79 protein-coding genes and 1 tRNA gene are annotated in these 82424 nt (G+C 72.5%); 43 read left to right on the top strand and 37 right to left on the bottom strand.

The features are described 5' to 3' along the window. The 4 genes from V1633_RS12080 to V1633_RS12065 form a co-directional block, all read left to right on the top strand. The coding region (locus V1633_RS12080; protein ID WP_331214354.1) for a UTRA domain-containing protein at positions 1 to 242 on the top strand (242 nt) is incomplete at its 5' end. Beyond that, positions 239 to 1267 carry an ADP-ribosylglycohydrolase family protein gene (locus V1633_RS12075; protein ID WP_331214353.1) on the top strand — a complete coding sequence of 343 codons (1029 nt, stop codon included), beginning with the start codon at positions 239 to 241 and terminating at the stop codon, positions 1265 to 1267. The genes V1633_RS12080 and V1633_RS12075, both read left to right, overlap by 4 nt. Positions 1268 to 1373: 106 nt before the next feature. Further along, positions 1374 to 2870: a purine-cytosine permease family protein gene (locus V1633_RS12070; RefSeq protein WP_331214352.1), complete on the top strand. Its 1497-nt coding sequence runs from the start codon at positions 1374 to 1376 to the stop codon at positions 2868 to 2870. Continuing rightward, positions 2867 to 3814 carry a PfkB family carbohydrate kinase gene (locus V1633_RS12065; protein WP_331214351.1) on the top strand — a complete coding sequence of 316 codons (948 nt, stop codon included), beginning with the start codon at positions 2867 to 2869 and terminating at the stop codon, positions 3812 to 3814. The genes V1633_RS12070 and V1633_RS12065 overlap by 4 nt, the downstream gene beginning before the upstream one ends. Before the next feature lie 52 nt (positions 3815 to 3866). On the opposite strand, the gene V1633_RS12060 is transcribed toward V1633_RS12065, so the two are convergent. From V1633_RS12060 to V1633_RS12050, 3 genes are all read right to left on the bottom strand, one after another. After that, positions 3867 to 4697 (bottom strand): hypothetical protein, encoded by an 831-nt coding sequence (locus V1633_RS12060; protein WP_331214350.1) that lies wholly within the window; start codon positions 4695 to 4697, stop codon positions 3867 to 3869. A 208-nt stretch (positions 4698 to 4905) separates the two neighbouring features. Next, positions 4906 to 5817: an alpha/beta fold hydrolase gene (locus V1633_RS12055; protein ID WP_331214349.1), complete on the bottom strand. Its 912-nt coding sequence runs from the start codon at positions 5815 to 5817 to the stop codon at positions 4906 to 4908. Positions 5818 to 5949: 132 nt separating this feature from the next. After that, entirely contained in the window at positions 5950 to 6681 is a 732-nt protein-coding gene (locus V1633_RS12050; RefSeq protein WP_331214348.1) for a rod shape-determining protein, read from the bottom strand. Between V1633_RS12050 and V1633_RS12045 the strand changes: the two genes are divergently transcribed. Then, complete coding sequence (locus tag V1633_RS12045) at positions 6671 to 6946, top strand: hypothetical protein (protein WP_331214347.1); 276 nt, start codon at positions 6671 to 6673, stop codon at positions 6944 to 6946. The genes V1633_RS12050 and V1633_RS12045 overlap by 11 nt on opposite strands. Here V1633_RS12045 and V1633_RS12040 read toward each other — a convergent pair whose 3' ends face one another. Further along, positions 6947 to 7873 carry an oxidoreductase gene (locus tag V1633_RS12040; RefSeq protein WP_331214346.1) on the bottom strand — a complete coding sequence of 309 codons (927 nt, stop codon included), beginning with the start codon at positions 7871 to 7873 and terminating at the stop codon, positions 6947 to 6949. Positions 7874 to 7939: 66 nt separating this feature from the next. On the opposite strand from V1633_RS12040, the gene V1633_RS12035 reads away from it, so the two are divergent. Next, a complete protein-coding gene (locus V1633_RS12035; protein ID WP_331214345.1) occupies positions 7940 to 8335 on the top strand; it encodes a MerR family transcriptional regulator in 396 nt (131 codons plus the stop codon). Positions 8336 to 8432: 97 nt separating this feature from the next. Continuing rightward, on the top strand, positions 8433 to 12248 hold the full coding sequence (locus tag V1633_RS12030) for a S8 family serine peptidase (RefSeq protein WP_331214344.1): 3816 nt from the start codon (positions 8433 to 8435) through the stop codon (positions 12246 to 12248). A 301-nt stretch (positions 12249 to 12549) separates the two neighbouring features. Here V1633_RS12030 and V1633_RS12025 read toward each other — a convergent pair whose 3' ends face one another. Together V1633_RS12025 and V1633_RS12020 are read right to left on the bottom strand one after the other, a co-directional pair. Then, the gene (locus V1633_RS12025) at positions 12550 to 12780 is read right to left on the bottom strand and encodes a winged helix-turn-helix domain-containing protein (protein ID WP_331214343.1); all 231 of its coding nucleotides are present in this window, start codon (positions 12778 to 12780) and stop codon (positions 12550 to 12552) included. Positions 12781 to 12783: 3 nt separating this feature from the next. Next, positions 12784 to 13017, bottom strand: coding sequence for a winged helix-turn-helix domain-containing protein (locus V1633_RS12020; RefSeq protein WP_331214342.1), 234 nt, complete (start codon positions 13015 to 13017; stop codon positions 12784 to 12786). A 134-nt stretch (positions 13018 to 13151) separates the two neighbouring features. Here V1633_RS12020 and V1633_RS12015 point away from each other — a divergent pair, with 134 nt between their 5' ends. The 4 genes from V1633_RS12015 to V1633_RS12000 are packed head-to-tail and all read left to right on the top strand — an operon-like array spanning position 13152 to position 14928. Beyond that, the gene (locus tag V1633_RS12015) at positions 13152 to 13406 is read left to right on the top strand and encodes a DivIVA domain-containing protein (RefSeq protein WP_331214356.1); all 255 of its coding nucleotides are present in this window, start codon (positions 13152 to 13154) and stop codon (positions 13404 to 13406) included. A gap of 51 nt (positions 13407 to 13457) precedes the next feature. After that, the gene (locus V1633_RS12010) at positions 13458 to 13805 is read left to right on the top strand and encodes an ArsR/SmtB family transcription factor (RefSeq protein ID WP_331214341.1); all 348 of its coding nucleotides are present in this window, start codon (positions 13458 to 13460) and stop codon (positions 13803 to 13805) included. Continuing rightward, positions 13802 to 14308: an SRPBCC family protein gene (locus tag V1633_RS12005; protein WP_331214340.1), complete on the top strand. Its 507-nt coding sequence runs from the start codon at positions 13802 to 13804 to the stop codon at positions 14306 to 14308. The genes V1633_RS12010 and V1633_RS12005 overlap by 4 nt, the downstream gene beginning before the upstream one ends. Next, a complete protein-coding gene (locus tag V1633_RS12000; protein ID WP_331214339.1) occupies positions 14308 to 14928 on the top strand; it encodes a dihydrofolate reductase family protein in 621 nt (206 codons plus the stop codon). Before V1633_RS12005 ends, V1633_RS12000 begins: the two co-directional genes overlap by 1 nt. Before the next feature lie 61 nt (positions 14929 to 14989). On the opposite strand, the gene V1633_RS11995 is transcribed toward V1633_RS12000, so the two are convergent. Further along, entirely contained in the window at positions 14990 to 15811 is an 822-nt protein-coding gene (locus V1633_RS11995) for an alpha/beta fold hydrolase (RefSeq protein WP_331214338.1), read from the bottom strand. A gap of 257 nt (positions 15812 to 16068) precedes the next feature. Here V1633_RS11995 and V1633_RS11990 point away from each other — a divergent pair, with 257 nt between their 5' ends. Next, positions 16069 to 16851: a GNAT family N-acetyltransferase gene (locus tag V1633_RS11990; protein ID WP_331214337.1), complete on the top strand. Its 783-nt coding sequence runs from the start codon at positions 16069 to 16071 to the stop codon at positions 16849 to 16851. 58 nt (positions 16852 to 16909) lie between these two features. On the opposite strand, the gene V1633_RS11985 is transcribed toward V1633_RS11990, so the two are convergent. The 6 genes from V1633_RS11985 to V1633_RS11960 form a co-directional block, all read right to left on the bottom strand. Continuing rightward, complete coding sequence (locus V1633_RS11985) at positions 16910 to 17833, bottom strand: LLM class F420-dependent oxidoreductase (protein ID WP_331214336.1); 924 nt, start codon at positions 17831 to 17833, stop codon at positions 16910 to 16912. A 170-nt stretch (positions 17834 to 18003) separates the two neighbouring features. Continuing rightward, positions 18004 to 18366, bottom strand: coding sequence for a DUF1330 domain-containing protein (locus tag V1633_RS11980; RefSeq protein WP_331214335.1), 363 nt, complete (start codon positions 18364 to 18366; stop codon positions 18004 to 18006). A 205-nt stretch (positions 18367 to 18571) separates the two neighbouring features. Further along, positions 18572 to 19579 carry a hypothetical protein gene (locus V1633_RS11975; RefSeq protein ID WP_331214334.1) on the bottom strand — a complete coding sequence of 336 codons (1008 nt, stop codon included), beginning with the start codon at positions 19577 to 19579 and terminating at the stop codon, positions 18572 to 18574. 10 nt (positions 19580 to 19589) lie between these two features. Further along, a complete protein-coding gene (locus tag V1633_RS11970) occupies positions 19590 to 20516 on the bottom strand; it encodes an aminoglycoside phosphotransferase family protein (protein ID WP_331214333.1) in 927 nt (308 codons plus the stop codon). Between the two features lie 142 nt (positions 20517 to 20658). Continuing rightward, positions 20659 to 21552, bottom strand: a complete 894-nt coding sequence (locus tag V1633_RS11965) for an ABC transporter permease subunit (RefSeq protein ID WP_331214332.1) — start codon at positions 21550 to 21552, stop codon at positions 20659 to 20661. Further along, positions 21552 to 24494, bottom strand: a complete 2943-nt coding sequence (locus V1633_RS11960; RefSeq protein ID WP_331214331.1) for an alpha/beta fold hydrolase — start codon at positions 24492 to 24494, stop codon at positions 21552 to 21554. Before V1633_RS11960 ends, V1633_RS11965 begins: the two co-directional genes overlap by 1 nt. A gap of 373 nt (positions 24495 to 24867) precedes the next feature. Here V1633_RS11960 and V1633_RS11955 point away from each other — a divergent pair, with 373 nt between their 5' ends. The 7 genes from V1633_RS11955 to V1633_RS11925 all read left to right on the top strand — a co-directional run bounded on the left by V1633_RS11955 (position 24868) and on the right by V1633_RS11925 (position 34139). Next, complete coding sequence (locus V1633_RS11955; protein WP_331214330.1) at positions 24868 to 26295, top strand: hypothetical protein; 1428 nt, start codon at positions 24868 to 24870, stop codon at positions 26293 to 26295. Next, positions 26282 to 29470 (top strand): sensor histidine kinase, encoded by a 3189-nt coding sequence (locus V1633_RS11950; RefSeq protein WP_331214329.1) that lies wholly within the window; start codon positions 26282 to 26284, stop codon positions 29468 to 29470. Before V1633_RS11955 ends, V1633_RS11950 begins: the two co-directional genes overlap by 14 nt. Next, positions 29467 to 29937, top strand: coding sequence for a roadblock/LC7 domain-containing protein (locus tag V1633_RS11945; RefSeq protein ID WP_331214328.1), 471 nt, complete (start codon positions 29467 to 29469; stop codon positions 29935 to 29937). The genes V1633_RS11950 and V1633_RS11945 overlap by 4 nt, the downstream gene beginning before the upstream one ends. Beyond that, the gene (locus tag V1633_RS11940) at positions 29934 to 30440 is read left to right on the top strand and encodes a DUF742 domain-containing protein (RefSeq protein ID WP_331214327.1); all 507 of its coding nucleotides are present in this window, start codon (positions 29934 to 29936) and stop codon (positions 30438 to 30440) included. The genes V1633_RS11945 and V1633_RS11940 overlap by 4 nt, the downstream gene beginning before the upstream one ends. Then, on the top strand, positions 30418 to 31203 hold the full coding sequence (locus V1633_RS11935; protein ID WP_331214326.1) for a GTP-binding protein: 786 nt from the start codon (positions 30418 to 30420) through the stop codon (positions 31201 to 31203). The genes V1633_RS11940 and V1633_RS11935 overlap by 23 nt, the downstream gene beginning before the upstream one ends. Positions 31204 to 31256: 53 nt before the next feature. Continuing rightward, entirely contained in the window at positions 31257 to 31673 is a 417-nt protein-coding gene (locus V1633_RS11930; RefSeq protein ID WP_331214325.1) for a hypothetical protein, read from the top strand. A 141-nt stretch (positions 31674 to 31814) separates the two neighbouring features. Continuing rightward, on the top strand, positions 31815 to 34139 hold the full coding sequence (locus V1633_RS11925; protein WP_331214324.1) for an AAA family ATPase: 2325 nt from the start codon (positions 31815 to 31817) through the stop codon (positions 34137 to 34139). Positions 34140 to 34144: 5 nt separating this feature from the next. Here V1633_RS11925 and V1633_RS11920 read toward each other — a convergent pair whose 3' ends face one another. Then, entirely contained in the window at positions 34145 to 34552 is a 408-nt protein-coding gene (locus tag V1633_RS11920; RefSeq protein WP_331214323.1) for a nuclear transport factor 2 family protein, read from the bottom strand. Between the two features lie 92 nt (positions 34553 to 34644). Between V1633_RS11920 and V1633_RS11915 the strand changes: the two genes are divergently transcribed. Beyond that, positions 34645 to 35247: a TetR/AcrR family transcriptional regulator gene (locus tag V1633_RS11915; protein ID WP_331214322.1), complete on the top strand. Its 603-nt coding sequence runs from the start codon at positions 34645 to 34647 to the stop codon at positions 35245 to 35247. A gap of 117 nt (positions 35248 to 35364) precedes the next feature. On the opposite strand, the gene V1633_RS11910 is transcribed toward V1633_RS11915, so the two are convergent. Together V1633_RS11910 and V1633_RS11905 are read right to left on the bottom strand one after the other, a co-directional pair. Then, the gene (locus tag V1633_RS11910) at positions 35365 to 35889 is read right to left on the bottom strand and encodes a GNAT family N-acetyltransferase (RefSeq protein WP_331214321.1); all 525 of its coding nucleotides are present in this window, start codon (positions 35887 to 35889) and stop codon (positions 35365 to 35367) included. Between the two features lie 115 nt (positions 35890 to 36004). Next, complete coding sequence (locus V1633_RS11905; RefSeq protein WP_331214320.1) at positions 36005 to 36640, bottom strand: DUF4291 domain-containing protein; 636 nt, start codon at positions 36638 to 36640, stop codon at positions 36005 to 36007. A gap of 201 nt (positions 36641 to 36841) precedes the next feature. Between V1633_RS11905 and V1633_RS11900 the strand changes: the two genes are divergently transcribed. The 3 genes from V1633_RS11900 (at position 36842) to V1633_RS11890 (ending at position 42985) form a co-directional block, all read left to right on the top strand. Beyond that, on the top strand, positions 36842 to 39499 hold the full coding sequence (locus tag V1633_RS11900; protein WP_331214319.1) for a hypothetical protein: 2658 nt from the start codon (positions 36842 to 36844) through the stop codon (positions 39497 to 39499). Then, positions 39496 to 41037 carry a DUF2201 family putative metallopeptidase gene (locus tag V1633_RS11895; RefSeq protein WP_331214318.1) on the top strand — a complete coding sequence of 514 codons (1542 nt, stop codon included), beginning with the start codon at positions 39496 to 39498 and terminating at the stop codon, positions 41035 to 41037. The genes V1633_RS11900 and V1633_RS11895 overlap by 4 nt, the downstream gene beginning before the upstream one ends. A gap of 64 nt (positions 41038 to 41101) precedes the next feature. Then, complete coding sequence (locus tag V1633_RS11890) at positions 41102 to 42985, top strand: ATP-binding protein (RefSeq protein ID WP_331214317.1); 1884 nt, start codon at positions 41102 to 41104, stop codon at positions 42983 to 42985. Positions 42986 to 43069: 84 nt separating this feature from the next. Here the strand turns inward: V1633_RS11890 and V1633_RS11885 are convergent, their stop codons facing one another. Further along, positions 43070 to 43906, bottom strand: a complete 837-nt coding sequence (locus V1633_RS11885; RefSeq protein WP_331214316.1) for a hypothetical protein — start codon at positions 43904 to 43906, stop codon at positions 43070 to 43072. 475 nt (positions 43907 to 44381) lie between these two features. On the opposite strand from V1633_RS11885, the gene V1633_RS11880 reads away from it, so the two are divergent. Then, positions 44382 to 44594, top strand: a complete 213-nt coding sequence (locus V1633_RS11880; RefSeq protein ID WP_331214315.1) for a hypothetical protein — start codon at positions 44382 to 44384, stop codon at positions 44592 to 44594. Between the two features lie 104 nt (positions 44595 to 44698). Here the strand turns inward: V1633_RS11880 and V1633_RS11875 are convergent, their stop codons facing one another. Together V1633_RS11875 and V1633_RS11870 are read right to left on the bottom strand one after the other, a co-directional pair. Next, a complete protein-coding gene (locus V1633_RS11875; RefSeq protein WP_331214314.1) occupies positions 44699 to 45832 on the bottom strand; it encodes a cupin domain-containing protein in 1134 nt (377 codons plus the stop codon). Between the two features lie 13 nt (positions 45833 to 45845). Next, a complete protein-coding gene (locus V1633_RS11870; protein ID WP_331214313.1) occupies positions 45846 to 46253 on the bottom strand; it encodes a hypothetical protein in 408 nt (135 codons plus the stop codon). A 383-nt stretch (positions 46254 to 46636) separates the two neighbouring features. On the opposite strand from V1633_RS11870, the gene V1633_RS11865 reads away from it, so the two are divergent. Further along, positions 46637 to 48691, top strand: coding sequence for a helix-turn-helix transcriptional regulator (locus V1633_RS11865; protein WP_331214312.1), 2055 nt, complete (start codon positions 46637 to 46639; stop codon positions 48689 to 48691). A 55-nt stretch (positions 48692 to 48746) separates the two neighbouring features. Here the strand turns inward: V1633_RS11865 and V1633_RS11860 are convergent, their stop codons facing one another. The 4 genes from V1633_RS11860 to V1633_RS11845 form a co-directional block, all read right to left on the bottom strand. After that, a complete protein-coding gene (locus tag V1633_RS11860; RefSeq protein ID WP_331214311.1) occupies positions 48747 to 49172 on the bottom strand; it encodes a DUF3263 domain-containing protein in 426 nt (141 codons plus the stop codon). 184 nt (positions 49173 to 49356) lie between these two features. Further along, positions 49357 to 50373 (bottom strand): ABC transporter permease subunit, encoded by a 1017-nt coding sequence (locus V1633_RS11855; protein ID WP_331214310.1) that lies wholly within the window; start codon positions 50371 to 50373, stop codon positions 49357 to 49359. After that, positions 50370 to 51389, bottom strand: a complete 1020-nt coding sequence (locus tag V1633_RS11850; RefSeq protein ID WP_331214309.1) for an ABC transporter ATP-binding protein — start codon at positions 51387 to 51389, stop codon at positions 50370 to 50372. Before V1633_RS11850 ends, V1633_RS11855 begins: the two co-directional genes overlap by 4 nt. A gap of 89 nt (positions 51390 to 51478) precedes the next feature. Beyond that, positions 51479 to 51658: a hypothetical protein gene (locus V1633_RS11845; protein WP_331214308.1), complete on the bottom strand. Its 180-nt coding sequence runs from the start codon at positions 51656 to 51658 to the stop codon at positions 51479 to 51481. A 213-nt stretch (positions 51659 to 51871) separates the two neighbouring features. On the opposite strand from V1633_RS11845, the gene V1633_RS11840 reads away from it, so the two are divergent. The 3 genes from V1633_RS11840 to V1633_RS11830 all read left to right on the top strand — a co-directional run bounded on the left by V1633_RS11840 (position 51872) and on the right by V1633_RS11830 (position 54065). Then, positions 51872 to 53032, top strand: a complete 1161-nt coding sequence (locus V1633_RS11840) for a sensor histidine kinase (RefSeq protein WP_331214307.1) — start codon at positions 51872 to 51874, stop codon at positions 53030 to 53032. After that, the gene (locus V1633_RS11835) at positions 53020 to 53664 is read left to right on the top strand and encodes a response regulator transcription factor (RefSeq protein ID WP_331214306.1); all 645 of its coding nucleotides are present in this window, start codon (positions 53020 to 53022) and stop codon (positions 53662 to 53664) included. Before V1633_RS11840 ends, V1633_RS11835 begins: the two co-directional genes overlap by 13 nt. A gap of 107 nt (positions 53665 to 53771) precedes the next feature. Then, positions 53772 to 54065, top strand: coding sequence for a hypothetical protein (locus tag V1633_RS11830; RefSeq protein ID WP_331214305.1), 294 nt, complete (start codon positions 53772 to 53774; stop codon positions 54063 to 54065). Positions 54066 to 54087: 22 nt separating this feature from the next. Here V1633_RS11830 and V1633_RS11825 read toward each other — a convergent pair whose 3' ends face one another. Both V1633_RS11825 and V1633_RS11820 read right to left on the bottom strand, forming a co-directional pair. Further along, positions 54088 to 54765: a hypothetical protein gene (locus tag V1633_RS11825; protein WP_331214304.1), complete on the bottom strand. Its 678-nt coding sequence runs from the start codon at positions 54763 to 54765 to the stop codon at positions 54088 to 54090. A gap of 135 nt (positions 54766 to 54900) precedes the next feature. Beyond that, positions 54901 to 55686, bottom strand: a complete 786-nt coding sequence (locus V1633_RS11820; protein WP_331214303.1) for a DeoR/GlpR family DNA-binding transcription regulator — start codon at positions 55684 to 55686, stop codon at positions 54901 to 54903. A gap of 174 nt (positions 55687 to 55860) precedes the next feature. Here V1633_RS11820 and V1633_RS11815 point away from each other — a divergent pair, with 174 nt between their 5' ends. From V1633_RS11815 to V1633_RS11795, 5 genes are all read left to right on the top strand, one after another. Next, a complete protein-coding gene (locus V1633_RS11815) occupies positions 55861 to 56790 on the top strand; it encodes an SIS domain-containing protein (RefSeq protein ID WP_331214302.1) in 930 nt (309 codons plus the stop codon). A 71-nt stretch (positions 56791 to 56861) separates the two neighbouring features. Continuing rightward, positions 56862 to 57770 carry an ROK family protein gene (locus tag V1633_RS11810; protein WP_331214355.1) on the top strand — a complete coding sequence of 303 codons (909 nt, stop codon included), beginning with the start codon at positions 56862 to 56864 and terminating at the stop codon, positions 57768 to 57770. Between the two features lie 71 nt (positions 57771 to 57841). Then, positions 57842 to 58966 (top strand): N-acetylglucosamine-6-phosphate deacetylase, encoded by a 1125-nt coding sequence (gene nagA / locus V1633_RS11805; protein WP_331214301.1) that lies wholly within the window; start codon positions 57842 to 57844, stop codon positions 58964 to 58966. An 87-nt stretch (positions 58967 to 59053) separates the two neighbouring features. Next, entirely contained in the window at positions 59054 to 59962 is a 909-nt protein-coding gene (locus V1633_RS11800; protein WP_331214300.1) for a hypothetical protein, read from the top strand. Between the two features lie 196 nt (positions 59963 to 60158). Continuing rightward, positions 60159 to 61142 (top strand): DUF3105 domain-containing protein, encoded by a 984-nt coding sequence (locus tag V1633_RS11795; RefSeq protein ID WP_331214299.1) that lies wholly within the window; start codon positions 60159 to 60161, stop codon positions 61140 to 61142. Between the two features lie 29 nt (positions 61143 to 61171). On the opposite strand, the gene V1633_RS11790 is transcribed toward V1633_RS11795, so the two are convergent. The 6 genes from V1633_RS11790 to V1633_RS11765 all read right to left on the bottom strand — a co-directional run bounded on the left by V1633_RS11790 (position 61172) and on the right by V1633_RS11765 (position 67938). Further along, positions 61172 to 61423, bottom strand: coding sequence for a hypothetical protein (locus V1633_RS11790; protein WP_331214298.1), 252 nt, complete (start codon positions 61421 to 61423; stop codon positions 61172 to 61174). Further along, on the bottom strand, positions 61420 to 61638 hold the full coding sequence (locus V1633_RS11785) for a hypothetical protein (RefSeq protein WP_331214297.1): 219 nt from the start codon (positions 61636 to 61638) through the stop codon (positions 61420 to 61422). Before V1633_RS11785 ends, V1633_RS11790 begins: the two co-directional genes overlap by 4 nt. A gap of 33 nt (positions 61639 to 61671) precedes the next feature. Next, positions 61672 to 63864, bottom strand: a complete 2193-nt coding sequence (locus V1633_RS11780) for a hypothetical protein (RefSeq protein WP_331214296.1) — start codon at positions 63862 to 63864, stop codon at positions 61672 to 61674. Further along, on the bottom strand, positions 63861 to 65717 hold the full coding sequence (locus tag V1633_RS11775; protein WP_331214294.1) for an HSP90 family protein: 1857 nt from the start codon (positions 65715 to 65717) through the stop codon (positions 63861 to 63863). Before V1633_RS11775 ends, V1633_RS11780 begins: the two co-directional genes overlap by 4 nt. Before the next feature lie 158 nt (positions 65718 to 65875). Beyond that, on the bottom strand, positions 65876 to 67135 hold the full coding sequence (locus tag V1633_RS11770) for an APC family permease (RefSeq protein WP_331214293.1): 1260 nt from the start codon (positions 67133 to 67135) through the stop codon (positions 65876 to 65878). Positions 67136 to 67173: 38 nt separating this feature from the next. Continuing rightward, the gene (locus tag V1633_RS11765; RefSeq protein WP_331214292.1) at positions 67174 to 67938 is read right to left on the bottom strand and encodes a phosphatase PAP2 family protein; all 765 of its coding nucleotides are present in this window, start codon (positions 67936 to 67938) and stop codon (positions 67174 to 67176) included. Between the two features lie 107 nt (positions 67939 to 68045). Between V1633_RS11765 and V1633_RS11760 the strand changes: the two genes are divergently transcribed. Then, a complete protein-coding gene (locus V1633_RS11760; RefSeq protein ID WP_331214291.1) occupies positions 68046 to 69248 on the top strand; it encodes a DUF4032 domain-containing protein in 1203 nt (400 codons plus the stop codon). A gap of 48 nt (positions 69249 to 69296) precedes the next feature. On the opposite strand, the gene V1633_RS11755 is transcribed toward V1633_RS11760, so the two are convergent. Further along, positions 69297 to 69542, bottom strand: coding sequence for a hypothetical protein (locus V1633_RS11755; protein WP_331214290.1), 246 nt, complete (start codon positions 69540 to 69542; stop codon positions 69297 to 69299). Positions 69543 to 69698: 156 nt separating this feature from the next. On the opposite strand from V1633_RS11755, the gene V1633_RS11750 reads away from it, so the two are divergent. Then, the gene (locus V1633_RS11750; protein WP_331214289.1) at positions 69699 to 70367 is read left to right on the top strand and encodes a hypothetical protein; all 669 of its coding nucleotides are present in this window, start codon (positions 69699 to 69701) and stop codon (positions 70365 to 70367) included. Here V1633_RS11750 and V1633_RS11745 read toward each other — a convergent pair. Next, positions 70325 to 72214: a potassium channel family protein gene (locus tag V1633_RS11745; RefSeq protein WP_331214288.1), complete on the bottom strand. Its 1890-nt coding sequence runs from the start codon at positions 72212 to 72214 to the stop codon at positions 70325 to 70327. The genes V1633_RS11750 and V1633_RS11745 overlap by 43 nt on opposite strands. 124 nt (positions 72215 to 72338) lie before the next feature. Here V1633_RS11745 and V1633_RS11740 point away from each other — a divergent pair, with 124 nt between their 5' ends. Together V1633_RS11740 and V1633_RS11735 are read left to right on the top strand one after the other, a co-directional pair. Further along, entirely contained in the window at positions 72339 to 72863 is a 525-nt protein-coding gene (locus tag V1633_RS11740; RefSeq protein WP_331214287.1) for an MSMEG_6728 family protein, read from the top strand. A 6-nt stretch (positions 72864 to 72869) separates the two neighbouring features. Beyond that, positions 72870 to 74318 (top strand): FAD-dependent oxidoreductase, encoded by a 1449-nt coding sequence (locus V1633_RS11735; protein WP_331214286.1) that lies wholly within the window; start codon positions 72870 to 72872, stop codon positions 74316 to 74318. Positions 74319 to 74388: 70 nt separating this feature from the next. On the opposite strand, the gene V1633_RS11730 is transcribed toward V1633_RS11735, so the two are convergent. Together V1633_RS11730 and lhgO are read right to left on the bottom strand one after the other, a co-directional pair. After that, positions 74389 to 74625, bottom strand: coding sequence for a hypothetical protein (locus V1633_RS11730; RefSeq protein ID WP_331214285.1), 237 nt, complete (start codon positions 74623 to 74625; stop codon positions 74389 to 74391). A gap of 85 nt (positions 74626 to 74710) precedes the next feature. Beyond that, positions 74711 to 75898, bottom strand: coding sequence for an L-2-hydroxyglutarate oxidase (gene lhgO / locus V1633_RS11725; protein ID WP_331214284.1), 1188 nt, complete (start codon positions 75896 to 75898; stop codon positions 74711 to 74713). Positions 75899 to 76171: 273 nt separating this feature from the next. Between lhgO and V1633_RS11720 the strand changes: the two genes are divergently transcribed. The 3 genes from V1633_RS11720 (at position 76172) to V1633_RS11710 (ending at position 78061) form a co-directional block, all read left to right on the top strand. Beyond that, positions 76172 to 76996 carry a hypothetical protein gene (locus tag V1633_RS11720; protein ID WP_331214283.1) on the top strand — a complete coding sequence of 275 codons (825 nt, stop codon included), beginning with the start codon at positions 76172 to 76174 and terminating at the stop codon, positions 76994 to 76996. Positions 76997 to 76999: 3 nt separating this feature from the next. Beyond that, entirely contained in the window at positions 77000 to 77308 is a 309-nt protein-coding gene (locus V1633_RS11715) for a hypothetical protein (RefSeq protein WP_331214282.1), read from the top strand. 126 nt (positions 77309 to 77434) lie between these two features. Next, entirely contained in the window at positions 77435 to 78061 is a 627-nt protein-coding gene (locus V1633_RS11710; RefSeq protein ID WP_331214281.1) for a hypothetical protein, read from the top strand. 24 nt (positions 78062 to 78085) lie between these two features. Here V1633_RS11710 and V1633_RS11705 read toward each other — a convergent pair whose 3' ends face one another. Continuing rightward, complete coding sequence (locus V1633_RS11705; protein WP_331214280.1) at positions 78086 to 78517, bottom strand: helix-turn-helix transcriptional regulator; 432 nt, start codon at positions 78515 to 78517, stop codon at positions 78086 to 78088. Between the two features lie 229 nt (positions 78518 to 78746). Between V1633_RS11705 and V1633_RS11700 the strand changes: the two genes are divergently transcribed. Then, complete coding sequence (locus V1633_RS11700) at positions 78747 to 79013, top strand: helix-turn-helix domain-containing protein (RefSeq protein ID WP_331214279.1); 267 nt, start codon at positions 78747 to 78749, stop codon at positions 79011 to 79013. Between the two features lie 210 nt (positions 79014 to 79223). Here V1633_RS11700 and V1633_RS11695 read toward each other — a convergent pair. After that, a tRNA-Thr gene (locus V1633_RS11695) sits at positions 79224 to 79300 on the bottom strand. A gap of 324 nt (positions 79301 to 79624) precedes the next feature. Here V1633_RS11695 and V1633_RS11690 point away from each other — a divergent pair. After that, complete coding sequence (locus V1633_RS11690) at positions 79625 to 80716, top strand: ABC transporter ATP-binding protein (protein WP_331214278.1); 1092 nt, start codon at positions 79625 to 79627, stop codon at positions 80714 to 80716. A 254-nt stretch (positions 80717 to 80970) separates the two neighbouring features. Next, on the top strand, positions 80971 to 82323 hold the full coding sequence (locus V1633_RS11685) for a family 16 glycosylhydrolase (RefSeq protein ID WP_331214277.1): 1353 nt from the start codon (positions 80971 to 80973) through the stop codon (positions 82321 to 82323). Positions 82324 to 82424: the final 101 nt, after the last annotated feature.

The raw sequence follows: 82424 nt of genomic DNA, 5'->3' as shown, positions 1-82424 counted from the left end.
CCCCCCGGCGCGGGGGGGGGCGCGCGCGGGGGGGGGGGGGGGGGGGGGGGGGGGGGGGGGGGGGGGGGCCCCGCCCCCCCCCCCCCGACGCCGAGCTGCTCGGCTGCGAACCGGGCAAACTGCACCTGCACACCCGGCGACTCAGCCGCGACGACAACGGGGACTTCGTCGAACACGTGGAGAGCCTGCTCGACCCCGAGCGGTTCCGGCTGCACCTGCGCTTCGGGGGGTGGCCGGCATGAGCCCGACCATGTCGGACGGCGTGACGCCGATCGAGACACGGGCGGTCGGGGCGCTGACCGGGCTCGCCATCGGCGACGCGCTCGGCATGCCGACCCAGTCCCTGCCCCGGCAGCGGATCCGGGAGCGGTACGGCCGGCTCACCGGCTTCGAACCGGGTCCGGACGACCAGCCGATCGCGCCCGGCATGCCGGCCGGCGCGGTCACCGACGACACCGAGCAGGCGGTCCTGCTGGCCCGGCTGCTGCTCGCCGGCAACGGCCGGATCGACGGACACCGACTCGCCCGGGAACTGCTCGCCTGGGAGGACGACATGCGTCGCCGGGGGTCGTTGGACCTGCTCGGCCCGTCGACCCGGGCCGCGGTCGCCGCCGTCGCCGCCGGACGGCCGATCGAGGAGGCCGGCCGTTTCGGCACCACGAACGGCGCCGCCATGCGGATCACCCCGGTCGGCATCGCCGTACCCGTGGACGACCTGGACCGGCTCGTGGCCCGGGTGGTGGAGGCGAGCTGGGTCACCCACAACACCGGGGTGGCGCTGGCCGGGGCCGCCGCAGTCGCGGCGGCGGTCAGCGCCGGCCTGGCCGGAGCCGACCCGGCGACGGCCACCGCGACCGGGGTACGGGCCGCCCGGCTCGCCGCCGCACACGGACACTGGGTGGCCGCCGCCGACGTCGCCGACCGGATCGACTGGGCCACCCGACTGGTCGCCGGACGACCGCCGGACGACGCCGCCGACCTGATCTACCGCCTCGTCGGGACGAGTGTGGCCACCCAGGAGTCGGTACCGGCCGCCTTCGCGGTACTCGCCGTCCATCCCGACGACCCGTGGCGGGCCAGTCTGCTCGCCGCCTCCCTCGGCGGCGACTGCGACACCATCGCCGCCATCGTCGGAGCCGTCGCCGGCGCCACCCACGGCGTCGACGCCTTCCCCGACACCGCACTGAAGACCGTCGACACGGTGAACCACCTTCCGCTGACCGGTCTGGCGACCGACCTGCTGGCCCTTCGCCGGCAGCGGAGCTGACACCGGTACCCGCAGGAGAGACAGCGCCGCCGCCCGCAGGGAAACGGGGCCGAGCGGCCCGCACGGAGAGCCGGGCAGAGCGCCCGCACGGAAAGGCAGGACAAAGATGTCCGCTACGGAACTGGCCGGAACCGCTCCGGCCGACAGCAACCGGGTCGGCGCCATCGAGACCCGGGGCATCGAGCCGGTACCACCGGGCGAACGTACCGGCGGGCCGGGTCAGCTCTTCTGGGTGTGGTTCGCGGCGAACATCTCGATCCTGGGACTGCCGCTCGGCGCCACCCTGGTCGCGCTGCGCGGCATGAACATCTGGCAGGCGCTGATCGTCGCCGCGATCGGCTCCTTCGGGTCGTTCGCCCTGGTCGGGCTGATCAGCGTGGCCGGCAAGTGGGGCGGGGCGCCGAGCATGACGCTGTCCCGGGCGGTCTTCGGCCCACGCGGCAACCACGGGCCGACCCTGATCTCCTGGCTGTCCCGGGTCGGCTGGGAGACGGTCAACACCACCACCGCCGCGTACGCGCTGCTGGCGTTGCTGGCGATCGTCTTCGGGGTCAGGTCGAACCCGGTACTGACCGTCATCAGCCTGCTGGTGTTCGTGGTACTGACCCTGGTGGTCTCCGGACTCGGGCACGCCACCCTGGTGCTGGTCCAGAAGTGGGCCACGTACGTCTTCGGGGCGCTCAACGTCCTGGTCGGGGCGTTCCTGGTCAGCCGGGTGGACTGGGACGCGGTCGCACACGCCCCGGCCGCCCCGCTCAGCGTGGTGATCGCCGGCATCGGGGTGATCGCCGCCGGTACCGGCATCGGCTGGGCGAACGCAGGCGCGGACATGGCCCGCTACCAGCACCGGCACGTACCGGGCGGGCGGATCGTGGCAGCCGCCTCGGTCGGTGCCGGGGTGCCGCTGTTCCTGCTGATCGGGCTCGGCGGCCTCCTCTCGGCCGGCGACAACAGCCTCGCCTCGGCCAGTGACCCGGTGTCGGCGATCCAGGTGATGCTGCCGTCCTGGATGGCGGTGCCGTACCTGCTCGCCGCCTTCGGCGGGCTGCTGCTCTCCAACAACCTCTCGGTCTACTCGGCCGGACTCACGATGATCACCCTCGGGGTACGGGCCCGCCGGGTGGTCGCGGTCGGGCTGGACATCGTGCTCACTCTGGCCGGCGGCGTGTACTTCATGCTGATCGCCGACGACTTCTACGGGCCGTTCATCACCTTCATCTCGCTGCTCGCCGTACCGATCACCGCCTGGGTCGCGGTCTTCCTGGTCGACATGCTGTTCCGCCGGACGTACGACCCGGACGGCCTGATGGACACCGGTCGGACCGGCGTCTACTGGGCGCACGGCGGGTTCCGCTGGTCGGCGGTGCTGCCCTGGCTGGCCGGCATCGTCGTCGGACTGCTCTTCACCACCGCCTCCACCTCGGCGACCGACGTCTGGTTCGCCGGCCCGCTGGCGGACTCCTGGATGGGCAGCAACGGGCTCGGCTGGGTGGCCGCGTTCGTGGTGGCCGGCGGGCTGTACCTGCTGGCCGCCGTGTTCGGCACCCGCCGCGCGACGCCGGAGCCCCGACCGGCCGACGAGCTGACCGGGGTACGGCCGTGACCGGGCACGCCGGGCCGGGGCGGACGCCCCGGCTGGTCCACACCGGCAACGCCATCGTCGACGTGGTGATGTACCTGCCCCGGCTGCCGGAGTCCGGCGGGGACGTACTGGCCAGCGAGAGCACGGTCACCGTCGGGGGCGGGCTCAACGTGATGGTCGCCGCCACCCGCCAGGGCCTGACCGTCGCGTACGCCGGGATGCACGGCACCGGCCCGTTCGGCGAACTGGTCCGGGGCCGGCTGGCCGAGGAGGGGATCGAGGTCGTCCAGCCCCGGCTGCCGGACCGGGACACCGGGTTCAGTGTGGTGATGGTGGAACCGGGCGGGGAGCGTACCTTCGCCACCGGTGCCGGAGCCGAGGCCGGACTCGGGCCGGCGGACCTGGCCCGGATCATCCCGGCCCCCGGCGACCTGGTGTACGTCACCGGCTACAGCCTGGCCTACGCCGTGAACGGGCCGGCGCTGGCCGACTGGCTGGGCACCCTCGACGCTGACGTCACGGTGCTCGTCGACCCGGGTCCGCTGGTCGCGGAGATCCCCCGACCGGTGCTGGAGCCGGTACTGGCCCGGACCGACTGGTGGAGCTGCAACGAGCGGGAGGCGCGGCTGCTCACCGGGCACGCCGAACCGCTCGCCGCCGCGACCGCGTTGGCCGAGCGGACCGGCCGGGCCGGGGTGCTGGTCCGGACCGGGCCGGACGGTGCCGTCCTGGCGGTGCGCGACCGGGTACCGGTCGTCGTACCCACGTTCCCGGTGACCGTGCTGGACACCAACGGTGCCGGCGACGCGCACGTCGGCGCGTTCGCCGCCGCGCTGGCCGGCGGCCTCGACCCGGTGGACGCGGTACGCCGGGCGAACGCCGCCGCCGCGCTCACGGTGACCCGGCGCGGGCCGGCCACCGCCCCGACCGCCGAAGAAATCGACGACCTGCTCGGCACCGACTGAGGTGTAAGGAAGGGGCCCTTGTTATCGCTTTCTGTTGTACGGGGGGCCCTTCCTAACACCCGGCGCTGTCGGACCGGCGGCGACGACGCCCGAGCAGCCAGGCGATCAGATTCAGCCCCACGGCGTACGCCGAGGTGCCCACCAGTAGGGCCAGGCTGGCGCCGTACCCCCAGTCGCCCACCAGCACCGCCGTCTCCCGCCAGACGTCGAGCGACAGACCGGCGAGTGCGACCGCCGTACCCGCCGCGAGCGGCGGAATCACCCACAGCACCCAGTCCGGACCGTTGAACCTGTCGTCCTGCGACAGACCGATCATGGTGATGACGGACCAGGTCACCAGCAGTGAGAGCAGGAGCAGAAGCCGGAGCAACATCCGCCCGGGGCCTCGTGGCAGGCGGCCGAAGAGCAGCGTGCCCAGGCCGACGCCGACGGCGGCGTAGAGCGGATAGGCGGCCAGCTCACACAGCAGGACCCGGACCAGGACGGGGTCGTCGAGTGGCGCGGTGGTCAGGAAGACGCCCTCCTGGGCGCGGGCGAGCGGGTACGCGATCGCGAACGTCTCGACCGCCAGGAGCACCGCGAGGGAGGCACCGATCGCCAGCGCGACCGGCTGCCGGTGCCGCCGGGCGAGGGCGGCGCCCGCCAGCAGCGCGAGGAGCTGTCCAGACAGGACACCGGACGTGTGCCGGAAGATCCGGCTGGTGTAGATCCGCTCGTACTGCTGGGCGTCACCCTGCGCGTCGTAGTTGACCCAGAATTCGTAGAACTGGTCGTTGAACGGCATGGCCACCAGCACCAGCAGTGCCATCACCGGCAACGACCAGACCACCGGATACGTCACCGTACGCCGCAGCCTGCCGGAACCGTCCGCTCGCGTTGACATCCGTCAACTCTCGCCCGTCCCGGTCACGGTTGGACAACGTGCCGGCAACCAGTCGACGAGCGGTGATCTCACCGATTTCGCAGACCGGACGCCGGCACCGGCGGGTTCTGGCCCGCCGGGTACCGGCGGCGGTGGGTAGGTCCGGCTCCGGGATGTCAGGGCACGGCCTGGCCGATTCCAGAGCGGTGACCGCGCGGCGGGAGCGGGCTCAGAGGGCGTCGAGATGCGGGTTGACGAGGTCGGCGAGCTGTGCGGCCAGGCCCACCGAGTGCAGGCCGTGTCCCATGCCGGGCACCAACCGCAGGTGTGCGCCGGGAATCAGCCCGGCCAGCGCCTCGGCGTGTGCGGGCGGGAAAAGCGGGTCGTCCGTACCGTGGACGACCAGCGTCGGCGCGGTGATCGAGGAGAGCGGGGCGAGCCGGTCGGGGGTGAGCTGCCGACCGGCCGGGTCGTGGTTGGCGGCGGCGGCCGGGTCAGCGGCCCGGTCGTACGACAACTCGGCGAAGCGCCGGGCCGCCGGCTCGTCGAACGGCAGCCCGGTGCCGTGCAACATCCGCCAGGTGGCCAGACTGGCCGCGATGTGTTCCTCCCGGCTGGTCCGGGGCAGCGCCGCCGAGGCCATCAGGTGCTGGAAGAAGTGGGGCGCGGGCGGGGGCAGCTCGTCAGGGGCGGGCGGCTGGCCGGTCATCGCCCGCGCCCAGGCCGGCCCGGGGTTGTTGCCCATCGGCGAGGTCATCATCGCGGTCAGGGTGCGGACCCGGGTCGGCCGGTGTACCGCGAGCCACTGCCCGATGGCACCGCCCATGGAGGCGCCGACGACGTGGGCGGCACCGACTCCGTGCCCGTCCAGTACGGCGAGCGCGTCCCCGGCCAGGTCGGCCAGCGTGTACGGCCGGCTCGCGAAGTCGACGAGGTCGGACCGGCCGGTGTCCCGGTGGTCGTACCGGATCACCTGTCGACCGCCGTCGACCAGTCGACGCACCAGATCGTCCGGCCAACCGATGCCCTGCGCCGAGGTGCCCATGACGAGGAGCACCGTCGGATGCGCGGGGTCACCGAAGCGTTGCGTCCACAGTCGCAGGTCTCCGGAGGATACGAATGTCTCGTCAGCGTTCAGCATGGCCAGGAAAGGTAGCCGCCGACCCGTTCCCCATAGATCGGTACCACCTGAATATCCATCGATATAATGTGATATAATTATCTTGCTTCCCGGGTCAGCTGTTCACCTCGACGCACGCTGGCCGCTGTCCCGTCAACTGGGTACGGGATGACGGGCGGCGGCCATTGCGGCCAGCCCGGCACCGGTGAGCGCGGCGGTGTACGGCGTGGCGGCCGGATGCACCCCGATCCGGAGCGCCCGGGCGAGCGCGACGGTCAGTTCGGGCCGGGCAGCGCCGTCACCGACCAGCACCATTCCCCGGGCCAGCGCGGCGAGCGCCGCCGGTCGGTGGTCCGGCTGCTGGTACACCTCCCGGACCAGCCGTGCGGCGACCGCCGCCAGCACGTGCACCGTGACGTCGGGGGTCAGGTCGCCGGTGCCGAGGTTGGCCCGCCGTGCCGTGACCAGGTGACCGTCGCTGAGCAGCCCGACCTCGGTCACCTGGGCGCCGATGTCGGCGATGAGCAGGTCACCGGCGGCGGCGCCGGAACCGATCGCCGCCGCCCGTACGGTGTCGATGAAGAGCACCCGGCGCGGATCCAGCGCGGCGGTGAGCACCTCGCGCATGGTCTGCTCGTCGCCGGGGGTGGCCAGCACCGGCCGGCAGGCGACGACCAGCGGCCGGGACTCGGCGGCGGGGCCGAGCCGGTTCCGTAGCCGGCGCAGCGCGGCGGTGCAGCCCGAGGGGTCGACCAGACGGCCCCGCCGCACGAGCGGTGCCGCCGAGGGGCCGTCGGCGGTCGGGAAGCTGGCCGTACCCCGGGCCAGTCCCCAGGCCCGCAGCCACGTGCTGCCGAAGTCGACAGCGAGCAGGGTGGACGCCATCACCGCCTCCTTCTCCGCCCCGGAAGTCGTCGAACCTCCAGCCTGGGTCGATAGCGGGTGCCCCGCACCGGCTGACGCCGGCCAACAACCGCTGGACACCTTTCCGGCCGCCGGCAAGAAGCGGCTGCCCGCCACCGGCCGAGGGCGGCTCCGGCGTCCAGCAGAGCGCAAGAAGCGGCGGCTCCGGCTTCCGGCCGAGGGCAAGAAGCGGCTCCGGCGTCCGGCCGCCGACCGAGGGCGGCTCTCGGCGGAACTGCCGACCTGATCAACCGCGGGTGACCAGGTCGATCCCCGTCAGGTCCGCCGAGAGCCGCCAGAGGCGGGCGGCGTCGCCGCGATCCGCCGCGCCGTCGCCGTCGCCGTCGACCACCCGGCAGTCCGCGCAGTACCCGCCGCCCTGGCTGTCGAGCTGTGGTGCGGTGGCCGCCCAGAGGGTGGTCGCCGCTCCCTGCTCGGCTGTCCTGAACAGCCCGGGCAACGGGTCGCCGGCGGCGTCGATCCAACCGGCGGCGACCATCTCGTCGGCGCCGAGGTGCCGTTGCAGCGGAGTCAGGATCCAGCCCGGGTTGACCGAGAAGGCCCGGACGCCGTACGGCTCACCGAGTCGGTCCAGGTGCCGGGCGAAGAGGATGTTGGCCAGCTTGGACTGGCCGTACGCCGCCCACTTGTCGTACCCCTGGGTGAACTGCGGGTCGTGCCAGCGGATCCGGGTTGCCGGGTCACGTCCGGTGGCGACCGAGACGACCCGGGCCGTACCGGCGGCGGCGAGTGCCGGCCACAGCAGGTTGACCAGGGCGTAGTGGCCGAGGTGGTTGGTGGCGAACTGCGCCTCCCAGCCCGGGCCGACCCGGGTCTCCGGACAGGCCATGACGCCGGCGTTCGCGATCAGGATGTCGAGGGTGGCGTGCCGTTGCCGGAACTCGGCGGCGAAGGTCCGTACCGAGTCGAGGTCGGCGAGGTCGAGCCGGTCGATCTCGACATCGGCGATGTCGGCGAGCGCCTGTTCGGCCGACTCCGGCCGGCGGGCCGGTACGACAACCCGGACTCCGGCGGCGCTCAACGCCCTGCTGGTGGCGAGCCCGATCCCGGAGTAGCCGCCGGTCACCAGCGCGGTCCGTCCGGTCAGGTCGATTCCGGCGAGTACGTCGGCGCTCGTGGGGTGCTCGCCGGTACGGGTGTGGTTCCAGGTCATGCGGCGGACGCTAGGTGCTGGACCGAGGTCTAGGTCAACCGTTCGGCCGGTGACTAGGGTCGATGCATGGCGGACGGGGAGTACGGCATCGGGGAGGTGGCCCGGCGTACCGGGTTGAGTGTGCACACCCTGCGGCTCTACGAACGGGCCGGCCTGCTGGCCGGCGAGGTACGCCGGGACGGCCACGGCCGGCGGCTCTACACCGCGTGGGATGTCGAGTGGTTGACCAACTGCGTCAAGTTCCGGGCCACCGGGATGCCGCTCACCACGATCGCCCAGCTGGCCCGGCTGGTCGGCGAGGGCAGCGGGAACGAGGCGGAGCGACTGGAACTGCTCCGGGAGCACCGCCGGCGGGTCCTCGACCAGCTCGACCGGATGCAAGACTGTCTGGAGCTGATCGACAACAAGGTGGCGAGCTACGAACGACACCTGGCCGCCGGCGCGACGGGCAATCCCTGGTAAACACCCCTACGCCGGTTCGGAACTTGTAACACAACCTGCCTTTACACAACCTCCCAGAAGTGATCAACTTCCGACATTAGTCGATCTTGGAGGTAATGTGCGGCTGTCTTTCACCCGAAGATCTGCGGCGTCCGTCGGCGTCGCCCTGGTCGCCGCCCTGGCAACCCCAGCGGCGGCCCACGGCGCCGAACCCGCCCCACCCCCCGCGACGCCCCCGGCGGTCGGTGGCGGCAACAAAGCGGCAGGTCCCCCCGCCACGGTCACCCTGATCACCGGCGACAAGGTGACGGTGACCCCGGGACCCGAGGGAGCAACTCCCGCGGTCGACGTCGCGCGTGCGCCGGGCGCCACCGGCCCTGTACGGGTCAGCACCGAGGGCCGGGACACCTACGTCTACCCCGACGAGGCATTGGCCCTCATCGCCACCGGTCGGCTCGACAGGCAGCTCTTCAACGTCACCCAACTGATCGCCCAGGGCTACGACGACGCGCACACCAGCGAACTTCCGCTGATCCTCACCCGTACGACAGGATCGGCCGCCCGGCGCGCCGCAACCACGCTGCCGGGTGCGGAAACCACCCTGAACCTCTCCTCGGTCAACGGCGAGGCGGTCCGGGCGCGTCGGTCGGAGGCCACCGCCTTCTGGTCGGCCCTCACCGGCGACGGCCGGGACGGTGCCACGTCGGCGAACAGCCGCGGTGCCGCCACCCCGGAGGCCGGCCGCGCATCCGGTGTCACCGCCGGTGAACCGACCTTCGCCGCCGGCGTCCACACGGTGTGGCTCGACGGGAAGGCGAAGGCGACGCTCGCCGACACCACCGCGCAGATCGGCGCCCCCGCCGTCTGGGCGGCGGGCAGCACCGGCAAGGGCATCCGCGTCGCGGTCCTGGACACCGGGTACGACCCCAGCCACCCGGACCTGGCGAACCGGGTTGTCGCGTCCCGGAGCTTCATCCCCGGCGACGACATCGTCGACCAGGACGGGCACGGCACCCACACCGCCTCCACCGTCGCCGGAACCGGCGCCGCCTCCGGCGGTACCGAGCGAGGCGTCGCCCCCGATGCCGACCTGGTGATCGGCAAGGTCCTCGACGACAACGGCGGCGGGTCGATCTCCGGGATCATCGCCGGCATGGAGTGGGCAGCCCGGACCGAACACGCCCGCGTGATCAACATGAGTCTGGGCGTCAGCGACTGGCAAACCCAGGACGATCCGCTGAGCCTGGCGCTGAACCAGCTGAGCGCCGAGACGGGGGCGCTGTTTGTCGTCTCCGCCGGCAACAGCGGGCAGGGTTCGTACACGCTCGGCGCGCCGGGCACGGCGGACGCCGCGCTCACCGTCGGCGCGGTCGACAACGCAGACCAGCTCGCGACCTTCTCCAGCGCCGGACCACGGATGACCGACGACGGGCTCAAGCCCGACATCTCGGCACCTGGGGTGGAAGTGCTGGCCGCCCGCTCGCAGCACATGTCCTGGGGTGAGGGCTACTACCGGCTGGAGAGCGGCACCTCCATGGCGGCGCCGCACGTCGCCGGGGCCGCCGTGCTGCTGGCGGAGAAACACCCGGAGTGGAGCCGGCAGCAGATCAAGGACGCGCTGATGGGCACCAGCACGCGTACCCCTGACTACAACGCCTACCAGGCCGGGACCGGTCGGCTGAACCTGGCCGCCGCCTACCACCAGGACCAGGTCATCGCGACCGGGTCGGTGGACGCGGGACTGGTCAAGTGGGCGCCCGGTACGAAGCGGCAGCCGATCACCCGGACCATCACCTACACCAACACCACGAACTCTCCGCTGACGTTGGAGCTCTCGGTCGACGGTGGTGCCTCCCCCGCCGGGACGTTCACGGCCGCCGCCGAGCGGGTCACCGTGCCGGCGGGCGGAAGCTCCACGGTCGACGTCGTGGTCGACCCGGAGGGGCTCGCACCCGGCCAGTACACCGCGCAGGTCACCGCCCGGTACGCCGCCGGCCAGGTGCACACCGCGGTCGGGGTCTCGGTCGAATCGGAGAAGCACGAGCTCACCGTCCACCTGAAGGACCGCGCCGGCCGGCCGCTCGACGCCGAGGTCGAGATCGTCGACACCGACGGCGTCTCCTCCTGGATGTGGTCCCGGAACGGCACGCTGACCAGTCGGTTGGTTCCCGGCTCGTACACCGTCGTGGCGGCGGCGGAGGTCGAGGGACTGCACGGACCGCACTCCCTCGGGCTGGCGATACTGACCGCTCCCGAGGTCGACCTGACCACCGACCGGGTGGTCGAACTCGACGCCTCGAAGGCACGTCAGGTGAAGGTGGCGACCGCCAAACCGACCACCGTCACCGACAGCCGGGTCGACATCTACCGCTCGTGGAACCAGAGCGAGCCGGCGCCCGGCGACTGGAGCGCCCTGCGGGAGACGATCTGGCCCGGCTCCGTCCACGACAGCCTCTGGGCCCTGCCCACCAAGAGCGCGCCGAAGAAGGGCACCTTCGTTCTCACCACCCGGTTCCGCGCCGAGCAGACCCCGCTGACGGTCAGCTACTCCGGCCACCGGCTCGACAACCTCCTGGTACAGCCGGGGTCCCGGCCGCTCCCGGACGGCACCTCACGGCTGGACGCGGTCTTCGCCGGCACCGGCACGAAGGCCGAGTACGCCGGCCTGTCCGCCCGGGGCCGGGCCGTGGTCGTCCGCGCCAGCGACGCCGTGGCCCCCAGCGAGCTGGCGGCGGCGGCACAGGCCGCCGGTGCGGCGCTGCTCCTGGTGGTCAACGACCAGAACGGCCTGCGCGGCGACTGGTACGGCAACGCCGACGGCGTGACCAGCGGGCCGGTCCCGGTCGCCTCGGCCAACCTGGACGAGGGCGAGGCGCTGATCAAGAAGATCACCGCCGCCGGCAAGAAGCGGGTACAACTGACCGTCGAGGCACACCCGGCACCGAGGTACCTGTACGACCTGGTCGACTTCCACGTCGGCCGGATCCCCCAGGACCCCTCCGCCAAGACCGATCCGCGTGATCTCGCCCGGATCGATCTCACCTTCGCCCGGCCGCCCGCCGGCAAGGCGCTCAGCGAGTACCGGCGGGACTTCCCGCCGTACGAGTGGTCCTTCGGCCGCGAGCTGTCGGCCAAGCCGGTCACCCCGGGGCCGCGTACCGACTGGGTCTCCGCCGGGGCGGGGATCAAGTGGCAGCAGCGCGCCGACATCGCCGACTGGACGCTGTCACAGACGGAGGAGATCACCTACCGGCCGGGCAGCGTGCAGCAGGACCGGTGGTTCGGGCCGATCACCCGGCCGCGCCTGCTCACCAACAACATCCCGGGCCGGGGCGTCGACTGGATGGCCGCCACGATCCAGGGGTTCGGTGATGCCGGGGCCGCGCACGACGGCGGCGCCTCGATGCCGCAGAAGATCACGTTCTTCCAGGGGGACCGGCTACTGTCCGAGTTGAACGGGCGGCCGACCTTCTACGCGGATCAGCTGGCTCCGGAAACGCTGCCGTACCGGCTGGTCGTCGAGACGAAGGGCGATCCGGCGTTCGGCCCGTACTCGACCACCACACACACCGAGTGGCGGTTCAGTTCCGGGGCGGCGACCTCGGACGTCAACGCGGTTCCGCTGGTCCAACTGGACTACGGGACGGAGGTGGACCTCGACGGCCGGGCGAAGCGCAGGAGCGACTTCACCGTCACCCCGGTGGTGGTCGGCAGCACCGCCGCCAAGGACGCAATCTCGTCGGTCGAGCTGGAGATCTCGTACGACGACGGGGTCACCTGGCAGCGGCAGGCCCTGAAGGAGAAGAAGGGCGACTGGCGGACCACCCTGACCGCCCCGCGCCAGGCTGACTTCGTCTCCATCCGGGTCACCGCCACGCAACGCAACGGCGGTGGCGTCACCCAGACCGTCATCCGGGCCTTCGGCCTGAACTGACCCGCGCCCGAAAGGGGCCGGTGTCCGCGCGCGTCCGCGCTGGGCACCGGCCCCTCCCTGTTTCAGGGCGTACGACTCCACGGGTGCTCCGGCCCCAACCTCATCATCGAGTCGGAGATGCTGCTTCTCTGGAAGCTGCGCCGGCCGCTGTCGGAGGACGAGATGTCACGTTTCCTGGGCGAGGTTGACTCCCTCGCGGAACGGTGGGCGGCGGCGTAGCAAGGTAGGGATGTCGCGGCGATCTCCGGGTCAGTCACCGACCAGGCGGTTCCGCCTACGGCAGTAACAGTCCTGGCAGGACCTATTCCGTCGATTGCGGATCGCGGACGTACACGCCCCGTCCCTGGTGACCCTCGACCAGGCCCTCCGCTCGCAAGGTCAGCATGACGGACCGGATGACCTGGGTGGAGACGCCGTGCTGCGCACACAGCTCGGACGTTGATGGCAGCTTGTCGCCCGGCTGCAACTCCCCGGACCTGATCCGCTCACGGATCTCGTTGGCGATCCGCTGATAGAAGGGCGTGGCTGACATGACTCAGGCCAGTGGTGGGTTCTCCGCCACGAAGGTCCCCTTGCCCTGATGGCCTTCGACAAGGCCACGCTCACGAAGGATGCGCAGGGCGTTCTGGGCCGTGGTCACACTGATCTTGAACTGGTCGGCGAGCTGCGCGTAGGTGGGCAGCTTGTCTCCCGGCGCCAGCTCACCGGAACGGATCTGCTCGGTGATCGCATTGATGACACGTTGGTAGTCAGCAGGTCGGTTGGGCATGGGTGGGCACTCCTCGCTCGGCCCATCCATCTCACCACCGCACGTTACTTAGCATGCCTGATGATCTACCCAGCCGACTTGATCACTAACAAAGCGTCACTTCCACGCCCAGATTTCATTGACTTAGACGTCTAATCCGGTCATACGAGGTCCGCGCCAAGACCTTCGGCCGTCGGTGGCGCGGCCTCGACCCCGACGAGGTGTACGCCTACCTGCGGCAACTCGCCGACGAACTCGACCGGGTACGACACGAGGAGTCCCTCGCCCGCACCGAGGCGGAACGGATCCGGCAGGGGCTGCGGCAGTGGCACTCCCGGCACGCCCGCTGTTTCTTCGTCGAGCCCGACCGCAGTTCGCCAGCCCGTACGCCGAACCATGGAGCGTGGTGAGCGGCATCCCCGGCTTGACGTTTTCCCATATGGGAAAATAAAGTACCTGCCGTGGCACGAGCAGCGACGACGTCGGACGCCTTCAACGCGATCGCCGAGCCGCAGCGCCGGGAGATCCTGGCGCTGCTGCGGGCGGGTGAGTTGCCGGTGACCGACCTGGCCCAACGGCTGGGGATGAGCCTGCCGGGAGCGTCCAAGCACCTGCGGGTGCTCCGGGAGGTCGGGCTGGTACGGGTCCGGGGGGCGGGAAAGCAGCGCCTCTACGGCCTGGACGCCCGCGGGCTGCGGCCGATCCACGAGTGGGTCGGCGGGTTCGAGCGGTTCTGGAACGAGAGTTTCGACCGGCTGGACAGCTACGTGCAGGACCTGAAGCAAACACGGCAGGGGGATGACCGATGACAGGGGCAGAGCAGGAAACGGGAACGCAGTCGGCGACGGCCGACCGGGAGATCGTGATCTCCCGGGTCATCGACGCTCCTCGGGAGTTGGTGTTCGAGGCGTTCACCGAGGTGCGGCACCTGTCGCGCTGGTGGGGTCCGGAGGGGTTCACCACCACCACGCGGTCCTTCGAGTTCCGGGTCGGCGGAGTCTGGGACTTCGTGATGCATGGACCGGACGGGACCGACTATTCCGAGTGGATCACCTGGACCGAGATCGTCCCATCCGAACGGATCGCGCTGTTGCACGGTGAGGCGCGCGACGACCCGAACGCCTTCGAGTCGGTCCTGGCCTTCGCGCCGGACGGCGCGCGGACCCGGATCGAGATGCGCACGGTGTTCCCCACGAAACAACTGCGCGACGAGGCGGTCGAGAAGTACCACGCGATCGAGGGCGGACAGCAGACCCTGGCCAACCTGGCCACCTACGTCACCGACATCGTTCGGAAGGGAGCGCAGGGCTGATGGCCGGAAAGGTCTTCTTCAGCGTGTCGATGTCGTTGGACGGGTTCATCGCGCCCGGGTCCTCCGACGAACTGATGGGCCGGCAGTGGATGGAACTGCAGCGGTGGGTCTTCCCGCAGCGGTTCTTCCGGGAGAACCTCAAGCTCGGCGGGGGTGGCGAGGAGGGACGCGACAACGACATCCTGCGGGAGACGTTCGAACGTACCGGCGCGAGCGTGATGGGCAAGCGCATGTTCGACGCCGGCGAGAAGATGTGGCCGGAGGAGGCGCCGTTCCACACGCCGGTGTTCGTCGTGACGCACGAGAAGCGTGACCCCTGGGAGCGCCCGGGTGGGACGACCTTCCACTTCGTCAACGACGGCATCGAGGCCGCGCTCGACCAGGCCCGCCAGGCCGCCGGCGCCCGCGACGTCCGCATCGCGGGCGGCGGCGCGACGATCCTGGAGTACGTGAACGCCGGCCTGGTCGACGAGTTCTCGATCGCGCTCTCGCCCGTGCTGTTCGGCTCCGGAGTCCGTCTCTTCGACGGGGTGGACGCGTCAAGGGTCGCGCTGGAGCAGGTCCGTTCGGAGCCGTCGTCCCGGGTCACGCACCTGACCTACGCCGTACGCCCGAGGTAGCCGCACCGCCGCTGAACCCTGGTGGCCCGCGGCGCCCACGGCGCTGCGGGCCACCCCTGAATCAGCCGGCCACCCCTGCGGTCCAGTCGCGGACGAGCGTGGCGAAATCCGTCGGCCGTTCCATCGACGGCAGGTGCGCGACGTCGTCCCAGTCCACCCGCCGGACTCGGGGTGCACCGGCACACACCCGGCGGGCGGCATCGTGGGTGGTGTCCAGGTCGTGTCGGCCGACCAGGACCAGCACCGGCAGCTCCAGGTCGCCGAGCTGGTCCAGGGCGGGCGGCGTCAGCTCCGCCTCGTCGACCTCGCCCCACCCATCCGCGATCTCGAAGGTGTTGCGCTGCATCAGCCGGATGGCGGAGACCACCGACGGCTCGACGTCCGACACGCTACGGCCGGGGCCGACGACCCAGGTGGTCACGTTGGCTTCGACCGCGGCGTCGAGATCGCCGCCGGCCAGGGCCGCCTTCTCGGCGTCGAAGAAGTTGCGCAGGTCGGGCGTCAGCTCGGCCAGGAGGCTGCCACCGGGCGGGCACAGCACCAGGGACCGCACCAGATCGGGCCGGGTCAGGGCGACCTCCGTGGCCACGCCGGACCCGAACGAGGCGCCGACGAGGTGGCACCGGGTGATGCCCAGATGCTCCAGCGTCGCGAGGACGTCGGCGACGTGGTCCAGCACGCGGTCCGGCCGGGTCGTCGACTCACCGAAGCCACGCAGGTCGAGCCGGACGACCGTACGGTCGGCGGCCAGGTCGTCCCAGACCGGGTCCCACATCCGCCGGTCGGCGATGCCGGCGTGGACGAGGACGACGGGCAGACCGTCGTCCTGCGGGCCGCTCCGGTCATACGCGATCCCGGACGGGGTGTATGACGTGCCAGTCATCGGTCTCCTGACCTGCTCGGTTGTCGAACCAGCGGATTCAACCGTGGCCGCCCGCCAACGGGCAACCGCATTCGGCTGCGGAGATCATGATCTTGCAGGTCCCGGGCCGGCCCGGGACCAACCGGGCGGGTGACCGGGGCCACAACCGGGTTGTCGAACTTTCCGGTGTTCCCACACATCGTGCCCGCGTGAACGTGCGAACGGTGGACCCTGAGCAGCGGGGCCGGCGTTCCGCAACCATCAAGCAGGGGGTTCTGATGACGGAGAACGATGCGACCGCGAAGGCGGCACTCGCCTTCCGGTCGGGCATGGCGGATCTGGCGGCGGCGATTCCCGGGTCGTACCGCGAGCGGGGCGCGAACGGCACCCTGCTCGCCCTGACCCGTGCCATGGTTCCCGCGCTGAATCCCATCCTCAGTGCCGCCGCCACGCCCGACGCCGCCGAGATCGCCGCCCTGGCGGAGGTCGCCGCCCGGGAGTCCGGGCCGGCGCCGTGGAGCATCCGGCTGCGCGGTGAGCCGACCCCGGAGATCGTGGCGGTCGCGACCCGGTACGGCCTGACCACCACGTCCACCCAGCCGTTCATGCTCGGGTCGCTCGACGGGTCCGGTCCGACGCGGCCCGAAACCGCCAGCGAGGTGCGGGTACGCCGGCTGCCCGGGAACGAGTCCGCGACCTTCGCCGCCGTACTCGGCGCGGGATTCGGGGCGCCGCCGGAGATGATTTCCGCCATCTACACGCCGGCGGTGTTGGACAGCCCCGGCACCTCGGCATACGTGGCCGAGAACGACCGGGGTGTGCCCGTGTCGGCCGGCGTCGCATTCCTCAACGACGGGTTCCTCGGGCTGGCCAACATCTCGACGGTTCCCGAATTCCAGCGTCGAGGCTACGGACGCGCCCTCACCGAGGTGATCCTCCGCGACGGTCGTACGGCGGGCGCCCACACCGCGTACCTGCACGCGAACGAGCCGTCCCTGCCCTTCTTCGAGCACGTCGGGTTCCGCACGACGGAGTACTGGACGATGCTCAGCGCCTTCTGAGCGGCCCAGGCCGGGAGGGCGGTACCCGCGCCCTCCCGGCTCCCACAGCGGACCAGGGCTAGCCCGAGACGAGCACCGGGGCCAGGGCCCGCAGCTGCGGCAGCAACTCCTCCGGCCCGTCGACCAGCGGCTGGACGCAGACGTGGTCCGCGCCCGCGTCGTGGTGCGCCCGGAGCCGCTCCGCGATCGTCTGCGGGTCACCCCAGGCCACGACCGCGTCGACCAGGGCGTCGCTGCCACCGCCGGTCAGGTCCTCCTCGGCCCAACCGAGGTCCCGCAGGTTGTTCAGGTAGTTGGGCAGGGTGAGGTAGAACGACGTGTACTGCCGGGCTTTCGTTCGGGCCACGTCTGGGTCGGTCTCCAGCACCACGGCCACCTCCGGTGCCAGCACCGGCTCCGGCCCGAGGATCTGCCGGGCCTGCGCGGTGTGCTCCGCCGTGACGAAGTACGGGTGCGCGCCCGCACTCCGCCGCGCCGCCAGCTCCAGCATCCCGGTACGCAGTGCGGCCAGCACCCGGGGCGCGCGCTGCGGCAGCGGCCCGGCGTACCCGGTCTCGTCCATCGCGTCGAGGTAGGTACGCATCGCGGCGAGCGGCCGCTGGTAGTCGTGGCCGCGCGCGGTGACCAGCGGCGCGTGACTCACCCCGAGCCCGAGCAGGAACCGTCCGTCGTACGCCTCGGCCAGGGTGTTCGCGCCGTTCGCGGCGGCGGTGGCGTCCCGGACCCAGATGTTGGCGATGCCGGTGGCGACCACCAGACGCCGGGTGGCGCCGAGCAGGATCGCCGAGTGGACGAGCGGGTCCTTGCTGATCGGGGTCTCCCCCACCCAGAGCGCACCGTAGCCCAGGTCCTCCACCTCGGCCGCGACCGTCCGACCGAACTCGGCCGACTCCCCGCCGAGCACGCTCGTCCAGACGCCGATGGGGCCGATCCGGCGCTTCACCTCCGCCGGGTCGTCTCCGGACCGCTGCTTCTCGACCATGGCATCTCCCTGCTCCGAACCGATCCTCGTCACCCCGACCGTATGCCGCGGGTCGACCAGGCGCCCGGAGGCCACGCGATAGCGCCGTGCGGCGCTGCTCACGGTCGGACCCGGTCCGAGGAGCCGGAGCGGAAGCCGGAGCGACCGGTCACGGCTTCCGCTCCGTGCACTCAGTTACCGGAACCGGAAGCGGCGACTGCGGCGCGGACCTGCTGGGCGAACCCCCGGACGGTGTAGTCCGCCGGGAGGCTGTCGATCAGCACGATGTCGGAGATCGCATTGTTGACCCGCAGCGGCAGGATCTCCTGGTACTCCGGGGAGTTGTACCACCGCTCGGCGGCGGCGCGGTCGGGAAACTCCATGAGAACCACGAGGCCCGGCCACGCGCCCTCCACGACGGTGGCCTCACCATTGGCGAGCCACTTGCCACCGTAGGGCTTCACCGTGGCCTCGACCTGCTCGAGGTAGGCCAAACCAGCCTCGTTCGGGATGCCGCCGGGGATACGCAGGTGATTGATCAGATAGGTGCTCATCTCAAACCTTTCAGGTCGGGCGGCAGCCGCGCTACAGCCATTTAGATTATGAACGTAATCTAATCTCGGCTCGTCCGCCCGTACCTGTGAGCTACCACGCAGGGGTCATCGAAAACCGGACAGCCCGGGCCTCGACCGGGGCACCACGACCGTCCGGCGAGCCGAGATCGCCCGCTTCCGCTCCGAGCACTGCGGTACGCGGCGCCTACGCGCGGACCCGTTTCCGCACGGTGCCGGCCAGGAACCAGCCGGCGGCGAGCAGTACGCCGGGCAGCACGCCGATCAGCGGCGGCAACACGGTCGGGCCGTACACCAGGGCCGGCAGCGGGCCGCGGACCTCGGGCAGGCCGCCGACCTGGTACGTCTCGTGCGGCCCGCCCCGGCACTCGACGGTCACCGCCCCCGCCGCCGGTACGTCGAAGGTGCCGAGCAGCACCGTCACGATGCTGTCGCTGTTGTCGGTGAACAGCACCGAGGGCTCGGCCAGCCGCAGTGTGCCGCCCCGAGCGTCGACGAGGGTGCACTGGCTCGCCGACAGGTCGCCGCCGTACAGCCGGAAGACGGCGTGTCGGCCTGAAGCCAGCGGGACGCTCGTCCGCTCGCTGCTGGCGACCGTCACCGCCCCGGCCGGCACGAACCGCCCGGTGGCGAGTTCGGCGCCGACCCGGACGAAGTCCGGCACCACCAGGAGCCCGCCCACGGCGACGACAACAGCCGCCAGCAACCACCGACGACCCGACAGCGGCCTCGCCCGATCGTCCGCCGGCCGTGCGGCCTGGCCACGCAGCAGCCCGAGGCCGTAGCCGAGCGCCCCCACCAGCACCGGAAGTGCCACGACGGTCAGCCAGCGGCCGGGCGACCAGGGCCGGTTGTTCGTCAGGTCCGCGTCGAGCGGAACGACGTACCGGTAGAGGACGTCGTTGGCGAGCAGGGTGAGTGCGGTCAGCGCCGCGCCGGCCCCGAGGACCAGCAGCAGGTTCCGGCCACGGGTGGGCCGGTCCGCGTCCGCCGGGACGCCCGCTCCGTGAAGGTAGCCGAGCAGCAGGGTCACGCCGGCCGCGGCCACCGTCGCCGCTCCGGTCAGTTCGGACAGTTCCGGGCGGTAGCCCTCGTAGTGGCGGCCGTCGAGCCAGACCAGCGCGAGGACCAGTCCGGCCGGGATCCCACCGAGCGCCACGGCGAACGGTGTCAGGAACCGGGCGGAACGCGACATCAACGCCAGGCTATCCGGACAGTCGGGATCGCAACAGGTACGCCACGTGCAGCGCCCGGCTGGCCGGGGACGGGCCTCCCGGCTTCCAGTCCTCGGCGTTCCAGACGTCCGAGAGCACCGAGTACACGAAGCCCCACGCGGTCACCCGGTCGACCGGAATGCCGAGTCCGTCGGCGAGCTGCTCGACCCGGGCCGGGACCAGCGCGGTCAGCGCCGGGTCGCGGTTGTCCGGATCGGGGTTGTGCAGCATCGCGCCGACCTCGAACCCGGGGTCGCCGACATAACCGTGCGGGTCGATCGCCAGCCACGGCTCCCGCTGGGCGCGCAGGATGTTGTCGTGGTGCAGGTCGCCGTGCAGCACCACCCGGCCCGGAGCCGAGGCGCAGAGTTCCCGCATCAGGCCGTTGGCGGTCACGACCAGGTCGGTCGGGAGCGGACCGCCGTCGCCGAACCGGGCCAGATGGTTGTCGAAGCCCCGGGCCAGGGTCAGCACGTCCGGCAACGGGCAGTCCGGTGGCGGCGGCACGGCGAGCTGCCGCAGCACCCGCACGATCACCGCAGTCGCCTCGGTGTCCCGGTGCGGGACCAGGTCACGCAGCCGGTCGCCGGGTTCGGCCCGCTCCAGCAGCAGGGCACCCCGGTCGAGGTCGGCCCGGAGCAGGCGTACGGCGCCACGGCCGGCCCAGGCGTCCAGCGCCGGTGCCTCGCTACGCAGCGAGTCCCCGCTCGGCACCCCGAGCTTGAGCACCGCCCGGGTCCCGTCGGCGCAGGTCACCGCCGTCACGTAGTGGTACGACAGCTCGTACGGCCGGCCGTCGGGGGTCAGCTGCCAGTCCCGGAAGACCTGGGCGAGTGTTTCCAGCAGGCCGGTAAGCCAGCGTCGGCCGTCCTCGCCCCAGACCGTCACCACGTTGCGCGCCAGCACCTCGGAGACCACGTGCAGACGATATAGCCACGTCGGTCGAATGGCGGTGATGCCGTGTACCGGGTTCAGCAGGATGCCTGAGAGTCATGATTATGGCTCTCAGGCATGAACCGTGCCTGACATGTGCGTTCTCCCGGGCGGCGCCGCCGGACGCTCAGGAGGTGACGTCCTTGCGGGTGAAGCGCCAGAAGGCGATGCTCCAGAAGACGGTGGCGTAGCAGATCGCCGAGATGCAGCCCTTGACGATGTCGTCGGTCTGCACCGGAGTGGAGAGCAGTCCGAGCCAGGCGCTGCTGTAGTGCGTCGGCAGGAAGTCACGCACCACCCCGAGCGCGCTGATCTGGTCGAGGATGCTGGACAGGATCCAGAGCAGCACCGCCCCGCCGACCGCGCCGAGCGCGGCGTCGGTGGTCACCGAGAGCAGGAACGCCAGCCCGGCCACCACCAGCAGCACCGCCGCCAGGTAGCCGAGGATGCCGAGCAGCCGCAGCAGCCCCTCGCCGGCCGGGATCTGCGCGGCGACCGTGCTGCTCAGCGGCGACCAGCCGTACCGGAGGGTGCCGGCGAGCAGCGCGGTGCCGGCCAGCAACAGCAGGGCGAGCAGCGAGTACGCCAGCGCGACCACCAGCTTCACCGCCAGCAGCCGGGCCCGGGGCACCGGTACGGCCAGCAGGTAACGCAGACTTCCCCAGCTCGCCTCGCTCGCCACCGTGTCGCCGCAGAACAGTGCCACCACGACAACCAGCAGAAAAGACGAGGAGACCAGCAGCGAGAAGAGGGTGAAGTTCAGCCCGCCGGAGGTGGCCAACTCGATCAGGCTGCCGAACTCGCCGCCGCCGTTGTCGTCGTCCCCGTCACCGCCGAACTCGAACGCGACCAGGATGATCAGCGGCAGCAGCACCATGAACCCGAGCGACAACTGGGTACGCCGCCGCGACGCCTGCCGACGCCACTCGGTGGCGATGGACAGGGTGGCCCGGGGCCGGTAGCCGGCCGCCCCGCCCGCCGCGTCCGGCGCCCCCGCGCTTCTGACCTCGATGTCGACCATCACCGGTCCCCGCTTCCCCGTGAGTTCTCGCCGACCAGGGCGAGGAACGCGTCCTCCAGGCGACGACGGGGCATCACCCGGTCCACCCCGATCCCGGCCCGGACCAGTTCGGCGACGACCTCGCTGCGGGCGGTGCCGTTGGTGTCGACGACCAGGGCACCGTTGCTCTCCGGCAGAACCCGTACCCCGGACAGCCGGTCGAGTACGGCGCGGGCCGCGTCCGGGTCGGAGACGTCGAACTGGGTGCTCGGCGACTCGCCGACGATCTCCTCCACCGCCCCGGAGGCGACGATCCGCCCCTTGTGTACGACAACCGCGTGTGTGCAGGTCTGCTCCACCTCGGCGAGCAGGTGACTGGAGACCAGCACCGCCCGCCCGTCGGTGGCGTACCGGCGCAGCACCCGGCGCATCTCGGCGATCTGCGGCGGGTCGAGCCCGTCGGTCGGTTCGTCGAGCACCAGCAGCTCGGGCAGGCCGAGCATGGCCTGGGCGATGGCCAGCCGTTGCCGCATGCCGTGGCTGTACTTGCGAATCTTGCGATGCACCGAGTCACCGAGGCCGGCGATCTCCAACGCCTGCTCGAAGTACGCGTCCGCCTCCGGTCGCCCGGTCGCCCGCCAGTACGCCTTCAGGTTCTCCAGGCCGCTCAGGTGCGGCAGGAAGCCTGGACCCTCGACCAGCGCGCCGATCCGGGACAGTACCGGCGAGCCGGGGACCAGCCGGTGCCCGAAGACGTGGATCTCCCCGGCGGTCGGCTGGGTCAGCCCCATCAGCACGCGAAGCGTGGTGGTCTTGCCGGCGCCGTTCGGCCCGAGCAGGCCGACCACCTGACCCCGGTGCACCTCGAAGCCGATCCGGGACACCGCGACGAAGCCGTCGGCGTACTCCTTGCGCAGGTCGCGGACGACCAGCGGGGTGTCGGCGTACTCCGGATGGACCGAGGTGTCGTGCCGGCGGTGCCGGCGGCGGAGCACGGCGACGACCACCGCGAGCCCGAGCACGATCGCGGCGAGCAGGCCGACCAGGGCCCACCGCCAGATCACCGCCGGGGTGGCGATCGGCTCCCCGGCGACCGTCGGCAGGGAGACCACGGCCCGGGGCAGCGGCCCGTCCGCCGGGGCGGCGCCCACCGGCTGGGCCAGCCCGACGGTGTACGTGACCGGCTGGGCCGGGGTGGCGTACGCCTGGTCGGAGGTGGCGATGACGATCCGCAGCCGGTGCCCGGCCTCGATCCGGCGGACGATCGCCGGCAGCGTCACCTGGACCGTCTGGGCGGCGTTGATGTCGGCCGGCAGGCCGGTCAGCCGGACCGGGGCGACCAGCCCGTTGGAGAGCGCCGCCGGCCCGTTCGGGTCGACGTCGTAGAGCTTGACGAAGAGCACGGCCTCGCCGGTCGGCGAGGCGGCCCGGATCGGGATGGTCGGCGAGCCGACCACGTCGACGGCCTCGGTCAGCGGCGCCGACTCGAACCGGGCGTGCTGCCCGGGAAGGTCGCCGGCGACCCCGTCGAGCAGCGAGGAGAACCCGCCGGCGAACGGCAGGGCCGAGATCGCCGCCGGGTTGCCGTTCGGCGGGTTCGCGATCCGCTGCACCGGGCCGGCCACCGCGACGTCGGCCCGGCCGGTGCCGTCGACCCCGGGGTAGTCGGTGGTGGAGAAGCCGGAGGCGACCAGGCCACGGTCGAGGGCGTCGAATCCGGCGATCCGCGACCAGGTGAAGCTTGTCGACGGGGTGGACGCGGCACCCTTGACGTAGTGGTCGAGCCACTGTGCCATCAGGAACCGCACCCGGTCCTGGTCGGACTGTGGGCCGGTGCCGCCGTCGTGGCCGCCGGTGAACCAGGCGACCCGGACCGGGGTGCCGTTCGCCGCGATGCCCCGGGCGTTGGCGTCCGCCTCGGCGAGCGGGAAGAGGGTGTCCGCCTCGCCCTGGACCAGCAGGGTCGGCGCCTTGATCCGGTCGAGGAACCCGGCCGGGCTGGACCGGCGCAGCAGCGCCACCGCCTCGGCGTCGGCCCGTCCGGTGGTGGCGATCCGCAGGTACGCCGCGCAGACGTCGGCGGCGAACCGACCGCAGGCCGGGTCGCCGCCGGGGGCGGCACCGGGCGGCGCGCCGGGAACCGCGCCGAGCATCGGGTCCTGGTTCGCCGACCCGGTCCCGTCGCGGTCGCCGCCCTCGGCACCGCCCGCGTTGTCGCCGCCGGGCGCGGCCAGGCCGCCGAGCCCGGTGCCGGCGGTACCGCCGCTGCCGAAGAAGAGCCCGGCCCAGCCCTTCTTGAACACCCCGTCGACCGGCTCCCGGCCGGTCGACTCCGGCAGGAAGGACCGGGCCAGGTCGTTCCAGGTGATCATCGGAACGATCGCGTCCACCCGCGGGTCGTGGGCAGCGAGCAGCAGGGCCAGGCCGCCGCCGTACGAGCCGCCGACCACGCCGACCCGGGGGTCACCGTCGGCGTCCCTGCGGATGTCGGGGCGGTTGGCGAGCCAGTCGAGCAGCCGGGAGGCGTCCCGTACCTCGTAGTCGGGGTTGTCCAGGTGGATCTGCCCGCCACTGCGCCCGAAACCTCGGGCGGTGTAGGTCAACACCGCGTAACCCAGGTCGGCCAGATCCTCGGCGTCGGTGCGGACCGAGGACTTGGTGCCGCCGAAGCCGTGGGCCAGCAGGACCGCCGGCACCGGACGGTCGGCGCTCGCCCCGTCCGGCAGGAAGAGCGTGGTGTCCAGGTCCACCGGCTCGGTGCCACTCGGCCCGGACCGGACGGTGATCATGGCGTCGGCGGCGGACCAGGACGGTCGCTCGGGCCAGACCGCCCAACCGACCAGGCCGCCGACCAGCAGGATCACCGTCGATCCGGCGACCACCCGACGCCGGGTCAGCCGGCTCCGGACACCTCCGGCCGGGCGCAGCGCACGGCGTATCCGCGCCAGCGGTGAGGAAGGCATGGGCACCACCGTACGACGTGGAACCTGAGGAGGGGCTGAGATCCGCCGTACGTCCGTCCGGCGACTCCGTTCGGCGCCGGCCGGTCCGACATCCGTGCCAGGTCAACCAATGTACGGCGAAGCAACTACGGATGTTGTGAATTCCGATGTTTCAGGGCACGGCGGATCAATCGATGCATGCCCCTAGGCAACTGTGTACAACGAGTCACATTTTCGGTCACCGCCCGTCACCCGTGTTCAAGTGACGCATAACTGACTGCTCGGCTCCGATCCCAGACGTCCACCTTCGACTAGTTTTCCGGTCCGGTGGACGGGACCGGGCGGCCTCCCCACGCCCACCACTCAGCTCCCCCCTCGCTGATGGAGATGGACGATGACAGTTCCCGCACGGCGGTCCCGGGGCGCGACAGTCCGGACCGGCGTCGTACTGCGAGTACTGCTCGCGGTCGCTCTGCTGGCACCGGTCGGCGTGCTCTTCACCTCGACCTGGCGGGACAACGACGACCGGCGTTCGGTGATCGAACTGGAGCGGCACGGGGTCGAGTACCTGCGGGCGCTCGAACCGGTGATGCTCGCGCTCGTCGACGCGCGGGCCGGTGCCGTCGCGGGCCGGCCGGTCGACGCCGGGACGCTGCACCGGGCGGTCGAGCACGCGAACGCCGTCAACGGCCGACTCGGTGCCGAGCTCCGGGCCACCGAGCGCTGGACCGGCGTCCGCACCACCATCCAGGCCCTGCCGAAGGCCGCCACGGCCGACCCGGTCCGGGCCGCCGCCACCTACGGCGAGACCGTCGACCTGCTGGTCGCGCTCTACGCCAAGGTACGCCAGAGTTCCGGACTGGCCCGGGACCAGGCCGCGGACTCCTTCCACCTGCAGGACGCGGTCGCCGACGAACTGCCGAGGGCGCTGGACGCGGCAGGCCGGCTCGCCGACCTCGTCGTCCTGGCGTCCCGGCGGTCCTCCGCCGCGCAGCCGGAGATCGCCACGACACTCGCGCTCGCCCGCGCCGCCGCCATGGGACCCGCGACCGACCTGCTGAACAACCTGCGGGCCGCGGTCGAGAACACCGAGAGCCGTACGCTCGGCGGCAACCTGCTCAGCCGGCTCGACAGCTACCAGCGCACGGTCGAGGTGCTCGACGCGCTCGCCACCCCGGCCGGCGGCACGGAGTTCACCCTGCCGGAACCGGCCCGGGTCGCGTCCGCCCGCGCCGCCGCCCAGGTCTCCGGTGCCGAACTCGCCACGATCATCCACACCGAACTCGACACCCTGCTCCGGAACCGGGCCGACGACCTGTCCGGCGAACGGTGGATCGGGTTCGCCGCACTGACACTGGCGGTGCTCCTGGTCCTGGCCCTGATCGTCCTCACGTTGCTGGCCGCCCGCCAGCGGGTACCGGCCGGAGCGGCCGGGACCACGGCGGAGGCGGCCACCGGAGCCGTTCCGGCGGACGGCAGCGGTACCACATCGGCCGGATCGGACCCACCGCCCGGCCCGGCCCGCACCGGCCCGTCCCTGACCGAGTCGCCACTGATCGACCCGTCACTGCTCGACTCCCCCCTGCTCGAACCGCCGTCGCCGGGCGTGCAGTGGGCCGACCCGATCCCGGTCGGCCAGGTCCGCCAGCCGGTCGCGGCACTGCGCGACAACCAGGCGGGCAGCCCGCTGCGGGACAGCCAGGCGGCGACCGCGCTCCGGGACGACCGGCCGGTGCCGGCCGGGCCGGAGGGCCTGCCGGGTCCGGGCCCCCGGGAGGACCGGGCGACACAGCACTGGGGACGCCCCGATGCTGCTCGGTAGGCTCCGGATCCGGGGCCGACTGGCCCTGCTCGTCATCATTCCGCTGCTCAGCACCATCGCCGTCGCCGTACCGCTGCTCGCCGGTCAGATCAACTCGGCCCGTCAGGCCGCGGACACCGTCGACACGACCCGCGCCGCGGGCCAGGTCGGCACCCTCGTCCAGGACCTGCAACGGGAACGGCTGCTCTCCGTCGGCTACCTGCTGGGTGTTGTCGACCGCACCGTCCTGGTGCAGCAGACCGCGCAGGTCACCGACCGGATCGCGGACCTGCGGCTGGACCTCGGCGACGCTCTGACGGACGAGATCAGCAAGGCGATCGACGGTGCCCGGCAGCTCGCCGAGACACGTGCCGGGATCCTCGCCCGGCGGGCCGAACCCGGGCAGGTCATCGACGGCTTCGGGCGGGTGCACAGCGCACTGATCGAGTCGCTCCGGCTGACCCGGGTCGCGGACCCGACCACGCCCGAGGGACGGCAGATGATCGCCCTGGACGCGATGCTCCGTACCGACGACGCGATCAGCACCTGCGCGGCCCTCGTCATCCTGATCGGCGGCACCCGCAGCCCCGCCGCCGGCATCGCGTACGTCTCCGCCATGGCCCAGTTGCAGTCCCACCTGGGCCGGTTCCGCAGCTTCGCCACCCCGGCCCAGAACGACCTCTACCTGCTGGTCGAACGGGCAACGGCGGCCCGGACCAACGCCGAGTTCCTCAACGCCGGCAGCCTCGACCCGGCCAGCGTGATCGCCGGTGTGGACATGGCGGAACTCTTCCCCGCCGTCGCCTCACTGATCAACCTGGGCCAGTTCATCGAGAAGAAGATCGTCACCGACGTGGTCGCCGAGGTCACCGACCGGCGGCAGCGGGCGATCACCGGGGCGTACACGGTGGGCGCGCTGGTGCTGCTGCTGATCGCGCTGATGCTGCTGCTCAGCCTCGCCGTGGCCCGTACCGTCGCCCGGCCGCTGACCCGGCTCACCGTCTCCGCCGACCGGATGGCCCGGGTCGCCGAGGCGGAACTGGTCCGGATCACCGACGACGAGTCCGAGTCGCCCGACCCGATCCGACTCGACCCGGTCGACGTACGCGGCCGGGACGAGATCGGCGACCTGGCCCGCGCCTTCGAACGGGTGCAGGGTACGGCCGCCCGGCTGGTCGAGCGGCAGACCGCCGGCCGGCGGAACGTGGCGCAGATGTTCGGCCACGTCGGACGACGTACCCAGAACCTGGTCAACCGGCAGCTCGGCCTGATCGACCGGCTGGAGCAGCAGGAGACCGACCCGGCCCGGCTGCAGCACCTGTACCGGCTCGACCACGTCTCCAGCCGGTTGCGCCGCAACGCCAGCAGCCTGGTGGTGCTCTCCGGCGGCGCGGGCGGGGACGGGCACGTCGCCCCGCTCCCCCTCGGCGACGTGGTCCGCCTGGCGCTCGGTGAGATCGAGGACTACACCCGGGTCGACGTGCAGGTACGACTCGACGTGAGCGTGGCGCCCGGGGTCATCGGAGACCTCGTCCTCACCCTCGCCGAGCTGATGGAGAACGCCACCGCCTTCTCCCCGCCGCACACCCGGGTCACCGTGCTGGCCGAGGTCGTCCCCGGCGGCGTACGACTCAACCTGGTCGACCGTGGCATCGGCATGTCACCGGAGCGGCTGGCGGAGGAGAACGCCCGGCTGACCCGGAGGGAGCGGCTGGACCTCGTCCCGACCGAGGTGCTCGGGCTGTTCGTGGTCGGCCGGCTCGCCCGCCGGCACGGTTGGCGGGTCACCCTCACCGCGACGTCCGGCGGCGGTGTGACGGCGGGTGTGGAGATCGACGACCAGCTGCTCGTCACCCGGCGTCCGGAGGTCACGCCGGCCGCCCGGGCCGCCGTACCGGTGCCACCGGGGTATGTCGCGACCAACCTGCCACCGTCGGTCGCCGACCTGGCGGCGCCGTTGCCGACCGGCCGGACGAGGACCGCGCCGCAGCCGGCGGTCACCGCCGCCGGCGGACCCGGGCCGGTGACGTCCGACCTGGCCGCCGCCGCAGGACCGGGAGCGGTGACCGCCGAGCGGACGACCGCAGGTACGGCGAACGGGTCGTCGGCCCCGGCACCGCGCGGGATGCCGGCCGGTGGCGGGCCGGCGGAACCGGCGCTGGTGCCGTCGGCGACGGCGCCGACCCTGACCGACGTGGTGTTCGATACCGAGCTGCTCTCCCGGGCGACCCGGTCACTGGCCTCCGGCCAGCCGTGGAACGCCTTCCTGGTCCCGCAGCCGGCCGGGCCGGCGGCGGGCGCCGCCACCGCCCTCGGTGACCCGGACCGGCCGGACCGCGCCGACCCGCCGGCCGATCTGCCGCACCGGATGGACCTCCCGGGCGGCACGGCGACCGCCGGCCGGGTCGACCTGTCGAGCCCGGCAGGTCAGCCGCCGTCACCGGCCCGCCCGGCGGCGGTCCGGCCCACCAGCAGCCCGGGACCCGCACCGTCCGGATCCGGCACCGGACTGCGCCAGCGGGTCCCGGGCGCCCAACTCCCGGCGGGCGCCCGCATCCAGCGTCCCCGGGCGACCCCGGCCGACCCGGCGGTGGTCCGGGCGTTGATCGAGGACTTCGAAGCCGGGGTACGCCGCGCACAGCAGGAACAGCAGTCGGTCCGGACGCCGACACCGTCCGCCCACACCGCACCACCCGCCACCGCACCACCCGCCACGGCGCCGCCGGCCACCCCGGCACCGTCGACCGCACCGGCCGGTTCGACGGCACCGGCGCCCGGTCCGTGGCCGGCACCACCGACGACAACACCGCCACCCGCAGCGGCACCCCCACCGGGCCCCTGGTTGGTACCAGCGACGACAGCACCGTCACCCGCCGCAGCCGCACCGGGGCCGTGGCCGGCACCACCGACGACAACGCCGCCGGTGCCGACCGCACCACCGGTCGCTCCGCCCGCCGCCAACCCTGCGCCGAGCACGTCCGGCTCGGCTCCGCCCCGGCTCAACCGCCGGGTCCCCGGAGCCAACCTGAGCGTGCCACCGCCCGCGCCGCTCCACCCGGCAACCACCATCGCGTCCGCCGGCTCGGAAGACCCCGAGCGGGTACGCGAGCTGATCACCCAGTTCGAGTCCGGCGTCGCCCGCGCACTGAGCGAGGTCCGTGCCGACCAACGCCACGAAGAGGGATCCCAAGGATGAGCACTCCCTTCACCCGTACCGACCAGGACCAGCCGGCAACCACGGCCGACGAGCTGAGCCCGGAGGCCCGTACCTTCAACTGGCTGCTCGACGCCTTCACCTCCAACACCGCCGGGGTCCGGGAGGCGATCGCGGTCTCCTCCGACGGCCTGCTGATGGCCATGTCGTCGATCAAGGACCGGTCCAACGCGGAACGCCTGGCCGCGGTGGTGTCCGGGATGACCAGCCTGGCCAGCGGGGCGGCCAACTGGTACACCCTCGGGGCGCTGAACCGGGTCGTGGTCGACATGACCGACGGCTATCTGCTGGTCAGCGCGATCAGCGCGGGTTCCGTACTCGGCGTGGTCGCCGACCGGTCCGCCAACCTCGGCACCGTGGCGTACGAGATGACGCTCTTCGCCGGTCGGGCCGGAGGCGCGCTCACGCCCCGGCTCATCGTCGAGTTGAAGAACTCCGTGCAGTCGTGACCTGGCCCACCTCGACAGAGGTGCCGGATCCGGAGCCCGAGCCGGAGGTCTCCCCGCCGACGGCTCGGATCCGCCCGTACCTGCAGGCCGCGCTGACCGGCCCGGAGGGCGAACCGGAGGCGGACTTGGGCCCGCCTCCGGTGGCGGAGCCGCCACCGACCGGGCTGCGTCCGTTTGTGCTCACCGCCGGCCGGGTCGCCGGGGTGGACCCGGCGATCAGCCTGGAGACCCAGGTGACCGCCCGGTTCGACGACAACTGCTGGACCGTTCCCCCGGTCAGCCGGCTCCCCTCCGAACTACGCGAGATCGTCGCGCTCTGCGCCGAGCCGATGTCCGTCGCCGAGATCTCCGCCCGACTACGGCTGCACCTCGGCGTCACCAAGATCCTGGTCGGTGACCTCCGCGCCGCCGGCCACCTCGACGTGCACCTGCGTGACACCGAGAACGCCCACGACCCCGAGCTGATTAGGCGAGTGATCGATGGACTTCGCGCGATCTCCTGACTGGTCCACCTCCTTCACCGCCGGTCCCCTGGGCAACAGCGCGCCCGGGCGCTACGGCGGCCCGACCGGCTACGGCCTGCAGATGGGACGGGGTACGCCGGCCGGGTACGCCCCGCCCTCCCGCCAGCTGCCCCGGCACGGCGACGAGGCGTTGACCGCCGGCACGATGCCCCGGTCCCGGCCGGACCACCGGCGCAGGACGACCCCGCCGGTACCGGTGAAGATCCTGATCGCCGGCGGTTTCGGTGTCGGCAAGACCACAACCGTGGGCTCGATCTCGGAGATCGAGCCGCTCACCACCGAGGCGGAGATGACCGCGGCCGCGATCGGGGTCGACGATCCCGGCATCCGGTCCGAGAAGACGACCACCACGGTCGCGATGGACTTCGGTTGCGTCACCATCGACCACAGCCTGAAGCTCTACCTCTTCGGTACGCCGGGACAGGCACGTTTCGGGTTCATGTGGGACGACCTCGCCCTCGGTGCGCTCGGTGCGCTGGTCGTGGTGGACAGCTCCCGACTCGACGACTGTTATCCCGCGATCGACTACTTCGAGCGGGCCCGGCTGCCGTTTGTCGTCGCGGTCAACGCCTTCGACGGGCGGATCAGTCATGATCTGACCGCGATCCGCTGGGCACTGGCGATCGGGGAAGGGGTACCCCTCATCCAGTTCGACGCCCGAGATCGGCTGTCCGTACGGGATGCCTTACTCATCGTGCTGGATCGGGCGCTGGATCGAGCGATCCGGGAGCGGGAGACTTAGGCCGGCGGCGGTCCGGCCGGTTCGGCCGGCGTTGGCCGGGAAAGGTGAACGCGATGAGGGGCGAACTGGACGACGCGCTGGCCCGGATGGAGCGGCGCGAGGCGTTGCAGCGGCGACTGGCGCAGGAGGCGGCGGCTCGGGCCGGGTCACCCGTCGACGAGGTGACCGAGGCGGTCCAGCGGGTCATCGCCCAGTACCCGTCGGTGGCGGTCACCATGTGGGTCGCCGACGGGCCGAGGATCTCGGCGATGCACGTCGCCTGGGAGAACGGCACGGTGACCGTACGGCCGGCCGCCGAGCCGGCGTTGCCGACCGCCGGCCAGCCGCCGCAGTCCTGGCCGATGTCGGTCCGGACGGTGCCGAACTGGGCGGCTCCGGAGGATCCGCCGGCTCCCGACGCCGCCGCCCGGCTCGCCGAGATGATCCGGCGGGACCCGTCCCTGCTCGGCCCGGACGACGATCGCCGCTGAGCCGGGTGACGCGCGGCAGAGCCGAGCGGGGTGACGCGGCAAAGCTGTGCCGGGTGACGCGCGGCGAAGGTGTTAAGAAGGGGCCCTTTTACCGCAGAAAGCGATAATAGGGGGCCCTTCCTTGCGCGGTAGTCTCGGCGCGTGACGGGTCCGGATCTCACACTCACCGCCAGTCTGCGGCCGGCCGCGCTGGACGCCCGGCGGGGCATCGTCCGGCTGCATCCGGAGGTGCTGACCGCGCTCGGCCTGCATCCGGGCGACCCGGTCCGGTTGACCGGTCGACGGGTGACCGCCGGGATCGTGGCCCGGGCGGAGCCGACGGCGAGCCGGGCCCTGCTCTACGCTGACGACCTGGTCCTCGGCAACCTCGGGGTACGCGACGGCAGCCAGGTCGTGGTCGTACCCGTGCCGGTGGTGGCGGCCCGCCGGGTGTTGCTGACCGGCCCGCCCGAGATCGCGGCCGTGGTCTCTCCGGAGATGCTCCGGCTCGCCCTGCTCGGCAAGGTGGTGACCACCGGCGACGACGTGTCGCTGCTGCCGCAGGACGTCCTTCCGGACGCGGCGGTCCGGACCCTGGTCGAGGCGGCCCGACGCAGTCTCGCCAACACCGTCGGCTACGCCTGGACGAGCACGCTGCTGACGGTGACCGGGGCGGAGCCGGCACCGGAGGGCACCACCGACGCCGGGGAGCCGGCCTCGGTGCTGGTCACCATGGACACCGTGGTGGGCTGGCGGGACGGCCACGTCACACACGGCCACGGCCCGACCGAACTGCGGGCGGTGACCGGCGGCGAGCGTGCCGGCGGTGGGCGGCTGGCGCTGGGCGCCGGGCCGGAGCTGACCACCGCCGGGCCGGGACCGACCACCGCCGGTCCGGGAGCGACGGTGTCGGTGGACGGGTCGGCCGCCCCGGCGCTGGACGACCTGCCCGGGCTACGCGCCCAGGCGGAGGAACTCACCGAACTGCTCGACCTCGGTTTCCACCACCGGGAGGTGCTCGGCCGGCTGGGCACCACGGTGTCGCTCGGCGTACTGCTCACCGGGCCCGCCGGTTCGGGCAAGTCGGCGCTGGTGCGGGCGGTCGCGCACGCCGTCGACGCCCGGGTGGTGGCGCTCTGGGCGCCCGAGGTCGCCGCGCTGACCAACGACGCCGCCGCCCGCCGGCTCCGCGAGGCCCTCGCGTCGGTCCGGGACGACCAGCCGGCGGTGCTGCTGGTCTCGGACGTGGACGCGCTCGTACCGCGCGAGGCGCCGGGACCGGTCGGTACGGTGTTCCGCCAACTGCTCGGCGCGGCGGTCCGGGCCGGTACGGCGGTGGTCTGCACCACCAGCCGCCCCGAGTCGGTGGACCCGTCGTTGCGCGCCCCCGACCTGCTCTCGGTCGAGATCGCCGTACCGTTGCCGGACGCGGCGCTGCGCCGGGAGCAGTTGACCGTGCTGACCCGGGGGATGCCGCTGGCCGAGGACGTCCGGCTGGACGAGGTCGCCGCCCGTACGCCGGGATTTGTCGCCGCCGACCTGGCCGCGCTGGCCCGCGAGGCCGGGGTACGCGCGGCGCTGCGCCAGAAGGAGGCGGAGTCGCCGACGGTGGCGATGGCCGACTTCACGGCCGCGCTGGAGGTGGTCCGGCCGACCTCGATGGCCGAGTCGTCGGTGCTGGAGCTGGCCGGGGTGACCCTGGACGACGTCGGTGACATGGCGGAGGTCAAGGAGGTGTTGACCGAGTCGGTGCTCTGGCCGTTGAACTACCCGGACACGTTCGCCCGGCTCGGCGTGCAGCCGCCGCGCGGCGTGCTGCTCTACGGCCCGCCCGGCTGCGGCAAGACGTTCCTGGTCAGCGCGTTGGCCGGGACGGGGCGGGCGAACGTGCTCTCGGTGAAGGGTGCCGAGCTGCTGTCGAAGTGGGTGGGCGAGAGCGAGCGGGCGGTCCGGGAGCTGTTCCGGCGGGCCCGGGAGGCCGCGCCGACGCTGGTCTTCCTGGACGAGGTGGACGCGCTGGCGCCGGTCCGGGGCCAGGCCACCGACGGCGGTACGACGGACCGGGTGGTCGCCGCCCTGCTCACCGAGCTCGACGGGGTGGAGACGCTGCGCAACGTGGTGGTGGTCGGGGCGACGAACCGGCCGGATCTGGTGGATCCGGCGCTGCTGCGGCCGGGCCGGCTGGAGCGACTGGTGTACGTCCCGCCGCCGGACGGTGCCGCCCGGGCCGAGATCCTCCGGGCCGCGTCCCGGTCGGTGCCGCTCGCCGACGAGGTGGACCTGGCGGCGCTCGGCGGGGACCTCGACGGCTTCTCCGCCGCCGACTGTGCCGCCCTGGTCCGGGAGGCGGCGCTGGCGGCGATGCGCGAGTCGCTGGAGGCGACCACGGTACGCGCCGAGCACGTGGCGGCGGCCCGGGGACGGGTCCGTCCGTCGCTGGACCCGGCCCAGGTCGCCTGGTTGGCGGCGTACGCCGCGCAGCGCTGAGCCGGTCAGGCCGGACCGAGCGCCTGCATGATCGTGTAGGTGGGCTGGTACTCCCGCCAGTGCAGCAGTTTGCCGCCCCGGGCCCGGAGCACGCCGACGAACGGGGCGCTCGCGGTGACGCCGGTGGCGGGCACCGTCGCCACGAGTTCGTACTCCACGACGATCACCTCCGGGTCGGTGGTCTGGTGGACGATCACGTTGCGGCAGTCGTCGAACCGGATCGGCAGCGCGGCCCGGCCGGCCCGGGTGAAGTCGAGGATCTGTGCCCGGCCCTGGACCCGGGTCGGTCGTCCGGGTGCCGCCATCGGCATCTCCAGCACCGCCTCGTCGGCGAGTTGGTCCGGCTCGAACGTCACGTCGTTGGCCAGCCAGCGCTGGCGCATCTCGGCGAAGACATCTCGGGGCGCGATCATGGCGGTGCCACCTCCGGTTAAAGTGAGTGGAGACTCGACTTACCTGGAGACGATAATGAGTGATGACTCATCTTTCAAGGAGGGTTTCCGGCATGCCCCCGCCCGGTACCACCGGTCCCGACCGACCCATGCGCGCGGACGCCCGTCGCAACCGGACCCGCATCCTCGAAGCCGCCGAGCTGGTCTTCGCCGAGCAGGGATCGTCCGGGTCCACCGAGGAGGTGGCCCGACGCGCCGGGGTGGCGATCGGCACCGTCTTCCGGCACTTCCCCACCAAGGACGACCTGCTCGCCGCCATCATGAAGAACCTGCTCGAACAACTCGTGGCAGAGGCCGGGGCGCTCAGCGACAGCGAGCCGCGTACCGCGCTCTTCACGTTCTTCACCCGGATCGTCGAACAGGCCGCCGCCAGAAAGGCCGTGGTCGACCTCCTCGCCCGGAACGGCGTCGAGATCAGGCTCCCCGAACTGGTCACGGTCTTCGCCGACGCGGTCGGCGACATGCTGCGGCAGGCGCAGACCACCGGCACGGTCGATCCGGACATCCGACTGCCCGAGGTCATGGCGCTGCTGGCCAGCACCAGTCAGGGCGCTCTGCACGGCGGCTGGGACCGGGAACTGCGGCGCCGCGTCCTCGACGTCGTCTTCGCCGGCCTGGCGCCGAAGGCGGACCGGCCCACTGACCGGGCTCGTTGACCCGCCCGACGCTGACCGGCGCGCCGGCCGCCGACGGGCGGTCAGCCGGCGGCGTACGACTGACCGGCTTCGACGGGCCGACCTGGCTCGCCCTGCTGGGCGTCGAGGACGCGCTGGTCAGCCGGCGTCGAGCAGATCCACGTCCTCGCTGACCCCGAGTCGGATCTCCGCGCGGACCGTCGTGCCGTCCTGTGCCAGCACGGCACCGCTGCGGCGCAGCAGGTTCACCGCCGGCAGGTTCTCCGGCCGGGTGTCGGCGACCACCCGCCGCGCGCCGGCCGCGATCGCCTCGGCGAGCACCAGCCGCAGCGCGATCAGCCCGATACCCTGCCCCCGGGTCGACTTGCCCAGCCACATCCCGGTCTCCAGGGTGCCCGGCTCGTCAGTGCGACCCAACCTGATCATGCCGACCACGTCGCCGTCCTGCTCGATGGCGTACATCAGGTTGCCGGTCGGGCCGGCCAGACCACCGAAATGCGACCGGTGGAACTCCCGGAACGCGTCGCGCCGGGCCTGTGACCAGCCGGCAGGCGCGTCGACCGGCGGCATGACCTCGTCCGGCTCGGCTTCGGCGACCGCCACCGAGAGCAACGGTTCGAGGTTCTGCTCGTTGACCGGCGTCAGCCGTACCTCTCGGGTCACGGCTTCGATGTTTCTCGCCCGCGTCCGGCTCCGTCCACCGATTTGCCCGGCCCGCACCGTTCGGCCGACCCCGTTCGCACCGGCCGTCCACCCCACCGGCCGCTGGTCGTGTCGATCAGGACGCCGGCCGGCCGGCCCCGGAACCACCGGGCGGAGGGGACGCCCCGACCACCTCCGCCACCTCGGCGGGCAACGGGTACGGCCGTTCCTCCGGCAGCAGCCCGGTCGCGGTGTCGCGGTCCCCGGCCCGCAGCGCCGCCCGGATCGCGTGCGCGGTCGAGGTGACGTCGGTGATCCCGACGGTCCACTCGTCGACGTACCGGGCCACCGCCGGGCCGCTCAGCCCGACCTGGATCGACCGGTGGTCCAACGGCCGCAGGTCCAGCGAACGCTCCGGGTCCCACTGCACCCGTACCGGGCTGGCCCGCAACCGCTCGGCCCAGGCCGTCCGGCTGGCGTACCGGTCCCGGTCGTAGTGGCTCAGGCAGGCGTGCGCCAGGGCCCACTCGAACCCGGCCCGGGTGATCTCGATCGCCAGCACGGTCTCCTGGCCGGGCTTGCCGGCCCATCCGCAGCGGTACATCATCCAGCGGAACGACGGCTTGATCCAGGTCATCCGCTCCCGACTGAACGGCGGGACGAACCGGCCGTTCGCCACCGCCGGCCCCCCGATCGACGGCGAGTACGCCTGGTAGACCGTGATCGTTCCGGCGGTGTACCTGGCCCGGACCTGACGGGGTGGCACCGACACGTCGCCGATCCTGCCGTCCGGGCCGGCCCGCCGCCAACCGGATTACCCGGCCGCCGGAGTCGACCTGCCGCCGGACCCGACCGGCTGTCCGGCGCCGCCGAGGGGAGCCCGCCCGGCCTCGGCACCGGAACGTGTCGTCCAGGCCGGCTATTGTGCCCGGGTTGGTCGACCGGGCGACACCACGGACCACACGGGAGCTCCATGTACGACCAGAACACCGCCCGAGCCGCCGCCGCGCTGCTCACCGTCGTGCGGACCGACGACTGGGACCAGTTCGTCCAGCGGATCGGGGCACCGCTCGCCGACGTACTGCGTCAGGCCACGACCGCACTGCCGGTGCCGCTGCTACGAGCGGTGGTGGACGGCGAGCACTCCGTCCTACGAAGTGCGCTCAGCGGCAACGCCGTCCTGGTCGACGGGTACCCGCAGGTGGTGGGTGACCTGGTCGGACGGGACAGCCCGGTACTGGCCCGCAACGTGTTCCTGCACCGGCTCTCGCACGCGCGCCAGCGTCGGGCGATCCTCGCCGCGGCCGACCCGACGGTGCCGGGCTGGACCGCGCCGGACGGTGTGGTGACGGCCCTGCTGGCGCACACCGACCCCGCCCTGCTCCGGACCGCCGTGGTCGCCGCCTTCCCCGACCTGCTCCACCGGGTGATCAGCACGGTCGGTCCCGACCTCAGCACGGCGGAACAGCTCCGGGCCCTGCTCTCGCTGCACGACTCGGTTGGCCCGGACGCGGTGGCGGCGGTGCTGGCCGGGGACCGACTGGCGCCGGAGGTCGCCGACCTCGCCCGGGCGGCGCTGGCCGCCCCGGACGGACGCGCACGGCTCGCGTCGGCCACCGAGGCCGCCGAGAGCACCCGGGCCCTCCTCGACGAACTGCGGCACCGCGAGTCCGGCCGGAAGGTTCCCGGCCAGCACCGGAACCGTTCCGCCGCCGAGCTGGTCGCTGCCCGTACCGAACTGGACTGGGACCTGCTGCACACCGAGTACGTCCGCCAGCCGTTCCGTCGGGAGGAGACCGTTGAGGCACTGGCCAGCCAGCGGGACTGCCCGGGAAAACTGCTGCTCGCCATGCTCGCCGCACCGCCGAAGGTACGGAGCGCCTCGAAGTGGGTCGAGGGCCTGACCACGTACGCCCTGCACGCGGGCGTCACCGGAGCGGAGGTGCTGCGGCTGGCCGGGCCGGCGATCGGCGTCCTGGACGTGGCCGGGACGAGCCGCACCACCACCCGGTTCACCCCCCGGTCCGGCGAACCGTTCATTCCCGGTTCCCAACTGCGTTCGACCCGGTGGTCGGCCGGCTGGGCCGAGGTCGTCCGGGAACTGCGGATCCTGGTGCGGCACCGGCTCGGCGACAACGTGGCCGCCTGGCGGTCGCTCCGGGCCCGGCTCGCCGGCTTCACCGGCTCGGTACCCGAACTGGTCGACGAGGCACTCGCCACCGCCGACCACGACCCGGCCGGGGCACCCTGGCCGGACGGGGGTGACCTGCCGGACCCACGCCGTACGGTGACCCGGCTCCCGGCCGTCCGCTCCGCGTTCCTGACCCTGCTGAACGCCGCCGAACCGACCGCACAGGCCGCGCTGCTGCCACACCTCGACGACCGTACGGCGCACGACCTGGTGGTCACCGGTTCGCTCACCCCCGGGCTCGCCGAGTGGATCGTGACCGCCGGCAGTGCCCGGGACCGGCTGGTGCTGGCCCGTCGACAGGGCCTCGAAGCTGATCTGATCGAACGGCTGCTCCGGTTCGACGACCCGGAGGTGACGACGAGTCTCTTCTTCCAGAGCCTGAGCACGCACCGGCAGAAGTTGGCGATGGTGGTCGGGACGCCGTTCCAGCCGGGCGCGTCGGGGCAGCTCCCGATGCCGCCGGGACTCCGCGACCACCTGCTCGGCAAGCGGGCCAACTCGTGGACCACGCCGTACAGCCTGGGGTGTGGGGATCCGCAGGTGGTCCGGAACGTTCTCCGCTACGTCGGGGTCAAGCCCGGCGCGGCCCGGTTGCGGCTGATGGCCGGACTGTGGCGCCGGAACGGACCGGACGCCGTACGGGCCCTGTTGGACGAGGACCTGACGGTGGTGTCCGGCCAGCGCACCAAGCGGTTCGACCCGCCGCTGGTGACGCTGCTGACCCGGTTGCTGGCCGAGCCGGACCCGGCCGCGGCGGTGGACCGGCTGCGGGCGTACACCCTGGTGGCGTCGCTACGCGCGGCCGCCGCCGCGCCACCGGCCGGCACCGAGATCGGGCTGGCCGACCTGCTCGACGTCGAGTTGCCGAGTTGGGACTGGGACACCGTGCTGGCCGAGCACGCCCGTGCGCCGCTCCCCGGCCACCTGCTGCACCACCTTGTCGACCGACCGGGCTGTCCGGTCGAGCTGGCCGAGGCCGCACGCGCCGACGACGGGCCGACGGGAACCGGCAGCCCGACGACCGCCAGCGGCGGACCGCCGCCACACGGAAACCCGACCGCGCCCGGCAGTCCCCCGGCCGCACCGGCAGGGAGGCCGGCGGCCGAATCCCCGACGTACCGGCTGGCCCGGGGTGCGGGCATCGCCGAGGTACTGGCCGACACCGCCGTGGACGAGCGGGCCTGGTCCGGCTGGCCGGTCCGGGCGCTCCGCGACGACCTGCTCCGGGCCGGGGACGTGCTGCGGCACGGACATCCGGCCGGCCAGGTGCTGGCCATCGCCGCGGTCGTCGAGGACGCCAGCGCCGGCGCGGTACTGGCCGACCTGGTCGCGCCGATCGCCGGGAACGTCGACGCGTGGCTGCTCGCCCTGCGCCTGCTGGCCGACTTCCCCGGCACCCTGCCCGAGCTGGTCGCCACCGCCGGGCTGGCGACCCGGTGAACCACGCCGACCGTCACCACCGGCCTGACGAACCGGCCGGCCACGACCACCACCGGGTTGCCGGTGACCGCCCGGGGGTACGCCGGCGCCAGCGCGCTCCACACCTCTCCGACCTGCGGCGCCTGCTCGCGGAGGAGCCGGCCGACGCCGAGGTGGTGGAACGGGCCCGGCGGCAGAAGGAGTCCGCGCTGCTCGACTTCGGCGTCGGGCACAGCGTCGTGGCGTCCTGGTTGTACACGAAGTGTCACCACCACATCGCCACCACCGCCATCCCGACCGCCGCCGTGGTCGCCACCGGCGACGGGGTCTGCGCACTGCTCTACAACCCGTACTTCTTCGCCGGGCTCGACCTCGACGGGGTCAAGTTCGTGCTGTTCCACGAGGCGCGGCACCTGATCCACCGGCACCTGCACGTCGAGGAGGAACTGCGGGACGATCCGGCGTTCACCCTCGCCGCCGAGGTGGTCATCAACCACGTGGCGATGCGCCGGCTGGGGCGGAGCAGCCTGCCGGGCTGGACGCGGCAGGACGACGACGGGACGACGGTGACGACGCCGACCGGCGTCGACCCGGTCCAGGTCCACCAGGAGTACGTCGCCGACCTGCGCGCCCGGGAGCTGACGCCGCTGCCGTACGACGACTTCGTGCACACGGACTTCACCGTGTACGGCGAGCTGAAGCGGATGAGCACGCTGGTCTGGCCGGAGCTGCTGATCTGCGTGCACCTCGACGGTGACCCCGACGGCAGTGGCGGCGGCGAGGGCCGAGAGGGGCGCTGGGGCGTACCGCTGGACGACGAGACCGTCGAGCGGCTGGCCGACGAGGTGCTGCACGAGGTGATGCAGGCGGCACTGCGCGGCGACCCGGCCGCCCGCGACGAGTTGCTCGACCTGGCGGACCGCTCGGCGGACGACAGCGAACGACTGACCCGGCTCTGGGGCAGACTCGGCCTGGACCGGCTCCGGGGCAGCACCCCGAAGACCCGCCGGGTCGACTGGTGGCAGCGCTGGCTGACCGACGTACTGGCGTCGAAGTTGACCGAGGGCGAACGGCTGATCTACCCGAAGAAGCACGGGGCGGTGCTGCTCGCGCTCGGCCACGAGCCGATGCTGCAGCGGCGCGGCCCGGAGCGGACGAAGGTGGTGCTGATCGCCTTCGACACCTCCGGGTCGATGCCGGACGCGGTGGTGCGCTGGTTGACCACGCTGGTCGGCCAGACCGCCGGGGTGGAGAGCCACTGGCTCAGCTTCGACGGGGTGGTCACACCGTTCGTACCCGGGGAACGGGTCTCCGGCGGCGGCGGAACCAACTTCCAGAACGTGGTCGACTACGCCGAGGGCCGGATCGAGGTGAACGGTCGGCGGTTCGACGCCGAACCCGACGCCGTCATCATGGTGACCGACGGTTACGCACCCCCGGTCACCCCGGCCCGACCCGACCGGTGGATCTGGCTGATCACCGACCACGGGGACGACTGGCCGGAACGGCACCAGCCGCCGATGGCCTGCCACCGGGTCAGGTCCGGAGGGTGGTCATGACCGGCCGGAACGACCGGACGGACCATCAGGCGTACGGCAGGGCAGTGATCGGGAGGAGCGGCGAGTGGACACCATGGACCTGATCCGGGACGACAGCACCGGCGTGACGCCCGGCGGTCGCCGGTGGAAGCCGAACGCCACCTACCGGCAGCGGCCCGACGCCGAGGTCACCGTCCGGCTGGAGCGGTTCATCGACGCGATGATCGAGACCGGGCAGACCGGCCAGATCTTCGGGGAACACGGCATCGGCAAGACCTCGACCTTCGTGTCGTACGTCCCGGCGCGTTACCCCGACACCACGCTGGTGGTGGTGCCGGCGGCCAACCTGACCCCGGACGACCTGCTGGTCAACGCCCCGGTCCGGGACGCCCGCAGCGGGGAGCTGGTGCTCCGGCAACTCATCATGCGGCAGCTCGTCCCGGGCCGGCCGTTCGTGCTGCTCATCGACGACTCGTTGCAGGCCGGCAACACCGTCCAGTCCCAGCTGATGCAGATCGCCTGCAACTGGACCCTGGGCGAGTACAACCTGCGTGAACTCGGCTGTGTCGGGGTTTTCCTCACCGACAACGAGTCCCTGGCCGAGACCGCCGTACGCCGCTCCGACCTGGCGATCCTGGACCGCATGGTGACCATCCGGCTCACCGCCAACGACACCGCGTGGCGGTACGCGCTCGCCGAACGGTTCCCCGACCGGGACCTCCGGGAGGTGTTCCGGATCTGGGCGTCGCTGAGTCCACAGCTGCGCCAGTTGTTGTCGCCGCGCACCCTGGAGCACGTGCTCGCCTGCGCCGAGGCGGGCTTTCCGCTGGCCTGGGGCCTGCCGCTGCACAACGGGAGCCGGTTGACGCTGGCCGAGCAGCGGTCCGACGGCAAGCCCGGCCCGGACCGTACCGGCGAGATCCTCGACGACATCGCGGCGGCGGTCGGCGCGCGGAACCCGGTCACCATCCCCGACCCGGTACGACGGATCCTGCGTACCGCCGTCGCCAACCGTTGGGCGGTGCTGCTGCAGGGGCCGCCGGGCTGCGGCAAGACCGAGATCACCCGGCAGATCGTCCGGGAGGAGACCGGCTCGGACCCGGTCTACTTCTCGCTGCCGGTGACCAACGTCGAGGACCTCTGTGTGCCGGTGCCGACCCCGGACGGGGAACTCGACGCGATGCTGGCCCGGTCGCTGCTCACCCCGGACCCGAAGGTGCTGGTCTGGGACGAGTACAACCGCCCCAAGGACAAGGCGACCTTCGCCAAGCTGATGGAGATCACCCAGGAGTGGACGCTCGCCGGGCGGGCGATCCCGAACCTGCGTGCCCAGGTGGCGTTGCAGAATCCGCCCTACCATCTCGGGCGCAAGCTCCTGGTGGTCAACAACAACGTCGCCCAGGCGAGCCGGTTCACCGTCAGCTACGAGGTACGCCCCGAGGACATCCCGGCCAACGAGTGGCTCATCTCGACGTACGGCGAGACGGCCGAGACGGTCCTGGAGTGGTGGAAGAGCGACATCGACGACGAGGGGCGGGACTGGGTCACCAAGCGCACCCTGGAACGGCTGATCAGGCTGCACCGGGTGGGGATGCCGCTGCAACCGGCCCTGATCTATCTCGGCGACGGCGAGTACGCCCCGGTTCCGCTGTCGGCGCTGGAGGCCCGGCTCGCCGACCAGCCCCGGATCGGCCTGCGCGAACTCGCCCGCCAGCACGTCGCCTGGGAGGCACGGCTGGCCGCCGCGGCGGAGGACTCGGCCGAGGGCACCAACGACACCGATCTGGTGCACCAGATCCTGTCGAACGCCGAGGTGTCCCAGTTGCAGCAGCATCTGGACGTGGTGGCCCGGCTGCTGCCGTACCTGCCGCCGAAGTTGCGGGCCACCTACCTCGTCGGGCAGACCCCGGAACGACAGCGGTTCTGGGTCACCGCCCTGGCCCGGATGGCCCAACTCGGCCAGCCCTGACAGCCGGCCGGTCGGACCAGCCCTGACAGCCGGTGGCTGGGGCCCCGCCGACCCTGGACGGGCCGCACCAGGCGGCCGCAGCGGTCAGTCGTCGAACTCGCAGAGGACGGCGGTGGCGTCGTCGTACCGCTTGAAACCGGACCGGCGCTGCCCGTCGTCGGCCTCGGCGGCCCGGACCCGACGGATCAGCTCGCCCGGCCCGGCGGAGCTGAGCAGGTCGAGCAGGCCGCGCCAGTCGAAGAGGTCGAACTGTTCGACCGCCCGGGAGGTGCCGTCGGTGAGCAGCGCGGCCCGGCGTACCCGGTCCGGGCCGGTCAGCGACCGGCTGCCGGTGACGGCGTGGAACGCGGCGTCGGGATTGGCGGCGGCGACCCAGTAGCCGTGGGTCTGGTTCATCTGGGCACGCTGCAGTTCGACGGACCGACGGAACCGGGTCGCGTGGCTGACCTCCGCCCCGGCGCCGGCCACGGTCAGTGCCTTCTGCCGCAGGTCGGCCATTGCGGTGTCGAGCCGGTTGTCGGAGATCACCTCGATCCGCCCGCCGAGGTCCAGCACCAGCGGACTGTCGCAGAGCACCAGGTGGTCGACGTGGTCGCCGCCGTAGCGGAGCAGGCAGACGGTGGCCGACGGGGTGCCGGGATGTTCAAGATCGCACTGGCCGTTGTGGTCGGCCCGGACCGCCAGGATGGCGGCCGCCAGGTTGCCGGCCAGCGCGGCGGCGGGTCGCTGCGCGGCGGCCAGCCCGATCCGGGCGGCGAGGTGCCGGACGTACCACTCCGGCCCGTGTACGCAGCCGGTGTCGAAGCCCTCCGGGACGGTCGCTCCGTCGAGGACTCCGACCAGGTCCCCGTACCGGAAGACGTGGTCCTCGTTCTCGATCCGGCCCGGTGCGGGTACGGAGGCCGACCGGACCCGCATCATCGGCCCGACTCCGCGGCTGTCATGACGGCTCCCGGTGCTGCTCGGACAGGGACTGAGCTGATGAACTCCTCTCATGTCTACCGTGCCGGGGCATCCACCGGGGGTGGTCCGGCGCAGTTGGCGGCACCAACGTCGGCGGTGGCTCACCGGTCACCCAGGACCGGCGGGCCCAGTCGACGAGGTGGCTATGGAACGCGGAAAACTGCTCCAGGCGGGCGGCCGAGGTCCGCTCCAACCCGGCGACGTCCCAGGCGCCCCGCTGCTGCCGACCGAGCGAGCGGCCCGGTCGCTCGGGGCAGCCCGAACGCCGCCGCGACCGTCCGCGCGGCAGCCTCCGCCACCGGTCCCGAGGCTCTCTCCGCTGACCCGGTCATCCGGTCACAGTACGGACGGCGCCGACATCGCCAATCCTCCGAACATGATCGGTCACGGACGGTAGCGTCGATCGTGGGGGTTCAGTGCGGAGGGGGATCAAATGTTGGGACACCTGCACAAGATGGGGCTACGAGCCGAGCACATGTACATCGCGGGAGCGGCCAGCATCGGGCTGTCGTTCCTGAGCTGGATGTTGTCGAAGCAGATGGAGAACGCCGGCATCGACCGCGCCGACCGGTGGGGCATCTTCATCGGCGAGTGGGCACCGACGTTCATCGCACTCGGCAACGGACTGCGAACGTACGAGAAGTGAGCCGGAACCCCCCGGCGGTGTCCCGAGGGACGCCGCCGGGGGTTCGCGGTGCCCGGGCGGAGGCAGCCTTCGACGTCGGCCCGCCTCGCCCGGTGGCGGTCCGGTCAGACCACGACCTGCTTGGTCTGCGGCAGCTGGTCGACAAGATCTCGCGGAACGTTGATGGTGTCGGCGATGACCTCGTGTGGGGTGTTGGCCATCCACTGCATCACCGAGATGTCCTCGAACCGGGCGTGGCGGAACATCTCCAGGTACACCAGCGGCTCGTCGCCGGTGTTGACGATGTAGTGCCCGTACGCGAACGGCACGTACCCCACGTCGCCGGCCTGGAAGTCGAAGGTGCGGGCGCTGGCTGACGCCGCGTACACCCCCATCCGACCGGTACCGGAGATGAAGTACTGCCACTCGTCGGCGTTCGGGTGCCAGTGCAGCTCCCGCATCCCGCCGGGTTCCACCTCCACCAGGGCGGCGGCGGTCGTGGTGGCGGCGGCGAAGTTCGTCGAGTCGGTGATCCGGACGGTGCCGCCCCGGAAGCGTTGCGGCGCCTGGGCGGTCATCCGGTGCTTGAAGGTACGCGGGACGTCGCCGGTGGGGCTGACGACGCGGTCGGCGTCCAGCGACGGCGGGACCTCGCCCTGGAAGATGTACTTCTCCGCCTCCGGCAGGTTCGCCATCTGCTCCGTCGACCAGCCGAAGTTCCGCGCGAGCACCGACCTGGGCACGTGGGCGAAGAAGTCGCTGAGCAGGAACGTGTTGTTCTCCGAGAAGGCGCCGTCGTTGAAGACCAGCAGGAACTGCACACCCTCGTCGAGGGCCTGGATGTTGTGCGGAATCCCCTGGGGGAAGAACCACAGGTCACCGGCCTTGACGTCCTCGATGAACGTACGTCCCTCCTGGTCCACCGCGCTGATCCGGCAGCTGCCGCTGAGCACGTACGCCCACTCCGACTCCTGGTGCCAGTGGATCTCCCGGTACGCCCCCGGTTCCAGCCCGAACTGCACGCCGGACAGCGTGGTGGCGACCGGCAGGTCCCGTACGGTGACCTCGCGGGTCCAGCCGCCCTTCTCCACCCGGGTGTGCGCCTGGGAGAACGAGAACTTGAGGTTGGGCACCAGACGGTTGTCGGTGGTGGGTGGGACCAGCAGGTCGGGATTCTGACGTTCCAGCTCGACGTTGCGCCCCTTGAAGGGCGCGGCGCCCTCGTCGCCACGGCGCGGCTGGGGATCGTTCGTGGCCATCTCGGTCAACTCCTCACATGGTTCGGAACGGTGTCGGACTGTTGTCGGACGCCGCCGGACACGGCACCGCCGCCGGATGGGCGCCGCCGCCGGACACGGCACCGCCGCCGAATGGGTGCCGCGCAAGTCGGGCACCGGTGGGCGGGCGCGACAGGACACGGGCGCCGGCGGGGACGCGGGCACCGCCGCCGGACACGCGGAGCAGGAGACGGACGGCGGCGGTGCCGTACTGGACCGCGACCGCGCCGGGTACCGCCGCCGCCGTCGCTGCCAGCAGCAGGCGACTCCACACCGGCAGCTGGACGAGCCCGCCGGTGGCGGCGGCCAGGACCAGGACGAGCAGCACCAGCCGCAGCCGGACGAGGCCGGGCAGCTCGACCGGTCGCGGCCGGACGGTGGGCGGGGCGACGGGCACGGTCATGTCGACCTCCGGGTGTGGGCGCCCGACCGTCGCGGGGGCGGGCGCGGTGCCCCGGACATCGCGGCGGTGGGCGCGGCGCACCGGACATCGCGGCGAACGCGGGTACGGCCGCGCCGGTGCACCGTGGGCAGCGGTCATCGTGGTGTCGTGACCATGCCCTGATACTCGCCGACGTCGCCGACCGGTCACATCACGCGACCGCGCCAAACCGTGTGCCGCGATCCGGACGGCCGGAACCCGCGAGGCCAGACGGGGACAGCCGTACCCGGCCCGCCTGCCGTGCGCGGCGGCGGTTCGCCGATCCGGCCGCCGGCCGTACCGCCCCTGGCTAGGCTCGGCCGCAGGACGGTTTGCCGACAGCCGGTACATGCCCGGGGGGAATCTTGTCCGAACTGCCACTGTCCGGCCCCACTCCGCTTCCGCCGCCCAACGGCCCCGAGAAGGGACTCACCGGCGCCGGGGAGACCCTCACCGGTCAGGAGGAGACGGTGCTGCGGGTCGTCGCGTTGGACGACCGACCGTGCCCCGTGTGGCTGTTGCGGGAGCTGGCCGGGATCGACGACCCTGCACTGCCGGGCGTGCTGGAACGGCTGCTCGCCCGAGGACTGCTCGCCGAGGTCGCGGGCGGTGTCGCGGTCGGGCCGGGCACCTCGGCCGGGGCGATCGTCGGTGCCCTGTCCCCCGTTGTCCGGGGACTGCTGCACAGCCGGGCGGCAGCGGCGCTGGCGGCGGTGACCCCGTCGGCGGCCGTCCCACACGCGGCGGCGGCCCTCGACCTGACCGGCCATGTCGCGCCGCACCTCGTCGACACGCTCGCCCAGTCCGCCGACGCCGAGCCCGACGCGCTGGCGGAGCTGCTGCTCGCCGCACAGGCGACCTCGACCGACGTGGCGCGGCGGCGCCGCTGGCTGCTCGCCGCGGCGGACAACCTGGCGCTCGCCGGACGCGGGCCGGCGGCGCTGCGCCTGCTGACCACCGAGGTCACCGCCGATCGTGGCGACGGCGTCCACCGCGGCCACCTGCTCGGCCGGATCGCCCACCTCTACGCCCAGGAACAGCCGTCGGTCGCCCTCGCCTGCCTGCGCGGCGCCCTGACCCAGGACCGGCTCGACGCGGCCGGCCGGGCGACCCTGACCGCGATGCTCGGCGCGCTCGCGGCCCGGGTGGGACACCCGGACGCCGACGCGCTGCTGCGCGACGCGGGCGTCGCGCACGCCGCCGGCGCCACCACCTCGTCCGCCACCCACCTCGGGCTCGGCCGGGCAGCCCGGGCCCTGGCCCGGGGCGACGTCCGGGCCGCCCGCGCCGGACTGTCCATGCTGGACCCGGTGGCGCCCACGGTACGTCGGGAGGCGGCACTGATCCGGGCCGAGCGGGTACTCGTCCACCTCGGACTCGGCTGCCACGACGACGCGGCGACGGCGATCCGGCAGTGGGCCGACGACATCGCTGCGCCGGGGCCGCTCGTCACCACCCGGCTCACCGCCCTGGACTGTTTGCGGATGACCGCCGTCGGGGAACTGCCCGAGGCGGCGGCGCTCGCCGCGACCACCCTAAACCGGCAGGGGACGGTGATGAGCGACGAGGTCCGGGCGCTGCTCGTCGCGGTGGTCGCCGAGGTCCGCTACCGCCGGGGCGAGGACGTCGCGGCGCGGGCCGTGCTCGCCGCCGGTACCGGCGACCGTTCGTGGCCGGACAGCACGGTGTGGACACCCGTGTACTGCGTGGCGGCCGGTGACCCGGCCCTGCCCGGGCAGCCCCGACTGCTCGCCACCGCCGTCGCCGACCTGCACCGCTCGGTCCGGCCCCTGCTGGCCGTACCCCAGACCGGGCCGCGCCTGGTGCGGGCCGCGCTGGCCACCGGTGACCCGGACACCGCCCGCAGGGTCGCCGCACTGGTCGACACCGTCGCCGTGCGTACCCCGGTCGTGCTCTGGCGCGGGCTGGCCGCGCAGGCCCGGGGCCTGGTCGACCGCGACCCCGAGGCGCTGCGGGCGGCGGTGGCGCTGTTGCGGCGGACTGCCGCCCGCCCGGCCCTGGCCGACGCGCTGCTCGACCTCGCACACACCGCCCCCGGGCGGGCGGAGGCCCGAGCCGCTGCGCAGGAGGCGGCCGCGCTCTACGCCCGGATGGGTGCCACCGGCGACCAACTGACGGCACTCGGTCGCGACGGCGCGCGCGCCGCCCGGAAACGCCGGAACCGGTCGTCGGCGGCGGACCTGCCGGCGCCGGCCGGCCTCGACGCGCTCTCCCCCGCCGAGGCGCGGGTGGCCGCCATGCTGGCCAACGGTGCCACCAAGCGGGAGACGGCGGAGAGTCTCTTCGTCTCGGTGCACACCGTCGACTCGCAGTTGCGGTCGATCTACCAGAAGCTGGGCATCCACAACCGGCTGCAGCTCGTCCGGGCCTGGGACCGGCGCCAGGGCGTCCGGTCCTGACCGTCCCCGTCCCGCCGGCCAGGAGGCCGCGCGGGTGGGACGGGACCGACCCGACTCAGCGGCGTCGGCTCCGACTGCGGGTAGCCCGGAGCCGGCGCAGCCGGGCGACCAGCACCGGCTCGGCGGCGAGCGCGTCCGGGTTGTCGAGCAGTCCGTTCAGGAGCTGGTAGTAGCGGGTCGCGGAGATGTCGAACGCGTCCCGGATCGCCTGCTCCTTGGCACCGGCGTGCTTCCACCACCGCCGTTCGAAGGCGAGGATCTCCCGCTCCCGCTCGGTCAGGGCCGACCCGTCCGGCGACCGTCCCGGGCCGTTCGGCGGCGAACCGGCGGCGGTCGACGTGCCGGTCGGCGCCGGTTCCGCCGGTTCCGACCCGCCGCCCACCCGCCCGGGCGGCTCGGCCTCGCGCGGCTGCGGAACGCGCACCGGGCGCCCGGTGGCGTCGTCCGCCTCGTCATCGGCGGGAGCGTCGGCGTGCCTCATGCGCTCCTCCGGGTGGGGGTCACGACCTGCGAACAGTCTCCCCAGGGTAACGACGGCCGGCCAGGAACGCACCGGCCGCCGCGCCCGGTGACCCCGCACACCGACAGAGGTGCGGGACGGCGCCCCCCGGTCGCCGCCCCGCACCCCGCGCCCCCGCTCGGGACCTCTCCTGACGCCGCTCGGCTCAGGTGATGTCCCGCCGCCGCATCACCCAGATCGCCGAGCCGAGCACCAGCACCAGCGCGACCGAGAGCAGGACGGACGAGTTCTGCCAGGTGATGTCGAGGGTCGCCGGCTGACACTCACCGGTGTACGTCGCCTGACACGCTCGCCAGTTCTCCAGAGTGATCTTCTTCTGCATCCAGGCCAGCAGGTACGTCGGCAGCAGCCACGCCTCGACGAACTTCACCTGGGCAAGGCCCAGAACCACACCCAACCCGAACTGACCCACCACCATGATCCCGAGCACCCCACCGAGAGCCAGCGCGGTGTGCCGGCCCAGTGAGGCGAGACCGAAGCCGAGCGCACCGGCGACCAGGATCAGCACCAGTCCACGCAGCCCGGTCAGTCCGAACGACTGCCAGGCCCCCGAGGTCATCTTCCCGGTGGTCCCCCGGAAGGTGCCGGTCGCCCAGAACGCCGCCGTCCAGGCCACCCCGGCGACCACCGTCACCCCGAACAGCACGGAGAGCAGCGCGGCCAGCTTGGTGAGCAGCACCCTGACCCGCTGCGGTCGCCAGAGCAGCAGGTTCATCATGCCGCCGGAGCTCCACTCCGCGCCGATGAAGGAGGCTCCGCCGACAAACGCGACCAGGGCCAGCACCGCGGTGAAGGTGATGACGGTCTGGCCGAACTGTTCCCGGAAGTCGAAGGTGGCCGGCAGGAACCACCGGGCCTCGAAGGCCTCCCGGGGCGGCGGCTGGATCACCGAGCAGTCCTCGGGGAACCGCCCGTCGCTCTTCTCGCCGGCCGCCTTGACCCGCTCACACTCCGCGCGCTCCTGCTGCGAGTAGCTGACGTTCTGCTGGTACTGCTGCTCCGCGGCGCGTTCCGCGGCGGCGAGCTGTTCCGGTCCGATCTTCTGGTTGGTGAAGAACATCCCGACCGCCACCGCGACCAGCACGAGCAGGCCGGCCAGGGTGAGGTACCGGACGAAACGCCGCTTACCGAGCCGACGCACTTCGGTCGTGTAGAGGCTCATACTCCCCACCCCCCGGGGGTCGAGTCGGACGAGGAGGCGCCGGACTGTCCACCGACGACCGCGGACTGGTCCACCTGGCGGTGCTGGCCGGGCACCGGGGCGGTGGCGGTCAGCTCCAGGAAGACGCTCTCCAGGTCGACGGTGACCGGGGCGAGTTCGCTGACGTACAGATCGGCTCCGGCGAGCGTACGGGTGACCGTGGCCGGCTTGTCGACGCCGTACACCAGCAGGTGGTCCTCGACCGGGGTGACCTGGGCACCCGAACGGGTCAGCAGGTCGGCGGCGGTCGGCAGGTCGGTGACCGCCTCCAGCCGTACCCGCAGGCCGTTGCCGGAGTGCTGGGCCAGCACCTCGGCGACCGGCCCGGCGGCGACCCGTCGACCCAGCGAGATGATGGTGACCGAGTCGCAGATCAGCTGCACCTCGCCGAGGATGTGGCTGGAGAGCACCACGGTCATCCCGGAGGAGGCGAGGTCGCGCATCAGGCTGCGCATCTCCCGGATGCCGCCCGGGTCGAGCCCGTTCGCCGGCTCGTCGAGGATCAGCAGCTTCGGGTCCTTCAGCAGCGCGGAGGCGACCGCGAGCCGCTGCTTCATGCCGAGCGAGTATGCCTTGACCCGTTCCCGGGCCCGTTCCCGCAGGCCCACCAGCTCCAGTACCTCGGCCACCCGCCGCTGCGGCACCCCGCCGGCACCGGCCAGCAGAGAAAGGGTGTCCTGGGCGGTGAAGTGCGGAAAGAACTGCGGGCTCTCCACGATCGCGCCGACCTGGCCGGCCACTGTCGGCAGTGCCGCCGGCACCTCCTGACCGAGGATCGCCATCCGGCCCCCGTTCGGCCGGATCAGCCCGAGCAGCGTACGCAGGGTGGTCGTCTTGCCCGAGCCGTTGGGCCCGAGGAAGCCGTGCACCTGACCGGCCTCGACAACCATGTCGAACCCGTCCAACGCCCGACGGGTGCCCCGGCGTCTACTCCGGTAGGTCTTCTGTAATCCCTCGATCTCCAGTACGGGAGCCATCCATCGGCCTCTCTGGTCACGTCCGATATCGCCGACACCGTACCATCGCTTTGCGGGCTACCACGCTATACGTGCTACCAACGCGCCGTTCAGTGCTGTTCCCGCCGCTCCCGCCGGTGCAGGGTGACCAGCCCGACCAGCGCGGCGATCCCGACGCCGCCGGTGCCGACACTCATCGCGACCTGTTGGATCCCGTCGGGCACGGTAAGGCTGACCAGCGCGTTGGCGACAATGGCGACCGCGAGCACGAGCCAGAGCAGAGCCTTCATGGTCCTCGATCCCTTCGAAGTGGTCCGACCGGCGCTCCGCGAGCCGCCGGGTCCGTCGGACGAGACGTCCTCCGTGGTACGACTCCATCCTGCTGATCCCGGCGGGAGGAATCGATGGGCCTCACCCCCGAATCCGGGGTGCGGCCTGCTACACCACCGATCCGGCGGTACGCCCCACCGTCATCGCCCGATCCCGCGCATAGCCTGGTGACCATGCATGAGGCGATGGGCGGGGCGCTGCGCACCACGTACCGGTTGACCGTCGCGGCGGGCCTGTCCCTCGGCTCGTACGTCTTCGTCGCGCTGATCCCGGCCGTCGTGGTGCTCACCGGCACCGTGGTCGGCGCCGGGACGATGCCGGAGGCCGTCCTCGCCCTGCGCCGGCTCGCCGGGTTCAAGCGCCGTCAGGCCGCCGACTGGAGCGGCACCGAGATCCCCGAGGCGTACGTACCCCTGACCGGCCCGCTCGGCGAACGGATCCGGGCCGCGCTGACCGATCCACAGACCCGCCGCGACCTGCGCTGGCTGTTCGTCCACCTCGGCTACGGGCTCGGACTGTTCATCGTGGCGCTGGTGGTCTGGCCGATCGCGCTCCTGGTCGACGGCGCTTGGAGCGGCCTGCTCGGCAACCGACCGGTCGTGCTGCCGCTGCTCGACCGGCTCGCCGACCTCGACGCCGCCTGGTCCCGAACCCTGCTGGCACCCGCCCCGAACGCGCGGCTGGCCGAACGGGTGGCCGCGCTGACCGCCACCCGGGCGGACGCCATCGCCGCGCACGGCGCCGAACTGCGCCGCATCGAACGGGACCTGCACGACGGCGCCCAGGCCCGGCTGGTGGCCCTGTCGATGCGGGTCGGCCTGGCCCGGCGGCAGTACGACCGCGACCCGGAGGGCGCCCGACGCCTGCTCGACGCGGCCCAGGACCAGGCCGAACAGGCGTTGGCCGAACTGCGGCAGGTGGTCCGGGGCATCTATCCGCCGATCCTCACCGACCGGGGCCTGGTCGGCGCGGTACGCGCCCTCGCCGCCAGCAGCGGCCTGACGGTCACCGTGGAGGTCGACGGGCTGACCGGTCCGGACGATCCGCGGCCACCGGCGGCGGTCGAGGCCGCCGGGTACTTTGTCGTCGCGGAAACGTTGACGAACGTGGCGCGGCACAGCGGCGCCACCCGGGCGGAGGTACGGCTGAGCCGCGCGCCCCGGGCGCTGCGGGTCGTCGTACGGGACGAGGGGCGCGGGGGTGCCGACGAGGCGGGGGGCAGCGGACTGCTGGGCATCCGTCGCCGGGTCGCCGCCCTGGACGGGGCGATGACCGTGACCAGCCCCGTCGGGGGGCCGACCACGATCGAGGTGGAACTGCCGTGCGTGTGGTGATCGCCGAGGACAACGCCCTGCTCCGGGAGGGCCTGATCCTGCTGCTGACCTCTGCCGGTCACGAGGTGACGGCGGCGGTGGTCACCGGGCCCGAGGTGTTGCCCGCGATCCTGGAGCACCGCCCGGACGTCGCCGTCCTCGACGTACGCCTGCCGCCGGGCCTGCGGGACGAGGGCCTGCGTGCCGCCCTCGACGCCCGCCGGGAGATCCCCGGACAGCCGGTCCTGGTGCTGTCCCAGTACGTGGAGGAGACGTACGCCGCCGAACTGCTCCGGGGCGGCGCGGCCGGGGTCGGCTACCTGCTCAAGGACCGGGTCGGTCGGGTCGACGAGTTCCTCGACGCCCTCGACCGGGTGGCCGACGGCGGGACGGCGCTCGACCCGGAGGTGATCGGTGAGCTGCTGACCCGCCGCCGCGACGATCCGCTGGGTCCGCTCACCCCACGGGAGCGTGAGGTGCTGAAGCTGATGGCCGAGGGACACGACAACGCGACGATCGCGCGGACGCTGGTGGTGACGGAACGCGCGGTGAGCAAGCACATCGGCAACGTCTTCCTGAAGCTGGGGCTGCCACCGAGCGACAGTGGACACCGTCGGGTGCTGGCCGTGCTGGCGTACCTGAACCGCACCTGACCCGGCACGGACCGGGCTGATCCACCGCGGCCGATGCCGGATGTCGACACCGGACGGGCCAGGCATAGACTGCCGTCACAGACGTAACCGGTCGGCGGGAGTGTGCGATGAGTGTTCCGGAGCCGGAGCGGCCCCCGGTCGACGACAACGACCCGGCTCCCGCCGTAGGCACGCCCGCCCGGTCACCGTGGCTGTGGGCGGGCATCGCGGCCTGTGTCGGCACCTTCCTCCTCATGGGCGTCAGCAGGAGCTTTCCGTTCGACCCGGACGGCTGGCTGGGCCGCTGGTACGTCCAGGCACTGATCGTCGCGATCGGGGTCGGCGGTTTCTGGAGTGCCGCCTGGCTGATCGACCGGGCGTACCGGCGGCGGGGACGGACCGGGGACGGACATCCCGTCTAGGCCCCGTCCCACGGATCCACGGCTACCGGGGATCCGTCCGCCACAGCACCCAGGCCAGCCAGGCCGATCCGATGCCGACGAGCACGCCGTGGGCGATGCGCAGCCCGGCGGGCGCGTAGAACTGCGGGATGAAGAGGGCGAAGCCCACCGCGAACGGAATCGCGCTGTGGCGGGCCAGCGTCCCGGAGCGCCGGACCGCGAGCGCGGCGAGGACCGCGGCGACGGCCAGCAGCAGCAGACCGAGTGCGAAGGTGGTCGCCGCGACCGGGCTGAACCGTACGGACTCGACCACCGCGAGCAGGTCGAACCGCTGCCCGTCGGCACGGGACCGGGCGATGGCGTGGAGCCCGAAGTCCTCCGCACCGTAGTACGGCAGGGTCAGGCCGGCGCCGATCCAGCCGGTGACCACGGCACCGAGGCCGTGGGACTCGGCGCGGGTGCTCCGGACCGCGCCCCAGAGCGCCAGCAGGCCGAGCGGCACCAGGACGAAGCCGAGCATGCCGAAGAGGTGTGCGGCGACCCAGGCGCCGGAACCCATCGAGGCGACGGCGCCGTCGACCGTGCTCTCGTCGTGCCACGGTCGCACCGCCGGATAGAGCACGAACAGCACTCCGGCAGCGACGAACGCGAGCGCGCCGAGTCGGGTACGGGTCAGTGTCGTGCTCCGGCTCGCCTGCCCGACAGGCGTCACAATGGTCATAGCTGAAAGGCTAATAGGAATAGCCAACCGCGTCAAACGTGGCAGGTCGGGTCACCTCACGAGGGGGCGGGAGGAGCGACTCCGGGCGGGTCACGGTGACGGCGGAGCGACCTCCGGCCGGATGAGAGGAGCCGGTCAGGCGCAGACGACGTTGACGCCGGCGTCCCGGAAGGACCGGACCGTCGCCGGATCGGCGCCCGAGTCGGTGACCAGGGTCTCGATCCGTTCAACCGGGCAGATCCGGGCGAAGGCGTGCCCGCCCAGTTTGGACGCGTCCGCGATGATCACCACCCGTTTGGCCCGGGCCACCATCAGGTTGTTCATCGACGCCTCGCCCTCGTGGTGCGCCGCCGCGCCGAGCTGTACGTCGACGGCGTCCACCCCGAGCAGCGCCACGTCCAGGGTGACCTCCCGGAGCAGCGCGCCACCCAGCGGGCCGACCAGCTCGAACGACTGGGGCCGGACCACCCCGCCGGCCACCACGATCTTCATCCGGGACCGGACCAGCAGCTCGTTGGCGATGTTCAGGGCGTTGGTCACCACGGTGAGCTGGGCCCCGTCGGCACTGCTGTTGAGGTCGGGGCGGACCGCGAGCGCCCGGGCCACCTCGGTGGTGGTGGTGCCGCCGTTGAGCCCGACCACCATGCCCGGGGCGACGAGCGCGGCGGCGGCCGCCCCGATCCGCTGCTTCTCGGCGGAGTGTTTCGCCGTCTTGTAGCGCAGCGGCAGGTCGTACGAGACGCCGTTGGCGACCGCACCGCCCCGGGTACGCGTGATCATCTGCTGCTGCGCGAGCTGGTCGAAGTCCCGCCGGATGGTCGCCTGCGACACCCCGAGCCGGTCCGCCGCGTCCTCGACACTGACCCGACCGCTCTCGGTCAGCAGTTCGAGCAGGGCGTTCCATCTCGCATAGCGGTCCACCGTGAACCTCCGGGTGTCTACGGCGTGAAGATTGCGTGCACGATAGTGCGCGAAAGGTGGCGCTGCAAAACCAACTTATGCGCAAACCTGCGCACGGTTGCCACGCCCCGGCAACTTCGCGCAGAATGACGCTCGAAAGACCGTTGATCCGAGCCATTATGCGCAGGAGCTGTTATGGGCCACGTCGACGCGGAGATCAGCAGTCAGCCGGAATGCTGGCGGCAGGCCGCCGCCCTGGCCGTCGGCTCCGCCGCCGTACTTCCCCGGGCGGGTGAACGGGTCGCCGTCGTCGGCTGCGGCACCTCCTGGTTCATGGCGATGGCGTACGCCGCCCTGCGGGAACGCGCCGGCCAGGGCGAGACCGACGCCTTCCAGGCCTCCGAGTTCCCGCTCGACCGGCGGTACGACCGGGTCGTGGCGATCACCCGCTCCGGCACCACCACCGAGGTCCTCGACGTACTGGCCGCACTGCGGGGGCAACGGCCGAGCACGGTCATCGTCGGCGACCCCGGCTCCCCCGCCGCCGACCTCGCCGCCGACACGGTGGCGATGCCCTTCGCCGACGAGCGTTCCGTGGTGCAGACCCGCTTCGCCACCAGCGCGCTCGCCCTGCTCCGGGCCCATCTCGGCGCCGACGTCACCGCACTGGCCGCCGACGCCGAGGTGGCGGTACGCGCACCGCTGCCGTTCGACCCCGCCCGGGTCGAACAGATCACCTTCCTCGGCCGGGGCTGGACGGTCGGGATCGCCCACGAGGCCGCCCTGAAGTGCCGCGAGGCCGCCACCGCCTGGGCCGAGGCGTACCCGGCGATGGACTACCGGCACGGTCCGATCTCGATCGCCGCCCCGGGCCGGGTGGTCTGGGCCTTCGGCGAGATCCCCGACGGACTCGCCGAGGACATCGCGGCGACCGGGGCGGCGTTCATCCACAGCCGGACCAACGGCGTACACGCGGTGATCGGCGGTTGGGCCGCCGGTCGCCCCCCACTGGACCCGATGGCGGACCTGATCCTGGCCCAGCGCTTCGCGGTCGCCCTGGCGACCGGACGCGGGCTCGACCCGGACGCGCCCCGACACCTCAGCCGGTCCGTGGTGCTCGCGTGACCGACCCCGCCGCGGCCCCCGGCACCCTCGCCGGGTCCGGCACCGCCTCGGACCGGCAGGCGGCCGGCGACGTGGTCGTCGCGCTCGACGTCGGCGGGACCGGGATGAAGTGCGCCCTGGTCCGGCCGGACGGCACCAGCGTGCACACCGAACGGCACCACACCCGGGCCGAACGCGGCCCGGCCGCCGTCGTGGCGAGCATCCTCGACATCGCCGAGGGCCTCGCGGACAAGGCCCGGGCCGACGGCCTGACCCCGCTCGCGGTCGGCGTGGCGGTACCCGGGGTGGTCGACGAGTCGACCGGAACGGCGGCCTGGTCGGCCAACCTCGGCTTCCGGGACGTACCCCTGCGGGAACTGGTCGGCACGCGGCTCGGCCTGCCGACGGCGCTCGGCCACGACGTGCGGGTCGGCGGGATCGCCGAGGCCCGGCTCGGCGCCGGACGCGACACCCGACACGTGCTCTTCGTCGCCATCGGCACCGGCATCGCCGCCGCCCACGTGGTCGCCGGAGCGGCCGCCGCCGGCGCGCACGGCGCCGCCGGGGAACTCGGCCACATCGTCGTCCGGCCCGACGGCCCCCGCTGCGGCTGCGGCGGCCACGGCTGCCTGGAGGCGGTCGCCTCGGCCGCCTCGGTCGGTCGGCGCTACACCACCCTGACCGGGACACCGGCGACCGCCGCCGAGGTGGTCAGCCGGGCCGCCGACGGCGAGGAGGCCGCCGGTCAGGTGTGGCGGGAGACGATCGACGCCCTCGCCGACGGGCTGGCCATCGCCCAGGCCCTGTACGACACTGAGGTGGTCGTCCTCGGCGGCGGGCTGGCCGAGGCCGGCACCGGACTGCTCGACCCGCTCGGGGTCGCGCTCCGGCGGCGGCTGACCTTCCAGACCGAGCCCCGGCTGGTCCGCGCGGCGCTCGGCGACGAGGCTGGTTGCCTCGGCGCCGCCCTGCTCGCCCTCGACCGCCTGCCGGTGCCGTGACCGGGCGCGGTGGGCGTGCCGGACAGTAGAGTCGCCCGGCACGGCGACGACGAGTACCGCGAGGAGGCGACGTGACCGTACGCGTCAGTGGGAAAGTGGTGACCCCGACCGGCGTGATCCGGCAGGGGTGCGTGGAACTCGACGGAGACCGGATCACCGCCGTCGCCGAATACCCGTCGATCCGGGACGGCCACTGGATCGTCCCCGGTTTCGTGGACATCCACACCCACGGCGGCGGCGGGCACACCTTCACCACCGGTGACGCCGACGCGGCCCGCAGCGCCGCCGCCTTCCACCTGGGTCACGGCACCACCACCCTGCTGGCCAGTCTGGTCTCCTCGCCGTACCAGCTGATGCGGGACGCCACCGAGGCGTACGCGCCGCTGGTCAAGGAAGGGGTGCTGGCCGGCGTCCACTACGAGGGGCCGTACCTGTCGGCGGTGCGCTGCGGGGCACAGAACCCCGACTTCCTCCGCGACCCGTCGGTCGACGAACTCTCCGAACTGCTCGCCCTCGGCGGCGGCACGGTCCGGATGGTCACCCTCGCCCCGGAACTGCCCGGCGCGCTGGCCGCGATCGAGTTGCTCGTCTCGCATCGGGTGGTGGCGGCGATCGGCCACACCGACGCGACGTACGAGCAGACCGGGGCCGGGATCATCGCCGGCGCGACCGTCGCGACCCACCTGTTCAACGGCATGCGCGGCCCGCACCACCGCGAGCCGGGGCCGGTCTTCGCCCTGCTCGGCTCGCCGAACGTGGTCTGTGAACTGGTCGCCGACGGGGTGCACCTGCACCAGGGCGCGCTCGCCTTCGCCGCCGGGGTCGCCGGCCCGGACCGGGCCGCGTTGATCACCGACGCGATGGCGGCCGCCGGGATGCCGGACGGCGGGTACGAACTCGGCGGGCAGCCGGTGGTGGTCAGCGACGGCGTCGTCCGGCTCGCGGGCGTCGACGGCACACCGGGCGCGATCGCCGGTAGCACCCTGACCATGGACGCCGCGCTGCGCCACACGCTCGCGGCCGGAGTCTCCATCGTGGACGCCTGCCGGATGGCCGCCACCACGCCGGCCCGGGCGATCGGGCTCGGCGAACGGGTCGGCTCACTGACGCCCGGCCTGCGCGCCGACCTGGTGGTGCTGGACGACAACCTCAACGTGGTCCGGGTGATGCGCGCCGGCACCTGGCTCGACCGGTAGGCGTCGCCCGCCGTTCGCGGTGCGCCCGGCCGCCGACGGTGTCGGCCCGGTCCGGTACGGTCCCCCGGACGACCGGGGAGGAACGCCATGAATGTCGACCCCACCAGGAATCTGGTGGTCTTCCTGCTGCGGCGCGGCGAGGGGGAGCACGTGATAGCCGACGCGCCGACCCGGGACGAGGACTGTGTCCGGCAGGCCTGGGAGATCGTCGCGGCCCGGGACGGCGTGCGCCCCGACGAGGTCGTCGCCCTGCACACCGAGTGGGCGACGACGGACGCCGACGCCCGCTTCATCGGTGAGTTCTTCCCGCAGGCCCAGGTCACCCACAACTTCGACCGTCCGGAGCCGGACGGCTGGGACCGGGCCTTCGCCGAGGTACGCGAGATCATGCGCCGGGCGCACGAGGAGCAGCTGGCGGCGGAGACCTCGGACCGGGTACGGCACGCCGAGGAGAACGGCGAACTGCTGCCGGTGCTGTGGAGCGCCACCTCGCCCCGGGCCGAGCTGCTCCGCTCCCTGCCCCACCAGACGCTGGTGCCGGGCCGGTTGTTCGTCGCACTGGCCATGGTGGCCCCGACACCGCGCGGCACACTCGGGATGAGCCACCTGACCCACGACACCCGTCAGCGGATCGGGGAGCCGCCGGTCGCCGACCTGTTCGAGGAGGCGTACGGCTCGCTCAGCCGGGGCCTGCGGATCGACGGGCGCGAGTCGGAGAAGGGCCATCTGCTCACCCTGCACCGGGAGGGTTCGTTGGCCGCCTCGGCGGTGGCGCTGCCCGGTTTTGTCGAACGGATGATGGAGCTGCTCGGCACCGACCGGCTCGTCGTGGGACTGCCCTGTCCGGACGACCTGATCGTCGCCGGGGCGGACTCGGGCTGGGCGGCCGACGTCGGGGACATGATCCTCTCCTCGCCGTACCCGACCACCGAACTGGTGCCGTCGGTGCTGCTGGTCGACCGGGACGGGATCCAGCTCGTCGCCGAACGCGGTTAGCACCGCGGACGGCGGCCAGCGGGCGTACCGACCGGACGGGACCGACGTCCGGGAAGCCGGTACCCGACCCGGACCGTCCGACACGTGGCACGGCGGATTTCCCGTCGCGACGGCCGGCGGTCGGCTGGGTAGGATTTGCTCCCCGCCCGTACCGGGCGGCGCATGCTCAACCCGGTCGGACCGAGCAGAGGCAGAGATGGGCCATCCAGAGCCGCCGTACCAGCAGCAACCCGCAGCGCCGGGCACCCCGCCCACGTCCGGACCGCCGCTGCCACCACAGCCCGGGTACGGCCAACCGCCGGTCCCGCCGCCCGGCTACGGCCCGCCACCGGGCTCCCCTCCGGGGTACCCGCAGCAGCCGGGGCAGGCCGCACAGCCCGGCTACCCGGGACAGTCCGGCTATCCACAGCAGCCCGGCTATCCACAGCAGCCGGAGCACGGTCAGCAGCCGGGCTATCCCACACAGCCCGGCTATCCACAGCAGCCGGAGCACGGCCAGCAGCCGGGTTATCCGCCGGCCGGCTACGGCCAGCCCGCCGCCGCGCCCGGTTACGGCCAGCCGGCGCAGCCGTACCCGGGGCATCCGCAGCCACCGCCACCGGCGAAGGGCCGGCGGACCGGTCTGATCATCGCGCTCGTCGGTGGTGGGCTCGCCCTGGTGCTCCTCGCCGCCTGCGGCATCGGCGGCTTCCTCTGGTACCAGCAGCGTGAGGACGGCGCCGACATGTCGGCGTTGGTGAACTACCGCGAGACCACCCCGGAGGCGCTCTCCCCCGACCACACCGATGGCCTGATCACCTACCCGATGTCGCCACCGGCCGGCGGACCGCACTACGTCCGGTGGCAGAACTGCAACGGTGACGTCTATCCGGCACCGATCACCAACGGCAATGCGGTGCACAGCCTGGAGCACGGCGCCGTGTGGATCACGTACCGGCTGGAGCTGTCGACACCCGAGGTGGAGAAGCTCGCCGAACGGGTGACCGGCCAGGAGTACATGATGCTCAGTCCGTACCCCGGCCAGACACCCCGCATCTCGTTGCAGGCATGGGGTTACCAGCTCGCCGTCGAGAGCCCCGACGACCCGGCGATCGACGAGTTCATCCGGCGCTACCGGATCACCGCGTCGCTTGAGCCCGGCGCGCCGTGCGGCGGTGGCATCACCAGCACGGCCCGCTGAACCACCGAGCCGTCAGCTCGCCCCGGCGGCTACGGCAGCCAGTCCCGGGTGGACCGGTGGCGGCCCAGGCCGACCGCCGCGAACTCGTCGTGGTGGCCGGCCCGATCCACGCCGAGCCTCCTGAGCACCTGGGAGATGGGACTGCCGGCCGCCGGGACCGGTTGGCCCTCGGCCACCGAGAGCGGTCCGAGCGCCAACCGCCCGTCGGCCCACAGCACCGCCTGCTGGCTGCCGGTACCACCGAAGTAGTCGGCCTCCACGTAACTCACCGGCGCGGTCACCGACCAGCCGGCGAGCGTACGGTCGAAGCCGCCGGGCAGCTTCCAGAAGCCCAACGGCCGGTCGGCGGTCCCTCCCGGACCGCGTCGAAGAGCTCCTTGGTCATCGGCACCATCGCCAGCCCCTGCGCCAACGACACGACAACGGCTTCCGGCTGCCCGGTCACCGCGTTCCGGAGCAGGACGTCCGGCCCGATGACCGCCTGGAGGACGTACATCGACATTCCTCTCCGCCGACGGTCGACGCCGAATCAGTCGTCGTCCGCCTCGTCCCAGTCGAGATCCTCGTCGTCGATGCCGTGCTCCGCCATCACCTCGGTGGCCTCGCTGTCCCGGCCCTGCGCGCGCAACGCCCTGGCCAGTACGATGCCGCCTTCCCACGAGTCCGGCTCAAGCTCCAGCAGCGCCCTCGCCTCGGCTTCGGCATCCGCCGGCCGGTTCGCCCGCAGCAGCAGCCGGCCCCGGGCGGCCCGCAGATCCTCGACCTCATCCACGCCCGGTCCGTCGTCCTCGATCAGGGCCAGCGCCTGGTCCAGGCGGGCGATCGCGTCATCGAACCGATCCACCCGGGCCAGCAGCTGGGCGGCGATCTCGTGGACGGTCACCAACTCGGCCAGTGGTACGTCCGGAAGCGAGCCCCGCAGGGCGTCGATCCGGTCCAGTACGGCCAGGTCGGGCTCGACGGACGGCTGCCGCACCAGCATGATGAGCGCCTTGCGCAGGGTACGGAACTCGCCCGCGCCCGGATCGTCGACGCCCGCCGGTGGTACGGACACCCCGGCAGCGGTGCTCGGAGTCTCCGACGCTCCGACGGCGGCGGCCGGCGTCCCGGCGGGCACAGCGGACAGCGTCCCGGCGGGCACAGCGGCCGGCGTTGCCGGGGCCGATCCGGCGGCCCGGGCCCGGTACCGGTCGGCGGCGGCGAGCAGCCAGCCCACCGCCTGCGGGCCCTCGACCGCGTCGGCGGCCTGCTCCAGCAGCACCTCCGACGACGGGGCCTCCGTCGGCAGCCGCTCGGCCGCCAGCAGCGCGGTGACCTGGGTGGCGGCATCCTCACGATGCAGGTACCGCCGCGTCGAGTAGAGCTGGAAGAGCAGGTAACGGCAGCTCAGCACCTCCTCTGACAGGCCCGCCCGGTCGAGGGCGCGCAGCGCCTCCTCCGCCGCCTCCGCCGCGTCCCGCCACTGGCCGGCGTCCCGGAGTGCCCGCGCCACCGCCAGTTGGGTCCGGGCGGCGCCACCGACGTCTCCGGCAGCGGCCTGCTCGGCGAGCCGGCCCAACAGCGCGTCGACCGTCGCCCGCCCCTTCTCCCGCCGGTCGTCCGGTCGCCGGCCGGCGAGCACCGTCAGCGGCAGTTGGCCGACCAGCGGCGGCGCGGAGATCCGCGCCTCGACCCGACCGCCCTGGTGGTTGTTGCCGTTGCGGGCGTCGAACCTGGCGGCCAGTTCCCGGGCGTGCGTGGCGAGCTCGTCGGCCAGCTCGTCGACCCGGGACTCCCAGCGCCGCGCCCCGTCCTCCGAGCGCCGCCGTACCGTCCGGTCACCCTGCCCGGTCGCCTGGAGTCGGCCGAGCACCTGCGCCGCCGCCGAGGCGAACTCCATCGCCGCGTACGGCGACGAGGGCCGCTCCAGCCAACCCAGGTGCCGTTCGATGATGTCGAGGCCACGTACCTCGTTGCCGGTCAGACCGCAGAAGAGCAGATACTGCCCGAGGTTGTCGAGATGGTGCCGGTCGCCCCGGGCCCGGGCGTACCCGTTCCGGAACGCCTCCACCGCGTCGTCGTACCGGCCGGTGTGCAGCATCGGCGGCAGCAGTTCGGCGAGCATCCACTGTGGCTGTTCGGTGCAGCCACCGTTCTTGAACGGCGCGCCGACCGTGATCGCCTCCTCGTACCGGCCGAGGGAGACGAGGTGGCGCACCTGTCCCGACGGTACGCAGGCGTGGCAGTCGGAGAGGCTGTCGCGGGGCGCGGTGAGCATCCGGTCGTACCACTGCTCGGCGGCGGTCAGGTCGCCGACGTGGTGGGCCACCAGCCACCGGTGCTGGTAGACGGCGTGCAGGCTGTGTCCGCCGAGCCGGTAGCGGCGCTCCATGTCGTCGAGCACCGCCATGGTGCGCTCCAGCGGGATGTCCGGAAACTGGGGCAGTGACCAGACCACCCACTTGAAGTTCCAGAGCAGCGACCGCTCATGGTGGCCGACGCTCTCCGGGTGGCGGTCCAGGTGCGCCAGACACCAGGAGAAGGCGAGGAAGAGCCGGGCCGGGTCGCCGCCGTGATGGAAGTCGCTCATCGCGCTCATCCGGGCGTTGAACCCGAACTCGGTGTTGCCGGCCGCGTCGGCGTGCCGGAACACCGCGTCCAGCGCGGCGAACCGGGCGGCGCCCCGGGGCAGCGTGTGGGCCTGCTGGAGCATCCGCTGCAGGTCGCGCTCCGAGGTGGTCACCGGCCCTCCCCGGTGGGCTCGTCCCGATCCACGACCGGCCCAGGGCTGGTGCCGGCCGGACCGGCGCCCCCGCCCATCGCCCGGCCGAGAAGCCCGAGGAACGACTGGTTGAGCGCGGCGGTGTCGACCGGGCGCAACGGCTGGTGGCCGAGGAGCAGCGCCTGGACGTACAGCCCCTCGACCGCGAGCACGGTCAGCTCCTCGTCACCGATCCCGACCGCCTGCCGGACCAGCGGGTTGCGGTGGTTGAGGACGAGCCTCGGCCGTTCGTCGTGCCCGACGGTGAACGACCCGAGAATCGACGCCCAGGTCTCGTCCGCCGCCTCCTGCTGCCCGTGCCGCAGGTCCATCCGCAGCCCGGTGTCGCCGTCGAGCAGGTAGAGAGCCGGGAGGCTGACCGGGTCGAACGCGTTCACCTGGACCTCGACCCCGAACCGGTCGAGGGTGCGCTGCGCGGTGGCCAGGAACGGCCGTACGGCCGACGCGGCGGCCGGGTCCAGCGGCTCCAGTTCCGCGGCGAGGTCGGTGGAACTGAGCGCCTCCACCCGGATCGACGGGTCGACGTCGGGCAGCCGTGCGACCAGGGCGGAATCGTAGACGTACCCGGCGTTGACCACCGGGATCGACTGGGCCGCGGCGACCGAGGCGATCTGCCGGAACTCGTCCACCGACGGGCTGTACCGGACGGTGCCGTACCGGTCCCGGAACTCGGCCAGGGTCAGCGGACCCTGGTTGGTCTCGAACGGCCACCACTGGTCGAGCAGGCGGAGCATCTCGTCGTCGTGCACCGCCAGCGCCTTCACCCCGAGGTGGTGGATCCGGAGGAACTCGGCGAGTTGTCCGGAGTCGCCGCGCCCCAACCGGGTCAGCCAACCGCGCAGCCGGTCGCCGAGGACGTCACGTACCTCGGTCAGCAGCGAGTCCTCGTAGAGCGCCTCCCGGCTGGCGGTCGGACGCAGCTCGCTGGTGTCGACCACGCAGCGGACGAAGAACGCCCACTCCGGCAGCAGGCCCTCGATGCTCTCGGAGAGCAGCATCTGCTTGAGGTAGACCCGGTGCGCCACCCGGGTCGCCGGGTTCGCCGGGGCCGGGAGGACAAACGCCACCCCGCGCAGGCCCGCCTCCGGCACCGCCAGGTCGACGGTGGCGAACGGCGAGAACCCGAAGACCTCCCGGCAGTAGTTCTCCAGCCGGGCCCGGCGCGACGGGCCGCTCTCCGCCGGGACGTCGTCCCAGGGGGCGGGTCCGCCGGTGACCAGGGTGTCGCCGACCCGTACCGGGACCGGCAGCATCGAGCCGTAGAGGGTGGCGAGCCGGCGTACCGTCTCGGTGCCGAGCCAGTGCTCCATGTCTCGGCGGGGTGCCAGGGTGACCGTGGTGCCGGGCTCGGGGCGCTGCCGGTCGGCGGGAGCGAGCCTGACCTCGTACCGGCCGTCGGCGTACCCGGTCCACTCCACGGTGGGTTCGTCGCCGTGCCGGGTCCAGACCCGGATCTCGTCCGCGACCATGAAGCAGGAGAGCAGGCCGATGCCGAACTGGCCGAGGAACTCCTGCCGGGCGAATCCGAAGTCGTCGCGTTTGGAGCTGCGGCCGATCGTGGCGAGCAACTCGTGCACCTGCGACTCGGTCAACCCGATGCCGGGGTCGTGGATCCGCAGCGTGCCGTCACCGGTCGACTCCGCCGGCTCGATCCGGACCCCGTCGGACACGTCCCCGCCAACGGCCCGCCGCGCGGTCATCGCGTCGACGGCGTTCTGCAACAGCTCGCGTACGTAGACCTGCGGGCTGGCGTACAGGTGGTGACTGAGCAGGTCGACGATGCCGCGCAGATCAACGTGGAACGTGTAGCCCACCGGTGTTCTCTCCCCCGTGCCGCTTCCGTTGGGCATGGACCGTACCGGTCGGGGCCGACATCCGGTACCAGGTTGTCGGCGCCCGGCGGCGCCTGCCGGGGCTGAGGTGTCAGGAAGGGGCCCTTCTACAACAGAAAGCGATGACAGGGGGCCCTTCCTTACCTCCGGAGGAGGTAGGCGAGGGCGCCGACGGCGAGGACGCCGACGCCGGCCAACACGCTGCCGAGCGGCAGGGCCAGCACCAGCAGCAGGCAGCCGACCAGGCCGAGCGCGGCGAGCGACCGGACCGGCAGCCGGCGGTCCGGGTCAGGCCCGAGGGTGAGGGCGGCGGCGTTGGTGATCGCGTAGTAGACCAGCACGGTGCAGCTGGAGAAGCCGATCGCGTGCCGGATGTCGCCGAGCGCGACCACCACGGTCACCACGGCGGCGACCGCGATCTCGGCCCGGTGCGGCACCCGGTGGCGGGGGTGCACGGCGGCGAGCACCCCGGGCAGGTCGTGCCGCCGGGCCATCGCCAGCACCGTCCGGCCGACCCCGGCGATCAGGGCCAGGAGTACGCCGACGACCGCGATCGTGGCCCCGGCCCGGACCACCCGGTCGAGTCCGGTCAGCCCGGTCGCCTCGACCACGTCGGCCAGTGGCGCGGTCGAGGTGGCGAGCCGGGCCGGGCCGAGCACCGCCAGGGTGACCACCGCGAGGGCGAGGTACGTCAGCAGCACCAGGCCGAGGGCGAGCGGCACCGCCCGGGGGATGGTGCGCTCCGGTTCGCGTACCTCCTCGCCGAGCGTGGCGATCCGGGCGTAACCGGCGAAGGCGAAGAAGAGCAGTCCGGCGGCGGTGAGCAGGCCGACCGGGACCAGCCCGTGGTCGATCGACCCGGCGCCGCCGGTCGGTTCGGCGATCCGGGCCGCCCCGAACTCCCCGCCGAACAGCCCCACCGCCGCGACCAGGAGCAGCACCGTCACGGTGACGGCGACCAGCCAGCGGGTGGCCCGGGCGGTCTTCTGCACGCCGCGCAGGTTGACCACGGTCAGCGCCAGCACGGCGGCCACCGCCACCGGTCGGGCGTGTCCGGGCCAGAGGTACGCCCCGATGGTCAGCGCCATCGCCGCGCAGCTCGCGGTCTTGCCGACGACAAAACCCCAGCCGGCGACAAAACCGGCGAACGGGCCGAGCCGCTCGCGCCCGTAGACGTAGGTGCCGCCGGATTCCGGGTAGCGGGCGGCGAGCCGGGCCGAACTGGTCGCGTTGCAGTACGCGACGAAGCCGGCGACCGCGAGCGCGACGAGCAGGCCCGCTCCGCTGCCGGCAGCGGCGGTGGCCGGGGCGAAGACCACGAAGACCCCGGCGCCGAGCATCGAGCCGAGGCCGATGATCACCGCGTCGGTCACACCCAACCTGCGGGCAAGCTGTTCCACGGAGCGTGACCCTAGCCGGGTCGGATGAACAGCGGGCGTCAGTCGTCGGCGGTGAGGCCGGCGGGCCGGTGCACCCCGCCGGGCAGCGGAGGCACGGGCAGGTCGTCCCAGGGCACCCGGGTGAGCAGGCGTCCCAGCAGCAGGCCGAGCAGCAGGCCGGCGATCGAGTCGGTGATCCAGTGCCAGCCGAGGTAGGTGGTGGTGCAGAAGACGATCGCGGGCGGAACGACCCGGATGGTCCGGTACAGCGCGGGCGGGGCGTCCGGCCGGCCGAAGGTCCGCAGCAGCGCGGCGACCAGTACCGCCATCGCCGCGTACCAGACGATCGCGTTCGCGACGTGCCCGGACGGGTACGACAGGTCCCACTCGTTGGCCGGCAGCGTGTTGAAGAGTCGGACCGACTCCTCGGGCGGCAGCTTCGAGCTGGGCGCCGCCCGGTCGGTCAGGATCTTCACCGGGCCGACCACGAACGAGGTGAGCGCGAACGCGCCGATCCCGACCAGCAGCGGCCGGATCGACCGGGTCCGGAGCATGACGAGTGCCGCCAGCCCGAAGGTGATCGGCATCAGGAACCAGCCGCCCTGGCCGAGCGAGTTCAGGACCCTCGTCACCCAGTACGCCGACTCCGGTCGGTGCGCGTTGGCCCAGGACCGGACCGCGAGGTCGAGGTCGTGCAGCTGCCCGGCGGCGAGCGCGGCGGTGAGTCCGATCACCGCCGCGAGCAGCAGCCCGTCGAACCACCAGCCGGCCGGGCTGACCGGACGCAGCCGCAGCGGCCGCCGTACCGTCGTGGTTTCCCGCATCCGACCACGCTACCGGGCGGACGCCCGGCGCCCGGGACGGCGCCGGCGGTGTGTGCCCAACCACGTGGGGAGGCGGTGGGCGGCGCGGACCGGCATGCTTGATACCCGTGCGGATCACTTCGGCTCTCGTCGACCCGGCGTTGCTCGACCTTCCCTGGTCGACACCGCTGGAGCAGTGGCCCGCCGACCAACTGGTGGCGCTGCCGCAGGGTATTTCCCGGCACATCGTCCGGTTCGTCCGCCTGGCCGGCACCGTGTACGCGGTCAAGGAGACCGGCGAGCGGGTCGCCGAGCGGGAGTACGACCTGCTCCGTGCCCTGGAGCGGATCGACTTCCCGAGTGTCGAGGCGGTGGCCATCGTCGCCGACCGGCACAGCCGGGACGGCGAGCCGCTCGACCCGGTGTTGATCACCCGGCATCTGCAGTTCTCCCTCCCCTACCGGGCGCTGTTCTCGCACACGCTGCGCCCGGAGACGATGACCCGGCTGCTCGACGCGCTGGCCGCGCTGCTGGTCCGGATGCACCTAACCGGTTTCTTCTGGGGTGACTGTTCGCTCTCCAACACCCTGTTCCGGCGGGACGCCGGGGCCTTCGCGGCGTACCTGGTCGACGCCGAGACCGGCATGCTGCACCGGCAGCTCTCCAACGGGCAGCGGAACGAGGACCTGGAGATCGCCCGGGTCAACATCTTCGGCGAGGCGCTGGACCTGGAGGCCGCCGGACTGCTGCACGACGCGATCGACCCGGAGACGGTCTCCGAGGAGGTCGTCCAGCGGTACGAGCGGCTGTGGCACGAGATCACCTACGAGCAGCAGATCGAGCGGGAGGCCCGGCACGACATCGAGGGCCGGATCCGCCGGCTCAACGAGCTCGGCTTCGACGTCGCCGAGGTGGCGATGTCGATGGTGGACAACGGGCGCTACCTGGTCCGGCCGAAGGTGGTCGACGCCGGTTACCACACCCGGCGGCTGCTCCGGCTGACCGGGCTGGACGCCGAGGAGAACCAGGCCCGTCGACTGCTGAACGACCTGGACACCTACCGGGCGGAGAGCGACCTCACCGACGAGCAGCAGGCGGCGCACCGCTGGCTGACCGAGGTCTTCGAGCCGGTGGTCCGGGCCGTGCCGACGCACCTGCGGGGCAAGCTCGAACCGGCCGAACTCTTCGTGCAGATCATCGAGCACCGCTGGCGGCTCTCCGAGCAGGCGGGCCGGGACCTTGGACTGGCGCCGGCCGTGCAGTCGTTCCTTTCCGACGTGCTGGTGCACCGGCCGGACGAGCAGGCCGTGCTCGGCGTCGAGGTCGGCTGAGCGGCGGTTCGCCGTCGACGTGGCCGGTGGCGTACGTCGACGGCCGGTTCAGCAGGGCTCGACCCGGTACAGCCGCTGCTGACCGTAGGTGAGCAGCGGCAGGCCGATGATCGGGGTCGGCTCGTACCAACTGCGGGCAGCGCGGTCGGGCCTGGGGACGCGTCGCCGCCGACGGGGCAGGTCGAGGGAGCGCAGTCGGGCCCGTACGACGTCTTCGGTGCTCCGGCCGCGGATCGTGCGGCCGATCTCGGCGGCGATGGCCGCCAGGCGGTGCATGTGAGTCGACAGGTTCATCCGGACCTCCTCGGGGGATGATGACGATCCCAGTATGACGACATCTGTCCACAGGAAACAACATCTGAGACCGGCAACCGGTCGGCGGCGGGTCAGCGCAGGGGGCTCCACCTCGTACCACCGCTGTGGGACCGACGGCTCTAGGCTGGCCGGACCATGGTGACCTTTCGCAGCCGTACCGTGCGGTTCGGCTATCTGCTGACCGCCACCCTGCTGGTCCTGCTGGCCGGCGCCGCCGTCGCCTCCGGCATCCGCGGCTGGCGCGGGTCGCGGTCACCATCGATCTGGACGCCGGAGTTCACCGCCCGGGACGGGCTGCTGCTGGCCGGGTTCGCCGTGCTGTGCCTCGTGCTGGCCGTGCTCTGTTGGCTGGCCTCCCGACAACGTCTCGACGTCGACGAGACCGGCATCAGCTGGGTCGGTCCGCGCGGACGTCACCGGTTGGACTGGGCCGAGATCGGCCACGTCGACGTGCTGATCGGCGTCCGCAACGGACAGGTCCGGGTGCGTGCCGACCGTCGGGTGTACGTCGTCTTCGGCACCGTCGGGCCGTTGTTCGGTACGGCCTTCGGCGAGCGGCGGTTGACCAGGGTGGTGTCCCGTCCCCCCGAGACCGCCGCCCGGGAGATCCGGGAGGTCTACGACGCCCTGGTCGCCGGCCGTCTCCGGCACGGGTCCGACCAGGACACGGTCCACGACCAGCAGAGCGGTGGACCAGGCCGGCAGGGCGGTGGACCAGGCCGGCAGGGCACCGTGCCGGACGGGCGGGGCGGGAAGCCGGATCAGGAGGGTGTCGACGGGCGCCGGGCGGGTGGGATCGACTGACCCCGCCGGCCGGACCGACCGGCCTTACCGGACGGAAGCGCCCGGGACACGGTCGGCACCGGCTCGTCCGGCCGGTACGGCGGTGACGGGGGCGGGCTACTCGCCTCGCGGAGCAGCCGGTTGAGCCCGGCACGACGGACCACCACGGTCAGCCGGTCACCGGGGCGGAGCTGGTGCTCCGGCGGGACCGTCCACTCGATCCGACCCTGCCCGGCCCGGGTCAGCGCGATCACCCGGATCCCGGCGGCCGCACCGACCGACCGCAGTTCCCGGCCGGCGAGCGACGAGCCGGCGGCGACCGGCACCTCCGCCACCAGCAACGCGTGCCGGTCGACCGGGATCGTGGCGATCACCGCCCGGTTCAGCAGCGCCGCCGCGAAGGAGGGCGCGGCGAGGTACGACACGCTGCGGGAGACGTCGATCGCGAACGTCTTCTGGATGCGCTGGGCGAAGTCGCCGTCGTAGAGCCGGAGCACCACCCGCAGGTCGGGGCGGGCCGTCCGGGCGTTCAGTGCCGCCTGCAGGTTGCTGACGTCGTCGGTGGAGACGACGACCAGCGCCTGACAGCCCGCCACCGAGGCGGTCTCCAGCGTCTCCTCCCGGGCCGCGTCCCCGATGATCAGCGGTACGTTGAGCCGTCGGGCGACCGCCGTCCCCCGGGCCTCCGGGTCCTTGTCGATCGCGACCACGTCGATCCCGAGGTCGTGGAGCTGGTACATCACCCGGGTACCGACGTTGCCGAGCCCGACCACGATCACGTGTCCGCTGCGCTCGCTCGGCAGCACGCCGGCGTCCAGGGCGAGTCGGGCCTTGACGATCCCGTCCACCACGGCGGCGGTGATCAGCGGGATCAACGCCAGCCCGGCGATGTTCAGCACCACCTGGAGGACCTGCGCCGCCGCGCTCTTGTCGAGGTCCGGGTCGGCCCCGACGACGGTGGTGACCAGGGTCAGGTAGAGGGCGTTGCCGATGCTCTGGTGTTCGATATAGCGGAGCAGGAAGCCGAGGACCAGCACCACGCCGAGCACCACCAGCGTGGCGATGCCGATCTTGCGGGTGGCGAACGAGCGTACCGCCCGGAGCAGTACCGACTTCCGGCGCCGCCGACGGCGCCGCATCCACTGTGACCGCCGCTGGTCGGCCAGGTCGGCGCCGTTCTGCCCGGCCGCCGCCGCCAGCACCAGGTCGGCGATGGCCGGGTCGGCCGGCAGCACCACCGGATGGTTCGGGTCGTGGGTGTCGGCGAGCGCGCAGACCACCTGGTCCGGGTGGACCTCGGCACGCGGGGCGACGTACAGGGTCCGGCCGCCGTACCGGAAGTACGTCGGCGCGACCTCGCCGAGCGCCGCCGCGACGAACGCGGGAGCCGCCATCGACGCGTCGGAGAGTACGGCCGCGTCCGCGAAGAGCTGACGGATCTTGTAACCGAGGCTCATGTTGAACATCCGTAGCACCAGCCGGAGTTCGGGCTCGACCTCCTGCGCGCAGAGCGCCGCGTCGATGTTGCCGACGTCGTCCTGGTGCAGCAGGGCCAGCCCGGCCGCCCCGACCAGGCCCGCCGCCCGGAACGTCACCTCGTCCAGCCGGTCTGCCCGGATCAGTCGTACGCCGCGGATCGCCCGGAGGTCGGGGCCGCCGTCGCGGTGCCGCAGGTGCGGGACGATGACGGTCACCCGGATGTTGGCACCGTTCGGGTCGTTGCCCAGCAGCTCCTGGACGAGTTGGACAACAAGGGCGTCCCGGCCGCAGACCACGTAGTGCGGGCGGGTGTCCCCGACCGGTCGCAGGCCGTCCCGGAGTCTGGTCTCGAACGCCCGTCGGGCCTTTGTCCGCCAGAGATCCGCCATGTCCGGATCGTAGTCAGCACGATCATTCGGCGGGACCCCTGACGATCATGGGCCGGCAGGGCAGCCGGCAGGCGGAACCGGGCCGGCCGACATGGCAGCCGTGGTTAGGGGGTAGTCGCGCCAGGTGCAGACGTTCCTGCCGTACCCGGACTTCCGGCGCAGTGCCCGGAGCCTCGACCAGCGGCGGCTCGGCAAGCAGCGGGTCGAGGCGCTGCAGGTGCTGCGCGGGCTGACCCGCCCCGGGTACGGCTGGCGGCACCACCCGGCGGTGAAGATGTGGGCCGGCTACGAGGAGGCGCTGGTCCGGTACGGGCTCGACATCTGCGACGAGTGGTGCTCGACCGGCCGGGCGGACACCTGCGCCGGCACGCTCGTCGCCGACCTCGCCGCCGGTTGCGGCCTGACCGAGGTACGACAGCAGGACGCACTCGCCGACGCGGGCGAGTTGCCGCCCTGGCTGGGCCGGGAGGACCTGCACCTGAGCCACCGCTCCTCACTGCTGCGCAAGGACCCCGTCCACTACCGGCCCATCTTCGGCGACGTCCCGCCCGACCTGCCGTACGTCTGGCCGGACTCGGACCGGCCGCCCCGCTGCCGGGACGACGCCGCCGCACCGACGACGCCACCGCCGTCCCCGCGATCCGGGTAGGCGGGCATGTCCGACCCGGTTGACGTACTGGTGGTGGGCGGCGGGGTCGCCGGCATCTCGGCGGCGGTGGTGCTCGCCGAACGCGGCGTACCGGTGACGGTCCTGGAGGGGCGTCCGACGCTCGGCGGGCGGCTCGGCAGCACGCCGGTCACCCTCGCCGACGGCACCGTGCAGCCGGTCGACCACGGCTTCCACGCGTTCTTCCGGCAGTACCACAACCTGCGGGCCGTGCTGCGCCGGATCGACCCGACGCTCGGCCTGCTGCGCCCGGTGCCCGGTTATCCGGCGCTGCACCGGACCTGGCCGGCGGAGGAGTTCGGCCGGCTGCCGGCCGCCCCGCCGTGGAACATGCTCGCCCTGCTGCTGCGCAGCCCCAGTTTCCGGCTGCGGGACCTGCGCCGGATGGACGGCCGGGCGGCGTTGCCCCTGCTGGCGTACCACCCGGAGCGGACCTTCGCCGAGCTGGACGGTACGACGGCGGCCGAACTGCTCGATTGGCTGCGGCTGCCGGACCGGGCGCGGGCGATGCTCTTCGAGGTCTTCTCGCACGCGTTCTTCAACCACGAGGCGGAGTTCTCCGCCGCCGAAATGGTCGCCAACTTCCACTTCTACTTCCTCGGCAACTCCGAGGGGCTGGGTTTCGACGCCCCGGACGCCGACTACGAGACGGCGATCTGGGCCCCGCTGGCTGGCCAGCTATGCCGACGCGGCACGGTCATCCACCGTGGAGCAAAGGTGGTGCGGGCCGGCCCGGAGCCGACCGGCTGGCGGGTGTCGACCGCCGACGGCGCCGTGCACCGGGCCCGGCACCTGCTGCTCGCGGTCGATCCGCCGGCCCTGGTCGAGCTGGTCGGAGGCTCGCCGGAGCTGGCCGCCACGGCACCCGTACTCGCCGGTCGGGTGGCCCGGCTCGGCGTCGGGCCGCCGTACGCGGTCGCCCGGTACTGGCTCGGCGGGGACGTGGCACCGGACCGGGCGATCTTCAGCAGCGTGTCGCGGGAGCAGACCCTGGACTCGGTGACGCTCTACCACCGGCAGGAGACGGCATCCCGCCGCTGGGCCGCCCACACCGGCGGGTCGGTGCTGGAACTGCACGCGTACGCCTGCCCGGACGGCGTGCCCGCGCCGGAGCTGGCCGAACGGATGCGCCGGGAGCTGGCCGGGCTCTGGCCGGAGGTGGCGACGCTGCCGGTACGTGACCTGCGGGCCCGGGTCGAGCGGCAGGCCCCGGCGTTCCGCCCCGGCGACCACGCCGAACGCCCCGGGGTGGTCACCGACGCGGACGGGCTCTGGCTGGCCGGCGACGGGATCGGCACCGACGTGCCGAGTGCGCTGCTGGAACGGGCTGCGGTGACGGGCATCCAGGCCGCGAACCAGATCCTGCGTCGGGTCGGCGCGCCCCCCGAACCGGTCCGGGCGATCCGCCGGTACGGTCTGCTCGCCCGCCGCCGTTGAACCGCCGGTGACGATGTTCCGTTCCGGCGGGAATTCGCCGTCGTTCGCCGGTGACCATGCTCCGGTGCGGTCAGGGTTCGCCGGCCGCGGCCCAGCCGACGGCGGCGAGGCAGAGCAGCAGCACGATGCCGCCCCGGCTGGTGGCGATCCGGGTCAACGCCCAGGCCACCTGCCGCATCCCGGGCAGGCTGGCCCGGGTCTTGTGGTAGTCGGCCCAGGCCCGCCGCGCCACCGCGTACGCGATGCCGACCACAACACCCAGTGTCACCCCGATCAGCAGGGTGGCGACGGGAAAGGGGCGTTCCACCAGGTCAGTGTGGTCCCCTGTGACCGCCGGCCACCATCACCCGATGTAGTGACACCGCCGGATGGATCACCCTGCGGCAGCCGGATCAGTTTTCCGGCAGTCGGGCGACGATGTGCCGGGCGATCTCGAACGAGCTGGTCGCGGCCGGCGACGGGGCGTTCAACACGTGCACCTGCCGGTCCGCCTCGACGATGAGGAAGTCGTCGACCAGGCTGCCGTCCGGACGGACCGCCTGGGCGCGTACCCCGGAACCGGCCGGCACGATGTCCGCGCCGGTCAGCTCGGGGACCAGCCGGGCCAGGCTGGCGGCGAAGCGTCGGCGGGACAGTGACCGAGCCACCTCGGTCCAGCCGTACCGGTGGTGTCGGCGGGCCAGTGCCCAGAGCCCGGGATAGCTGGCCTGCTCCCAGACGTCGCGCGGGCTGAACCGGCGCCACGAGTAGCCCTCCCGGGCGGTGGCGAGTACGGCGTTCGGCCCGGCGTGCACACTGCCGTCGATCATCCGGGTCAGGTGTACGCCGAGGAACGGGAACTGCGGGTCGGGTACCGGGTAGATCAGTCCGCGAACCAGGTCCCGACGGTCCGGGACAAGTTCGTGGTACTCGCCCCGGAACGGCACTATCCGCACCGGTGGGTCGACCCCGGCCAGCCGGGCCACCCGGTCGGCGTGCAGCCCGGCACAGTTGACCAGTACGTCGCCGGTCAGTTCACCCGCGTCGGTCGTCACCCGTACCTGGCGACCGGTGGCGTGTACCCCGGTGACCCGGGTGTTGAGCCGCAGCTCGGCACCGCCGTCGGCGAGCAGGTCCGCCAGTTTCCGGCAGACGGCGGCGAAGTCGACGATCCCGGTGGACTCGACCCGCAGCGCGGCGACCGCGGCGACGTGCGGCTCGTGGGCGGCGGCCTCGGCGGCGTCGACCAGGGTGACCGGCAGTCCGTTGGCGACGGCCCGCTGGTGGAGTTCGTGCAGTCGGGGCAGTTCGGCCGGCTCGGTCGCGACGATCAGCTTTCCGCAGGTGGCGTAGGGCAGTCCCTGCTCGGCGCAGAACCGCACCATCGACGCGCTGCCGGCCCGGCACAGGGTCGCCTTGAGGCTGCCCGGTCGGTAGTAGACGCCGGCGTGGATCACCCCGGAGTTGTGCCCGGTCTGGTGTGCCGCCCAGCCGGACTCCTTCTCCAGCACGGTGACCTGGTCGCCGGGTCGGTCGAGCCGGAGTCGGTGGGCCACCGCCAGGCCGACGATGCCGCCGCCCACGATCAGGTATCTGGTCACCAGCGCACCCCCACCCGATCACGTAGACGCCGATCGTAGAGGGACGTGCCCGCCGTCGTACGTCCTCCGGGTCGTCGTCCGGACCCCCGGAACCGCCGGCCCGAGGCGTCGAGTCCGAGACATATTGCCTGGTCAGAGCGAAATTGGCGGCTCGTCAGGGATGGCACTGTCGGGTTGACGACTGGCCGCTCCCCAGGGCCGGAGAACAGCACGAATATCAATGCTGTCTGGATCGCCCCAATTGAGAGAGTTTTTCGTGACCGGGAGGTCCCGATGCCGACCTACGCCCAGCTCCAGGCCGAAACGTGGTGGGGACGGGAGCTGACCACCCCCGAACTCGCCTGGCTCGGTGCCGAACTGTGCCGCCGTACCGGGCGGCCGCGGGGCGCCTTCGGGAACAAGGGCGACAACAACCACCTGCGGGGCGCCCACCGGTCGCAGGAATGGATCCTCAAGTCCCGGTACGCCACGTCCCGGACGTACACCGTGCAGACCGGGCTGACCGCGACCCAGGCCCGGCACATCGCGGGGGTGGACTTCACCCCCGGCTCGGCCGCCCAGATGGTCGCCCAGTGCAAACGCCTCTACGCCGCGCTCCGGGCCGGCCGGCTGGAAGAGGTGCGCGAGTTCTACGGCAACGTCGACGGGGACAAGGTCGTCGACGGCTGGGACAACGTCCGCGACCGGGCCGCCAGCAGCGACTCCAGCCACCTGTGGCACTGGCATCTGACCCTCGACCGACGGCACTGCGCCAACCGGCCACTGATGGAGCGGATCCTCGCGATCGCGCTCGGAGACCCGACGGAGGAAGACGTGGACGACGCGACCATAGACAAGATCGCGACCCGTACCAAGACGAAGGTGCTGGCCGACTCCGGGATCCAGCAGTTGCTGACCCGGGTGCAGCAGTTGACCGTCAGCCAGGCGGCGCTGCTGGACGCGGTGGGCCGGGACCCGACCGACGAGCAGGCGATCGTCGACGGCGTACTCTCCGGGCTCGGCGCCCGGAACCTGGACAGCGTCGCCGAGGCGCTCAGGACCGCGTTCGGGGACCGGGCGGCGGAACTGGCGGCGAAGCTGGGCACCCCGGCGAGTTGACGTGTGGGCGACCTGGCATCTCTGCTGCCGGCCGGCGGTTTCGGCGCCGTCGGTGTCGGCGGCCTGCTTGTCACGGTCGTGGCGTACCTGCTCAACGCCAACCGTGCTGATCGCAAGGAGTACCAGGAGGCGATCGACCGTGCGGAGCGGCGCGCGGACGACGCCGCCCGGCGTACCGACGCCGCCGAGCAGCGTGCCGAGGCGCTGCAACAGGCCGTCGACGAGGCCCGCCGCACCCGTCGGGCCGCCGAGGACCGGCTCGCCCTGCTCGAACGCGAGATGGCCCGCTACCGCCCGGAGAACTCGGCCTGAGCCCCCTGGGACGGACGCGCAGATGCCCGGGGCGGAGCTGGTCGTCACCGGGCTACGTCCCCGCGTACCCCGCCCGGGTCGCCCCGGACGGCCGGAGCGGCCGGCGGCTCTGGTGGAGGTCCGGCGATGACGGAGGCGGAGCGCACGGTCAGCGACGACACGGTGGAGTTCCGACGCCGGATGGACCGTCGGGTCCGGCGCCGGCTGATCATCGTGGTGGCGGCGACCGCGTTGCTCGCCGCCGCCGCCGGCTGGGGTTGGGCGAGCCTCGGCCGGCAGGCGGCCGTGGAGCAGCAGCGCGCGGACAGCGCGGTCTCCGGCGCGGAGCAGCTCTGTCAACAGGTACGCCAGCTCGGCGGCGAGTGTGTGGTGGATCCGGCGGACCTGCGGGGCGAACGGGGGCCGGCCGGACCGGCAGGGCCACCCGGCCCGCCGGGAGTGCCCGGACTGGACGGGCGCGACGGCCGACCCGGGGCGACCGGGCCGCCGGGGCCGGCCGGACCACCGGGAGCGACCGGGGCCAACGGCGAGCCGGGGGTACCCGGCGGGTCCGGGGCGGAGGGTCCGGCCGGACCGTCGGGTCCGGAGGGGCCACCCGGCCCCCCGGGTGAATCCGGTCCGCCGGGCGATCCCGGTCCGTCGGGGCCGGACTGCCCCACGGGTACGACGTTGCGCACGTTGGTCGTGGTGACGACGGAGGGGCCGGAGGAGATCGCCGCCTGCGTCACCACCGACGACACCCCGGACAACTGACCGGGGCCGATCCGTCGGAGGCCGCTACCGGCGTGCGCCGCCCTCGCGGAGTGTCTCGATCGCCGCGACCTTCTCCGCCGACGACGCCGTACCGTGCAGCACCGCGTCGATCGGGTCGCCGCCCTGACGCAGCGCCCTGATGATGATGACCTTGAGACTGTCCGGCCGGTCGAGCCCCAGCACCCAGTCGATGAGTTCCTCGGACCGCCCCGGGCCGCCGGGCTCCTCGCCGGTCGCCAGGTAGTCCTCGATCGCACCGGGCTGCCAGCCGAGCGCCTTCTCGACCTTGCCCAGCGAGAACGACTTCACCCGTACCCCGGCTTCGACGTTGCGCCAGGTGACCGGGCTCATCTTCGCCCGCGCCGCCACCCCGTCGATGGTCTCGCCCGCCTGGTGCCTCGCCTGCCGGACGAGTTGGCCGAGGCGGATCCGGCGGGTCGCCTCCTCGTTCGCCACTGGCCCCCCGTTCAATGTGGATCGTGGTCGTTTCGGGCCGGCCAAGGTTACCGAATCAAGCGCTGACAGGAACAGCAGGGAACATGTGCGGCGAAGCTCCCGACACCTTTTTCATCGACCCTCATGGATCGGGAGGAGCGATTCCGGCAAGCTTTGCCGCTGGAGGGGCAGTCGACCCTCCGGTCACCTGCTGTTGCTACCTGGTGACTGCTGTGCCTAGAATTCAGCCATGGGCAAGCCCAGAGCGCGGCCCGGCACCGCGGTTCCGATCGACGGGGCCGAGCTGAGGCGCATCCGGATCGAGCGGGGCATCGAGGTCGCCGACCTCGCCCGCCGACTCCGCATCTCCCGTGGTTACCTGACGAAGCTGGAACTCGGGCACTCACCCAGAGCCAGCGTCACGGTGTACGCCAACCTCGTACGGTTACTCCAGCCCGCCGACCCGTACGCGTTCCGGGCCGACCGGGCCCGGCCGGTGGCCGGGTCACGTACCTGATCGACGGCTCAGGCGCTGTCGGTTGCCTGACAACGCCGGCCGGCTCAACCGATCGTTGGCCCGCCCCTCCCATCACGCCGCCGCGGGTCGCGACGGCTGGTCGGGACGGTCGCCTTCATCGGGGGCCGCGGCCCTCTGAAACCGTGCGACACCGGTGACCCGCCGAAGGGGGCCGGAGGCTCACCGACAGCTGTGCGGGTAGCGGGTTACTGGAGCCCCCGGCCGGGATCGAACCGGCGACATCTCGCTTACAAGGCGAGTGCTCTGGCCAACTGAGCTACAGGGGCGTGATGTCCGTGGTCAGCATAGCCACTCATCGCCTCCTACCACGTCCGGCACCGATTCCGGCAGCCCGGGTTCCGGAAAACCTGGCGACAGTTGACGGTACAGCGTCCCCAGATGCCCGAAATGTGCGTCAGATAGCTCCCAATGCAGCGCCCCGACCTTGGCATGTGAGAAAAACCCGTTTACCGTGGCGTGACGCGGATGACAACCAACGCTGCCCATGGCCGGCCGGGACGTCACCGCAGGGGCCGGTGCGGCGACGCGCCGGTCGCTCCTTCACTCGGATCGTCCGGCACGTTCCTGCCGGTGAAAGGAAGCGCTTCACCATGGCTACGGTCACCTACGCGAAGGCCACCCGGATCTACCCGGGTACCCCGCGCCCCGCGGTCGACCACCTCGACCTGGAGATCGGCGACGGCGAGTTCCTCGTCCTGGTCGGCCCCTCCGGTTGCGGCAAGTCCACCAGCCTGCGGATGCTCGCCGGTCTTGAGGACGTCGACGACGGCTCGATCTTCATCGACACCCGCGACGTCACCCACCTGCCTCCGAAGGCCCGCGACATCGCGATGGTCTTCCAGAACTACGCGCTCTACCCGCACATGACCGTCTACGAGAACATGGCGTTCGCGCTCAAGCTCCGTAAGACCTCGAAGTCGGAGATCGACCGGCGAGTCAAGGAGGCGGCGGCCCTGCTGCAGCTCGAGGAGTACCTCGGCCGCAAGCCCAAGGCGCTCTCCGGCGGTCAGCGTCAGCGGGTCGCGATGGGCCGGGCGATCGTCCGCGAGCCGCAGGTCTTCCTGATGGACGAGCCGCTGTCCAACCTGGACGCCAAGCTCCGGGTGCAGACCCGTACCCAGATCGCGACGCTGCAGGCCAAGCTCGGCGTCACCACGGTCTACGTCACCCACGACCAGGTCGAGGCCATGACCATGGGCCACCGGGTGGCGGTCATGCTGGACGGCGTGCTCCAGCAGGTGGACACCCCTCGCGAGCTGTACGACAGCCCGGCCAACGTCTTCGTCGCCGGCTTCATGGGCTCGCCGGCGATGAACATCAAGACGGTCCCGCTGACCGACGCCGGTGCCGTCTTCGCCGACCTGACCGTGCCGCTCACCCGTGAGCAGATCGCCGCCGCCCAGGCGGACGGCGGCAACGGCAAGGTCACCGTCGGCTTCCGCCCCGAGGACTGCGACCTGGTGGCGCAGAGCGAGGGTGGGCTGGCCCTGGTCGTCGAGCTGGTCGAGGACCTCGGTTCGGACGCCAACGTCTACGGCCACGCCACCATCGACGGGGTCTCCGAGCGGTTCGTGGTCCGTACCGACCGCCGGAATATGCCGAACATGGGCGAGACCGTGTACGTCCGGCCGCGCACCGGCCGCAACCACGCGTTCCACGCCGGCACCGGCACCCGGATCTGACTCCGGTACGCCTGAACTGAACGCCCGACGGGGCGGTCGCCTCCACCGAGGCGACCGCCCCGTTACGTATTCTCGACCTTGACGATCCTCGATCGCCGGGCCGCCACGACCTCCGGTTCCGCCGGATCGACCAGACCGGATTCCACGCGTCGGCTCTCGTGGCGGATCTTCGCCCCCACGGGACGCCGATTCGCCGTTACGGTTGTCGATCAACCCGGGGCGACGGACGCTCCGGCGATCGAAGGGAAACCGACGTGCGTACCACACGGGGATGGTCAGCCGGCGGCCTGGCCGCGGCGACCATGGTGACAGTGCTGCTGTCCAGCGCGACCGGGCCCGCCCGGGCCGACCAGACGAACACCCGGCAGGGTTCCGCCGCCGCACAGGCGACGACCGCGACCTTCGGCGCCACCGCCGACACCACGTACACCCCCATCAGCGCGGACGGCGACAACGGGGTCAAGACGACCCTGGCGTCGTGCCCGCAGTCCTGTGAGGGCAACTCGAACGGGGAACGGCAGCCGGCGCTGGCGTTCACCGTGCAGGGCCTGCCCGCCAACGCGACGAACATCCGCGCCTCCCTGGAGCTGTACTCCTGGCAGGCGTTCTCGGCCGGCACCACCGTCCACCGGGCGACCGGCAGTGCGGACGGCCCCGGCACCTGGGCGAACCGGCCCACCCTGGGCGCGGCGCTCGCGACCCGGGCCAGCGTGGCCGTCGGATACAACAGCTGGGACGTCTCGACGGCGGTGACCGGCAACGGCGGGTACACGTTCGCACTGCGCCAGTCGACGTACAACAACCGGGTGTACTGGCCCTCCCGCGAGCACCAGACGACCTCGATCCGGCCACGGCTGGTCGTCACCTACGACACCGCCACCGACCCCTGGCAGCTGGTCTGGTCGGACGAGTTCAACGGCACCGCCCTGGACACCACGAAGTGGGACGCCCGGAACAACGCCTACACCGACTACGACCTGCCCTGCATCACCAACCGTCCGGAGAACGTCTTCGTCTCCGGCGGCAACCTGACGCTGCGGGTCCGCAAGGAGCAGTACGCCTGCGGTGGCGGCGGTACCAAGCAGTACACGACGGCCTACCTGGCCACCGACAAGACGAACCAGACCTTCACCTACGGGCGCTTCGAGATGCGGGCCAAGTCGCCGACCGGTCCGACCAACTCCAAGGGGCTGTGGCCGGCGTTCTGGATGCGTCCGCAGACCGGCGGCAACGGCGAGATCGACGTGGTCGAACTGCAGGGCGGTGCGCAGTACTACCGGACCCCCGTCCAGGCGATCTTCTACAGCTACCAGCCGCAGGTCAAGCAGGACCACCGGTACGCCATGCCGACCGGTCACCCGGCCGACGGTTTCCACACCTACACCACCGAGTGGGAGCCGAACGCCATCCGCTGGTACGTCGACGGGGTGCAGGTCTGGGAGCGGACCCCGGCCACCACGCCGTGGTTCAACGAGGTCTTCCACAAGCCGTACCACCTGCGGTTGAACTTCCAGGTCGGCGGTTGGCTGGGCGATCCGGACGCGACCACCGTGTTGCCGGCCGACTTCCAGGTCGACTACATCCGGGTCTACCAGCGGACGTCCTGACCCACCGGAACTGAGCCGCGCCCGGCAGCGGGCCGGGGGCGGTGAGCGGTCAGCGTGCCGGGCCGCGACCGACGCGGCGCGTCACCGGGACAACAGGTCGG

This window comes from Plantactinospora sonchi, assembly GCF_036422035.1.
Classification (GTDB): Bacteria; Actinomycetota; Actinomycetes; order Mycobacteriales; family Micromonosporaceae; genus Plantactinospora; species Plantactinospora sonchi.
The sequence above is the reverse complement of the archived record's forward strand: the minus strand, read 5'-3'. Positions and strand labels throughout refer to the sequence as shown.

Excerpts from the sequence above, each read along its gene's own strand:
- V1633_RS11800 (WP_331214300.1), top strand. The coding sequence starts at position 59,054 with ATGAATGTCGACCCCACCAGGAATCTGGTGGTCTTCCTGCTGCGGCGC.
- V1633_RS12055 (WP_331214349.1), bottom strand. The coding sequence starts at position 5,817 with ATGCTGAACGCTGACGAGACATTCGTATCCTCCGGAGACCTGCGACTG.
- V1633_RS11710 (WP_331214281.1), top strand. The coding sequence starts at position 77,435 with ATGACGGAGGCGGAGCGCACGGTCAGCGACGACACGGTGGAGTTCCGA.
- V1633_RS11765 (WP_331214292.1), bottom strand. The coding sequence starts at position 67,938 with ATGCGGGAAACCACGACGGTACGGCGGCCGCTGCGGCTGCGTCCGGTC.
- V1633_RS11750 (WP_331214289.1), top strand. The coding sequence starts at position 69,699 with ATGGTGACCTTTCGCAGCCGTACCGTGCGGTTCGGCTATCTGCTGACC.
- V1633_RS11885 (WP_331214316.1), bottom strand. The coding sequence starts at position 43,906 with ATGATGCGGGTCCGGTCGGCCTCCGTACCCGCACCGGGCCGGATCGAG.
- V1633_RS11815 (WP_331214302.1), top strand. The coding sequence starts at position 55,861 with ATGGGCCACGTCGACGCGGAGATCAGCAGTCAGCCGGAATGCTGGCGG.
- V1633_RS11880 (WP_331214315.1), top strand. The coding sequence starts at position 44,382 with ATGTTGGGACACCTGCACAAGATGGGGCTACGAGCCGAGCACATGTAC.
- V1633_RS12035 (WP_331214345.1), top strand. The coding sequence starts at position 7,940 with ATGGCGGACGGGGAGTACGGCATCGGGGAGGTGGCCCGGCGTACCGGG.
- V1633_RS11830 (WP_331214305.1), top strand. The coding sequence starts at position 53,772 with ATGAGTGTTCCGGAGCCGGAGCGGCCCCCGGTCGACGACAACGACCCG.
- V1633_RS12000 (WP_331214339.1), top strand. The coding sequence starts at position 14,308 with ATGGCCGGAAAGGTCTTCTTCAGCGTGTCGATGTCGTTGGACGGGTTC.
- V1633_RS11875 (WP_331214314.1), bottom strand. The coding sequence starts at position 45,832 with ATGGCCACGAACGATCCCCAGCCGCGCCGTGGCGACGAGGGCGCCGCG.
- V1633_RS11920 (WP_331214323.1), bottom strand. The coding sequence starts at position 34,552 with ATGATCGCGCCCCGAGATGTCTTCGCCGAGATGCGCCAGCGCTGGCTG.
- V1633_RS11700 (WP_331214279.1), top strand. The coding sequence starts at position 78,747 with ATGGGCAAGCCCAGAGCGCGGCCCGGCACCGCGGTTCCGATCGACGGG.
- V1633_RS11720 (WP_331214283.1), top strand. The coding sequence starts at position 76,172 with ATGCCGACCTACGCCCAGCTCCAGGCCGAAACGTGGTGGGGACGGGAG.
- V1633_RS11785 (WP_331214297.1), bottom strand. The coding sequence starts at position 61,638 with ATGTACGTCCTCCAGGCGGTCATCGGGCCGGACGTCCTGCTCCGGAAC.
- V1633_RS11840 (WP_331214307.1), top strand. The coding sequence starts at position 51,872 with ATGCATGAGGCGATGGGCGGGGCGCTGCGCACCACGTACCGGTTGACC.
- V1633_RS11915 (WP_331214322.1), top strand. The coding sequence starts at position 34,645 with ATGCCCCCGCCCGGTACCACCGGTCCCGACCGACCCATGCGCGCGGAC.
- V1633_RS11860 (WP_331214311.1), bottom strand. The coding sequence starts at position 49,172 with ATGAGGCACGCCGACGCTCCCGCCGATGACGAGGCGGACGACGCCACC.
- V1633_RS12020 (WP_331214342.1), bottom strand. The coding sequence starts at position 13,017 with ATGCCCAACCGACCTGCTGACTACCAACGTGTCATCAATGCGATCACC.
- V1633_RS11755 (WP_331214290.1), bottom strand. The coding sequence starts at position 69,542 with ATGAACCTGTCGACTCACATGCACCGCCTGGCGGCCATCGCCGCCGAG.
- V1633_RS12050 (WP_331214348.1), bottom strand. The coding sequence starts at position 6,681 with ATGGCGTCCACCCTGCTCGCTGTCGACTTCGGCAGCACGTGGCTGCGG.
- V1633_RS11955 (WP_331214330.1), top strand. The coding sequence starts at position 24,868 with ATGACAGTTCCCGCACGGCGGTCCCGGGGCGCGACAGTCCGGACCGGC.
- V1633_RS11850 (WP_331214309.1), bottom strand. The coding sequence starts at position 51,389 with ATGGCTCCCGTACTGGAGATCGAGGGATTACAGAAGACCTACCGGAGT.
- V1633_RS11960 (WP_331214331.1), bottom strand. The coding sequence starts at position 24,494 with ATGCCTTCCTCACCGCTGGCGCGGATACGCCGTGCGCTGCGCCCGGCC.
- V1633_RS11985 (WP_331214336.1), bottom strand. The coding sequence starts at position 17,833 with ATGGTCGAGAAGCAGCGGTCCGGAGACGACCCGGCGGAGGTGAAGCGC.
- V1633_RS11995 (WP_331214338.1), bottom strand. The coding sequence starts at position 15,811 with ATGACTGGCACGTCATACACCCCGTCCGGGATCGCGTATGACCGGAGC.
- V1633_RS11980 (WP_331214335.1), bottom strand. The coding sequence starts at position 18,366 with ATGAGCACCTATCTGATCAATCACCTGCGTATCCCCGGCGGCATCCCG.
- V1633_RS11795 (WP_331214299.1), top strand. The coding sequence starts at position 60,159 with ATGGGCCATCCAGAGCCGCCGTACCAGCAGCAACCCGCAGCGCCGGGC.
- V1633_RS12025 (WP_331214343.1), bottom strand. The coding sequence starts at position 12,780 with ATGTCAGCCACGCCCTTCTATCAGCGGATCGCCAACGAGATCCGTGAG.
- V1633_RS11855 (WP_331214310.1), bottom strand. The coding sequence starts at position 50,373 with ATGAGCCTCTACACGACCGAAGTGCGTCGGCTCGGTAAGCGGCGTTTC.
- V1633_RS11950 (WP_331214329.1), top strand. The coding sequence starts at position 26,282 with ATGCTGCTCGGTAGGCTCCGGATCCGGGGCCGACTGGCCCTGCTCGTC.
- V1633_RS11930 (WP_331214325.1), top strand. The coding sequence starts at position 31,257 with ATGAGGGGCGAACTGGACGACGCGCTGGCCCGGATGGAGCGGCGCGAG.
- V1633_RS12005 (WP_331214340.1), top strand. The coding sequence starts at position 13,802 with ATGACAGGGGCAGAGCAGGAAACGGGAACGCAGTCGGCGACGGCCGAC.
- V1633_RS12070 (WP_331214352.1), top strand. The coding sequence starts at position 1,374 with ATGTCCGCTACGGAACTGGCCGGAACCGCTCCGGCCGACAGCAACCGG.
- V1633_RS11990 (WP_331214337.1), top strand. The coding sequence starts at position 16,069 with ATGACGGAGAACGATGCGACCGCGAAGGCGGCACTCGCCTTCCGGTCG.
- V1633_RS11900 (WP_331214319.1), top strand. The coding sequence starts at position 36,842 with ATGTACGACCAGAACACCGCCCGAGCCGCCGCCGCGCTGCTCACCGTC.
- V1633_RS11975 (WP_331214334.1), bottom strand. The coding sequence starts at position 19,579 with ATGTCGCGTTCCGCCCGGTTCCTGACACCGTTCGCCGTGGCGCTCGGT.
- V1633_RS12060 (WP_331214350.1), bottom strand. The coding sequence starts at position 4,697 with ATGTCAACGCGAGCGGACGGTTCCGGCAGGCTGCGGCGTACGGTGACG.
- V1633_RS11870 (WP_331214313.1), bottom strand. The coding sequence starts at position 46,253 with ATGACCGTGCCCGTCGCCCCGCCCACCGTCCGGCCGCGACCGGTCGAG.
- V1633_RS11745 (WP_331214288.1), bottom strand. The coding sequence starts at position 72,214 with ATGGCGGATCTCTGGCGGACAAAGGCCCGACGGGCGTTCGAGACCAGA.
- V1633_RS11965 (WP_331214332.1), bottom strand. The coding sequence starts at position 21,552 with ATGGTCGACATCGAGGTCAGAAGCGCGGGGGCGCCGGACGCGGCGGGC.
- V1633_RS11845 (WP_331214308.1), bottom strand. The coding sequence starts at position 51,658 with ATGAAGGCTCTGCTCTGGCTCGTGCTCGCGGTCGCCATTGTCGCCAAC.
- V1633_RS11945 (WP_331214328.1), top strand. The coding sequence starts at position 29,467 with ATGAGCACTCCCTTCACCCGTACCGACCAGGACCAGCCGGCAACCACG.
- V1633_RS11825 (WP_331214304.1), bottom strand. The coding sequence starts at position 54,765 with ATGACCATTGTGACGCCTGTCGGGCAGGCGAGCCGGAGCACGACACTG.
- V1633_RS11935 (WP_331214326.1), top strand. The coding sequence starts at position 30,418 with ATGGACTTCGCGCGATCTCCTGACTGGTCCACCTCCTTCACCGCCGGT.
- V1633_RS12040 (WP_331214346.1), bottom strand. The coding sequence starts at position 7,873 with ATGACCTGGAACCACACCCGTACCGGCGAGCACCCCACGAGCGCCGAC.
- V1633_RS11690 (WP_331214278.1), top strand. The coding sequence starts at position 79,625 with ATGGCTACGGTCACCTACGCGAAGGCCACCCGGATCTACCCGGGTACC.
- V1633_RS12075 (WP_331214353.1), top strand. The coding sequence starts at position 239 with ATGAGCCCGACCATGTCGGACGGCGTGACGCCGATCGAGACACGGGCG.
- V1633_RS11735 (WP_331214286.1), top strand. The coding sequence starts at position 72,870 with ATGTCCGACCCGGTTGACGTACTGGTGGTGGGCGGCGGGGTCGCCGGC.